Source organism: Citrobacter sp. B72, from assembly GCF_016894305.1.
Classification (GTDB): Bacteria; Pseudomonadota; Gammaproteobacteria; order Enterobacterales; family Enterobacteriaceae; genus Citrobacter; species Citrobacter portucalensis.
The window spans coordinates 2,990,661-3,103,825 of sequence record NZ_CP069801.1; the positions used below are offsets into that span (position 1 = coordinate 2,990,661).

The window sequence follows — 113,165 nt, forward strand, 5'->3', positions numbered from 1 at the left end:
TAAGTTACGATGAAAAGAATGTTAATTAACGCAACTCAGCAGGAAGAGTTGCGTGTCGCCCTTGTAGATGGGCAACGTCTGTACGATCTGGATATCGAAAGTCCTGGACACGAACAGAAAAAAGCCAACATCTATAAAGGCAAAATTACCCGTATTGAACCGAGTCTGGAAGCTGCTTTTGTTGATTACGGCGCTGAACGTCACGGTTTCCTCCCGTTAAAAGAAATTGCCCGCGAATACTTCCCCGCTAACTACAACTCCCATGGTCGTCCCAACATTAAAGACGTGTTGCGCGAAGGTCAGGAAGTCATCGTTCAGATCGATAAAGAAGAACGCGGCAATAAAGGCGCTGCGCTGACTACCTTTATCAGCCTGGCGGGTAGTTATCTGGTTCTGATGCCGAACAACCCGCGCGCGGGCGGTATCTCCCGTCGCATTGAAGGCGACGACCGTACCGAATTAAAAGAAGCGCTGGCAAGCCTGGAACTGCCTGATGGCATGGGGCTTATCGTGCGTACCGCAGGGGTCGGCAAATCCGCCGAAGCACTGCAGTGGGACCTGAGCTTCCGCCTGAAGCACTGGGAAGCGATTCAAAAAGCCGCTGACAGCCGCCCTGCTCCGTTCCTGATCCACCAGGAAAGCAACGTTATCGTTCGCGCTTTCCGTGACTACTTACGTCAGGACATCGGCGAAATCCTTATCGATAATCCGAAAGTGATGGAGATGGCACGTCAGCACATCGCCGCACTGGGTCGTCCGGATTTCAGCAGCAAAATCAAACTGTACACCGGTGAAATCCCGCTGTTCAGCCACTATCAGATCGAGTCTCAGATTGAATCCGCGTTCCAGCGCGAAGTGCGCCTGCCGTCCGGCGGCTCAATCGTTATTGACAGCACAGAGGCCCTGACCGCTATCGATATCAACTCCGCGCGTGCAACTCGCGGCGGCGACATCGAAGAAACTGCGTTCAACACTAACCTTGAAGCAGCCGATGAAATTGCCCGTCAGCTACGTCTGCGCGACCTCGGCGGTCTGATTGTAATCGACTTCATTGATATGACGCCGGTTCGCCACCAGCGCGCGGTTGAAAACCGTCTGCGCGAGGCCGTACGCCAGGACAGAGCGCGTATTCAGATCAGCCATATTTCTCGCTTCGGTCTGCTGGAGATGTCTCGTCAGCGTCTGAGCCCGTCTCTGGGTGAATCCAGCCATCACGTGTGCCCGCGCTGTTCCGGCACCGGTACCGTACGTGATAACGAATCACTGTCGCTGTCTATTCTGCGTCTGATCGAAGAAGAAGCACTGAAAGAAAATACGCAAGAAGTTCATGCTATTGTTCCTGTGCCAATCGCCTCTTACCTGCTTAACGAAAAACGTACCGCGGTTAATGCTATCGAAACGCGTCAGAATGGCGTGCGCTGTGTGATCGTGCCAAACGATCAGATGGAAACCCCGCACTATTCTGTGCTGCGCGTACGTAAAGGGGAAGAAACACCGACCCTGAGCTACCTGCTGCCGAAACTGCATGAAGAGGCAATGGCATTGCCGACGGAAGAAGAGTACGTCGAGCGTAAACAGCCTGAGCAACCGGCGCTGGCCACCTTCGCCATGCCAGACGTTCCGCCAGCCCCTGCTCTGCAGGAACCTGCCGCGAAAGCCACCGCGACTAAAGCTGCAGCAGCAACCGCAGCCGTTGCCGCACAACCCGGTTTGATTAGCCGTTTCTTTGGCGCACTGAAGTCCATCTTCGGTGGTAGCGAAGAAGTGAAACCGGTTGAACAACCTGCGCCGAAAGCTGAAGAGAAAACCGAACGCCAGCAGGATCGTCGTAAACCGCGTCAGAACAATCGTCGCGACCGTAACGATCGTCGTGATAATCGCGGTGACCGCGACAACCGTAGCGAACGTTCAGAAAACGGCGAAAACCGTGAAGATAACCGCCGTAACCGTCGTCAGTCCCAGCAGCAAAATGCGGAAGCTCGCGATAACCGCCAGCAAACCACTGATGTTGCAGACAAAGCGAAATCCGGTGATGAACAGCAGGCGCCGCGTCGCGAACGCAACCGCCGTCGTAACGATGACAAGCGTCAGGCTCAGCAGGAAGTTAAAGAGCTGAACCAGGCTGAACAACCTGTGCAGGATACTGAGCAGGAAGAGCGCGTACGTCAGCCTCAAACCCGCCGCAAACAGCGTCAGTTGACTCAGAAAGTTCGTTTCACAGACAGCCCGGCGGTTGAAGCCGAAGTGGCTACTGTTGCTGCAATCGCTGAAACTGCTGTTGCTCAACCAACAGAACAGCCGGTACCGGCACAGCGCACCGAACTGGCGAAAGTTGATCTGCCAGCCGTCGTTGCGACTGAGCAGGAAGACAACAGCGAAGCTCGTGACTCCAACGGTATGCCGCGTCGTTCTCGCCGCTCTCCTCGCCATCTGCGCGTCAGTGGACAGCGTCGTCGTCGTTACCGTGACGAGCGTTATCCGGTTCAGTCACCGATGCCGTTAACGGTCGCCTGCGCATCTCCTGAATTAGCGTCCGGTAAAGTTTGGATCCGCTACCCTGTCGCACGTCCTCAGGATCAGCAGGTTGAAGAACAGCGTGAACAGGAAATGGTCCAGCAGCAAGCTGCACCTGTCGCCGTAGAGCCTCAGGTTGCTGCCGCTGCCGTTGAACACATTGTGGATACCCCTGCGCCGGTTGAAGCCGTGCAACCAGAGGTTGTCGTAGCTGAGCCTCAGGCCGCCGTTGTTGAAACCACACAGGTTGAAACCACGCATCCGGAAGTGATTGCGACCCCAGTCGAGGAACAACCGCAAATTATCGCTGCATCTGATGCGCCCGTAGCAGAAGAAATCGCCGCTGAAGCCGAACCTGTGGCTGACGTTGTGACTGCACCGGTTGCCGAAGAGCCTGCAGAGGTGGTTATTCCCCAGCCAGAAGTGGTTGAAGAGATTGCTGAAGTTGTGGAAACAGCGCCAGTTGTTGAAGAGGTTGCAGCGCCGAAAGTCGTTGTTGCCGCGCCTGTCGTCGAAACTGAAGTCGTTAAGGCTGAAGTTGTCGCAGCAAGCGCTGATGCTGAACACCTGCACAGCCATGCAACCGCGCCAATGACCCGCGCTCCGGCACCGGAATATGTGCCAGAAGCGCCGCGTCATAGCGACTGGCAGCGTCCGGCATTCGCCTTTGAAGGCAAAGGTGCCGCAGGTGGACATAGCGCAACTCATCAAGCGACTGCGCCAGCAACACGTCCACAGCCTGTTGAGTAAGCCATAATCAATATCAAAGCCGGCCTTCGGGTCGGCTTTTTTATATCTGATCTACGCCTTTCATCCCCGTCAGCTGCGGCATAACATCCTTCATTAGGGCCAGAAACTTGCGTAAGCGGGTCGGATAGTAACGTGCCCACGGATAAACCAAATGTACAGGCAACGGCGCCGCATGCCACTCAGGTAGCAATGCAACCAGACGTCCGTCGGCAATATCCTCCGCCACCATCCAGCTTGAAACAATAGTCACTCCCAACCCCGCCAGCGCGGCATTTCTTGCGACATAAATACTGTCTGTGCTTAATCTGGGTGAAATATTCAGCGTGACTGGCTCATTACGCAATTGGTGCAACAACGAAACGCTATGCTGATAAAACGTGTTCACTGCAATCCAGGGCAGCGCTGATAACTGCTCAGGATGAGAAAGCTCGCCATATTGCTCCAGCAGTCCTGGACTCACCACCATACTACGGGGAACTTCAGCCAGTAAAACGGAAACCGTGGCCGGATCGACTTCCGCGCCAACCCGAATAGCGCAATCAATATTATCGCTCAGAAAATCAACGGTTTTATCGTTGAGCATCCACTCTACTGCCAACTGGGGATAGCGCGAAAGAAACTGCAAAAGCGGCTCCAGTAGTTGTTGTTGCCCGAACGCATGCGGTGCGCGGACTCGCAACGTTCCCACCGGTTCATCTTCTGTGACATTAAGTCCATCTTCCAGCGCCAGCCAGGCATCAATAATCTTCTTAGCATGCTGATAGCCTCTTTCGCCGTCGTCGGTCAATTTCATCGCATGCGTGGTACGCATAAGCAGTTTCACACCCAGCAGCGTCTCCAGCGATTGCAGCCGTCGGCTTACGGTCGCTTGCGTCGTCCCTATCTGTTTTGCCGCTGCCGAAAGCGATCCTGCTTCTACGATACGCACAAACGTGCGCATCAGCTCCACCCTATCTATACGTTCAGTTTTTATCATTATCAGTTTCTTCATACGTCTGGCGTATAACTGTTTTACCACTGCGCTCGCTACCGCACCACCCGCAGAAGGATAAAAATAGCCGCACATCCTGTGATTGAGGAATCATTTGTGAACACACATACCGCACTTTCCCGTTGGGTCATTTTTGTTCTGGCAATGGGCGCCGGATTCAGCGTGGCCGCTATCTACTACGCCCAGCCTCTTCTGCCTTTAATGGGTCAGGATCTGGCCTTAAGTCTCACCGGTATGGGGTTGGTCCCGACGCTGACCCAGGCGGGATATGCGTTAGGTATATTGTTTTTATTGCCATTAGGCGATCGTTATGACCGCCGGACATTAATCCTGCTGAAAAGCATCTCTCTTGCCGCGCTGCTGCTGGCCTGTAGCTTTACCGGTCAGTTGCATTCGCTATTACTGGTGAGCCTGCTGATGGGAATGGCGGCAACCATGGCACAAGATATTGTGCCTGCGGCGGCAATACTGGCGCCCAACGGCAAGCAGGGAAAAACGGTGGGTACTGTGATGACGGGCCTTCTGCTGGGGATTTTACTCTCACGTACCGTCAGTGGAGTGGTGGGCGAAGCGTTTGGCTGGCGCGAGATGTATCAACTCGCTGCCGTCAGCATTGCCATAATTACCGCGATTATGTGGAAAGTACTGCCTCGCTTTACGGTCCATTCCACGTTGAGCTATCCATCATTAATGTTCTCAATGGCGCAACTTTGGCAACGATATTCCACCTTGCGCCGCGCAGCACTGGCACAAGGCTTTCTGTCCATTGCTTTTAGCGCCTTCTGGTCTACGCTGGCGGTAATGTTATCTGAGCATTACCACATGGGTAGCGCTATAGCGGGTGCTTTTGGTATCGCGGGAGCAGCCGGAGCGCTTGCCGCACCGTTGGCGGGTCATCTTGCCGATAAAGTGGGTGCGGCAAAAGTAACGCAATTGGGTGCTTTGCTGGTAACGGCATCTTTCGCTCTGATGTTTTTGTTACCCGCCCTGCCCGTTCAGGGGCAGTGGCTGCTCATCGCCCTTTCGGCGGTAGGTTTTGATCTCGGATTGCAATCCAGCCTGGTTGCCCACCAGAATCTGGTCTATAGCCTGGAGCCTCTGGCACGAGGACGATTGAACGCTCTGCTGTTTACGATGGTGTTTATCGGTATGGCGCTGGGTTCGGTTCTCGGAAGTCAGGTCTACGCCCTGGCCAATTGGGAAGGTGTCGTTGCGTTGGCTACCTTCAGCAGTGCAATTGCATTGGTCATAAGACTGACGGGGAACCCGTCGCTTAGTAAGACGTCGGTTGCCTAAAAAAATGCCCGCTCCGGGGTGTTAAAGGAGCGGGCAGACAAACATACCCAGTTTCAAGATATGTTCAAAAAGAGTTATTACCGATTAAGCTGGAACAACGACATTCCCTGCATATCGGTAAATGCTTTATAGGATGCCTGTAGCGCAGCCTGCTGCATGACATAAGACGAGATCGCGGCGTTCCAGTCAACATCCACCAGATTACTCATCTGCTGAGTTTGGCCTAATGCACGATCGGCGCCCAGTGAATCCAGCGAGCTTAATTCACTCAGTTGCGTACCTAATTCTGCACGAACGGACAGGACGTTATTCAACGAGTTTTTCAGGCCACGGTTGGTTTTATCAATGGCAGCAGCGGCGGTAGCTTTTGCCACGTCATTACCCTCAATAGGGGTTTTGAGCGCATCAATAGCGGTATCCAGCATTTTGAACAGGTTCTTTTCCTGAGTACCGCCACCAGGTTCCGGTACAGCGTTGCTGGTCAGGTTGGCGAATACTTTATCGCCAGTATGACCAATCACCATGGTTCGGGAGGCATCGACCTGTTGGGTAACGTTTGTTGTACCGCCGCTGTAAGCGCCATCTGTCTGGGCAAACGGTGCGGATTCTGTTTTATATCCACCGAAAATATAGCGACCATTACCGTCGGTACTGTTTGCCAGGTTCATCAGCTGATCGCGGATCCCCTGTAGGTCGGTGGCCAGCGATGCACGGTCGTCATCACTTAACGTTCCGTTCCCGGCATAAACGATTTTTTCCTGTGCAGCCTGAATTGCCGTCGTCACCTGGCTCAGAACATTCTCTTCCAGCGACACCTTTTGCGTCGCGAATGAGCGTGCCAGCGTATATTGGCTGTTCTGCGCCTGAGCCTGAGAAAGTACCACGGCCTGCGAGGCGGCAATCGGATCGTCTGATGGGTTGATCACACGTTTGCCCGTTGACATCTGCTCGCCGAACTTCATCCATTCAGCCTGAGAGTTAGTGATACCACGCATATTCTGCTGGTACATCATCTGGGTGCTGATACGCATTGTGTCCCTCTCCCTTAGCGGATATTAATCAGTGCATCAAACAACGCATTCGCGGTCTGCAGCACTTGAGCGTTAGCCAGGTAATACTGCTGAAAACGCTGTAAATTACCGTACTCTTCGTCGAGGTTAACGCCGGAAATAGACTGTTGCTGCCGGTAAAGCTGTGTCACCACGTTGTTCTGGGTGGTGGCGCTGGTTTTCAGCGTAGCGGTTTTGTTCCCGACATCGCTTACCAGTGTGGCATATGCATCGTTGAAGGTCTTATTACCGACAGTCGCTTTGGTTTGCAGATCTAACAGTTTCTGACCGTTACGGTTGTCGCTCTTGCCTTTATCGATGGTGGGGTCCGTATCATTTTTAGACACTTGAGCCATGGCGATTTTCGACTCATCGGTCACCATAACTTTCATATCAACGATAGCGTTACTCACGGGTTTTACAGTAAAACTGTCATTAGCTTTCGCGCCAGCATTAACGGTGATTTCCATCCCGTCAAAGGACATTTTTCCACCGGTAACGGTGGCTTTGAAGCTGGTATTATCCGCCAGGCGAGTAACCTGCCAGTCCTTCCCATCAAAAACGATTTTATAGTCTGTCGCCTGTACAGCGGAGCTGTCAGTGATCTTAGCGCTTAACGATCCTGTACCCGTATTTTTCGCGTTGTTGAAGACTTCCGGGCTACCGATAGCAAAGAAATCCTTACCCTGATCGCCGTTGGCATCAAAACCTTCTTTATGCTGGGCGTTAAATGCGCTGGCAAATGCAAGCGCCAGTTGGCCGAGGGTATTACGCGTCTGATCCAGCTCCTGAGAACGGAAGGTGAGCAGCCCACCCAGTGAACCGGTATTCAGCAGTTTCTCCGGAATTTCAACAGCTCCGGCAACGCCATCAACGTAGGCCACGGTTGTACGATTAGGATCATCGCTGGAAGGCACTGCCGCCAGTTGACGTGCATTGCTGCCCTGCACCAGCGAATAGCCGTTGGCCATGGTCAGGTTGTAAGTGCCACCATCCTGAATGCTGACTTCAACACCGACAATCTGATTCAATTCACTGACCAGCTGATCGCGCTGGTCAAGCAGGTCGTTAGGAGACGCACCTGCGCCGACGCCTGTCATACGAGAAATCTGGTCGTTGAGGCTGGCAATTTGTTTCGAATAGTTGTTGATCTGATCAACGCTGGCTTTAATCGCGGTATTGACCTGCTTATCCTGATCGCGCAGATACTGGTCGGTCGTTTTAAACTGATTTACCAATCCATCAGCTTTACCGATTAGCGCCTGGCGTGCCGCCGGATCTTCGGCGTTGCTGACCAGCGTTTGCAGGCTGGTAAAAAAGTCCTGCATGGAGGTCGAAATAGAACTGGTTTTGCTGGAGAGCAGATTGTCGATTTTTGACATTTGCTCATAACGTGTCGTCAGACCGCTGCTCTGGTTCTGCGCTGCTCGCAACTGGTTAGTGATAAAGGAGTCATATTCACGTTGTACACCAGAAACATAGACACCATTGCCTACCCAGCCCCCCGCACCCAGCGTGCTGTTCGCTTGCGCCATAATTGTCGTCTGTCGGGTATATCCGGCAACGTTATAGCTGGAGATGTTGTTACTGGCAGTATTCAACGCGGCCTGCGCTGCGCTGAGTCCACTCATCGCGTTATTAATCAAGCTGGACATGGAGGTTCCTTGTAATCCTTCAATACTCGTTATTATCGGCAGCAGGTCGGTAGACTTGAGCTATTTAAAAGAGATTATCGATGTTCGTGCTGTAGGTTTTGCTCACTTTTTCACTCATCGATTTCAACTGCTGGATCATACTGGTTAATTTTCGCGCATAGTTAGGGTCCGTGGCGTAACCCGCATTTTGCAATGCCTGCGCCCCTTGCTCGGCGGTCGCGGCAGCGGTCACTGCCGCATAGCGCGGGTTACGCGATATCAGACCGACATAATCCGACAACGCCTCAAGGTAAGAGCTATAGACGCGGAATCTGGCTTTCACCTTTTTCGCCTCACCGTTCTCATATTCAGTCGTGGTGATTTCAGTGGTTGGACCTTTCCAGCTTCCTGAAGCCTTCACGCCAAAAATGTTAAAGCTCGGTTCACCGTTCTCACGGCGAATTTGTCGCTGCCCCCATCCGGATTCCAGCGCCGCCTGTGCCAGAATCAGATGATGCGGGACGCCGCTTTGCTGGCTGGCCAGCTTAGCCGGCAGCGATAGCTGGGCGAGGAAGTCTTTACTGTCACCTGACAGCGGCTCATCATTGCTTTCCGTCGCCCGGGGGATGGCTTTGCGGACCAGTTGCGTCAATGCCTGATTTTGATAGCTGGTCACCGTTTCCAGTGAAAACTTCATCGGCACCTGCGGCGCGTCATCCGCAGGTTGCGCTTGCCCTTCAGTCATCTGCTTGACCATCATTTCAGCCAGCCCCAGACCTTTGCCTGCGGTCATTTGCTGCGCAATTTGTTGGTCATACATACTGGTATACAAACGCGTTGAATCGCTGCTAAACACGCCATCTTTCGGCAGCGCTTCACGCATGCTTTTCAGCATCATCTGCACGAACATCCCTTCAACCTGACGGGCGACCGGACGGATATTCGCCGCCGGATCCTGACCCGCTTTCGCTTTCAGTTCGTTCAGTGATTGCGCATCCCAGGCCGCGCTGGTCAGCAGTTTGCTGTCACCAATCATTAGATGATTTCCAGTTTGGCGCGTAAGCAACCCGCGCTCTGCATCGATTGCAGAATGGACATCAGATCCATCGGCGTTGCCCCCAGCGCATTCAGCGCACGCACCACATTGTTCAGGTTGGCGCTGGAACGCACGCTTTGCAGTGAACCACCGCTCTGGCGCAGGTCAATCTGGGTTTGTGGCGTCACCACGGTTTGTCCACCGCCAAATGGTGTGTCCGGCTGGCTGACGTTCGCCTGGCGGTTTACCGTAATCGACAAGTTGCCTTGTGCCACAGCACAGCTATCCAGCGTCACTTCGCGGTTCATGACGACAGATCCGGTGCGCGAGTTGATAATCACTTTCGCATCCTGCGGCGTGACATTCACCTCAATATTCTGGATATCAGCGAGGAAACGCACCTGCGAGCTGTTACCGCTTGGCACGCGCACCTGAATGGTTCGGGCATCCAATGCTGTTGCGCTACCAAAGCCACGCGCGCGGTTGATGGTGTCGGTAATCTGCTGCGCCATCGTGAAATCTTCATTATTAAGCTGCAGATTAATGGTGTTACCACCGCCGAACTGGCTGGGTAATTCACGTTCGATAATCGCGCCATTGGTAATGCGTCCACCATTGAGCTGGTTAACCTGTACGCTACTGCCACCTGCAGCCGCGCCCGCACCGCCCACCAAAATATTCCCCTGAGCCAAGGCATACACCTGACTATCGACCCCTTTTAACGGGGTCATCAGCAGCGTACCGCCGCGCAGGCTTTTGGCATTCCCCATAGAGGAGACCACTACGTCGATGGTTTGTCCCTGACGACCGAATGCAGGAAACGACGCGGTAACCATCACCGCCGCCACGTTTTTCAGCTGCATATTGGTGCCAGTTGGCACGGTTATCCCCAACTGCGAAAGCATGTTATTGAGCGTTTGCGTCGTAAACGGCGTCTGGGTGGTCTGGTCACCGGTACCATCCAGTCCGACCACCAGCCCGTAGCCTATCAGCGAGTTTTCCCGCACGCCCTGCACGCTTGTCAGGTCACGAATACGGTCAGCATGCGCAAAGGTGGTTATCAGCACCAGTACCATTCCAACAAAAGATTTAAACACTGGGTACCTCGCTTACATCGGCGACAAGTTAAGGAAGAAACGCTGCAACCAGCCCATATTCTGCGCTTCATTGATGTAGCCGTTACCGACGTACTCTATACGCGCGTCCGCAACCTGGGTTGACGGTACGGAGTTGCTGCCACTGATGGTGCGCGGGTTAACGACCCCGGAGAAGCGAATGAACTCAGTGCCCTGATTAATGGCGATCTGTTTTTCACCCACGACATGTAAATTGCCATTCACCAGTACCTGATCGACCGTCACGGTCAACGTACCGCTGAAGGTATTGCTGGCGTTCGCGCCGCCTTTACCGTTAAAGGTGTTGCCGCCGGAGGCTTCTACGTCGGCACGTTCGTTACCAAACAGCCCTTGCAGGTAGCGCGGTACGGTATCAAAACCAAAGTTGGTCTTGCCGTCGCGGCTGGCGTTTGCCGAGGAGCTTTTGCTCGCGCTGACGTTTTCTTGCAATACGATGGTCAGCGTATCGCCAATATTGCGTGGACGACGATCTTCAAAGAGTGGCTGATAACCATAGTTAATCGGTTGTGCCGACTGGAAGATTGAGCCATTCGCCACCGGCGTCGGGCCTGGAACCGGCTGAGCAGACGTTGCGCCCTGCACGAGCGGCGTGGCCGGGATCCAGGCACATCCTGTTAGTGAAACCACCAGCAGGGCTAAAATTGGGTATGGGTGAAGCGCGTATTTTCGCATTGCGGTCATCTTCAAAATCAGTGTGCCGGTGAGGTTTTCACCCCACCGGACTCCACTTTAGAGTTGCGTCAGTTTTTGCAGCATCTGATCGGTGGTCGATACCGCTTTACTGTTGATTTCGTAAGCGCGCTGAACCTGGATCATGTTTACCAGCTCTTCCGCCACATTGACGTTAGAGGTTTCAACATAGCCCTGATACAGCAGACCCGCGCCGTTCAGCCCTGGCGTGCTCTCATTCGGCGCACCGGATGACTGCGTTTCGGTGTACAGATTCTCACCAATGCTTTCCAGACCGGTATCGTTCATGAAGGTTGTCAGGTTAAGCTGCCCGACCTGAACAGGCGCCGCCTGCCCCTGTTGGGTCACGCTGACAATACCGTCACGTCCAATGGTGATACTGAGCGAGTTAGCCGGAATGGTGATGGCAGGCTGAACCTGAAAACCACCCGCCGTCACCAACTGACCGTTCTGATCCACCTGGAAAGAACCGTCGCGGGTATAAGCGGACGTACCATCGGGCAACATGACCTGGAAAAAGCCCTGGCCTTTAATCGCCACATCTTTACTGTTGTTAGTCTGCGACAGGTTCCCCTGACTGTGTAAACGCTCGGTCGCAACCGGACGTACACCGGTACCAATCTGCAAACCAGACGGCAGTGTGGTCTGCTCAGAAGACTGTGCGCCAGGCTGACGAATCGTCTGGTACAACAGATCCTCAAACACGGCACGTTGGCGTTTAAATCCGTTGGTGCTGACGTTTGCCAGGTTGTTGGCAATCACATCCATGTTGGTTTGCTGTGCATCCAGGCCGGTTTTGGCGATCCATAATGAACTGATCATAAAATGTCCTGTATTAACTCATCGACAGCAGTTGGTTGGCGCGGCCCGCGTTATCATCCACGCTACTGATAATTTTCATCTGCATTTCAAAGCGGCGGGCGTTGGCGATCATGTCGCTCATCGCAGCAACCGGTTTAACGTTACTGCCTTCCAGCACGCCAGACATCACACGGATGCTGGGGTCAGCCTGTAACGTCGCACCACGGGTTGCCTGTGCGGCCTGGGTCAGACGGAACATACCGTCATCGCCACGTTGTACTTCAAGCCCTGTAGCCTTCACCAGCTTCAACCGCCCCACTGGCGCGACCGTATTAGCCGGATCGCCAGGGTTAAGTGCAGAAATGGTCCCGTCCGCCGCAATGGTGACTTCCGAGCCTTCTGGTACGGCGATCGGTCCGGCTTCGCCAATTACCGGGTGTCCCTGAATAGTCAGTTCACCCGTTGGGCTCACCTGAATAGCACCGTTACGGGTATATCCTTCACTACCGTCAGCGGTCTGCACAGCCAACCAGCCATCCTGTTGCAGCGCCACATCCAGCGGGCGGGAGGTATAGTCCATCTGACCGGGCGTCATATCGGCCCCCGGCGTGGAGGCCACGACCAGCGTACGCGTCGGTAAAGACAATCCTTCTACAGGAACCGCGCGCAGTGCATTGAGCTGCGCACGAAACCCTGGCGTGGAGGCGTTTGCCAGGTTGCTGGCCGTCACCGCCTGTTGATTCAGCGTCTGACTGGCCGCGCCCATGGCGGTATAAATTGCGTGATCCATTAAGCCATCCCGTCAGGCGCTTAGCGCAGGTTGACCAGCGTGTTGAGGATCTGATCCTGGGTTTTGATGGTCTGCGCGTTCGACTGATAGTTACGCTGGGCGACAATCATATTCACCAGTTCTTTACTCAAATCCACGTTTGACGCTTCCAGCGCGCCGTTGGTCAGCTTGCCGAAGTTACCTTCGCCTGCGGTACCCAGCAGCGCCACGCCGGAAGACTGAGTCGCCGCCCAGACGTTGTCGCCCTGAGACGCCAGACCTTCGTTGTTGGCAAAGTTTGCCAGCACGATCTGTCCCAGAACCTGTTGCTGTTCGTTGGAGTAGTTACCGACCACGGTACCGTCATTGTTAATCTGGTAGCTCACCAGATCGCCCGGCTTGTAGCCGTTCTGATTCGTGGCAACGATGTTGTTGGCACCGGTGTTCTGCTGCATGGAATTCAGGAAGCTCAGGGAGAAGTTCGCCGGAACTGCGCCATTGATCGTACCCGTACCAACATCAATAAACTTTGGCCATTGAGGATCTGTCGGTTTAGGAACAGCCTCATCAGCTGTAGCACTAATACCTATAAACGTACCATTATCGTCAAAACGCATAAACCCGGCTGATTTTGCAGCATCTCCGGTGGAAGCATCCTGAGTGTGAACTTCCCAGCTGTTGCTCTCCTTATTTTTGACATAAAAAATATTCATGTCATGGGCGTTACCCTGGCTATCGAAAACGGTAACGGTGCCTTTTTTGTTGTAGGAGTCCGCATCGCTTGCATTAAACGGAGTCTTGGTTGGCACTTTGTCAGTGGAGTTCAGGTTGACCTGCATTGACGCAGTGGTGGTTGATTTAGCCGCCATCAGCGTATTCGGGATAGTGATCGGTGCCGGGTTCGCACCCTGCTGTATGGTTGGCGGTGTACCGGTAGCCGGATAGCCCGTCAGCTGCAGCCCCTGCATGTTAACGATATTGCGGTTTTCATCGAGCTTGAACTGACCGTTACGGCTGTAGAAAACGGAACCGTTGCTGTCTACCATACGGAAAAAACCGTTCTGGCTGATAGCAACGTCCAGACCACGTCCGGTGTTGGTGGTCGTACCGTCGGTAAAGTCCTGAGTAATACCCGCAACTTTAACGCCCAAACCGACTTTCGAACCGGCAAACATATCGGCAAAAGATGCCGTGCCAGATTTAAAACCGTAGGTGGCGGAGTTGGCGATGTTGTTACCAATGACATCGAGGTTGGTCGCTGCAGCGTTCAGACCGCTGACCGCTTGAGAAAAGGCCATGACTTACTCCTGATAAGTGTGAAGGCTTAAATTATCTGCCGTACTTCGTCGAGGGTGGTGGTTCCATAAGTGCCCAGATCCAGCGTATTACCGCCGTTACTGCGAATAACGCCCTGCACCAGCGCAAACTGAAGCGGCTGTGCCACCAGTTGCGTTCCGCCATTACTGGCAGCAATTGACACGTTGTAAGAACCGCTTGGTGCATCCGTGCCATCGGTCATGGTGCCGTCCCAGGTAAAGGTATGAACGCCCGCTTTCAATCCACCAATGTCAATGGTGCGTACCACTTTGCCGTCTTTATCGGTAATGGTTGCGGTAACCTTATCTGCCGGTTGCTGCAGCTCAACGCCAAATGGGGTTGTCGTAGTTTTGGCACCTTCTTCTGTCCCTTTACCGGTCAGAATGGTCGTACCCGGGATCATGACACCGTGGCCAATCAGCGTACTGGCCTGCAGCGACTGACTGTTGTCGATCTGCCCAGAGATCGATCCCAGCGTAGTGTTCAGTTTCTCAATCCCGCTCACGGTACTGATTTGCGCCAACTGGGTAGTCAGTTCGTTGTTTTGCAACGGGTTGGTAGGGTCCTGGTTTTTCAGTTGTGCAACCAGCAGCGTAAGAAAGCTGCTTTGCAGGTCAGCGGCGTTGCTGCCCGTCAGGGAGCTGTTCCCCGTGGCGGCATTAACCCCCGTCGTGCTCGGGTCATTCATTTTTACAGCAATAGACATGTGCGCCTCCTTTACTGGCCTAGCGTCAGCGTTTTAAGCATCAAGCTTTTCACGGTGTTGAGCACTTCGACGTTTGCCTGGTAGCTACGTGAGGCAGACATGGTGTTGACCATCTCGCCAACAACGTCCACATTCGGCATTTTTACGTAGCCGTTCGCATCGGCCAGCGGATTACCGGGTTCATAAACCAGCTTATCCGGCGCCTGACTTTCAATGACGTCAGCAACTTTTACGCCACCGGTTGCCGCACCTGGCGCAGCATCTACCTGAAAAACAACCTGCTTCGCGCGATACGGCTGACCGTCGGGTCCGCTGACGCTATCCGCATTCGCCATGTTGCTGGCCGCGACGTTCAGGCGTTTAGACTGAGCCGTCAGCGCAGAACCTGCGATATCAAAAATATTTAACAGCGCCACGAATTAGTTCCCTCCTTGCAGCACGTTCATCATGCCTTTGATTTGTCCACCCAGCGCCGTCAGCCCCATTTGATACTTGAGGCTGTTGTCTGCAAATTGCGTGCGCTCCCGGTCCATATCTACCGTGTTGCCATCAAGAGACGGCTGGTCAGGAATACGGTAGAGCAGCTCCGTAGACGGCGCAGAAACGGTCTGGGCTGGGATGTGTTGTGCAGAGGTCAGCGTCAACGAAACGCCGCCGGTTTCTTCCCGTCCTCGCACCATGACTTTTTTTAATTCACTGGCGAAATCCAGATCGCGCGCCTGGTACCCCGGCGTGTCGGCATTGGCAATGTTGGCCGCCAATATTTCCTGGCGTTGGGCGCGCAAATTCAGCGCTTCCTGTTGAAAACGTAAGGCGGCGTCGAGCTTATCGAGCATATCTCCTCCGCAAATGACAAAATTCAGCCGACAGCTTAAATCCCATTACGCGCGCGTTATCGCCGGAATAAACGCAAAATGCGTCGCTATTTGTTGCGTTGATGACTGCGTCACACAGGTAAAATCCTGCCACTACCTGAAAAAGCGCGAGGTTTTGATGCAAACGTTTAAACGTGGAATAGTCGTGGCAGCACTGCTGTTCAGCCCTATGACGCTGGCGCAAGACCTGAATTCGCAGCTAACGGCATGGTTTTCCCAGCGCCTGGCCGGATTTAGCGATGAGGTGGTGGTCACTATCCGAACGTCACCAAACTTATTGCCCAACTGCGAACAACCAGCATTAAGCGTGTCAGGTAGCGCGAAACTGTGGGGCAATGTGAATGTGCTGGCCCGCTGTGCCAACGAAAAACGTTATCTGCAAGTGAACGTGCAGGCGACGGGAAACTACGTTGTTGCCGCTGCGTCCGTAGCGCGAGGTAGCACCCTGACCCCAGCCAGCGTAACGCTGAAACGTGGTCGACTGGACCAACTACCGCCGCGCGCGGTGCTGGATATGAGTCAGGTGCAGGATGCAGTGAGCCTGCGCGATCTGGTGCCGGGCCAACCGATACAGCTTTCGATGTTGCGCCAGGCATGGCGGATCAAGGCCGGTCAGCGCGTACTGGTTATTGCCAACGGAGATGGCTTTCGGGTCAATGCCGAAGGTAAAGCGCTGAACAACGCCGCTGTCGCACAGAATGCACGAGTGCGGATGATTTCAGGCCAGGTGGTGAGCGGCGTCGTCGATTCTGATGGGAATATTCTTATTAACCTATAATAGGTTAAAGATTTTTTAGCGTGTGCCGATAGATAAACAACCAATGATTACAGCGGGCCGCTATAGCGTAACCCCTCGATGAGGAAAAATAAAATGAGCATTGATCGTACCTCACCATTGAAGCCAGTAAGCACCGTTCAGCCGCGTGAAACCAGCGATGCGCCGGTACAAAAAGCGCTGAAGGAAAAAACCACCGCGACCACCAGCACCAGCGTCATGCTGAGCGACGCCCAGGCCAAACTGATGCAGCCCGGCAGCAATGACATCAATATGGAACGCGTGGAAGCACTGAAAACCGCAATCCGTAACGGTGAATTGAAAATGGATACCGGAAAAATTGCCGACTCGCTGATTCGCGAGGCGCAGAGCTACCTACAGAGTAAATAAAGTATGACTCGTTTGTCAGAAATACTTGACCAGATGACGACCGTCCTCAATGACCTGAAAACGGTAATGGATGCTGAACAGCAGCAGCTTTCCGCAGGGCATATCAACGGCAGCCAGCTACAACGTATTACAGAAGAAAAAAGCTCCTTGCTGGCAACCCTTGATTATCTTGAGCAGCAGCGCCGCCTGGAACATGACGCCACGCGCAGCGCCAATGATGAGATTGCTGAACGCTGGCAGACTATCACCAAGAAAACACAGCATTTACGCGACCTCAACCAGCACAACGGTTGGCTGCTGGAAGGGCAGATCGAGCGTAATCAACAAGCAATACAAGTGCTGAAACCGCACCAGGAACCGGCGTTGTATGGCGCAAACGGTCAAACCTCTGCTGCGCACCGCGGCGGGAAAAAATTCTCTATTTGATGTCAGCCTGATAACGTTTTGCTTATCAGGCCTACGCCTTTTGTAGGCCGGATACGGCGTTATGCCGCCATCCGGCATTGATTCATTACGCCGTCCGGCGCACAAACTCTTTTACTTTAAAGCCCAGTACGGCGAGAGCTGCGAAGTAAGCGGCAATACCTGCCACCACGACCGCCATCAGACGCAGCAGACGCCACAACATCGTTCCCTGCGACCAATCCGGCATGATGTAGAGCATCCCAACCAGCACCGCAGACATCACCAGCACGGAAATCACCAGACGCGCCAGGAACCAGCTCCAGCCCGGTTGTGGGGTAAAGATTTTCTGTTTCCGCAGTTGCCAGTACAGCAGTGAAGCGTTCAGACATGCCGCCAGACCAATCGACAGCGACAATCCGGCATGCTTTAACGGCCCGATAAACGCCAGGTTCATCACCTGGGTCATAATCAGCGTCACAATGGCAATCTTCACTGGCGTTTTAATATCCTGGCGCGAGTAAAAGCCCGGAGCCAACACTTTCACCACGATCAAGCCAATCAAACCTACCGAGTACGCCACCAGCGCACGCTGGGTCATCGCGGCATCAAAGGCGGTAAATTTACCGTACTGGAACAGAGACACCGTCAGCGGTTTGGCCAGAATACCCAACGCTACGGCACTCGGTAATGCCAACAGGAAACACAAGCGCAGGCCCCAGTCCATCAGACGACAATATTCATCATGATTACCGCTGGAAAAGCTTTTGGACAGCGATGGCAGCAGGATAGTCCCCAGCGCCACGCCCAGAACACCGGACGGAAACTCCATCAGACGGTCGGCATAATACATCCATGAAACTGAGCCAGAGGCCAGAAACGAGGCGAAAATCGTATTGATGATCAGTGAAATCTGGCTGACAGATACCCCAAGGATCGCTGGCCCCATTTGCTTGACGACACGCATCGCCCCTGCATCACGGAAGTTCACGCGCGGCAGTACCAGCATGCCAATTTTCTTCAAGTGCGGAAGCTGATAAATCAGCTGTAGCACGCCGCCAACCGTAACGGCCCACGCCAGCGCCAGCACCGGCGGGTTAAAATAGGGCGCCGCAAATAGCGCGAAGCCGATCATGCTGATATTCAGAAAGGTCGGGGCAAACGCAGGAATGGAAAAGCGGTTCCAGGTATTAAGGATCGCACCAACCAGTGAGGCCAATGAAATCAGTAGAATATAGGGAAAAGTGATCCGCAGCAGTTGAGTGGTCAGCGCAAATTTATCCGCTGTGTCGGCAAATCCCGGCGCGGTGACTAATATCACCCATGGCGCAGCCAACATCCCGGCTACCGTCACCACGGCCAGCGCCAGCGTCAACAGTCCGGAAACGTAGGCAACAAACACGCGGGTAGCATCTTCCCCCTGCTTGCTTTTGTACTCAGCAAGAATCGGCACAAATGCCTGCGAAAATGCGCCTTCGGCAAAAATTCGGCGCAACAGGTTAGGAAGTTTGAATGCCACAAAAAAGGCATCTGTCGCCATCCCTGCACCAAAGATTCTGGCGACAATCGCATCACGCGCAAAACCCAGCACACGTGAAAACATCGTCATCGAGCTGACGGCTGCCAGCGACTTTAATAAATTCATCTATGTTGTATTCCAGACTCTGAGGCAAAACCCCGACAAACCTGCCCGTAGGTCGGATAAGGCATTCTCGCCGCCATCCGACACTTTTGCTGTGCCTGATGGCGACACCCTGGCACCTTATCAGGCCGACAAACCAGCCTATGGTTGAAAAGAGGTGTTATTTTGAGTGGGCATATAGTACCTGGATTACAATGAATTACTACCGCCAGATGTTACAGGGGGTTATTCAGCCATCGCCTCCCGCCACAGCTTTTCAACAACACGCTGGGCCAGTAGCGCCTGCTCGCCTGCCGTCTGGGGAACCGTCTGATTTTGCACGCACTCAATGAAATGACGGGCACATCCGGCAAAACCACGCTGTTCTAAGGTCGTTTGCCAGCCCGCTATCGGCTTATGAACAACACCTTGCCCACGCTCTTCCCGCCATTCCCGCATATCAGTGACGTCAATCAGGCCGCCGTCCGTCACCGCCTGCACGCTCTCGCGCTGGCTACCGGCACGGCGATGCATACTGGTCGTTATCTGCATTTGACCGACAGAAAAATGATGCTCGGCGTAGAGCATCGCACCAGATTCATTGGTCAGCAGCGTGCCGTTATTTAACTGCGCCTGCCCTCCCGCCAGCCACAAAGCGGTATCGACCACGTGCAGATAGTCGTCCAGCAGAGTGAAGCGCAGATCGTGCGGCCCAACGCTATCCGTACGGTGCTTATCCATACGTACAGACGCTGCGGTGCCCAACTGGGTTTTGAGATCCTGGTACAGCGGTGCAAATCGACGGTTAAACCCGACCATCAGCGTGAGTTTTTTCCGCGCGGCCAGCTCGACCAGTTGCTCAGCCTCGTGCAGGTTTTCCGCCAGCGGTTTATCCACACACACGTGAACTCCGGCATTCAGCAATTCACTAACTACCGCATAGTGCGTCGCGGTACTGGAATGGACGAAAACCGCGTCGCAGGTTTGCGCCAGATTCTTCAATGAATCCACGTAGGGTATTCGCCAGGTGTCACAGATACGCTGTGCTTTATCGCGTGAAGGTGAAAATGCGCCTTGCAGCGTCCAGTCCGCGGAGGTGCCTAGCACGGGTAGCCAGGCCTTTTGTGCAATACCGCCCAGGCCGACTACGCCGATACGTAATTTTTTCACGTTAGTCTCCCAGGTGCGCCAGCAAGGAATCAAGTCGCTGCTTAAGCTCTGCGACTTCCGTTTCCAGCGCTTCCACGCGCGCCTGCAGATCGCCGGAGGCTACAGGGGGTTCATCTGCCGCGGCAATGGCTTCATCAACCTCACCACAAAACAGGTGCATATAGCGACTTTCACGTTTGCCCGGCTCACGCGCCAGGCGGATCACATAAGGCCCATCTTCCCGGTTCGCCAGATTTTCCAGCGTCGACTCCACTTCGGCCATATCGCTGAATTCGTACATACGGGATGCGCGGCTACGCAGTTCACCAGGCGTCTGAGCGCCCCGCAGCAGCAGTGTGGTGATTATGGCCACCTCTGCGGCACTAAGCTTCAGATTGCCAAATTCAGAGTTGCAGAAACGCTGCTCATATTTCGTGACGCGATTGCCAAAACCGCTCACCGTGCGCAGAAAATGTCGCTTAACCAGGTTATCCAACTGCTCCTGCACGTCCGATTCCGACAGGTTCATCACCGGTTCACGATTCGTTTTTTGATTGCAGGCTGTTACGACTCCATTAACGGAGAGTGGGTACTGTTCCGGCGTGGTCACTTGTTTTTCTAATAAACAGCCAATCACTCGTGCTTCGGTGGCGGTTAATTCGTATTTCATCGTCTTCTCCATTAATCATGGCTGCATCTGAAACTTAGCGGCCGGGGGTCCATTCTGATGTGGTCAACGCCGTCAGCACGTGATCGCGCCACTGCCCGTCAATCAGCAGGTAGTCTTTGGCATACCCTTCTTTTTCAAAACCCAGTCGCGCCAGCAGGTCACCGCTGCGCTTATTATGTGGCATGTAGTTAGCCATAATGCGGTGAATATGCTGCGTGCGCTGCATATAACGGATGGCCGAGGTTAAGGCTTCATACATTAGCCCCTGCCCCTGCCATTTCTGCGCAATGGAGTAGCCGAGATAACAGGCATGGAAGGATCCCCGCACCACGTTTGAGAAGTTCGCAACGCCGATAATCTCTTTTTCGTCCGGATCGAGCAGCGCAAAATAATAGGCGGTGCCCTGTTTATGAAACTCAGAGATCATGCTCAGACGCGCCTGCCAGCCGGACGGATAGCAGTGGCTTTCATCGCGAATAGGTTCCCAGGGTTTTAAGAAATGACGATTTTCTGCGTAATAATCTGCCAGACGCCAGGCATCACGCTCATGCACTAAACGCACGACCAGGCGGTCGGTGGTTAAGCGCACTTTTGGCACGTTACTGCGATAGCCAAACATTCTATACCTACTCCTTCCCGTAACGTCTTCAATACGCTATTCGCATTACTATACCTGTGCGAATACGCCCTGTGAAAAGAGCAAAATGCCATTTTTTGAATTATTCACACATTTTGATGAAAACTCTCTATCAAGACGGACTTTTGATAAAAAAATATTGTCCCGCGAAGGGTGGGAAAAGCGATGACGACACCGCAGAATAGGAGGTGCTTATCTTTTAAACTCTATCCAGAGTGACGAGTTTTTCCCTGGAGGGGAAATGTCGCAAGTCTCGCAGGCAAGGAACCTGGGTAAATACTTCCTTCTCATCGATAATATGCTGGTCGTGCTGGGTTTCTTCGTCGTTTTCCCGCTGATCTCAATTCGTTTCGTCGACCAAATGGGCTGGGCCGCCGTGATGGTCGGTATTGCACTAGGATTACGTCAATTTATCCAGCAGGGGTTGGGTATTTTCGGCGGTGCTATTGCGGACCGTTTCGGTGCAAAACCGATGATCGTCACCGGCATGCTGATGCGCGCTGCCGGGTTCGCCACCATGGGCATTGCCCATGAGCCGTGGCTGCTGTGGTTTTCCTGCTTTCTCTCCGGACTGGGCGGTACACTATTCGACCCACCCCGCTCGGCGCTGGTGGTTAAACTGATCCGCCCGGAAAAGCGTGGGCGCTTTTTCTCTATTCTGATGATGCAGGATAGCGCCGGGGCCGTGGTTGGCGCGTTGCTTGGCAGTTGGTTATTGCAATACGATTTTCGTCTCGTCTGTGCCACCGGCGCAATTTTGTTCGTTCTTTGCGCGGCGTTTAACGCCTGGCTGCTCCCGGCATGGAAGCTGTCGACGGTGAAAATTCCAGTGCGCGAAGGGATGAGCCACGTGATGCATGACAAGCGCTTTGTCACCTATGTGCTGACGCTGGCGGGCTATTACATGCTGGCGGTACAGGTGATGCTGATGCTGCCAATCATGGTGAACGACATCGCAGGTTCACCGGCCGCTGTGAAATGGATGTATGCCATCGAGGCGTGCCTCTCATTGACGCTGCTCTACCCAATTGCCCGCTGGAGTGAAAAACGTTTTCGCCTTGAACATCGTCTGATGGCCGGTCTGCTGGTGATGTCTCTGAGCATGATGCCGATCGGTCTGGTGGGGAATTTGCAGCAGTTGTTCACCCTGATCTGTACATTCTATATTGGCTCGATCATCGCCGAACCAGCGCGTGAAACCCTTAGCGCCTCACTGGCGAATGCACGTGCCCGAGGAAGCTATATGGGCTTCAGTCGACTGGGGCTCGCTATCGGTGGCGCAATTGGATATATCGGCGGCGGCTGGCTGTTTGACATGGGCAAGGCCCTGGCACAGCCTGAGTTGCCCTGGATGATGCTCGGTATTATCGGCCTCATCACCTTCCTGGCGCTGGGCTGGCAATTCAGTCTCAAACGCCCAACGAGAGGCATGCTGGAGCCAGACGCCTGATAGCCGAACCTGCTTCCGGGCGCTTTTCAGTTTTTTCTGCTGGCGCCCGGGGCGCTGGTACTCGATGATGCTTTGTGTCACGATTACGCCACATGCATCATGTTGAGGAACCCCATGAAAAAGTTTTTTTTTGCCGCTGCGCTGATTGTCAGCGGCCTGTTGGTTGGTTGTAATCAACTCACGCAATACACGGTTAGCGAGCAAGAAATTAATCAGGCCCTGGCAAAGCATAATAACTTTTCTAAAGATATCGGCTTGCCCGGCGTTGCTGAAGCACACATCGTACTAAATAATCTCGCCAGTCAGATTGGCCGTGAAGAACCCAATAAAGTGACCCTGACCGGTGACGCCAACCTGGACATGAATTCCCTGTTTGGCAGCCAGAAAGCGACCATGAAGCTGAAGTTAAAAGCCTTACCGGTATTTAACAAAGAGAAAGGCGCAATTTATCTGCAAGAGATGGAAGTCGTGGATGCGACCGTGACACCAGAAAAAATGCAGTCGGTACTGCAAACGCTGATGCCTTATTTAAACCAGTCGCTGCGTAACTATTTCAACCAGCAGCCAGCCTACATTCTGCAGGATGACAGTAGCCAGGGTGAAGCTCTGGCGAAAAAACTGGCGAAGGGAATTGAGGTGAAACCGGGGGAAATCATCATCCCGTTCACCGACTAATAAAACTGAGGGCGCCGATGCGCCCTTTTTTTTCGTGCAAACGAAAACGTTTCCGCTTATCCTTTGTTTCCGGCAAAAAGACTATCCTCAGCCGGAGCATATTGATGACTGCACCATCCCAGGTTTTAAAGATCCGCCGCCCAGACGACTGGCATCTTCACTTTCGCGATGGCGACATGTTAAAAACTGTCGTGCCCTACACCAGTGAAATTTATGGTCGCGCCATTGTCATGCCGAACCTGGCACCGCCCGTCACCACGGTTGACGCGGCTATCTCTTATCGCCAGCGCATTCTTGACGCGGTACCTGCCGGACACGACTTCACACCATTAATGACCTGCTACTTAACGGATACGCTGGATCCCAACGAGCTGGAACGTGGATTTAACGAAGGCGTATTCACCGCAGCAAAACTCTATCCGGCCAATGCCACCACCAACTCGACGCATGGCGTAACCTCTATTGACGCCATCATGCCGGTGCTGGAGAGGATGGAAAAATTGGGTATGCCGCTGCTGGTGCACGGCGAAGTGACGCATGCAGATATCGATATTTTCGATCGCGAAGCGCGCTTTATTGAAACGGTGATGGAACCGCTGCGCCAGCGTTTGACCTCGCTGAAAGTAGTATTCGAGCATATCACTACCAGAGATGCTGCCGAATACGTGCGCGACGGTAACGAGCTTCTGGCAGCGACTATTACGCCACAGCACCTGATGTTTAACCGCAACCACATGCTGGTTGGCGGGATTCGTCCTCACCTGTACTGCCTGCCGATCCTCAAACGTAACGTCCACCAACAGGCGCTGCGTGAACTGGTTGCCAGCGGGTTTACGCGCGCCTTCCTCGGTACCGACTCAGCGCCGCACGCACGTCATCGCAAAGAGTCAAGCTGTGGCTGTGCTGGATGCTTTAATGCACCGACCGCACTAGGCAGCTATGCCACCGTGTTTGAAGAGATGAATGCGCTGGACCATTTCGAAGCCTTCTGCTCACTCAACGGCCCACAGTTCTATGGTTTGCCGGTAAATGAGACCTTTATTGAGCTGGAACGCATGGAGCACCTTGTTCCTGAGAGCATAGCGTTGGAAGACGATACGCTGGTGCCTTTCCTGGGTGGCGAAACGGTACGCTGGTCAGTAAAAAGCTAAAAAAAGTGTAGCCAACTGATTCGAATAACTGTATAAATAAACAGTATATTCAACAGGGGGCTACTATGCGTATTGAAGTCACTATTGCCAAAACTTCACCTTTACCTGCCGGTGCAATTGACGCACTGGCAGGTGAACTCTCCCGCCGTATTCAGCACCATTTTCCGGATAACGAAGGTAACGTTACCGTCCGTTATGCCGGCGCAAACAATCTGTCGGTTATTGGCGCGACCAAAGAGGACAAAGAACGCATCAGCGAGATCCTACAGGAAACCTGGGAAAGCGCGGATGACTGGTTCATCAACGAATAAATAACGATATGCAGTGATGTTTGTTTGCCGGGTCGCCCCGGCTTTTTTATACACGCTATCTTGTAATCAATCGCGCATTTCTTCTGACGAGCATTTAATTTAATATTAACCCACCGATTATCTTTTAACCAAAACAACAAAATAATTGTGCAACATACTAAAAAAAAATGAATAACATGTCGGTTTCTTAGTCAGATAACGCTGAAAACAAAAATTTTATGCCCTTCCCTCTTTAAATTTTCAATGAATACCCTTATTTATTGATATACTGAAGTTGCTTCAGAAAAAAACGCATTGAACCTCGAAAACCGTTGTCTAGTAACACGAATTAGGGGGCATGATGGAAAAGAATAATGAAGTCATTCAGACTCATCCGCTTGTAGGGTGGGACATCAGCACTGTTGATAGCTACGATGCGCTGATGCTGCGTTTGCACTACCAAACCCCGAACCGCCCTGACCCGGATGGGACTGAAGTTGGTCAAACGCTCTGGTTAACCACTGATGTTGCCAGGCAATTTATTTCGATATTAGAAGCAGGAATCGCCAAAATTGAATCTGGCGATTACCAGGTAAATGAGTATCAGCGACATTAAACCTGATACATCCAACCATCAAAGGCACCTTAGCGGTGCCTTTCTTATTTCCAGGTTGAATATTCCAGGTCAGTTATTTACCCTTCTACTATCGCGATTGCAGAGAGAAGCGGATGAAATACGACTTAATCATTATTGGCAGCGGTTCGGTAGGCGCCGCAGCTGGATACTATGCCACTCGTGCCGGTCTGAAGGTTCTGATGATCGATGCGCATATGCCACCACATCAACAGGGCAGCCACCACGGCGATACTCGATTAATTCGTCATGCTTATGGCGAAGGCGAAAAATACGTTCCGCTGGTGCTACGTGCGCAAACATTGTGGGATGAACTGTCCACCCATAATGAAGAACCGATTTTTGTTCGCTCCGGAGTTATCAACCTCGGTCCGGCAAAGTCAACCTTCATAGCAACTGCAGCGCAAAGCGCAAAACAGTGGCAACTTAACGTTGAACAATTAGATGCAGCGGCCATCATGGCTCGCTGGCCGGAAATTCGCGTTCCTGACAACTATATCGGTCTGTTTGAAGCGGAGTCCGGTTTTTTACGCAGTGAGTTAGCAATTAAAACCTGGATCCGTCTGGCGGAAGAAGCAGGCTGTGCGCAACTGTTTAAATGCCCGGTCAGCGCAATTCATCACGGTGATGATGGCATCACGGTAGAAACGGCTGACGGTGACTACCATGCGAAAAAAGCAGTGATCAGCGCCGGTACCTGGGTGCAGGCTTTAGTCCCTGAACTACCGATACAACCGGTGCGCAAAGTGTTCGCCTGGTATCAGGCCGATGGGCGCTACAGCGTTAAGAATAACTTCCCGGCTTTCACCGGCGAGCTGCCAAATGGCGATCAATACTACGGTTTCCCGGCTGAAAACGACGAGCTGAAAATTGGTAAGCACAATGGCGGACAGGTAATCCATTCTGCAGAAGAGCGTAAGCCATTTGCCGCTGTAGCCAGCGACGGTTCTGAAGCCTTCCCATTCCTGCGCACAATTCTGCCTGGCGTTGGCTGTTGCCTGCACGGCGCATCCTGCACTTACGATAATTCACCAGATGAAGACTTTATAATTGATACTCTGCCTGAACATGACAACACGCTGATCATTACCGGACTGAGCGGACATGGCTTTAAGTTTGCCTCTGTACTGGGAGAGATTGCGGCAGACTTCGCTCAGGACAAACCGTCTGACTTTGACCTGACCCCCTTCAGGCTAAGCCGTTTTAAGTGATAATAAATGAATGGCCTCGTTGGTGAGGCCATTTTTAATGACAGGAATAACGTCAATGCGCCGTATCTTTCACTATCTGGTTAATAATATTCGCGAGCATCTTATGCTCTACATTATTTTATGGTCACTGCTGGCCATTATGGATGTAATATATATTATGTTTTTCTGATTCCTGCGCGCTGACAATAATTGACAAAAATTGAGATTAGCTTAATTTTCATTGCAATAAACTGAATAATAACAAAAACCATAACATCCCATAGACTAAGCCCCGCCACATATTTTCGCACTAATCCCTTGATGATTACCTCAACAATCAGTCAACTTTATTGAATAAAAAATAAATATCATCACTATTGTTATTTATTAGTTGCATTAATGTCTTTTACACGCCATTTTCATTCACTTCTGAAATATCAATCGGTGTGCTTATGCAATTCAATAATACTCCACAGCGCTATGGCGTAGTGTCAGCCACATTACATTGGCTGATTGCGATTGCTGTATATGGCATGTTTGCGTTGGGGTTATGGATGGTCACGCTCAGCTATTACGACGGCTGGTATCACCAGGCTCCCGAACTGCATAAAAGCATCGGCATCCTACTCATGATGGGACTGGTTATCCGCGTTGTCTGGCGGTTGTTCTCCCCTCCGCCTGCTGCGTTGGCAAGCTACTCCCGTTTGACCCGTATCGCAGCGGCACTGGGTCACCTCGGACTTTATTTGCTGCTCTTTTCGATTGTCATCAGTGGATATCTGATTTCCACCGCAGATGGCAAAGCGATAAGCGTCTTTGGCTGGTTCGACATTCCCGCCACCCTGGCCAATGCGGGTACCCAGGCCGACCTCGCCGGTAGCTTGCACCTGTGGCTTGCGTGGACCGTGGTGATTTTATCCCTACTACACGGACTGATGGCCCTGAAACATCACTTTATTGATAACGACGATACCCTCAATCGCATGTTGGGAAAATCGTCATCTGACTATGGAGCTTAAAATGAAAAAAAACCTGCTGGGACTTACACTCGCTTCTCTGTTATTCACCACCGGGTCGGCCGTGGCGGCAGATTACAAAATTGACAAGGAAGGACAGCATGCCTTTGTTAATTTCCGTATTCAGCATCTGGGTTACAGCTGGCTGTACGGCACTTTCAAAGATTTCGACGGTACGTTTACCTTTGATGAGAAAAATCCCGCAGCCGATAAGGTTAACGTAACCATCAACACCAACAGCGTTGACACTAATCACGCCGAACGCGACAAGCATCTGCGCAGTGCAGATTTCCTTAACGTGGCAAAATTCCCGCAGGCGACCTTCAGCTCCACCAGCGTGAAAAAAGAGGGGAATGGCCTGGATATCACCGGTAATTTGACCCTGAACGGCGTTACCAAACCGGTTACGCTGGACGCGAAGCTCATCGGTCAGGGTGGCGATCCCTGGGGCGGTACGCGCGCTGGTTTTGAAGCGCAAGGTAAGATTAAGCTGAAGGATTTCAACATCACCACCGATCTCGGCCCTGCATCGCAGGAAGTCGATTTGATCATCTCAGTGGAAGGTGTTCAGCAGAAGTAACGCATGAATTACCGGATGAGGTACTACCCCTCATCCGGCATCATGTTATTGCGCAGGGTCTGGAATACCCAGTTTGGTATTCAGGTGACCGCGTGATTTATTGAAGATTTTATTGCCATTTTCACGCCCCACACGACGACGCCGTTGTTCCTCTTCCGGCAGCTCACTCTCTTCGCTACACAGCTCGCTACAGCAGCCTTTATATTTCTGCGCACAAGCCGGGCACTGAATAAACAACAGATGGCAGCCATCATTTTTGCAATTAGTATGGCTATCGCACGCCGTGCCGCACTGATGGCAATGCGCGATAACATCTTCAGAGATCCTTTCGCCCATACGCTCATCAAAGACAAAGTTTTTACCGACAAAACGTACCGGAAGCCCCTGTTCACGCGCCTTGCGGGCATATTCAATAATACCGCCCTCAATGTGCCAGACTTTGCTAAATCCATTGTGTTTCATCCAGGCGCTGGCTTTCTCACAGCGGATCCCACCCGTGCAGTACATCACGATTTTTTGATCTTTATGCGCCTGCATCATTTCAACCGCTTTCGGCAACTGGTCGCGGAACGTGTCTGCCGGTATCTCCAGCGCATTCTCGAAATGACCCACCTCATATTCATAGTGGTTGCGCATATCAATGAATACCGCGTCAGGATCGTCCAACATGGCGTTCACTTCAGCCGCCTTCAGGTAGTCACCCACGTTGCTGGCGTCAAAGTCTGGATCGTCAATACCATCCGCCACGATACGTTCGCGGACTTTCATACGCAGTACCCAGAACGATTTACCGTCATCATCCAGCGCAATATTCAGACGTAAATCCTTCAATGCAGCATCAAACGCATAGAGCTGCTGGCGAAATGCCTCGACGTTGCTTTGCGGTACGCTGATTTGCGCGTTAATTCCTTCATGGGCAAGATATACTCGCCCAAAGACGTTCAATGCGGTGAACATCTGGTACAGCGCATCACGCGTGTGCTGAGGATTGGCAATGGTGAAATATTTATAGAATGATATCGTCGTGCGCGGTTCGGTCTCGGCCAGCATTTTGGCTTTGAGGGCATCGTTCGAAATGCGGTTGTGTAACACTGGCATGGTGTACGTATCCTGCAAATAAGGAATAAATGAAAATCGGCGGCATAATAAAGCAAACATCGCCAATTTACATCCACACATTTTACGCTACATTTCATACTTCACGATAAAATCGCAACAACAATTGCGGAATTAATCACCGTTCTCCCGTCACAAATTTTTGATACGCGCGAAAAAATGCGACAATACAGGGAATTGGTCGTTTGAAGACAGGATAGACATGACGAATTTACCCAAGTTTTCGGCTGCGTTACTGCATCCACGTTATTGGTTAACCTGGCTGGGTATTGGCATCCTTTGGTTAATCGTGCAGTTACCGTACCCCATCCTCTTTAAGTTGGGCTGTGCGTTAGGTCGACTGGCGCTACGTTTGATGAAACGTCGGGCAAAAATTGTTTCCCGAAATCTGGAACTGTGCTTCCCGCAGATGAGTGAGCAGGAACGCCAGCAGATGGTCGTCAAGAACTTCGAATCCGTAGGTATGGGCGTAATGGAAACCGGGATGGCCTGGTTTTGGTCCGATAAGCGTATTTCGCGCTGGACGGAAGTGATCGGAATGGAACATATCCGTGACGTTCAGGCGCAAAAACGCGGGATTCTGTTAGTGGGTCTGCATTTTCTGACTCTGGAACTGGGTGCGCGCCAGTTTGGCTTGCAGGAGCCGGGTATTGGTGTGTATCGGCCTAACGACAATCCGCTGCTGGACTGGCTACAAACCTGGGGCCGCATGCGCTCGAATAAATCAATGCTCGATCGTAAAGACCTGAAAGGGATGATTAAAGCCTTGAAAAAGGGCGAAGTGGTCTGGTACGCGCCGGATCATGATTACGGCCCTCGCGCCAGCGTGTTTGTACCACTTTTTGCCGTTGAACAAGCCGCAACAACCTCAGGGACCTGGATGCTTTCGCGCATGTCCAATGCCTGCCTGGTACCGTTTGTTCCCCGCCGCAAACCTGACGGTAAAGGGTATCAATTGATTATGTTGCCTCCAGAATGCTCACCACCGTTGGACGACGCAGAAACCACTGCCGCGTGGATGAACAAAATTGTTGAGCAATGCATAATGATGGCGCCAGAACAGTATATGTGGCTGCATCGTCGCTTCAAGACGCGTCCTGAAGGCTCCCCTTCTCTGTACTGACGTAGTGTTGCAGCCCAGTGGGCTGCAACCCGCTCCCTACCCGTTTTAGGTTTAACTGCTATCCGCATTGCAGCAACTATCAACCAGGCGCATAATTAGCCTGCTTACTTATATTCAATCGATAGCGCAAACAGCGCATCACACTGCGGATCGCTATGTCACCCTCAGATGCCCCCATAAACTGGAAACGCAACCTCACCGTTGCCTGGTTAGGTTGTTTTTTAACCGGAGCAGCATTTAGCCTGGTCATGCCCTTTTTGCCTCTTTACGTCGAGAGTCTCGGCGTCACGGGTCATAGCGCCCTGAATATGTGGTCAGGCCTGGTCTTCAGCATCACCTTTCTCTTTTCAGCCATTGCCTCTCCTTTCTGGGGTGGCCTTGCCGATCGCAAAGGACGAAAAATCATGCTGCTGCGTTCCGCGTTGGGCATGGCAATTGTGATGCTGCTGATGGGACTGGCGCAAAATATCTGGCAGTTCTTAATCCTGCGCGCCTTGTTAGGGCTGCTTGGTGGATTCATCCCCAATGCGAATGCACTGATCGCCACCCAGGTTCCACGCAATAAAAGCGGCTGGGCACTGGGAACGCTTTCAACCGGTGGCGTTAGTGGCGCACTGCTCGGGCCGCTAGCTGGCGGGCTGCTCGCGGATCAGTACGGATTACGCCCGGTATTTTTCATCACCGCCAGCGTGCTGCTGGTCTGCTTCATCCTGACGCTATTTTTTATCCGCGAGCGTTTCCAGCCGGTGAGCAAGAAGGAGATGCTGCACATTCGTGAAGTCGTGGCCTCTTTAAAGAACCCCAAACTGGTGCTGAGCCTGTTTATCACCACTTTGATCATTCAGGTAGCCACCGGTTCTATCGCGCCAATACTGACCCTGTACGTTCGAGAGTTGGCTGGCAACGTCAGCAATATTGCATTTATCAGTGGGATGATAGCCTCTGTCCCCGGCGTTGCGGCATTAATCAGCGCCCCGAAACTTGGCAAATTAGGCGATCGAATTGGCCCGGAGAAGATCCTGATCGTCGCGCTGATCGTTTCTGTGTTACTGCTTATTCCAATGTCATTTGTCCATACGCCCTGGCAGCTTGGTGTTCTGCGCTTTTTATTGGGTGCGGCCGACGGCGCTCTGCTCCCGGCGGTACAAACGCTGCTGGTTTACAACTCGACCAATCAAATAGCTGGACGTATTTTCAGTTATAACCAGTCATTTCGCGATATCGGTAACGTAACAGGACCTCTAATGGGGGCAGCGATATCCGCCAACTACGGTTTTCGTGCCGTTTTCTGTGTGACCGCGGGCGTCGTACTGTTTAACGCCCTGTACTCGTGGAATAGCCTGCGCCGTCGTCGGAGTACAGAGGTCGTGGGATGATTTGTGTATTTGTATTCGCCGGTTCGGAATAATAAACTTATCTTACACGGCGTATATTTCAACCTTAATGATAATAGTAACACACCTTATTTCTGCCAGAATTTTTGGCTTCATACAATGCGGCATCGGCGTATGAAACAACTTTATCCGCTGATTCATCATCAATTTTGCTGCAATATACACCGATACTTATCGTCATTTTTTCTTTTAACTCATATGAATTTGGTATTGTCGTACCATTCTCTACATTTCGCCTAATTCGCTCTGCAACAACAATTGCCTCATCTTTATCGTTACACTTAAGAAGGATCGCAAATTCTTCACCGCCTACTCTGGCAAAAATATCCGTATCTCTGATTGATTTATTGACAATATCGACAATGCTGATTATCACTCTGTCACCTTCCTGATGACCGTAAGTATCATTAATCCGTTTGAATTTATCAATATCCAGAACCATTACACATACTGTGCCTTTTGCTAATGATGATTTTAATGACTTATAGAATAGTTTACGATTATATATTTTAGTCATTGCGTCTTTAATAGCTGAATCCGTTTCTTTTTTTAAGATGATGAAGGTGTTGTACATCAGTATTGAGATTATACACAGGGCACTTATCACCTCAATCCCCCGGCTTACATACCAAATATACATGTTATATTCATCCAGGCTCAGAAGTAGTACATTGGTCAATATTGCTGAACAACACAGTAGCCCTATACTTTTCCACAAGATGTTATGGGTTCTGGTTTTAATGATTAAATACAACAGGACCAGTCCCCAGGATACAATAAGCGAATAAATGTACCCAATATGCCAGTGCACAGTGACATTATCAGGCTTCAGGCTTGTGATCTCGAGTGTAAAATTAGGGTTGTAACTGGCCAGAGCGTGCGCCACCACCGAGATAACAAGCATGATTAAAAAAGACAGAACGATATAGCAAGGTTCTCTTTCTTTGGTTTCAATAACTGTCGAGGATGCTTTATAAGATTTTAATGAAACAAATAGCAGAGCGATGAAACTAATCTGCCGAAAGTAATAGAATATGGCTATGTCGTTAGTTCTTTTTTCGATTGAGGCATAATCATTAATCAAGCCCTGAACGATGTAGATAGTCTCGATGAAAAATATGTTATTCCCAAGAAACGCCATACCTAATATCATGAGGCAGGTGAGATCTTTTCTACAAAGATACTGGAATAACATAAACAGGAAAATTATCCCATATAAAAAGAACAAACCTACAATTATAATCAGATATACTGTTTGCGGGACACTTTGTATCGTTGATTTAAATTGTGTAAGACACACTCCACCAAGAACATAGCTAGCCAAACAGATTATATAGAAAGCCATTAACCTTCTATTATTTGAATTGCCGTTATCCATAACAACCTTAAGGGCTTTCTTAATTTTGCATTTTATATAATAAAGCATAAGACTTTGCAAACTATTATATCTGCACAGATTCAATGACACTAATTCATTTCTTATTTAATGGTTTCTTATAGATTTATAACCTTTGTCATTAATAATATTTAATTATGTATACTTTTTAAGTATCACTCACACCATTCACAGCCCCCATACACAAAAGATACTTTGTCACTACCAGAGACACCACTAAGTTTAGCCACTTTCATTGATTGCACCTGCGACACTTCCGTATTGGGCATTAATTTTCTTCTTTGTTTTTATTAAGTTATGAAATATTACGTCATAAGCGATCGGATTCCCTCTCTAAAACACATAAAAAATAACGTTCAACCCTGAAGATTTCCTTATATAACGTCATTTTTTAATTTTTTGATTTTCATTACTACATTGCAAATCACATACATTACTATTTTTTCTTGAATTTTTTTCCTGATATTACGTCGGCTTCAGTATCTGCCAATGTAAATTTTTCATAAACAACCGAAGTTACTTTCCCCCAGTCTCGTAGGCATTGCAGGCAGTAATCATCTGATTGAATGAACCATGCAGCTAATGGGTTTGACGCTCTGCGGATCGCCGTCTATAGATTGAATCATCCCCCTTTATTGTTCGCCTTAGGAGAAGAAATATGGCAAAGAATGACATGAATTTTTATGCCACGTTGGAAGAGGCTATTGATGCAGCTCGTGAAGTGTTTCTGGCTGATAACCCTGACCTTGAGTCAGACGACGCCAGCGTTCAACAGCTAAGCGTCCAAAAATACGTGCTACAGGATGGCGACATTATGTGGCAGGCGGAATTCTTTGCTGACGAGGATGATGTAGATGGTGAATGTCTTCCAATCCTGAGCGGGGAAGCGGCCCAGAGCGTTTTTGATGGCGACTATGATGAAATTGAAATCCGCCAGGAGTGGCAGGAAGAAAATACGCTTCACGAATGGGATGAAGGTGAATTCCAGCTGGAACCTCCCCTTGATACTGAAGAGGGACAGACCGCAGCCGATGAATGGGATGAGCGATAATTACTCGTAAGGTCCATGATGTATGTCGAGCGGCAGCAGCAACGTATCAAACACCAGCGAAAATGGCAGATCGAGGATAGTGACGTAGCGCCATGCGGAGTCCCTAACATCCCATTGCACGCCAGGATAGTATTGGTTTCCGTGTCCTTGCCCTGGGATGGTACGACTAATAATGCTGCCGCATCCGCTCAGGAAGAAGATCATTATTCCTACAGCCAATATTCGCACCTGCTACCTCACGACTCATTCTATTCAATATAAAAAAATACCGGCACCAGGCCGGTATTTTCACGTTACAGAACGCTTATTTTTTCCTGAGCGCCAGCGGGTTCAGTGTCAGTCCCTGATAGTAGTTCACCCACGAAGAATACTTATCAGGTGAATTCCAGACACGGTAATGTAAACGCGCCATGGTCACCGGATCGCTCAACAACACCAGGCGACGATCGCGATTCAGTTTCTCCGGCGTTTCGTTCAGTGCCTGTTCCACATGACGATCGCGTGCAATCTCCAGCACGTTGCTGGCGCGGTGGCGTGCAGTCGCCATGGCCGTGGCCAGTGCGTTAAACGACGGATTAAACACCGCATGCATAAAGCCATCGTCCAGCGTACGTTTACGGTTCATCACCAGATAGGTATCGGTATCCACCAGCACCTGCGGCGGAGAATACTCTTCCGGGATCAGGAACAGCTTCCAGCGCTTGGTACGTAACCCCACCGTGGAACGGCTGGAAATCACGGAAACAAATGGTGACAGGATCAGCGAGAAGACAATCGGTGCCAGCCAGAACAGGAAACGCAGATCCAGCCAGGCCATACCCACAGCCCACACCAGCCCCAGCAGTAACTGAGAACCGTGACGCATAAACGCTTCACCCCACGGGGTCGAATCGTCATCGCGCTGCGGCGAATTCCACACAACTTCCCAACCGAGGAAGGCACTCACGACGAAGACGGTGTGGAACAGCATACGCACCGGCGCCAGCAGCACGGAGAACAGAACTTCCAACAGTAGCGACAGCGTGACGCGGATAAACCCGCCGTACTCTTTCGTCCCTTTACACCAGATGAGCAAAATACTCAGCAGCTTCGGCAGGAACAACAGCACCATCGTTGAAGCAAACAGCGCGATCGCCAGTTCAGGTCGCCATTGCGGCCATACCGGGAACAGCTGACGCGGTTGCAGGAAGTACTGCGGCTCCGTCAACGCATGCACCACCTGCAATGCGGTAGAGAGCGCGAGGAACATAAACCAAAGCGGCGCAGACAGATAGGACATTACACCAGTCAGGAATACCGCACGGTGAACCGGGTGCATCCCTTTCACCAGGAACAAACGGAAGTTCATCAGGTTGCCGTGGCACCAGCGGCGGTCACGCTTGAGTTCATCCAGCAGGTTCGGCGGCAGCTCTTCATAAGAGCCCGGCAGATCGTAGGCAATCCACACGCCCCAGCCAGCACGACGCATCAATGCCGCTTCCACGAAGTCATGGGAGAGGATCGATCCCGCAAACGAGCCTTCGCCCGGTAACGGCGCGAGCGCACAGTGCTCGATAAATGGCTTCACACGGATAATTGCGTTGTGGCCCCAGTAGTGTGATTCCCCTAACTGCCAGAAGTGAAGCCCGGCGGTAAACAGCGGTCCATAAACACGGGTCGCAAACTGCTGGCAGCGCGCATACAGCGTATCCATACCGGAAGCCTTCGGTGAAGACTGGATAATCCCGGCATTCGGATTCGCTTCCATCAGACGCACCAGGCCGCTCAGACAGTCACCACTCATCACTGAGTCAGCGTCCAGCACCACCATGTAGCTGTACTGATTTCCCCAGCGACGACAGAAGTCATCAATGTTGCCGCTTTTACGCTTCACGCGACGACGACGACGGCGGTAGAAGATCTGCCCTTCGCCCTGCACTTCGGCAATCAGCTCCATCCACGCTTTTTGTTCTGCCACGCAGATATCAGGGTTGTAGCTGTCGCTCAGGATATAAACATCGAAATGTTCGGCGTTGCCCGTTGCTTTGACCGATTCCCACGTAGCGCGCAGTCCCGCAAATACGCGATCAACGTCTTCGTTACAAATAGGCATAATCAGCGCGGTACGGTGTTCAGGATTCAGCGGTTCGTCCCCAACCGTTGAGGCCGAGATACTGTACTTATCTCGTCCAATCAACAGTTGCAAGAAGCCCATCAGCGCAGTCCAGAATCCCGCAGACACCCAACAGAAAAGCACAGCAAACAAAATAAGAATGCCGGTCTGGAGCATGTAGGGCAGCAATTGCATAAAGGAGACCCATAAATCCTGCCCCATCATGTCTACCGGATTAATAAATGCCCACCCCTGATACGGGAGGATCGTCTTCATATACCAGGTTGCTACGACCGTTTGCGCCAGCGTTAGAATCAACAGCGTATAGCGGCGGATGGTGCCTACGGTACGCCATTTTTGCTCGCTCTCCTGTTCTTCTTTCGTCAAACGCGAAAGATAACGCGGCGTCACATCGCGCCCACGCAAGCGATCCCAAAAACGACCAACCGGGTTGGTACGCCAGGGATCGGGGAACATAGAGGTACGCGTCGCTTTTGGCATCGCCTGCAGCTGATCGCGGCCCTCATCGTCCTTAACCAACTGCTCTTTAGCCAAAGAATCCGGCCATGCTTGCTCAAGGCGAGCTTTCACAGAACCCTGCGGTGAATCATCTTCGCGCGAGTAAGTACGATGCTCGGCATCCAACGCCTGATGAACGGCGCGGATGTCAGTTTTCGGCAGTGCCGCTTTCTCGATATCCGAAAGCGGCATTGCGTCAATATACTCAGTTGTCTTATTCATTGGCAGGTAACTGGTAGCTCCAGGTTTCACTCAGCGTCTGATCGGCATTGACCAAGGCAGCACGCATTTCAGTGGTTTTCTTCACGTCTTTCACTTTCACGCGCAGCATCAAACGCCAACCCTTAGATACCGGGTTATAGCGCACAGTGCTTTCAACGATTTCACCGTTGTCGCCAATACTGGTTTGTGCGGTAACCGGGGTATCCTGCGGCAGCTTTTTCATATCTGTGCCGGTAAAGTCCACCACAAACGCGATGGTACCGTCAGGCTGACGAATCAGGTTGGACTGTTTTACATCACCGGTAGAACGACGAGTCTGCTGTACCCAGGCGCTTTCCGGCGCATGAAGCTTGTCCTCATCACGCGTGAACGTCAAAGTGTACTTGAAGTTCATCTCTTTGCCCGCTTCAGGCAGTTGATCCGGCGTCCAGTACGCAACGATGTTATCGTTCGTTTCATCGTTAGTTGGGATTTCAACTAACTCAATCTTACCTTTACCCCAGTCACCTTTTGGCGTGATCCAGGCGCTTGGGCGCAGATCGTAACGATCGTCGATATCTTCAAAACGCGAGAACTGACGGCCACGCTGCAACAGTCCGAATCCTTGCGGGTTTTCCATTGCGAAGCTGCTCACCGCGAGATGTTTCGGGTTATTCAGCGGACGCCAAATCCACTCCCCGTTGCCGGCATGGATAGACAAACCGTTAGAATCATGCAGTTCCGGACGATAATTTGTCGCCGGAGACGGCTGGTTCGGTCCAAACAGGAACATACTGGTTAACGGTGCCACGCCCAGTTTGCCCACTTTGTCGCGCAGGTAAACTTTGGACTGAACATCCACGACCGTGTCACGGCCTGGAATAATGACAAAACGATACGCTCCGGTTGCACGCGGAGAATCCAGCAAAGCATAAATGGTTAAACGTTTATCAGTCGGTTTCGGACGTTCGATCCAAAACTCACGGAAGCGGGGAAATTCTTCACCAGAAGGCAGAGCGGTATCAATCGCGAGGCCACGCGCTGACAGGCCGTAGACCTGACCTGCACCCAGAACGCGAAAATAGCTGGCACCGAGCATGCTGACGATTTCATCGTTTTTATCTTTGCTGTTGATCGGATACAGCACTTTGAACCCGGCGAAGCCGAGATCTTTTACCGTGTCTTTATCATGCTGAACATCGCCAAAATTAAAATAATCCGGGCTGTATTTGATTCTTTTCACCGCCGTGGCGGTAACTTCGTTGATTTTGACCGGCGTGTCGAAGTACATACCCTGGTGGTAGAACTCGAGCTTAAATGGGGTCTTGAGATTGCTCCAGTACGCTTTATCGCGATTGAACTGGATCTGTTGATAATCCGCATATTTCATGTCGCGGAAAACGGAGGGCAAGTTACTTTTTGGCGCCTCATAGCCTTTCCCGGCTAAGGATTGAGCTTGTTTTGCAACATCATCAATACTGAACGCCCAGCTCGATGATGTGTACAGCGTTAACATGACTGCTGCACCCAACCAACGCATTTTCATCATTTGTAGTTTATGTTTCATAATTAGTAAGCACTTCCCCCTTTGTGTGCTTATATTGATCCGATCCATTTTAATGGATAATCGGGTACTCCGACAACTGAATCCCTGTATTGTTCGCGCGCTGGCTCATGGTTTAAGCAGGTTCATCTGCCTGTTTTCACTTTGCGTGCTTATCCTGGAGACAGGTTGTTGGACTTCGTGTAGGGTTGCCCTCGAATGTAACCATTATTCGTCTTAGGGATAAGACGAAAAGTCTGAGAATACGTAACTGTCTATGAGCTCTGTATCACCACCACGTGAATATTTTCTTGACTCCATCCGTGCCTGGCTAATGTTGTTAGGGATCCCATTCCATATTTCATTGATCTACTCCACCCACACCTGGCACGTGAACAGCGCAGAACCGTCATGGTGGTTAACCCTTTTTAACGACTTTATCCATGCATTTCGCATGCAGGTCTTCTTTGTCATTTCAGGTTATTTTTCCTACATGCTTTTTTTGCGCTATCCGTTAAAACGCTGGTGGAAGGTGCGTGTAGAACGCGTGGGGATCCCTATGCTGACCGCGATTCCGCTGCTTACGCTGCCGCAATTTATCATGCTGCAATACGTGAAAGGGAAAGCAGACAGCTGGCATACCCTCAGCGGCTATGACAAATACAATGCGCTGGCCTGGGAGCTGATTTCCCATCTGTGGTTTTTACTGGTTCTGGTGGTGTTAACGACCCTGAGCATGTGGGTGTTTACCCAGATGAAAAACAGACTATCGCGTGGAGACGGTACCTCTGCATCGGGGGTGTCGATGACCAAATTAACGCTGATTTTTATATTGTTGGGTGTCGGCTATGCCGCCGTCAGAAGAACGATTTTCATCCTCTACCCTTCGATTCTCAGCGATGGCATGTTTAATTTTATCGTTATGCAAACGCTGTTCTATGTGCCTTTCTTTATGCTCGGTGCGCTGGCGTTTATCAATCCGAATCTGAAAGCACTGTTTACCACGCCATCGCGCGGCTGCACGCTAGGCGCCGCATTCGCATTTGTCGCATACCTGCTCAATCAACGTTACGGCAACGGCGATGCCTGGATGTATGAAACCGAATATGTCATTACCATGGTCATGGGGCTATGGATGGTGAATGTCGTCTTTTCGCTTGGCCACCGTTTACTGAATTTCCAGTCGGCTCGCGTGACCTATTTTGTCAACGCGTCGCTGTTCATCTATTTGGTGCACCACCCGTTAACGCTGTTTTTTGGCGCGTATATCACACCGCATATCAAGTCGAATCTGCTGGGTTTTCTCTGCGGTCTGCTTTTTGTGGTTGGAATTGCGGTCATACTGTACGAAATCCATTTACGGATCCCGGTGCTGAAGTTTCTCTTTTCGGGTAAACCGCCCATTAAGCAGGATAAAAACAAGGCGGTAGCCGGTTAGTTTTCTTGCATTGAATGGTTCAGAGCAACCATTCAATGGGCAGCACGGATGCAAGCCTCACCAGAACCCGCTTCCAGAATCCTGTAGCGGGTTCTTTTTTCAGTACCTGTTCGCTGCCAGAAAGCCGATCAACCCAGTTGATTCTGCCCCAACGGTCAAGACGTAGTTGCCAGGCCATGTCACGCTGGCTTTGCATAAAACGTTTATGAATCAACTCAGCCAGTACTTCACTCTCAATCACAAACCCCATTTCCGTATTGAGCAACGTTGAACGGGGATCAAAATTAAGCGATCCTATAAACACTTTACGACCGTCAATACTGAAGGTTTTCGCATGCAGGCTGGAGCCTGAATTACCGGTTAATCCCCGGTCGTGTACTGCTGAAACGCGATCGCGGGTTGGTTTGAGCTCGTATAACTCCACGCCGTAGCGCAGGAGTTTTTTTCGCCAACGCGCATAGCCCGCGTGAACGACTGCGACATCATTCGCCGCCAGAGAATTAGTTAAAATTGCGATCTTAACGCCTTTTCTCACCAGTCTCAGGAGCTGCGCCACACCGGCGCGAGTTGGTACAAAGTAGGCGGAAATAATATCAATACGCTCGGTCGGAGATCCCATCACGTCAAACAAACGCTGCGGTAATAGTGAGTGGCGCGGCGCTTTCCCCTCTCCTTTTGCAGGATCATCACTCAGCAAGCGCGTTTTCGCCCAAATTAGCGGCAGCGACCTCTGATCGAGATGGGTCATAAACTGGCTGGTTTCCAGCTTATGTAGATAGCGACGCGTGATGTCATCGTTATACCAGGATTCAGGAAGTTCGATTTTTTGCGTAGAAGCTGGTTCAGCCACCTCAAGTACGTTTTGCAATGTTGAAACCGAGCGGCAGTGCCAGTAACGCTCAAAGTCGTCTGCAACATCCTGGACAACCGGTCCAATAGCCATAACGTCCAGATCGGAAAACAGTGGTTGTTCGCCTGCGCCAAAATAGGCATCGCCTATATTTCGCCCCCCCACAAGAGTTACGACGCCATCAGCGGTATAACTTTTGTTGTGCATACGTCGATTCAACCGCGCAAAATCGGTTAAATAGCCCAGGGCACGCAGGATGCGAAAGGAAAAGGGATTAAACAGGCGGACTTCAATATTAGGGTGATTGTCCAGCAAACGCAGCGTGTCATCCAGACCTGGCGTGTTGTTATCATCCAGCAACAAACGCACCCGGACGCCCCGCTTCGCTGCGGCCAGCAAAACGGAAAATAACAATAGCCCGGACATGTCGCTTTCCCAGATGTAATACTGAACATCCAGGGTACGTTCCGCCATTTCCGTCAACCGATAGCGAGCAGCAAACGCATCCAGGCTGTCATCCAAAGTCAGAATGCCGCATTCTCCCGGGTGGTTTACGCATAGCGGCGTGATGGCACGCTCAAGTCGCGTCATATCAGTCCGTGCGTTCATCGCCTTGTTGGGTAAGTAATCTCTTGTAGAGTCGAGCGTTTTCTTCATCAAAGCACACGAAGTATATTTGATCGGGTAGCGTACGTCGGGTGATAAATTTCAACACCGTTTTCACCGCGATCTCTGCCGCTGCAGCACGTGGGTAACCATAAGCTCCGGTGCTTATAGCAGGAAAAGCAATGGATTGATAACCATTGGCTAAGGCCAGTTGCAATGTATTTAGATAGGCCTCTTCAAGTCGTTCAGCCTCGTGGTGATCACCGCCTTGCCAGACGGGTCCTACGGTGTGAATAACTGCTTTTGCCGGAAGCGCGCCAGCCAGCGTGATAACGGCATGCCCGGTCGGGCATTCTCCCTGTTGTTGTATAACCTGTTTGCAGGCCTCCAACAACGCAGGCCCGGCAGCACGATGAATCGCGCCATCGACTCCACCTCCTCCCAGTAACGAGGAGTTGGCCGCATTGACGATCACATCTACCGCGATCGTCGTAATGTCGCCCTGTAACACATGAACACGCGATTGCATAAGTTCCCCCTGACAAAACACTCTCCGTTAAGTGTACAGCAGGGTTTTCCTTGAAATCTCACTTTTTAGCCATAAGCGTGCATACCTACGCCAGAATGATTCATTTATATTCAATATTCAGAATAGCCATGCTTTTCTGTTCATTGAGGTAATGCATTTTCACCGTGGCAATTTGTTGCACACTCTGAGGCGCTGTCGTGACCTGTTGCAGGTCGTAGAGACTATTACTCATCGTGCCATCACGCATACATGACAATTCAATCTGTTGTTGTCGAGTGTTAACGTCGCAAGGTGCTTCAACTATTGCACCACGAAAATGAATAACCCCGCCGGGTAAGATTTGCGTCGCCATTGCGGGGAGGGTGAAAAGAGAAAAAGCCCACAAACCGGTATTTAAAATACGCTTTAATAATGTACACATAAGGGTTCCTCAATGATTAATCATCCTTGAGGGATCGCAATGATCCTTCACCGCTGCGAGTTACGATCAAATAAAACGTTTGTTCGTTTCTATATTCATAGAACAGCACTGCACTCCCAGCCACACCCTTAATGCAAATCCGGCAAAAAATTATGGGTGACTGTTTGAGTCAGGCCATTGTTGCGACAGATGCAGAGACTGCCCGTCAGAAACGGTAACGATAATTTTGACCGAATCCTCCGGTGAAATATTAAAGCTCATTTTTGTTAATTCAATTGGCCGATTAGCAGGGACCGAAAGGCTTGTTTTCTGCTGTGACTGACTTTGTCCGCCCTTTCCTTTACGTACGGCAAGGACTTGCACTTCACATACGCACGGTTGAGCTAATGTCACCTGAGGAATAATGGTGTACATGTCACCTTGCTGAGTTGTATTGAATGTTATTTGATTTGCCAACGCGGCAATGAGTAATAGCGTGTGCATAATATTCTCCCGAAAAAAAACAGGGCTTTCGCCCTGTTTATTATCAGTCAGAAAACTGAATTAGTGCTGGTTAGCTGTAGCATTGTTGCCATAACCAACCTGCTGAATCAGCACATTGGAGTCAGACGCTGTCTGATTAACCACAGCACCGTTACGACCACCGAACTGAGTTACGCTGATATCAGCATTTTTTGCATTCCACTGATTGATATCAGCACTGTTCTGGAAGCCGGTCTGTTTCAGGCTAATGGTACTGTCATCAGCACCTTGGCCGACGGTCGCACCGTTACCATGTCCGTGTTGTGTGATAGTCACGTCTGATTTACGTGCATCACTTTGCAACGCATTCGCAACGTTACTAGAGCCAAATTGGTAAATACTCATTGAAGAGTCTGGGCCATAGTTGCTACCGCCACCATGATGATTACCGCCCCATTGCGGAACAACACCTGCCAGAGCACTGCCAGAAACTACGATTGCTGCGAATGCTGCCACTTTTAAAAGTTTCATGGTAAACCCCCATCGGATTGATTTAAACGTCGTTTATGGATTAGCGTTGAGTAACGCGAATTGCCATTTGCGACTGTCTCTGCACCACAACTGCTGTTTTTTGTGTACCGTACTGGGTAATATTGGCTTTATTACCAGAGCCTTTCTGGATAATCATCGCCGTATTACCGTAAGAGCTTTGTTTAATACTCGCATCATTAGAGCTACCCGTTTGATCAATATATGCAAAGTTATTTGATCCCGTCTGATCTGTTTTCGCCCGGTTACCTGAACCTTCTTGCGAAATGACCGACAATAACTTGGTGCCCTCCTGGCGAGTATTTGCACTATTAGCAGTACCAACCTGACCAATAATGGCTGCCTGATTAAATGAAGACTTACTTAATTCATTTACCGCAAAGTTATATTCTGAATTAGCTAAATCATAACTGGTTGCGGATGCAATCCCAGGCACACCCAGTATTGTAAACATCATAAATAACAACTTGTTTTTCATGTTGTCACCCTGGACCTGGTCGTACATGAAGTTAAATTAATTACCACTCAAATTGTTGTTAACATGACTTACATTTGTTAACGCCACGTTACGATGAAGAGTATGTCTGTGGAAACATTTTAAATAACTCACCCGCGAGTGGTATTTTTATATCCGGATTCACACCAAAGTACTAATTAACAGTGAATAACACCGCTTCAGGTCTGGCTTTTATTTTTATTTTGCTATCAGTAATGAATTTCTATGCAGTCACTGAGAAAGTGCATTTTGCACGATATCAGGGCCTCTCAGTACAACGTCGAGATAGACATCGGTACAAGTCGTGACAAAGGTCATTTTTTTCCATCTAAAATTGACCAACGTAAATTGAGACAAGGATTTTAGAATTCATTAGAAATCTAAAACTCAACAACCATTAATTAACTAATTTAAAATCAATGCGTTAGTATAATTTGTATGATTTTTTAAATCTATGCAGCAAAGGTAAAATGTACAACTTTCCTATCAAATCTAAACTCTAATAAAACCATAAAATCACATTTTAATATATAATTTTACAAGTTGTTACATGTTTAACACTTGCTTTAAGATTTGTAATAGCTAGATTGAAATCAGTTGAAGTCCATTTGTTTTAATATTTTCACCCCTTTGGGTCGATATTTTATATCTACACAGCAGTGCAACATCTGTCAGTACTTCTGGTGCCTCTATTTTAGTAGAGACAGCTGTCAGGTGTGCGACTAAAAAGTGGAGTTTCATCATGTTTAATGAAGTCCATAGTATTCATGGTCATACATTATTGTTGATCACAAAACCTTCTTTGCAGGCAACTGCATTATTACAGCATTTAAAACAATCACTGGCACTCACCGGAAAACTACATAATATTCAACGTTCTCTGGATGATATATCCTCCAGCTGCATTGTTTTACTGGATATGATGGAGGCAGATAAAAAACTGATCCATTACTGGCAAGATAATTTGAGTAGAAAAAACAACAATATAAAGACGTTATTGTTGAATACTCCTGATGATTACCCTTATCGGGATATCGAAAACTGGCCGCATATCAATGGTGTTTTTTACGCAACTGAAGACGAGCAGCGTGTCGTAAGCGGCTTGCAGGGTATCTTGCGCGGTGAATGTTACTTCACGCAAAAACTTGCCAGTTATCTGATCACGCACTCTGGAAATTATCGTTATAACAGCACGGAGTCGGCACTGCTGACGCACCGTGAAAAAGAGATCCTTAATAAATTGCGTATCGGCGCCTCAAATATTGAAATCGCTCGCTCACTGTTTATCAGTGAAAATACGGTAAAAACACATCTTTATAATCTTTTCAAAAAGATAGCTGTCAAAAACCGTACGCAGGCGGTCTCATGGGCCAATGATAACCTCAGGCGATAAAGCCATGAAACGGTATTTGACCTGGATTGTGGCAGCAAATTTATTCTTTGCTGCCGGGAGTCTGCACGCAGCGACAACCGTAGAGGTGGAGGTTCCCGGGCTGTTAACTGACCACACTGTCTCTTCAATCGGGCATGATTTTTATCGGGCCTTTAGTGATAAGTGGGAAAGCGAGTACACAGGAAACTTAACCATTAATGAAAGACCCAGTGCGCGTTGGGGAAGTTGGATCACCATAACGGTCAATCAGGACGTTATCTTCCAGACTTTTTTATTTCCGACGAAAAAAGACTTCGACAAAATTGTAGTCTTCGCATTGGCACAAACTGAGGAAGCATTAAATCGCCGGCAAATAGATCAAACACTATTAAGCACTAGCGATTTAGCGCGTGATGAATTCTAAAACATGATTTTGTCCGGAGGCTTTCATGCGTGTTAAACATGCAGTGGTTTTGCTCATGCTAATTTCACCATTAAGTTGGGCCGGAAACATGACGTTCCAGTTTCGCAACCCAAACTTTGGTGGCAACCCGAATAATGGTGCTTTTCTGTTGAACAGCGCCCAGGCCCAGAACTCATATAAAGATCCAAGCTATGACGATTACGGTATTGAAACCCCGTCAGCTCTGGATAACTTTACTCAGGCGATTCAGTCACAAATTCTCGGTGGCCTACTCACCAACATTAATACCGGTAAACCAGGAAGAATGGTGACCAATGATTTTATCATTGATATCGCCAACCGGGACGGACAACTGCAATTGAATGTCACCGACAGGAAATCGGGGAAAACTTCGACAATTGAAGTGTCGGGTTTACAAACACAGTCGACCGACTTCTAAGTTATAGCCACGAAAGGAAATAATCATGCAGCGTTTACTTATCATGGTGGCAGTAATTTTACTCAGCGGATGTTTAACAGCTCCGCCTCAAGAAGCCGCTAAGCCGACATTAATGCCCCGAGCCCAAAGCTATAAAGACTTGACGCATCTGCCTATGCCTACAGGTAAGATCTTTGTGTCGGTATACAACATTCAGGATGAGACTGGCCAATTTAAACCTTACCCGGCAAGTAACTTCTCAACCGCCGTCCCGCAAAGCGCCACGGCTATGCTTGTCACCGCATTGAAAGATTCTCGTTGGTTCATCCCACTGGAACGTCAGGGGTTACAGAACTTGCTTAACGAACGCAAAATCATTCGTGCAGCTCAGGAAAACGGTACGGTTGCGATTAATAACCGGATCCCGCTACAGTCCCTGACCGCGGCAAACGTCATGGTGGAAGGATCAATTATCGGTTATGAAAGCAACGTTAAATCGGGTGGTGTCGGTGCACGTTATTTTGGTATTGGCGCCGATACGCAATACCAGCTCGACCAGATAGCGGTAAACCTGCGCGTAGTTAACGTCAGCACCGGTGAGATCCTGTCGTCAGTGAATACCAGTAAAACCATTCTGTCTTATGAAGTACAGGCTGGGGTGTTCCGCTTTATTGACTACCAGCGTCTGTTGGAAGGTGAAATTGGCTACACCTCTAACGAACCGGTTATGCTTTGTCTGATGTCAGCGATTGAAACGGGCGTTATCTTCCTGATTAATGACGGCATCGATCGCGGATTGTGGGATTTGCAGGATAAGAAACAAGTTGATAATGACATCCTGGTTAAATACCGTCATATGTCGGTACCGCCAGAATCCTGATGGGTCTATACAGCATAAAAAGCGTGAGGAAAACCCTCACGCTTTTTTATTTACTGGTCAGCGTCGACGATATTCTATTTTCACGGCGAGATGCCAGCCACAGACCACTGTTTTTCATTGCATAGCCGAATACGAGGCCCAGTGCCAGTGACGGTACAACCAGTCGCCAGTCGCCCTGCCCTGCAAATGTTGCACATGCGCCAATGAACGTGCCCGGTACAAATGAAAGCAGCCATTGCTTTGCCTGGATACACATCAGAAACGCGACAATTCCTGTCATGACATAACCAATAATGTCCATATGCGGAGCAAGCGCACTACCGTTAATAATCACCAACGCCCACACCACACCGCTTAGCAGCGTACACGCCGAGATCCACAGTCCTTTTAACCCACCTTGCGGGCAGGCGAAATAAGCCGTGCAACCCAGAAAGCCAGCCCAACTGAGTAAACCAAGAGAAACGGCCACCCATCCCCAGATCCCGGAGAGAATGCCCGTTGTGATTGCAATTGAGAGAAGTATGTTCATGCCGCGCATCTTAGCAGAAAAACGGCATGGTAATGAGATCGCGCACACAATTTATGCAAGCTTATAAATTGAGTTGCACTTTTAAGTGACGTAGGTCACATTTATTCGTCTGTATCTTCCTGCAATTCGTCCCACATCGCACCAATGGCATCACGCGTCAGCGGTGCTATCGTACGCCAGAAAGGCGTGTTCGCGTGCGCTTCAACTTTACCAAGGAACGTACCGCACCAGGGCAGCAAGTAGTCTACAAACAAGGTTTCAAGCGCCTCACTTTCATCTTCCGCAGACTGGTCCTCAAGCCATGAAGCCGCCAGCAACAGCGTACCAATGTGATCTGCCGGTGTATCAGCAAGCGGCATGCCCCGGGCTGAAAGAAATGCACGAACATCGGATTCTTTCGCCCCTTCTACCCAGGCACTACGATAAGGCGGCACTGCACACTCGTCACCGACAAACAGCGCGTTGTAATCTGCAGCCAACTGGGGCATATCGCAGCTCTTCTGTAAACGGGTGAGCAGTTCGTCCTGTTCCAGCGGCCAGTTGGCGGACAGTTTACCTTCACTAATCAGGGTAAACAGGGGAACCAGTAAAGGGTCCTGCGGTTGGCGGTAAAACAGCGAGCCCAGTACACGACACAGGATAGAAAACTCGTTCATTGATATATTCCAGTTAGTAACAATTACAGTTCAGCAAATTCCGCGATCGGCTCCATGCCTCGCGATTCCAGAAACGCCAATAGACGTTTAGGTGTGACGTTTAAAATTCTGTCTTCAGGGAAATTAACATCATCCAGGATTTTACGGCATTCGCCAAATTCTCCCAGCGTGAAAGCGGTATGTGAATCCGACCCTAACGCCACCCATCCACCAGCATCACGCACAGCCGCAGCAACCGCACGGCAATTATCCTCACTGCCCTTACGCGAATGCAAAAACGAAGAGTTATTGATTTCCAGTGCAACCTGGTACTTTGCCGCCGCCTGCGCAATTGCTTTAATATCAACAGGATATTTGGGATTTCCCGGATGACTTATGATGTGCACATTACCGCTGGCCATCGTAGCTATCATTGCCTGGGTATTGGTGTCTTTATCGTGAGGTGCAAAAACCGGCTCATGGAAGCCCGCAATAATGAGGTCCAGGGAGGTAAACATCGGACCTGAACAGTCAATTTCACCTTCAATATTCTTAATATTGGCTTCTATTCCGCGCAGGATCCCCACGCCATCCACGACACGTGGCCAAATACGCATATTGATAAAGTGCCAGTGGTGAGGCGCATCCGCCATGTCCGGTCCATGATCGGTAATGGCAAATAGCTTGATGCCTTTGCGACGAGCTTCCGCGATGTAATCACTTAAGGTGCTGTAGGCGTGGGTGCTGGCGACGGTATGCATATGCAGGTCAACGGGATACATAACTCTCTCCTGTAGTCATTTTCCGTCAAGGATAGCAGGTATCGCCGCCATTAATACCCTAAAATTCGAGTCGCAGGCAGGTGGCAAGGGAGTGATACCTGAATCACTTACTTACGTAGGTGATTCAGGTGAACAACCGTAGCCAACGCACATGCAGCTTGAAGTATGACGGGTATTTTAGCTGAAACCCGGTACTTGCCGGGTTACCATCAATATCCCCGAACGCGATTGACCTGACCTGTTACGACTTGCCCGCTCTCCAGGTTCATAATCGTGCGGGAGATATAGTCCACCGCTTCTGCCGGACGGGTAACTGCGGCAATATGTGGCGTCATCGCCACACGCGGATGTTTCCATAATGGGCTGTTTTCTGGCAGCGGTTCACGACTATAAACATCCAGCATGGCCCCCTTCACCTTGCCGCTTTCCAGCGATGCCAGAAGATCGTCTTCATTGAGATGAACACCGCGTGCAAGGTTCAGCACGTAGGCGCCATCCTGCAATTGGCTAAGTAAATCAGCGTTAATAATGCCTACGGTTTCTGCCGTATTAGGCAGAAGGTTGATCAGCACGCGAGTTTGACTCAAAAACGCGCCCAGTTCCTCAGTACCGGCGAAGCTTTCCACGCCAGACCAGGATTTACGCGTACGACTCCAGCAGCGCAGTGGGAATCCCCATGCCTGCAGGCTTTCGGCAACTTTTGCGCCCAATACCCCAGCCCCCATGATCCCGACGGTAAACTCCTCGCGAGTATATTCTGGCAACGGCTGCCATTTCGCCTGATTTTTCAATGCTTGATAATCATCAAAGCGACGAAACCAGTGCAGCACCTGACTGACAGCATATTCCTGCATTTGCAGGCCCATACCCGTATCTTCCAGACGGAAAAGCGGGATCGACGCATCCAACATTTCCGGATGAGCATTGAGTTTACTGAGAATAGAATCGACACCCGCTCCCAGCGCAAATACGGCTTTTAATTTTCGTCCTGCGAGCATTTCAACCGGCGGATGCCAGACCAGCGCATAGTCAGCATGTGCATTATCACCCGCTTTCCACTCACGTACGTTCGCACCAGGTATTGCCTTTGCCAACGCATTAATCCACCAGGTCGTATCGAATGTTGGGTGATAGAAAATTATATCCATATTGTCTCCTGAACATTGTTGTGCGGAACTTTCTCGCACTTATTATCATCATTTTTCGAGGGAACATCAGAGTAGCAAATTTTAGGATGCTGGCAAAAAAAACAATTCCCGCTTATTTATGCTCCATGTTGCTTGAAGTTTGTGTAAATGCACATTTTTTTCAAAAAGTTGATTGACGGCGGGGCGGTGTTTCCCCTACATTAGCGCCCGTTCCGGTAGCACAGGAACAACAATATGGTGAGGTGTCCGAGTGGCTGAAGGAGCACGCCTGGAAAGTGTGTATACGGCAACGTATCGGGGGTTCGAATCCCCCCCTCACCGCCATATTTTAAGAAGAGCTCGTACGAAAGTACGGGCTTTTTTTTCGCATGTTGCACATCTACGGGGGGATGAGAAGCCCCGACCGGGGTTCGACTACTGGCGCAGCCAGTTGGACAGACCGGGAGCGCAGCGAACGGGCTGCCCCGCAGGGGCGAGCAAAGCGAGTCAATCCCCCCCTCACCGCCGTATTTTAAGAAGAGCTCGTACGCAAGTACGGGCTTTTTTTTCGCATGTTGCACATCTGCGGGGAGATGAGAAGCCCCGACCGGGGTTCGACTGCTGGCGCAGCCAGCTGGACAGACCGCGAACGGAGTGAGTGGGCTGCCCGAAGGGCGAGCGAAGCGAGTCAATCCCCCCCTCACCGCCATATTTTAAGAAGAGCTCGTACGAAAGTACGGGCTTTTTTTTCGCATGTTGCACATCTACGGGGGGATGAGAAGCCCCGACCGGGGTTCGACTGCTGGCGCAGCCAGCTGGACAGACCGCGAACGGAGTGAGTGGGCTGCCCGAAGGGCGAGCGAAGCGAGTCAATCCCCCCCTCACCCCCATATTTTAAGAAGAGCTCGTACGAAAGTACGGGCTTTTTTTCGCATGTTGCACATCTACGGGGGGGATGAGAAGCCCCGACCGGTCATGTACTGGCGTCAAACAACAAAGCCCGGTTTCCCGGGCCTTGAAGACGGAGTACTTATCAGTTGTAAGCGTTGAGCGTCCGCTGACAGAGCGCAGAGCGGACGCAATCGTCTTTATTGAAACGAACAATCCCAACCATCTCATCTTCTTCGAAACGGGCCAGCGCATCGCTAAGCCCTGAGCGAACGTGGGCTGGTAGATCGCACTGGGTCACATCCCCATTCACAATCACCGTCACATTCTCCCCGAGGCGGGTCAAAAACATCTTCATTTGCGCAGCAGTGACGTTCTGAGCCTCGTCAAGAATGACCACTGCATTTTCAAAGGTACGTCCACGCATATAGGCGAACGGCGCGATTTCCACCTTACCAATCTCAGGTCGCAGGCAATATTGCATGAAGGAGGCTCCCAGCCGTTTGACAAGCACGTCATACACGGGGCGAAAATAGGGAGCAAACTTCTCGGAAACATCTCCAGGTAAGAAGCCGAGGTCTTCATCAGCTTGCAGAACTGGACGGGTTACAATGATCCTGTCCACATCTTTATGGATCAGGGCCTCTGCTGCTTTTGCCGCGCTGATCCAGGTTTTACCACACCCGGCTTCACCGGTGGCGAAGATCAGCTGTTTACTCTCGATAGCATTCAGGTAGTGCGCCTGAGCTTCATTCCGCGCCGTGATTGGCGAGGCGTCGCGACTGTCACGCGCCATACCAATCGTTTCTACGCCGCCCATCTGCACAAGCGAGGTGACCGATTCATCTTCACGTTGCTTATGGCTACGCGAATCCCGCCTCAGCACACGTTTTGCTTCACGACGAGCTTTGATCACTGCTTTTTGTCTTCCCATGGATAGCACCTTGAGTTGTAGGTATACATCACACGCGCCGTTGGCGGCACGATTATGCGCACGAACATCTGAGGGTTGGCTTCCTTGTAAGCCATTGCTTGCTTTCGGATAAGACGCCACGCACAGCTACGCGCACCGTACAGGGCGTCAGTTGCGAAGATAAGAAGTGAATGAGAGAGAGATTTAGCGGTGACGAGGAGGCTACCGGAAGAGAAACGTCCGCGTAAGGTACTGCTGTTACTGTGAAAAACGTGTCCAATACAGGACTTTTCCATTCGCGATCTCCATAGTGAATGACAATCACCGCCGGGAACTACCGCTATTACTTATAAGTACATCATAACCTTTCGCTAATGCAACAATATTTTTACTTGTTGTTAACTTAAATTCTATCTTATCACCAGAGACAGTCTCTTGCAGAAAGATGACAGAATTATTTCAGTCGCATACCGATCATAAAAAATAGTTTGTTCCTTCATCAAGATGTCAGGAAAAACCCCGCTGTACTGCGGGGCATAATCATCAGGCTTCAAGCAGAGACTGTCCCAGATAATTATCTGCAGTTTTAACACCCGGCAAAGCAAAGAAATATCCCCCACCAATCGGTTTGACATATTCTTCCAGCGCTTCACCGTTCAGACGTTTCTGCACTGTCAAAAAACCTTTTTCCAGATCGTGTTGATAGCAGACAAACAACAGCCCCATATCCAGTTGACCGGAATTAGTCACACCGAGCGAATAACTGTAGCCACGACGCATCATCAGGCTGGAGTCGGTCTCTTTCGTACGCGGATTTGCGAGACGGATATGGCTGTCGAGCGCAATCACCTCGCCTTCAGGATCCCTGGCATAGTCAGGCACATCATGCTCATGCTGCATACCCAGCGGTGCGCCGGTGTGTTTATCGCGACCAAAAATCGTTTGCTGCTCTTTCAGCGGCGTACGATCCCAGAACTCAACGCGAAACTGAATGAGCCTGACGGCCTGATAGCTTCCGCCTTGTGCCCAGGCAGGCTCGCCCTGCCCGTCCGTAACCCACACCACGTCTTGCATCAACTTCGCATCCGTAGCGTCCGGATTCGCGGTGCCGTCTTTAAAGCCAAGCAAATTGACCGGGGTCTCTTTGCCTTTACTGCGTGCGGCGTGGTCGGAAATAAAACCTTCACGTTTCCAGCGCACGCTAAGGAGATCGGGCGTATGTTTAATGATATCGCGCAACGCGTGGATGACGGTGTCCTGGGTGTTGGCACAAATCTGCAGCAGCACATCGCCATGGCACAGCGCCGCATCCAGCGAATCATTCGGGAAACGGGTCATTTTTTGCAGCTTTTTCGGCATCTGCGATTTCAGTCCATAGCGTTCATCAAACAGCGAGGAGCCGACTGACAACGTCATCGTCAGGTTGTCTGGCGCAATGTATGCGCCGAGGATACCTGAATCCATAGGGGGGAGACGCGGATTCGGCGTATCCGGCGCCGGTCCACCGGTGGTCAGAAACGCAAATCGGCTGGTCAGCAACCGGAATAAACGCTCAAGATCGGCCTTATCGCTGGCGAGAACATCGAACGCCACCAGCATCATTGATGCCTGCTGCGGCGTCAGGATCCCCGCCTGATGCTGACCATAAAACGGCTGCGCTTCACTACGTGCATCCGGAGACAACGTGCCCGGCGCGCTTTGTGGTTTTTGCGCGTGGGCAACCGGACACCCACCCGCCAGCGCCAGCGCCCCACCCAGGGCGCCCATCCCTTTCAGTAAACGTCGGCGTGACGGTTCGCTCACGCCGTTTTCATTATCTTGCTGCATAGTGCTTAATCCAGACCCAGAACACCGCGTAATTGCGACAAATCTTCTGCCAGCGTCGTGATTGGCCCTTTCAGTGCATTACGATCGGCGTCAGTCAGTTTGTCATAGGTTTCAAAGCCGTCTTTGGTACGGTACTTGCTCAGAATGGTATCGACCTTTTTGAAGTTCGCATCCACCTTCGCAAGCAGTTCAGCATTGGATTTTTGCAACTGAGGACGCAAGAGATCGACAATTTTCTGCGCACCATCGACGTTAGCCTGGAAATCCCACAGATCGGTATGGCTATAGCGATCTTCTTCCCCACTGATTTTGCTGGCAGCAACTTCTTCAATCAGTCCTGCTGCCCCGCCAACAACTTTAGACGGTGGGAAAGCCAGCTCGCTAATACGCGTTTGCAGGTCAAGAACATCGCTGTTTAATTGGTCGGCGTACTTATCCATACCTTTGGTGGTATTGTCGCCAAACAGCGCTTTCTCCAGGCGGTGGAAGCCGGTGAATTTAGGATCGGCGGCTTTTTGTTCGTAATCATCTTCCCGCGCATCGATGCTGCCGTCGAGATCGGAGAACAGTTCAGCAATCGGTTCAATACGCTCATAATGCTGACGGGTTGGCGCATACAGCGATTTCGCTTTTTCCAGATCGCCTGCCTTAATCGCATCGGTAAAGGCTTTAGTGCCCGCAACCAACTGCGCGGTTTCGGCTGTCACATAGGCTTTGTATTCGGTAATCGCGCCGCTCAGACTCAGCAGAGCCTCGCTTTGCGCGGCATCCGCCGTTGCGCTACCTTTTACGATCAGTTTGCCTTTCGGGTTAGTCAACAGACCGCAGGTCATATCATATTCGCCAGGCTGGAGGTTAGCGGTCATTTTCTGGCTAAAGCCTGGTGCAATGTTTTCGCGCTCTTCAACCACCATAACGCCTTTGAGGATCTCCCACTCCAGCGCTTTCTGGCTATGGTTCTGGATGATGAACTGCGTTTTCCCGGCATTAACCGTGATAGTCATCGGTTCACATTGTTTGTCGTTAACCGTGACTTTCACCTGCGGAATATCGGCAGCTTGTGCATTAAAAGCGGAGGCAAACAGCGCGGCGATACCTAGCTGCAGCGCACTACGGCGAAAATTAAACGTCATAACCTATCCCTATAAATAAGTATGTTGTAACTAAAAAGTATTCTGCATCGCGTTTTTATCAAGGTGCGGTACGCGATGCCGTAGTGCCTGAACGCGGCGGTAACGCAAACATAATTAACGCCGGAATCAGGTAGATAAACCAGACAGCGACTTCACTAACGCTTGGCGCTTCCTGATAGCCGAAAATGCCTTCCATCAATGTGCCAAACAGTGAATGCGTCGACAGCACACTGCTCAGGTCAAACGCCACATCCTGAAAATGATTCCACAACCCGGCTTCGTGGAAAGCGCGGATTGCCCCAGCGGCAAGACCGGCAGCCACCAGCAAAATGAACAGGCTGGTCCATTTAAAGAATGCCCCGAGGTTGAGGCGAATGCCGCCGAGGTAAATCAGGTAACCCAGTACCACCGCGGTAGCCAGTCCCAGCATCGCGCCTAACGGCGGCCAGATACCTACATCCTGCTGGAATGCTGCCAGCAGGAAGAACACCGACTCCAGCCCTTCACGGGCAACAGCAAAAAAGACCATCATCACCAGCGCCCAGCCGTGATGGTTGCCGCGTTGCAACGCGTTATCGACAGCCTGTTCAAGCTGGACTTTGACGTTGCGCGAAACTTTACGCATCCAGAACACCATCCAGGTGAGGATCACCACGGCAATGACCGCCACGATGCCTTCAAACAGCTCCTGTTCTTTTTGCGGAAATTCACCGGTGGTTTCGTTGATGAAAATCCCTAACGCCAGGCATAACGCCGCCGCCAGCAGAACACCAATCCACATCACACCAATCCATCGACCACGCTGAGTCCGTTTCAGATAGCTGGCAATCAGGCTGACAATCAGCGCGGCCTCTAACCCTTCGCGCAACATAATTAGAAATGGAACAAACATGCGAAGAACCCTTAAACGTTATTCTCAGTCAATTGATGAAAAGAAAAGTAAATTACAGTGATAGTGATTATCATTACAGCAAAGAAAAACTCAAGCAGAATGTTTTGAGAATGATGACTTAATGTAAACAGTTAGGCGGGTAACGGTTACGGCAGGTTTACAACGGAAGCAATAAAAAAGCCCGCTCGCGGCGGGCTTGAAGACAGAGGCAGATTATTCTGCCTGTAAACGCGATGGCGGAGCTGAGTGATAATGCGCATCAGCCTCGGCAAAACGTTGCTGCATAGCAGTTGAAGGCGCTTTACCCAACAGGCTGAAGACCACAATACCGATGCTGCCGAAAACAAAGCCCGGGATGATTTCATACAGACCCAGCCAGGCAAACTGCTTCCAGACGATTACCGTCACCGCACCGATGATCATCCCTGCCAGCGCGCCGTTGCGGGTCATACGCGACCACATTACGGAGAACAGGACTACCGGACCAAACGCAGCGCCGAAGCCCGCCCAGGCGTAGCTTACCAGACCAAGTACACGGTTCTCCGGGTTCGCCGCCAGCGCGATAGACACCAGCGCCACGACCAACACCATGATGCGGCCAATCCACACCAACTCTTTCTGGCTGGCATTTTTACGCAGGAACGCTTTGTACAAATCTTCGGTGATTGCGCTGGAGCACACCAGCAGCTGGCAGCTCAGGGTCGACATAACCGCAGCGAGGATCGCAGACAGCAGGATACCGGCAATCCACGGGTTGAACAGGATTTGCGCCAGTTCAATAAACACACGCTCGGCGTTCTGGTTAACGGCACCGGCAAGCTGTGGGTTGTTGTTAAAGTAAGCAATACCAAAGAAGCCCACGGCCACAGCACCTGCCAGACACAGAATCATCCAGGCCATGCTAATGCGGCGAGCATGAACGATGCTATGGTGGGAATCTGCAGCCATAAAGCGCGCCAGAATATGCGGCTGACCAAAGTAGCCCAGACCCCAGCCCATCAGGGAAATAATGGCAACAAAATTCAGCCCTTTGAACATGTCCACGTTCTCAATGCTCTTTTGTTTAATCACTTCCAGCGAATCGTCGAATCCACCCACGCCAATGACTACCATCACCGGCGTCAGGATCAGAGCAAAGATCATCAGGCTGGCCTGGACGGTATCGGTCCAGCTAACCGCCAGGAAACCACCAATAAAGGTATAAATGATCGTCGCGGCCGCGCCCGCCCACAGTGCTGTTTCGTAGCTCATGCCAAAGGTGCTTTCAAACAGACGTGCCCCTGCCACAATACCGGAAGCACAATAGATGGTGAAAAACAGCAGAATAACCAGCGCGGAGATAATACGCAGAATTCGGCTTTTATCTTCAAAGCGACCGGTAAAGTAATCCGGTAACGTCAGCGCATTGTTATTGTATTCGGTGTGTACGCGTAAACGTCCGGCCACCAGTTTCCAGTTGATCCAGGCGCCCAAAATAAGGCCGATGGCGATCCAGCTTTCTGAAATCCCCGACAGGAAAATCGCGCCAGGCAGACCCATCAGCAACCAGCCGCTCATGTCAGATGCCCCGGCGGATAACGCGGTCACGAATGGACCCAGACTCCGTCCACCCAGAATGTAATCGTCAAAGTTTTTGGTTGAACGCCATGCAATAAACCCTATCAATATCATGCCGAAAATATAGACACAGAATGTCACTAACATCGGTGTGCTAATAGCCATCAAAACTCTCCAAAATTATGTATCAGCAATGCCGTGGCTTGCCGTTTTATTACCCTGCCGGAACGTGGCAAAGATATCTATGTTGACCAGGGCGACCGTATCCTGCCGGAAGCGATGGTTATTCACAATCGATTTAACACACCATTTACATCAAATTTGATCCAGAGTAGATAGCATTTTTCTGTAGGTTGCACTCTCTCACACTTTTTCCGGTTGCACCTTTTAAAAGTGTTAACTACCGCAGAGAAAAAGATTCTGTAATTTTTACAGCCCACATCATAAGACTCATATTTATTAACATCTCATTCATTTCCAAGCTTGCAAACCAAGTCACATTTAACACGGTTGCACAAAGTTGCAACATAGTGGATATTTCTCGGTAACTATCAGACCCGTATTTCAGTACAACAGGAGTAAACGGCATGGGAACCACCACGATGGGGGTTAAACTGGATGACGCCACTCGCGAGCGTATTAAAACAGCAGCATCACGAATCGATCGCACGCCACATTGGCTGATCAAGCAAGCCATCTTTAATTATCTCGAAAGACTGGAAAATGACGACGCGCTTCCTGAACTGCCGGCCCTGCTGGCGGGTGCCGCGAATGAGGGTGAGGAGTCAACCACGCCGCAGAATGAAGCGCATCAGCCTTTCCTGGAATTTGCCGAACAGATCCTGCCGCAGTCAGTTTCCCGCGCAGCAATCACCGCCGCGTACCGCCGAGCCGAAACCGATGCTGTGCCGATGCTGATGGAGCAGGCTCGTCTGCCGCAACCCATCGCGGAGCAAGCGCACAAGCTGGCGTACGATCTGGCTGACAAACTGCGTAACCAAAAGACCGCCAGCGGCCGCGCCGGGATGGTACAGGGTTTATTGCAGGAATTCTCACTTTCTTCGCAGGAAGGGGTCGCGCTGATGTGCCTGGCCGAAGCCCTGCTGCGTATTCCAGATAAGGCAACCCGCGATGCGTTGATCCGCGACAAAATCAGCAACGGCAACTGGCAGTCGCACATTGGACGCAGCCCGTCCCTGTTCGTCAACGCGGCGACCTGGGGGCTGTTGTTTACCGGTCGTCTGGTTTCTACGCATAATGAAGCCAGCCTCTCACGCTCACTCAACCGTATTATCGGCAAGAGCGGTGAACCACTGGTGCGTAAAGGCGTCGACATGGCGATGCGCCTGATGGGCGAACAGTTCGTCACCGGAGAGACTATCGCCGAAGCGCTGGCTAACGCCCGTAAACTGGAAGAAAAAGGTTTCCGCTACTCTTACGACATGCTGGGCGAAGCAGCTCTGACTGCCGCCGATGCCCAGGCTTATATGGTTTCGTACCAACAGGCAATCCACGCCATTGGTAAAGCCTCAAATGGTCGCGGCATCTATGAAGGGCCGGGCATTTCTATCAAGCTGTCGGCGCTGCATCCGCGTTATAGCCGCGCGCAGTATGACCGCGTGATGGATGAACTCTATCCGCGTCTGAAGTCGCTTACTCTGCTGGCCCGCCAGTACGACATCGGTATCAATATCGATGCTGAAGAGGCCGATCGACTGGAGATCTCCCTCGATCTGCTGGAAAAACTGTGCTTTGAACCTGAACTGGCGGGCTGGAACGGTATCGGCTTTGTTATTCAGGCCTACCAGAAGCGCTGCCCGTATGTTATCGACTACCTGATTGATCTCGCCACGCGCAGCCGTCGTCGCCTGATGATCCGTCTGGTTAAGGGCGCCTACTGGGATAGCGAAATCAAACGTGCCCAGATGGATGGCCTGGAAGGTTATCCGGTCTATACCCGTAAGGTCTACACCGACGTTTCCTATCTGGCCTGTGCGAAAAAACTGCTTGCGGTACCGAATCTGATCTACCCGCAGTTCGCCACCCACAACGCCCATACGCTGGCGGCGATTTATCAGTTGGCCGGTCAAAACTATTATCCAGGCCAGTACGAGTTCCAGTGCCTGCACGGTATGGGCGAACCGCTGTATGAGCAGGTCACCGGTAAAGTTGCCGATGGCAAGCTGAACCGTCCATGCCGTATTTATGCGCCGGTAGGTACACACGAAACCCTGCTGGCATACCTGGTGCGTCGTCTGCTGGAAAACGGTGCCAACACCTCGTTCGTCAACCGCATTGCAGACACTACCCTGCCGCTGGATGAACTGGTAGCCGATCCGGTCGAAGCCGTTGAAAAACTGGCGCAGCAGGAAGGCCAGGCTGGTCTGCCACATCCGAAGATTGCCCTGCCGCGTGACCTGTACGGTAAAGGCCGCGAAAACTCAGGCGGACTGGATTTAGCGAACGAACATCGTCTGGCCTCACTGTCCTCCGCCCTGCTCAACAGCGCGCTGCAAAAATGGCACGCTAAACCGATGCTCGAACATCCGGTTGCTGACGGTGAAATGACCCCAGTCGTCAACCCGGCCGAACCGAAAGACATTGTCGGTTACGTGCGTGAAGCAACCCACAGCGAAGTGGAACAGGCACTGCAGAACGCGGTAAATAACGCGCCGATCTGGTTCGCCACACCGCCACAAGAGCGCGCCGCTATTTTGCATCGCGCCGCCGTTCTGATGGAAGGCCAGATGCAGCAGTTAATTGGCATTCTGGTGCGCGAAGCGGGCAAAACCTTCAGCAACGCCATTGCGGAAGTGCGCGAAGCGGTAGACTTCCTGCACTATTATGCCGGTCAGGTCCGCGATGACTTCGATAATGAAACCCATCGTCCGTTAGGGCCGGTGGTCTGTATCAGCCCCTGGAACTTCCCGCTGGCCATTTTCACCGGGCAGATTGCCGCTGCGCTGGCGGCGGGCAACAGCGTGTTGGCAAAACCCGCGGAACAAACTCCGCTGATTGCCGCCCAGGGTATTGCCATTTTACTCGAAGCAGGTGTGCCGCCAGGCGTGGTGCAACTGTTGCCTGGTCAAGGTGAAACGGTCGGGGCACAGCTCACTTCCGATGAGCGCGTACGCGGCGTCATGTTTACTGGCTCAACGGAAGTCGCCACGCTGTTGCAACGTAATATCGCGACCCGCCTGGATGCTCAGGGGCGTCCAATCCCGCTTATCGCCGAAACCGGCGGGATGAACGCCATGATCGTCGACTCTTCTGCGTTAACGGAACAGGTTGTGGTCGATGTTCTGGCTTCTGCCTTTGACAGCGCCGGACAGCGCTGCTCCGCGCTTCGCGTCCTGTGTCTGCAGGACGATGTCGCCGACCATACGCTGAAAATGCTGCGTGGCGCGATGGCGGAATGCCGCATGGGTAACCCGGGCCGCCTGACCACCGATATTGGACCGGTAATCGATGAAGAAGCCAAAGCCAATATTGAGCGCCATATTCAGGCCATGCGCGCCAAAGGGCGTCCGGTGTTCCAGGCCGTGCGCGAAAACAGCGACGATGCGCGTGAATGGCAAACCGGTACCTTTATCGCGCCGACGCTTATCGAGCTGGAAAGCTTCGACGAATTGCAAAAAGAGGTGTTCGGTCCGGTACTGCACGTTGTGCGTTACACCCGCAACAATCTGGGCAGTCTGATTGAGCAAATTAATGCCTCCGGCTATGGCCTGACGCTGGGCGTGCACACCCGTATCGATGAAACCATCGCCCAGGTCACGGGTTCGGCACATGTGGGGAACCTGTATGTTAACCGCAATATGGTCGGCGCCGTCGTCGGAGTGCAGCCATTCGGTGGTGAAGGCTTGTCAGGAACCGGGCCAAAAGCGGGTGGACCGCTGTATCTGTACCGCCTGCTGGCAAACCGTCCGGAAAATGCGTTAGGCATTACGCTTGCCCGTCAGGATGCCGAATACCCTGTCGATGCACAGCTTAAAACGGCGCTCGTTCAGCCGCTGCAAGCGCTTAGCGAATGGGCAACCGATCGTCCAGCACTGCGTGCGCTCTGCCAGCAGTTTGGTGAACTGGCGCAGGCCGGAACGCAACGCCTGCTGCCAGGACCCACCGGCGAGCGCAATACCTGGACGCTGTTGCCGCGCGAACGCGTGCTGTGTATCGCCGATGATGAACAGGATGCGCTGGTACAGGTTGCCGCTGTAACTTCCGTTGGTAGCTTAATCCTGTGGCCAGATGATACATTCCATCGCGACCTAGCAAAACGCCTGCCAGCAGTAGTTTCCGGGCGCATCCAGTTTGCCAAAGCGGACAACATCACTACACAGCCGTTTGATGCGGTTATATTCCACGGTGATTCCGATCAGCTTCGCGCACTGTGTGAAGCGGTGGCGGCCCGCGAAGGGGCGATTGTGTCGGTCCAGGGCTTTGCCCGCGGCGAAAGCAATATCCTGCTGGAAAGGTTGTATATTGAGCGCTCCCTGAGCGTCAATACCGCCGCAGCTGGGGGGAACGCCAGCCTGATGACAATCGGCTAAGGTTGTGGTTAATTAAGGCTCCGGTAACGGGGCCTTTTTTTATGAAGCCAGAGGGAAGCATGAAACGAATCGTACTGACATGTGCAGCGCTGCTGCTGAGCGGCCAGGCGCTGGCGGATGACTGCGCCAACGCGAACACGCAGATTGAGATGAACACCTGTGCGGCAGAGCAGTATAAAGCGGCCGACGCCAAACTTAATGAAACTTATCAGAATGCGCTGAAGCGCGCCGCCCCAACCCAGCGCGATTTACTGAAAAAAGCGCAAGTATCCTGGATAACTTTGCGCGATGCGGACTGTGCGTTAATCAGTTCTGGCACTGAAGGCGGTAGCGTTCAGGCGATGATTTCCAGCCAGTGCCTGACGGATAAGACCAACGAGCGCGAAGCGTTTCTCGCCTCGCTCTTGCAGTGTGAAGAAGGCGATTTAAGCTGCCCGTTACCGCCGGCCAGTTAACGCACGCGGATCCCTTCAATAATCATCCGCTGTACGCTCTCCACCGTTTGGTTAAAAAAGGCTTCATCACGCAGCGTTGCGCCCGTCACCGCCTCTACCTGTGGGGCAAAATCGGCGTAGTGCTGAGTTGAAGCCCAAATCATAAAAATCAGATGATGCGGATCGACCGGAGCCAGTTTTCCGCTTTTGATCCAACCGGCAATCAGCGCGGATTTCTCATCAATTAGCGTTTTGAGATCCCCCTCCAGTTCTGCCATCAATAAAGGCGCTCCGGCCAGCATCTCCATACAAAACAGCCGTGAGGCCTGAGGGTAATCGCGCGACACTTCCAGCTTAAGGCGAATGTATTCTTTAATGGCCACCAGCGGCGCAAAGTCTTCGCGAAAAGCTTTCAATGGAGCCAGCCAGATGTCGAGGATCTGCCGTAAAACGGCGATATAAAGCACCTCTTTTGACGGGTAGTAATAAAGTAGATTGGTTTTTGACACGCCCGCCTGCTCTGCCACCTGCTCCAGGCGCGTGCCGTGGATCCCATATTGGGAGAAGATATTTAATGCCGCGGTTAAGATGGCCTGGCGTTTTGCACTGACGGCCTGCGAGCGCTTACCTGTTTTTTTCTCTGCGCGTTGGACCATGCGCCCTCTCCTTCTTGTGAGGGCGTCAGCATACCAAATCACGCGGTGAATGGTTAAATTAAAGCGATTCCGGCGGCGCCTCTTGTCCAAGCGATTTTTTCTTTTTGAACTTCAGCTCGCTGACCAGTACGCCAACAATAATGAATGCCGCACCAAGCAATGCAAGTAGCGGTAAGCGTTCACCCGCCAGACGGCCAAAGATCCCCGCCCACACCGGTTCACCGGTATAAATAACCGTCGCGCGCGTCGGCGAAACGCTGCGCTGCGCCCAGTTCATGGTGACCTGAATAATCGCGCTAAAAATCCCCAGCCCCAGCGCCACCACCAGCAATCCGGTAGACATTGGTGGTACGGTCTCTCCGGCCGGTCCCATCGCCATAAAGGCCACTATCGAAGCGGTTGCCAGTTGCACTACCGTTACCCGACGTACATCCACTTTTCCCGCCCACGCGCTAATCAGGATAATTTCTGCCGCAATCGCCACCGCACCGGCGAGCGTGATCCACTCGCCTTCGCCTAAAGCCAGTAAATAGCCTCCCGGTCCGGCAAGAAAAATCAATCCGATAAAGGCCAGCACAATGCCGACGCACGGCATCAGACCTGGCATGCGTCCCAGACACAACCATTGTAAAAGCGGCACCAACGGTACGTACATCGCGGTAATAAACGCCGATTTACTGCTGGGAATAAACTGTAACCCCCAGGTTTGCAGACTATAACCCAGCGCAATTGCGATACCGATTGCAACCCCTGCTTTAACTTCCAGCCACGTCAGCTTATGCAGTGTGTGTAACGACAAAAGCGCGACCGCCAGCGCGGCAGTGGCAAAACGCACACCGACAAAGAAAAAAGGGCCGCTCAGGGTAACGGCATATTGCACCGCCAAAAACGTGCCACCCCAGAACATGGTGATCACAATGAGGATCGCTTCCTGAGGTTTAACAGAGAAGGAATAACGAGAAAGTAATGACATGAGACACCCGATTAACTGAATGTCATTAGTCTGCGTTGCGTTTTGTTACAGTTCAACCTTGCAGACAAAAAAAACCGCCGGAAAGACCCGGCGGCGGTGGCTACGTAACGTCTGTCTCTGACTCTCAGCCGTCACGACATATCTGACAGATAGCCCGACAATTACGATTTGTTGTTGCCGTGACTATTTTTGCCCCCTTTTTTGCCTGCCTCTGAAGCGCGTTGCGGGTCATTCTTGAAGTTGCCCCCGCTGTGCTGGCCACCTTTTCGACCTGCTTCTGATGCTCTTTCGCGGTCTTCCGCAAAGTTGCCGGAACCGCCCCGATGGTTTGCCATTACTGACCTCCGTCATTGATTAGACATCATATTGCATAGGTACTGAGGAGTGATACCTCACGCAGCGTTACGGGCGAGGCCCTGAAAATAACTGCGTGGGAATAAGCATAGTGAAGTGTGGCCAGGGCAGACGCTAACTGTAATATCCTGCAACAGGATCAGGAGTGACAAAGAAATAATCACCATAAGAAATCAATAAGTCTTTCTTATGACTACCGAATTCTACCCGGTTAAATATGTATCATTTTGCTACAAAGCAGGTTGTTATAAAAATTGTTATAAATCAAAGAAGTGATTGTGAAATTTGCACTCCTGACAGTACGTCATATCTTTAAAGGTAGGTAGCGAATCGCTACGGACACGGTTAACTCGAGGAGTAGTGTAAAATGGCAAAAGTTCTGGTGCTTTATTATTCTATGTACGGACACATTGAAACTATGGCCCACGCAGTCGCAGAAGGCGCAAATAAGGTAGATGGCGCGGAGGTGATTATTAAGCGTGTACCAGAGACCATGCAGCCCGAGATTTTCCTTAAGGCTGGCGGCAAAACACAAAACGCACCAGTCGCAACCCCGCAAGAACTGGCTGATTACGACGCCATCATTTTTGGTACCCCCACGCGCTTTGGTAATATGTCCGGTCAGATGCGTACCTTCCTCGACCAGACTGGCGGGCTGTGGGCCTCTGGCGGCCTGTACGGCAAACTCGCCAGCGTATTCAGCTCAACGGGAACCGGCGGCGGTCAGGAACAAACCATTACATCAACCTGGACTACGCTTGCCCACCATGGGATGGTGATTGTACCTATCGGTTACGCGGCGCAAGAGCTGTTTGATGTCTCTCAAGTTCGCGGCGGTACCCCTTACGGTGCAACCACCATTGCCGGAGGCGACGGCTCCCGCCAGCCAACTCAGGAAGAATTATCTATCGCCCGCTATCAGGGTGAATATGTCGCAGGTCTGGCAGTAAAACTCAACGGCTAATCTTCAACAGGAGGATTCGAATGCCAACTCAAGAAGCGAAAGCCCATCGCGTCGGCGAATGGGCAAGTCTGCGCAATACATCGCCGGAAATAGCCGAAGCCATTTTTGAAGTCGCACATTATGACGAGAAACTGGCGGAAAAAATTTGGGAAGAAGGTAGCGATGAGGTACTCATCAAAGCCTTTGAAAAAACAGACAAAGATTCGCTCTTTTGGGGTGAACAGACTATCGAACGCAAAAACGTCTAGCGCGCTGACTCCCCCGCGAACACGGGGGAGTTTTCTTTTACTTAGCCGCCTCATTCAGCACGCTATCAAACTTATCTATCGGGCAAAAACCATCTGCATCTATCGGACATCCTTTCAGCTCCAGCGTTACGCGCTGCGCCGGAGATTTCAGCGTCAGAACGTCTGCATTACGCAACTGCTGCGAGCTCTGATACACATACTCGATTTTCATCAGATCACGATTTGCATTGCTGTCATGCCAGCGCTGGAAGACAATCTTCCCGCCAATCGGCGTACGCTCGTTCTGATCGTGAAGCTGGTACGGTTTAAAATCCAGCGCGGTGAGCAGCGAAGCGATATTTGAATCATGCCCCACCAGCACGGTTATTTTCGGTGCTTTCGCGCGTTCAGTAACCAGCGCATTATCAATATATTTCACCAGTGGTTTGGCGACGTTCTGCGCCACTTCCGGGGAGGTGAACAGGCTATCCTGATAGCCGTTTTTCAGCTTCGACAGAACCTTCCACTGCTGATCCGATTTAATCTCGCCCCAGGCAACCTTGTCCATCGGGAAGCCTTCGTAAAATTGCAGCGTGAAGGCATCAACCAACGAATTTCCCACCTTCAGCGGCCCCGAAACGCCTGGCTCCTGCTGGTACTTCGCGCTAAACGTATCTTTGGCATCGGTCAGGGAACACTGCTGTTTTTCTTTGCAGGACGGAGAGTCTTTGTAGTCGGTCATTTGCTCAAGCAACTGATAGCTATCGTTGAGCTGCATTTTGCTGCGCTCTTTCTCCATGGCCTGAACGGCCTGCTGGCTGAAGGCGGCGGAATCATCGGTGATCACCGGGTTAAAGGTGGGATCCATGGTGCCCATTTTTTCCTGATGATGGACCGGAACATCGCAACCAGGGAAAGCACCGGTAACAAAGAACTGCGCCGTGGCGACCGTACGCTGCAGACTGTTAGCATAGGTATAGACCGTGTTCGGTGCCGGGCATTCGCCCGATTTCACCATCCCCTGCTCTGCCAGCCACTCTCGCATGTAGTGGCCCATATAAATTTCCAGCACACCGCCCTTGGTAGTGAGTTGCCCACCGGGGACATCCCATTCTGGCCATTGTTTGGGGGTGGACTGTTCAAGAACGCTGCCATTATTGGCTAAAGGTGCGCGTAAGTTATGCCGACTCATCATCAATACTTGCTGAAGCTGATAGCCTTCCGGCGCGGTCTGCGCCTGCGCGGCGGTTGACAATAAGACCGCCCCTGCCACGGCTGTGGCGATTAACGATTTATTCATCCCTACGACCTCTTGTTGTTATCAATCACAACAGAGTGTGACAGAAATATGACATATTTCCGGGAACGCTTTCGCAAAACAGACCATCTAGCCTGTCGTTTTAACACCAAACTCGGTTTCGAGTTTACGAATGCCAAGAGGTGTGAAGATGACATGGCGGCTGCCCTGTTCGGTTTTTATCCATCGCTGTTCACTGAACCAGCGCAGCAGCGTTGCGCCAAGCACCCCACCAGGATGATAACGTCGTTCGCTCCAGTCCAGACAACCGCAGGTTAACTTCCGCCGGGATGAGCCAGCCGCCAGGACAATCCCCATCTGTGCCAGCTTTTCCTGGCCAAGAGGAGTCAGCGTTTCACCATCCGGCGTTAACCACTGACGGGAAACTAGCGTATCGAACAACCTCACCGCGACCTCTCCGGCGAGATGGTCGTAGCAGGTGCGGGCATGCCGCAAACCTGGCGGTGTAGTGATTCTGCGGGGCGTTGATGTCGCCCACGCAACGCCCATCAGGCGTTCCAGCAGTTCAGCGATATCGGAACCTGCAAGGCGAAAATAACGATGTCTGCCCTGCGCCAACGCGACAACAAAACGTTGTTCGCACAGACGCGCCAGATGCGCGCTGGCGGTCGACGCGGATATATCCGCCACCGCGCTGAGCTCAGTTGCAGTCCAGGCGCAGCCATCCATTAGGGCGCACAACATACGTGAGCGCGATTTATCGGCCATCACTGCCGCAGTGAGTGCCATTTTCGACTCCAGATCGCCCTCTTCTTCATGTAACATCACGGATGCCATAACGACCTCATTGGCCCTGAATCTCTGAATTAACGATGCCATGAAAGTCGCGCAAAGTCACCGCACCGGTCACACAGCACGTAGCATCATCTCTGTACCCAACCCGACCAGACAAAACAGAAAACAGCGTTTAAACACGAGCGGAGAAATAACCCTTCGCACACGGGTACCTATCCATTGGCCAATCAGCGCAGGAACAATGGCCAAAGCCGACAAACTTAACGATTGTATGGGCAGCGAGTTGTGCCACCACAGACCCAGCGCCAATGCCAGAGTCGAAAAGGTAAAAGAGATCCCGAGCGCCTGTACCAGTTCATCTTTCTCAAAGCCGAGGGACTGGATCCAGGGCACGGCGGGCATCACAAACACCCCGGTTCCGCCGGTCAATAAGCCGGTCACAAATCCAATAACGAGGGAGTACGGTTTTTCACGCCGCGGGGCCACCGCGATTTTCTTTCCCGCCAGCGTCCAGATAGCGTAGGCCACCAGCGCTACGCCGAGTGCAAACTGAGTTCGGGTGGTGTCACCACCGGTAATCCAGGCGCTGGCAAGCAGTGTCGCCACCACTACTGTCAGCAGCATTGGCCACAGTCGTTTGAGTAATTGGCGTGTATTTCCACCACCGCCAAACTGGAACAAATTGCTTATCAGCGAAGGCAATAACAGCATGGCCGCCGCGGCAACTGGCGAAATAAGCGATCCGAGGATCCCCATAGCCACGGTAGGTAACCCCATACCCGTAACGCCTTTCACCATCCCGGCGAGGACAAATGTGGCGGCAATCATCACCACCAGGGCGGGTCCAAACGCTAAAGAACTCGTCATGTTGCACTTTCCTGGAAAAGAGAAGATGACTGATTCTGGACGTTAATCACTGTGTTTGCTTCGTCAGGCAACGAAATATGCCTTCCTGGGGAGGGCGACGCCATAAAAAATGCCGGGTTTCCCCGGCACATTTATCAGAACGTTTTCGCCCACCACAACCGAAGTTTCATGCCCCAGTAGCTGGTCCAGCCGCTGGTGGTTGATACTACCCGACCTTGTGACATCACCACCAGCGTGGGCGTGACGCTGATTGCCCAACTGCGGGAAATGGCCCCGTTCGCATCATTGATGACCGGAAAGTCCACGCCTTTACGCGACAGCCAGCGAGATACCTCAGCTTCATTTCCGGAACGTAACGCAATGGTCATCACATTTTCCCCTTCCGAACGCAGCCTGGCGACTTCCGGCGTCGTGAAGCGGCATACGCCGCACCAGCTAGCCCAGAAATAAAGCAACACCGGCTCGTCTTTGCTGAGCGCCGCCAGCGTGACGGTTTCACCATCCAGTGTTTGTAAAGGCGTGCTGTCAAAGGAGGCAGGGAGCTGCGGCGCGCGCCAGGCATCCATCAGCAGCATTGCCCCCGCCAACAGCGCCAGTAAGATCAGCCCTTCGCGCAACCAGCGGCGCAGTTTACTGAGCATTGGCCGCCGCCAGTTTTTCTTTTACCACTTCCTCAAGGGTTTCCCACGGCACCGCGCCGGGAATAAGTTCATCACCAATAATCGTTGCCGGGGTTCCCTGCACCCCCACCAGTCGCGCCAGTTGCAGGTTAGTGCTCAGCGTTTCAGCACTTTGGGCGTCCAGCGTCACCGGACTGGCCCCCGCTTTTTCCTGCGCCTGTTTGATACTGACGTCGGTATGGTAGCCCTTCTTCTGCATCAATTTTTCATGTAATGCCAGGGACTGTTGCGGATGCTCATGCCATGTCGTCAGCACAGTCCGCGCCGCCAGTTCCGAACTTTCACCTTTAAACGGCAGCGGTTTAATCACCACCGCCACGTCAGGATATTTCTGCACAATTTTTTCCAGCATTGGATCCAACTGCTTGCAGTATGGGCAGTTGTAATCGGTGAAGTTTATCAGGGTCAGTTTCGCCTGCTTCGCGCCAATCCGCGGGCTGTTAGGATCGTTAAACAAGGCTTCCTGAATTAATGCTTCAATTTGCTTTTCCTGTTCCGGGGTAAACGGCGCAGGCTCTTTCGCGATACTGACGGCAGAAAACAGGGTTAACAGCAGAACAATCATCATTTTCATGGGGTTACTCCTTTGGCATCATTCAACGTTTGCAGTACCGCATCGCGGGTTAACAACGTGGGTAACGCCTGGCCATCCGGCAGACCGGGGCCATAAATTTGGTTATACGGCACAGCAACCTGGCCGCGTTTTTTTAGAAATTCGGTAATAGCTTCAGAAGGGAGTGTCCAGTCGCCGCGCAGCGCCACCACATCCGGCTGTTGCAATGCGGCCTGTACGTCTTCTTTATGCAACACGTTGTATTTGTTTACCTTACAGGTGATGCACCAGTCGGCTGTGACGTCAATGAACACGCGCTTATGTTGCGCCAGCGCATCCTCAATCGCCTGCTCGCTTAGCGGTTGCCAGTTCACGCTTTCTTTAGCGCTACTTTGTCCGCTAAACCCTAAGTGTGGGAGCAGCAACGTCGCAAGCCAGATAGCCGAACCCAGCATCATCACGCCAAGCAGACGTCGCAAAATATTCATCCACCGCCCTGGCCGCGGCAAACGCAGCGCCAGACCGGGACGCAGGGCCACCAGCAGCCACGGTAAGCTCATCCCCAGCCCAAGTGCGATAAACAATCCCCACAACGTCGGCAGCGAAGCGGTCAATGCTACCGCCACCGCCGTTCCCAGAAACGGGGCACTGCACGGCGTGGCAAGCAGTGTCGCAAATGCACCTTGCCAGAAATGTCCCGACAGTCCGTTGCCGCCGTGAGTCGCCAGCGTGGTGGTCATCGCAGAAGGGAGTCGGAATTCAAACCACCCGAACAGGCTGGCGCTGAACGTCAGCATCACTAGCACCATGACACCAATGAACCACGGATTCTGAAACTGGATCCCCCAGCCAAGGGCCTGATTGGTTAAACGCAGCACCGTCATCAATAGCGCCAGAGCCATAAACGAGACCAGTATTCCGGCTACCGATGCGAGGAACTGACGACGGATCTGGCGACGACTTTTTTCCTCGACCAGCAAAATAGATCCCAGCTTCATGCCCAGAACCGGTAACACACAAGGCATCAGATTGAGGATCAAACCACCCAGCAGTGCCATGAGCACCACTTGCCACAGTGGGAGTGAGGCGTTCTCAACAACCGGGGCTTCGCCAATCGCAAGACGACTCTCCTGGGCAACACCGTTATCGGCCAGCACCAGCGTGACTGACTTACCACGCAGATCCGGCGCGCCTTCTCCCCAACTGTCATGTACAGGTACCGTAGCGCGTAACGTCTCCCCCGCAACATGAATTTGCGGCATGCCAAAATCCGCATCATCAACAGCATCCAGATACAGCCCTGGTTCAGTCCAGCCTCCCGCACGGCGAGCCTCGACGACTAACTCTCCCGCCCGTGCGCCAGCGCTCAGAGCATCGGTCAGGCCGCTGGCAAGTGGGATCTGTCCCATCGCCTGAGCATAGTCATGTGCAAAAGTCGGGTCCTGGGCTGTGGGCATCACGGAAAAAGGAAAATCCGTCAACAGGCAAACGTTGCTACAGGTGGATAGCGTCAAAACGCCGCTAAGCGTGGCGGGCGCTCTACCGCGCACCACCATCGGGAACGTCACCTTATCGTGATACCCTTGGGTAGTGATATTGGCGACCTCAAAACGAGCAAGGGTTGGCCAGAACCAGTCGACCGCGGGCATTTCCCCTTTCCAGGCGATAGCAGGCGCAACGCCCCCCTCGCCCGGAGAACGCCAGTAGGTTTTCCAGCCGTCCTCCAGTTTGACATCCAGCAGCAGACGGGTTTCACCGCCAGCGGACGTATCAGCGCGTAACCGCACGCTGGCGTGATCGTTATCGGGTGAACGCAGCCAGCCGGGTTCAGCCGCCCAGGATACGGGCAGCCATAGCAATAACAGACAGAGCAGTGCCTGCCTGAAAACAGTCATCATAGTTTTTCTCCGTGAATAATTATCTAACAGTCAGCAACGGCTGTTCTGTCATTCACGGAAGACGCAAAATCGGAGATGCACCCGGAGAGTGGGCGGCGAGATGGCTCGCGGTGGGAAAAAAGGTAGACGAAACGCCCGCACTGGCGCCAGCAACGACAGCAGCAGGCACAGCACCAGAATAGCACCTTCAAACAGTACTGGTGGCGCAGCCAGTAATGATTTCGCACTCAGTTCACAAGGGGTAACGGGTGAGGCCTCATCGGTCTGCACTTGTGCGCTGGCGACAACGCTTGTAACGGCGGTGTCCATCTGCAACGCGTGCAGGCCCGCCATGCGTTGTGCGGTGCAAACCATCACCACAACACATGCCAGACAGAGGAACCACCATCCCATCCGTTGACGTTTCGCCATTATACCCTCACTCATTGATGCGAGTTATCTTAACCACTCGCCAGGTTTTGGCAACCTTTACGCTGTAAAGTTATGTCCTGCCATCTGCTGGATATACCGCGATTTCAATCAGATTGAGATCGGGATCCCTGACATACACCGAGCGAATAGGTCCTGTCGCACCGGTACGTGCAACGGGCCCTTCAATAATCTCGACCCCGTGGGTTTGAAACGTCTCCATCACCTCTTCCAGCGTACGCGTGGTGATAAAACATAAATCCAGCGCCCCCGGCGTTGGCGCGTAGGCTTTGGGTTCAAACTCTTTTCCCCGAATGTGGAGATTGATTTTCTGATTGCCAAAGACAAAGGCTTTCCGACCTTGCGCGAAGGTTTCCAGCCTCATGCCTAAAAGCTCGACATAGAAACGAACGCAAGCCTCTTCATGATTGGTGGTTAGTACCAGGTGATCCAGGTGGTCGATCATAGCGATATCCATTTGGGTTGCTCATCTCTGACACTTACCCTATACATTCACGCGCGACAAGAAAAAGAAAATCTACGGAGTTATTTGCAGAACTTAACGCAACAACCTGCAATTCACGCTTTAAAAACGAAATGATAATTAATCATATTTTCGTCTTTTTTTATTACACTATAACATTGCTAAAAGTACGCCTGAAAATATCACGCAAGTTATCATTCACTATTTACGAAGAGTGCATGTAGATATTTCCATGACAGTACACAAATAATGCCCACCACGTACTGATGCGTAAATGAAAGTAAGGGTCAGCGCATTTCCAGAGAATTACCTTATTATATTCAGACGCAATGAATAACGTATTCATTAGCAGATAATTTGTTTATTAAATGTTATTTAGAGTATATGGAAATGAAAAGATATTTATTACCCCTGATTGGGTTACTTTTTACAGTTAGCGCTCAGGCAGCATCATTTACCGACGGCAAAGAGTATATCTCACTGGAAAAACCTGTCGCTTCCGCTCCAGCCGCACTGAAGTTTTTCTCATTCTATTGCCCTTCCTGTTATCAGTACGATGAAGTTTTTGAAATCACTGATAACGTGAAAAAAGTATTGCCTGCAGATGTCAAACTCACCGAATACCACGTCGACTTTTTAGGTCCGCTGGGGCAAGACATGACCCACGCCTGGTCCGTCGCCATGCTGTTGAACGTACAAGATAAAGTTAAGCCGTTGCTTTTTGATGCCGTTCAGAAAAAACAAACCGTTAAAACAGCGGAGGATATTCGTAACGTATTTATCAGCGCGGGCGTCAGCGCCAGTGATTATGATGCGGCATGGAATAGCTTTGCCGTGAAATCACTGACCGCTAAGCAGCAAGAAATGGCGAAGGCAGTTGATTTAACCGGTGTGCCCGCCATTTTTATCAACGGAAAATATATGATCAATCCAAAAGGACTGAAGTCAGATGACCTTAATGCATTCGTGCAAAACTATGCTGATACGGTCCGCTTCCTGATAAGCAAATCCTGATGTTTAGCTAATCTCATTTTTCGCACCACACAACAGATGACGTAACCTCAACTGCGCTGTTGGTGGTGCAATGCCTGCATCGTTTATCGCAATATCCTCCCTTCCCGGTTGGCATACGCCGTTATCAGGATTACCCTAAAAGTAGCGGTGATACCTGTTGTCAGGTTTCACCTTCTGCAAGTGTTGATTTACACGAGAGAACGCTATGGAATTAAAGGATTATTACGCCATTATGGGCGTGAAACCGACAGACGATCTCAAGACAATCAAGACCGCCTATCGTCGACTCGCCCGTAAATATCATCCAGATGTCAGCAAAGAGACTGACGCGGAGGCCCGGTTTAAAGAGGTTGCAGAAGCCTGGGAAGTATTGAGTGATGAGCAGCGACGCGCCGAGTACGACCAGCTGTGGCAGCACCGCAACGACCCACAGTTCAGCCGTCAATTCCAGCAAGGAGAGAATCAAAGCTACAGCGCCGAAGATTTCGACGATATCTTCTCCTCCATTTTTGGCCAGCGTGCGCACCAGTCGCGCCAGCGCCCTGCCAGCCGCGGGCACGATATCGAAATTGAAGTTGCCGTATTCCTCGAAGAAACGCTTACTGAACATAGCCGCACTATCAGTTACAACCTGCCAGTCTATAATGCGTTTGGCATGGTAGAACGAGAAATTCCTAAAACGCTGAATGTGAAAATTCCGGCTGGCGTCGGTAACGGTCAGCGTATCCGTCTGAAAGGCCAGGGCACCCCCGGCGAAAACGGTGGGCCGAACGGTGATTTGTGGCTGGTGATTCATATTGCACCGCATCCGCTGTTCGATATCGTTAATCAGGATCTGGAAGTTGTCGTTCCCCTCGCGCCATGGGAAGCTGCGCTGGGTGCGAAAGTAACCGTTCCGACGCTGAAAGAGAGCATCCTGCTGACCATTCCTGCAGGCAGTCAGGCCGGTCAGCGGCTACGCATTAAGGGCAAGGGTCTGGTAAGTAAAAAACATACCGGCGATTTGTATGCGGTGATAAAGATCGTCATGCCACCGAAACCTGACGACGCCAGTGCCGCCCTGTGGCAACAACTGGCGGATGCACAAAAGGCCTTTGATCCGCGCAAAGAGTGGGGGAAAGCATAATGGCTAACGTTACCGTCACTTTTACCATTACCGAATTTTGTCTGTACACCGGTGTGTCAGAAGAAGAACTGCATGAGATTGTCGGCTTAGGGGTGATAGAACCCCATGAAGACGAGACGTTTGACGATCATGCGCTGACAGTCATGCGTCGCGCGGTGCGCCTGCGTCAGGAGCTGGAACTTGACTGGCCAGGGATTGCCGTTGCGCTGACGTTGCTGGAGGAGAACGCTCAGTTACGCCAGGAAAACCGCCTGCTGCGCCAGCGCCTGTCTCGCTTTATCAGCCATCCGTAGTGTGTCAGGACCAGCATGGTGCTGGTCCTTTTATTATCCGCCCCGCGCTCTTAATGACATTGCCCAGCAGATGGCATACATTCTGAGATAAGAATTATCTCAAACAATAAGACGTTGAGTCATGCAGCTTAAACCCCTCACGAAAGGTCGTTTTCACAACATCTGGCAGCAGGATGATGCCTTGATTGAGAAGATATTTCAGGAACTGCTCTCTGAAACGCAGATTATCCAGGAAGATGAGTATCTATACCGCCAGGGACAGGTTGTCGATCGACTGATCATGGTGCAATCCGGAAGAATTTCGCTGCGTTATAGCGCGGAGAATGGCCGCCGATTCCAGTTGGGCGCCATGGAATGCGACGAGCAGCTGTTTGGTGAAATGGAGTTTTTTACCGGGTATCGCTGCCAGCTTGATATCGTCGCGGAAGAACCACTGACCGTAGCGGTGTGCAGCTGTGACCGTCTGGAAGAAGCGCTGAATCAGCACCCCAGACTGGCAATATTTTTTGCCAGTGCAATGGCGATTGATTATCAGGATATGCTGGAAATCTTCCTGCACCGGATGCTCTACCCTATCGTACATAACGTGGCGTATGACCTGTATCGCCAGCATCAGAACAAGCAGCCGATGGATGGTTTCCATAAAAAATACCAGGAAGCTGAGCGATTCGGCACAACCGACCGGGTCTATCGGCGGGCGGTTAAAGCGCTGACGGATGCCGGGCTGGTAACGCGAACGAAGCAAGGACTGGAAATTAAGGATCTGGATGGGCTGCGTAAATTTCTCGGCAATGACATCATTGACTGACACACCAACTCTCGTTAACAGAATATTGGTGTGTCATTTCGGCGCAATCAGAACTTATAGGTGAGGCTGAAATAGTGACCGAGCCCGGTGGTACGCCCTGCTCCGCCGTGGTTTTCCATCAATGCCATGTTACGGAAATACTTCAGGCCATAACCGACTGCATAATGCTCTGAATGCCAGTAGATACCGTTATACCATTCAATTGCGTTATTGCTGTATAACGGTTGATTAGCAATCTTATTCGCGGCGAACTGGTAGTCAAAGTACCCCTGATAGTTCAGATAACTGCCGTTGGAAAAGGTATAGAATGGCGTCGACCAGTTAGTCGAGAACATATAGCCATCCCACTTTCCTTCGTTATCCGCACCGTAGTTTTCACGAACATAGTGCGCATAGATGTTCATTCCCACCAGACCAAACCACGGGACCTTCACATCTGTACCCAGGCCAACGTAATGTTCAAATAATTCCCGGTCGCCAATGTTATTTACCGTTGCAATATAGAATTCGTTAAACGGCCCAACGGATAAATCTTTATTAAAAATGGCGTCCAGGGAAAAACGCGGAGATATCTTGGCAAAGAAGTTATCCCCCCCATGACGATCGTCCTGTTCGCGATCCAAAATATCAAAGAAATCCACATAACCGTACAGATCGATAATGCCAGAGCGTGCACCAAACTCCAGTTCCAGATAGGTATCATTACGAATACCATATGGCACTTTCGCATCCACACTTTGCATTAAGTTCATCTGCATCCAGTTAAAATCATTTTTACGGATGTTGCCATCGGTATAATCAGCCGCGAATGCTTGCATACAGCTTATTGCCACTACTGCACCCAGGATTGTTTTTTTAATCATTAATTTATTCTTTTTCAGCATTTTTCAATTCCTTTGAGTAAGGTTGAGTATCGCCCCACCATATAAATAGTGTGGCGACTGGCTATTTAATTAAAGAGGTAAGTGTTATTAGTGCTTTTAATTACGTTTGAGTTTTAATGTCACCATTAACATGACAAAGATAATTAAATACAACACCGGTATTGCGTACATAATTTTCTGTAATCCCATTGTTTTTTCCATGAGCGCGCTGATCGCCGGACTAAACATTGCCCCGGCACTGCCGCTAATTAAAATATAAGAAACGTTCTGACTGCTCGCGCGCTTCACGAAAGAAACACCGTAGGCAATAAATGAGTTATACAGCGCAGCACAGACAAACCCGTAACTGTAGGCCAGATAATCAAGTCCTGAGATATTATCCTTCGTGACGATAATTGTAGTAATAATGCTAGCCAGCAGAATAATACTTAGCAGGAAATAATGTATCTTCACCCGAGAAACAATGACGGTTGATACTAATGCTCCGACCAGCGCAGCGCCCCAGTATTGCGTAATAATATTACCTGCTTCTTCAAAGGGAATGCCAAATTTGTTCTTCACAAATAATGGTGCCCAGGTCAGGAAGGTGTACAGCGCCAGCATACCTAAGAACAGGCCAATGCCTCCGCTGATGATCCCTGGATTCCACTCCGATTTTACCTTGTCTGTCCGATCTGCCGTGGGAGCCGCCTCGCAGGCAGTAAAGCGGGTGAGCGCTACAACGCCCAGCGTGAGTAAGGCCACCATACCCACGCTCAGATAGCTGTAACTCCACGACATATTGTGCGTCAGGGCGAAGGTCGTGATCAGCGGAAAAACCACGCCCGCAACGTTGAAAGTGGCGTCCTGCACCACCAGCATCGTACTTTGAATACGATCCTGCCAGACCGATACCACAATCGTTCCCGCCACGCACAGACCGATCCCACCGCACAAACCCACCAGGGTCATGGCGACCATCACAGGCCATAAGCCAGGGCTTAAATGCATTACCAGAGCGCAAAGGAACACTATCGAATAGATAATGAGCGTCATACGCTTCACACCGATTTTCTCAATCAGGAAAAAGGCGGCGATAGTGCCGGCTAATGCTCCACCATTGAGCAACGAAAATATCGAAGCAACGGTATTCACATCGGCACCGTAGCGTACTGCAATCGGTTCGATTAGCATACCGAACTGACTGGCAAACCCTGCCATAATAAAATTTGCCAGAAAACTAATCAGCGTAAGTGCTATTTTATTCTTCATATAATGCCATCTCTGATTGGTTCAATTAAAAGCCGGAACTAAGCGGTAACAGCAGTATTTAGCGCCAGCTCAATCATGTTGTTAAAGGTCAATTGTCGTTCTTCTGCGGTTGTTTCTTCTCCGGTCAGGCAATGATCGGAGACAGTTAAAATAGCCAGCGCTTCAATATTAAACTGATGCGCTAAAGCGTATAAGCCTGCTACTTCCATATCTACACCCAGCACACCGAACTTTTCCAATGCCGGTATTAAATTTTCGTCAGGATCGTAATAAAGATCGCCGCTGAAAACATTGCCGACTTTAATATCGATACCGGCCTTCTGTGCCAGCGTCCACGCCTGCTGCAATAATGGGAAATAGGCGGATGTTGCCATCGCATAGCCTGCGCTACGTTTTAAATTTGTGACTGAATCCGTTCCGGCGGCGACGGCCAGGATAATATCGCGCATTTTGACATGATGTTGTGTTGCCCCTAAACTGCCGACGCGAATAATTCTTTGCACACCAAAATCATGTACCAGTTCATGGGCATAAAGCGTCATTGAAGGAATGCCCATTCCATGTCCCATCACCGAAACAGGTTGCCCAAAATATAAACCGGTATAACCCAGCATATTACGTACATTGGTGACTTCGCGGTAATCCATTAGATAATTTTCGGCAATAAATTTAGCGCGGAGCGGATCGCCCGGCATAATAACGGTTGGCGCGAAATCACCTGGCCTGGCATTAATATGTGCAGTCATAACAATTCCTGAATTATGGGTATTGAAGATATGCAGGGATTGTAACCAGACGTTTGTGAGGTGATTGAGGACAAAAGTCCTGCTCAGAGGATCGGCCTCTCATTTTTGAGAGTTAGTGTTGTAGTGCCCCCGCAATACAGGCTGGGGACACGTCAGAGATTGTCAGGGCTTGTCGACCTTTCCGAACAATAACGCGGTGTAATGGGTGTTTATTTTACCGCTGCGCTTACCGTCGGTGCCGAAATAGCGGTCATCCCGACACAAACGTTCGTTGGTGTCACAAAACAGGCCACCGCGGAATGTAAAAGCCGAGGTATCGAACTGTCCGGCAGCTGCCAGTTTTTCGCCCTGCTGCTTGCCAAGATATTTCGTGGTCAACGCCACCGACAAACCGTGTTCATCGGCACAGATGGTTTTATCGCACAATACGCCCGGCACTGGACTGTTTAGCCCAGTCGTTGCTGCGTACGCCGACAATGACAGAATGCTTAGCGCCAGCAAGGTGCCAACTTTTATCATCATAATCTCCTTATATCAGCTGACTTGCGCCAAAAGTATAAAGCAAAAAGCGGGGGGCTTTCGGCAACCTATTCTTACAGATGACGTGGCTGTGGCATTTACAGCCCCTTTATCATCACCAAATGACTCTGCTTACTGCGCTGACTGGCGTCAACATGTCGATCTGGTTTTACATCAATGTTAAACTCCCTTCCTTCCTGTTAAGCGTTTTTAATCATGATAAAACTACTTTCTCGCTACATTTCCGTCGGAATCGTAAACACGGCATTGCATTGGGCCGTGTTCGGCATCATGGTGTACATCATGAAAAATGACCAAGCTGTGAGCAATGTAGTGGCATTCTTATGCGCAGTAACATTTTCATTTTTTGCTAACGCAAAATTCACCTTCAATGCAAAAGCCACCAGCAGAGGATACATACTGTTTGTTGGTTTTATGGGGTTGTTGAGTTTCATCTCCGGTCAGATTTCCGATCGCTTTAGCATTTCCCCACTCATAACGCTGATTGAGTTCTCCTCAATCAGCTTAGTATGTGGGTTTGTATACTCTAAATTTGTTGTTTTTAGGGATCCGAAATGAAAATTTCTCTGATAGTGCCAGTCTTCAATGAAGAAGATACAATACCTATTTTCTACAAGACGGTGCGAGGATACGAAGAACTAAAAAAGTACGATGTTGAAATTGTGTTTATCAACGACGGTAGCAAAGATGCTACAGAATCAATTATTAATGCCCTTGCCTTATCTGATTCGCTCGTTGTTCCCGTTTCATTCACACGTAATTTTGGAAAAGAAGCCGCCATATTTGCAGGCCTGGAATGTTCCACTGGCGAAGCCGTTATCCCAATCGATGTCGACCTACAGGATCCAATTGAAACAATTCCATTGATGATAAATAAATGGTTATCGGGTGCAGATATTGTACTGGCAAAGCGTGCGGACCGTTCTACAGATGGCAAACTTAAGCGAAAAACCGCTGAATGGTTCTATAAATTGCACAATAAAATAAGCGACCCGAAGATCGAAGAGAACGTTGGTGACTTCAGACTCATGTCCCGCGATGTCGTAGAAAATATCAAACTCATGCCGGAACGTAATCTCTTTATGAAGGGTGTTCTTAGCTGGGTGGGAGGTCGTACTGACGTAGTGGAGTACACTCGAGCAGGCCGCATAGCCGGTAAATCAAAGTTTAATGGCTGGAAATTGTGGAATCTCGCACTCGAAGGTATTACCAGCTTTTCAACGTTCCCACTCCGAATTTGGACTTACATTGGTTTTTTTGTCGCCACTTTATCCTTCTTATTCGGCGCATGGATGATTATAGACAAAATATTTTGGGGCAATCCGGTAGCGGGATATCCATCTATTATTGTTTCAATTCTTTTCCTGGGCGGTATTCAGTTAATTGGAATCGGTGTACTCGGGGAGTACATAGGTAGAATATATATTGAAACCAAACAAAGACCGCGCTACATAGTTAAAAAACAAGATGGGATTTAACATGTTTTCTAAATTCGATAAAAAATTATTTTTTATTTATTCAGGACTGGCTCTCCTATTTATTTACCCTCTAATTCAAGCTGGAATATATTATAGAGATGATTTAGACAGATCGATCACTGGAAACTACGGCTGGCGAGGTTTAGGTCGACCTTTTGCGGATGTTATAGCAAGAATTTTTTCTGCAAGTGGCCACTACAATCTAGATTTATTTCCTTATACCATGATCGCGTCCTGCATTCTCTTAGGAGCATCTTCACTTGCACTTAGTAAACATTTGATTAAATCAGATGTGCCTAACGCTAAAATAGTTGCCGCACTTTTAATATTCAACCCATTTATCCTGCAAAATATCGCTTATAGATACGATAGCCTGGGAATGTCTATTTCCTTTTTCGTGGCTGTAGTGGCATATACATACCAAAATAAAAACTTGACACTAGAGATAGCAATAAAGTTGATAGCGGGTGTATTATCCTTAACATTGTATCAACCGTGTGCAAATATTTTCATCGGTTTGCTGGCTGTTGACGTAATAATTATCGCAATAAAAAAACAGACACATATCAAAGAATCGGTAATATTTTTATTTAAAAAAACAATTTTATTTATCTCATTTTATCTTATCTACATGATTTTCTTCTCTCCAAAACACAACTCGCGCTCAGAGTTAATATCTTTGGATAAGGGAGGATTTGAGCACCTAATCGGAACATTAACCTCTTTAAAAGCAATAACCCTTTCATATTTTTACCACCCTGTTTACATTTACTTTGCTATTCCGATACTAATTAGCCTGGTGTTTATGCTCATTTCTTATCGCACAAACATAGGGAGTATAGTATCCTTTATTTTGTATAGTGGATTGTCTTTTTTAATATTCATTATATCTCTTATGGGGCCAACTATATTACTTCAGGATGCACCGGTACTCCCCCGTACCTTAGTATCATTTTCAGTCATATTGGTTATAATTGCTATACCCATTATGCATTTTGCTCCACGCTTTAAATATGCAGCATTGATACCGGTTATTGCTTCACTTGCTTTTAGTGCTCAACTAAGCAACACAATGAAATCACAACAAGAATACGAAGATTTTGTTTTTAACATGATTGCGCAAGATATTGCCAATCATAAAAACATCGTATCTATTGGTACTGTCGGTCAATTAAATATAAATGAAAGAGCAAAGCTAATAGTAGAGAGCAAACCGCTCATAGGTTACTTCGTTTTCCCAGCCACTGAATTCTTAGCGTCCTTTCAATTGATCAATAAAGGATTAACACAAACACGACATGGTTATACTGATGTGAATGACAGCAAAAATCAATTTGCAGATATGATTAACAAAGGAATTAAACCTGTATCATCTAATGAATATTATTCATTATTCATCTCAGATAACACCGCTATCGTCTACTTAGGTAAATTTAACAATTAACGATTACAAGCCCTCACACCTAAATGTGGAGGGCTTTGTTTTTGAAGAAGTTTCTACACCAGTCATTTCAAGTGATATCAGGGATTACCATAGCTCACTCAGGCTGGGCTGGAAAATATGATGGCTGCTTACGTTATTCAGTTTACTTGCCAAATATAGAGCATGTAATGCGCTTCGGCACCACCGACATTCACGACACCCTGTTTTAAATCTTTCTCAAAAGCAAAAAGGGGTTACCTTTCGGTAACCCCTTTTCATGTTTGGCGGAAGCGTAGAGATTCGAACTCTAGAACCCTTTCGGGTCGCCGGTTTTCAAGACCGGTGCCTTCAACCGCTCGGCCACGCTTCCAATGAGGCGCACTATAAACATCCCGAACGGACCTGTAAAGCACCAATGTGTTCGTTTGCCTGAAAAATAGCCAAAATGTTGTTAATCGACTGAAATAACAACAGATTGACCATTTAATCAGCACGAATACCGGCTATAGCGCTTAATGTTTTTTGATGTACATATCTTTGGTGTAGTAATTTCCCCGGTTATCCGGCGCAAATCCCCCCACCCACGGCTTCACCAGATGCGTGCGGACATAGTGGTAAACCGGAATCGCGGGCACATCCTCACCTAAAAGGTCTTCAGCCTGCTGATAGTATTTGCCGCGTTCTTCCAGTGAACTTGCTTTCGCCGCATTACGCATCGCTTCATCAAAGGCGGGGTTACTGTACTTAGTGGTGTTCTCGCTATCACCGGTCCGGAAGATATTGAGGAAACTTGAGGCATCATCATAGTCGGCTATCCACGCATAGCGCACGACGTCAAAATTACCGGTGTGCATAGTGTCCAGCATGGTTTTCCATTCCTGGTTTTGCAGCTTCGCCTCGACGCCAAGGTTTTTCTTCCACATCGACGATGCGGCAATCGCAATACGCTGGTGCGTTTCGAAGGTGTTGTAGAGCAGATTTAAGCTAAGCGGATGCTCAGGACCAAAACCGGCTTCAGCCAGCAGTTTTTTGGCTTCAGCAATACGTTTTTCGAGCGGCCATGACGCATACTCCGGCGCATGCAGTTTCACCCCACCTATTTCCGGCTGGCTGATAACCCACGCTGCTCGCTGCCCCTGCCCCATCACCTTTTGCGCAATGATGTCTTTATCCAACGCCATATTCAGCGCCCGGCGCACGCGCGGATCATTAAACGGCGCGCGGGTTGTATTGAACTGATAGTAATACGTTGAAAGCTGAGGCGAGACATGCAGTTCATCCCCCATTGTTTCTTTCAGTTGCGTGAACTGGTTAACCGGTACGCTATACACAATGTCGATTTCACCGGCCTTATAGCGATTTACGTCAGCAGACTCTGAGCTAATAGGCAAATAAGTAACTTTATTAATAACCGTATGCCGATCGTCCCAGTAATGTGGGTTACGCTCGGCAACGATGCGCTCATTAACCACCCACTGCGATAATTTGTACGGCCCGCTGCTGACAAAATGCTCTGGCCGGGTCCACTTATCGCCAAAACGACCTATCAACACTTTATCCAGCGGGACCAGAGATGGATGCGCCAGCATCGCCAGAAACGCCGCCGTCGGTTGCGTCAGGGTAATTTCCAGCGTGGTATCATCCAGGGCTTTGACTCCCAGCGTAGCGGGATCTTTTTTCCCTTGGGCAATATCAACCGCGTTCGCAACGTGCATGTTGCCCAGATACGAAGCATAAGGTGAAGCCGTTTGCGGCGAAACCAGACGCTGCCAGCTCCAGACGACATCCTGTGCGGTAATAGCAGATCCATCTGACCAGGTTATGCCCGGGCGTAAATGGAAGGTCCAGACAGCGTTGCCTTTATTCTCCCAGGACGCGGCTAGACGGGGTTCGATAGACCCATCCTGCTTGACAGCCACCAGACCGTCGAACATATCGCTGATTAAATTAAACTCAACGTTGCTTTCAACTTTATGCGGATCCAGCGATGCCGGCTCACTGCCGTTGTTTCTGACCAGTTCCTGTTTTTCTGCCAGTAGTGTTCCTGCGGGAACATTTGCCGCCCTCGCCGCGCCGTTTATAGACATCAAACAGACAGCCAACAGCGTAAACGTCAATATCTTCGATTTATGTTGAATCATTCCCTTTACCTTATTGCTCTGTTTTATGTAGACACCGCTGTCACTGTCAAAGAGATTCAGGAATAACGCAATATTTTTCAGTTACCTGGTAGATAGCGATCTGACATTTTTGCACATACAGTGCTAACATCTAATTCGGGAACTTTTGTTGAAATAATATGCTTAAGTCTGGCGGGCTAAAATGCGTAAAGATGGGTAAAACCGCTGTGTCATTCCCCTTGATTTCATTATCCTCCATCATTAATTACATCTGTCATAAGAGAGTGACTCATGGATCGTATTATTAGTTCTTCGCGCGAGCGTACATCGCTACTCAGCACGCATAAGGTGCTGCGCAATACCTATTTCCTGCTCAGCCTGACGCTGGCGTTTTCAGCGATCACTGCGACCGCCAGTACCGTACTGATGTTACCTTCTCCGGGACTTATCCTGACGCTGGTGGGTATGTATGGCCTGATGTTCCTGACTTACAAAACGGCAGATAAACCGGTTGGTATTTTGTCAGCGTTCGCTTTCACTGGCTTCCTGGGCTACATCTTGGGACCGATGCTGAATACATACCTGTCCGCAGGCATGGGTGATGTTATCGCCATGGCGCTGGGCGGTACGGCGCTGGTCTTCTTCAGCTGCTCGGCCTATGTGCTGACCACGCGTAAAGATATGTCCTTCCTCGGCGGTATGCTGATGGCGGGTGTTGTAGTGGTGTTGATTGGTATGGTTGCCAATATCTTCCTGCAACTGCCAGCATTACATCTGGCAATCAGCGCGGTGTTCATTCTGATTTCTTCAGGCGCAATCCTGTTTGAAACCAGCAATATCATCCGCGGCGGTGAAACCAACTATATTCGTGCCACCGTTAGCCTGTATGTTTCGCTGTACAACATCTTCGTCAGCCTGCTGAGTATTCTGGGCTTCGCCAGCCGCGATTAAGATGTCCACACGCATTATCCAGCCCCGCTTATGCGGGGCTTTCTTTTTTGGTAAACTGCCGCCAGTTTGACTAACGCAGTGACGAATTATGTTGATCTTTGAAGGTAAAGAAATCAGTACCGATAGCGAAGGCTATCTGAAAGATACCACGCTGTGGAGCGAGGCGCTGGCGGAGAGAATCGCCGAAAACGAAGGCATTACGCTCTCCGCGGAACACTGGGAAGTGGTGCGTTTTGTCCGCGAGTTTTATCTGGAGTTTAATACCTCCCCCGCTATCCGCATGCTGGTAAAAGCAATGGCCAACAAGTTTGGCGAAGAGAAAGGCAACAGCCGTTATCTCTACCGCCTGTTCCCGAAAGGTCCGGCCAAGCAGGCGACTAAAATTGCCGGCCTGCCGAAACCGGTGAAATGTATTTAATAGCGGATACTAAATCCCTTTAGCTCGTCGCCAGGACGATGTGGTTCACTAAGAACCCGGTCAACCCTGGCGCTGCTCGGCCCCCCGGCTTTCAACCACTTCATCAGTTGTTCTACCCGGTCGCTTTCACCACAGGCGACAACCTCTACGCTGCCGTCATCCATATTCTTCGCGTAGCCGGTCAACCCCAGCCGTTGTGCTTCATGCTGGGTGGTGTAGCGAAATCCTACCCCCTGAACCCGGCCATAGACCCAGGCGATTATGCAGACTTTCGACATTGCGGTTCTCCTTATCATCACAGCGCGCGTTGCAAATATGCGTAAAACTCAGGACAATGGCGCCCATTTCTTTGAATTGACAGAATAGTAAATTATGAGTGTACGTTTAGTGTTAGCCAAAGGGCGCGAAAAATCATTACTGCGCCGCCATCCGTGGGTATTTTCCGGTGCTGTCGCACGTATGGAAGGTAAAGCCAACCTCGGTGAAACCATCGATATTGTTGACCATCAGGGTAAATGGTTAGCACGCGGCGCGTACTCACCCGCGTCGCAGATCCGTGCACGCGTCTGGACATTCGACAAGTCTGAGTCCATCGATATTGATTTCTTCACTCGTCGTCTGCAGCAGGCGCAGACATGGCGTGACTGGCTGGCAAAAAAAGACGGTCTGGACAGTTACCGTCTGATCGCCGGAGAATCCGATGGCCTGCCGGGCATCACCATTGACCGCTTCGACAACTTCCTGGTGTTACAGTTGCTCAGTGCGGGGGCTGAATACCAACGCGCCGCGCTGATTAGCGCTCTGCAAATTGTTTTCCCGGACTGCGCCATTTATGACCGTAGCGATGTGGCCGTGCGTAAAAAAGAAGGTATGGAGCTGACTCAAGGGCCAGTAACGGGTGAGCTTCCGCCAGCCCTGCTGCCAATTGAAGAGCACGGAATGAAGCTGCTGGTTGATATTCAGCATGGTCACAAAACCGGCTATTACCTCGATCAACGCGACAGCCGCCTGGCCACGCGTCGTTATGTGGAAAATCAGCGTGTACTGAACTGTTTCTCTTATACCGGCGGCTTTGCGGTCTCAGCATTAATGGGCGGATGCCGTCAGGTCGTCAGCGTTGACACCTCTCAGGAAGCGCTCGATATTGCCCGCCAGAACGTGGAACTGAACAAGCTGGATCTGAGTAAAGCTGAGTTCGTGCGTGATGATGTGTTCAAACTTCTGCGTGCTTATCGCGATCGTGGTGAGAAATTCGACGTCATCGTGATGGATCCGCCGAAATTTGTCGAAAACAAAAGCCAGTTGATGGGTGCCTGCCGCGGCTATAAGGACATCAATATGCTGGCTATTCAGTTGCTCAATCCTGGCGGTGTGCTGCTGACTTTCTCCTGCTCAGGGCTAATGACCACCGATTTATTTCAGAAAATCATCGCTGATGCCGCAATAGATGCTGGTCGTGATGTACAATTTATAGAGCAGTTCCGTCAGGCCGCCGATCACCCGGTGATCGCTACCTACCCGGAAGGGCTGTATCTGAAAGGGTTTGCCTGTCGCATCATGTAACTTGAAAAGTGGAATATTACCCTTACATAAAGGGTATCTATTTCCCGGGAGGTGACTATGATTGCCAGCAAATTCGGTATCGGCCAGCAGGTCCGCCATTCCCTGTTAGGTTACCTCGGAGTGGTCGTGGATATCGACCCGGAATATTCGCTTGATCAACCGTCAGCCGATGAGTTGGCGGTTAACGACGAACTTCGCGCCGCTCCCTGGTATCACGTGGTGATGGAAGACGATAATGGTCTGCCAGTGCATACGTATCTGGCCGAAGCACAGCTGAGTAGTGAGCTACAGGAAGAACATCCGGAACAACCGTCGATGGATGAACTGGCGCGAACAATTCGAAAACAGCTTCAGGCCCCGCGCCTGCGCAATTGATGCTAACACAGGCCCGATGGCGATTCGCTAATCGGGCCTGTGCGTTTTGTTCGGCTACAGATCAGCCTTACTTCGCCAGTCCCAACCGCGGGATCTCAATCGCCGGGCAGCGATCCATCACCACCGTCATCCCTGCATCGCGAGCCAGCACGGCTGCCTGCTCGTTAATCACGCCGAGCTGCATCCATAGCGTCTTCGCTCCGATGGCAATTGCCTCCTGAGCAACACCCCACGCCGCTTCAGAATTACGGAAGACATCTACCATATCCACTTTCTCTGGTACATCTGCCAGCGTCGCATAACCCTGCTGCCCCAGCAGCGTTTTTCCGGCAACCTTCGGTGAAACAGGAATAACGTGATAGCCCTGATCGAGTAAATATTTCATCACCCGATAGCTTGGACGATCGGGTTTATCGCTTGCCCCCACCAGCGCAATCGTACGGGTCGTTGTCAAAATGCCAGCAATATCGGTCTCTTTCATCGTTTTCCTCCAGGCTGTTTAGCAAAGTGTACGACAAACCTGACTTTGCAACCATTCATCCCATACTGGCGCATGAGAGCTAAACTCAAAAATATGTCTATATGTTAGTAAACATGATTATCGAAAAATTTAGATACATCTTATAGAGATATTTTCTGGACAGGAGAAACCTATGAAAGCCGGCATTGTGACAGCCTTGATTGCCCTATGTTTGCCGGCAACCGTTTTTGCTACCTCTTTACGTCTGTCCAATGATATTGACCTTCTGGTACTGGACGGAAAAAAAGTCTCCAGCTCATTACTGCGTGGTGCCGACAGTATTGAGCTGGAAAATGGTCGGCACCAGCTCGTGTTTCGCGTAGAAAAAACCATTCGCCTGTCCAGCCACGAAGAACGTCTGTATATTTCGCCTCCGTTGGTCATCAGCTTTGATACCCAACTCGTCAGTCAGGTTAATTTCCACCTCCCACGCCTGAGCAACGAGCGGGATGCAACGCATTTTGATGATGCCCCGCGCGTAGAACTGCTGGATGGGGACTCCATGCCTATACCGGTTAAGCTGGATATTCTGTCAATCACGTCCACCGCAAAAATCGTAGATTATGAAATGGAAACAGAGCGCTATAACAAAGCGGCTAAGCATGCTTCTTTACCACAATTTGCCACGATGATGGCCGATGACAGTTCGCTGCTTTCCGGAGTGTCTGAACTGGATCGCGTGCCGCCTCAGTCGCAAACACTGACCGAGCAGCGCTTAAAATATTGGTTTCAACAGGCTGACGCACAAACGCGAAGTAACTTCTTACAATGGGCGGAGAAACAACCCCCATCGTGACATTTATGTTCGTATACGCATTTTTTTTGTCTTTCTCTTGCAGCGTCAAGTGCTTCCAGTACTCTGTAACAAGGTTAACTTGGGAGCTGTACTATGGAATTAACGACTCGCACATTGCCAGCGCAGAAACATATTGCGTTGGTCGCACACGATCACTGCAAAAAGATGTTGATGAGCTGGGTTGAACGCCACCAGCCATTACTGGAAAAACACGTTCTGTATGCAACAGGAACAACAGGAAACTTAATTCAACGCGCGACAGGAATGGACGTCAACGCCATGCTGAGCGGCCCAATGGGGGGTGACCAGCAGGTGGGTGCGCTGATTTCAGAAGGGAAAATTGATGTGCTGATTTTCTTCTGGGATCCGCTCAACGCCGTTCCCCACGATCCTGATGTCAAAGCCCTGCTACGCCTGGCCACGGTCTGGAACATTCCAGTCGCCACCAACGTGTCAACGGCTGATTTTATTATCCAGTCGCCAAACTTCAACGACGCAACAGATATCCTGATCCCGGATTACGCCCGTTATCTTGCAGAACGCCTCAAATAAACGCTAAGCAGGCGGCAACTGCCGCCTGCTTTTCAGGGTTTCCGGGTCACCGGAACGTCTAATTGCTTAAGCTCATCAACAAAGCATGATGGCGCGTCTTTGCTAAACAGTAGCCATACCCGATGCCGCGCACGCGTTAGCGCCACATACAGCAACCGTCTCTCTTCTGCATCAGGAAAATCTTCAACAGCCGGGAGTAACGCCTCCTCCATAATCGACTCGCGGGCCGGAGCCGGGAAACCGTCATTCCCTTCATGAAGCCCCATAACAATGACGTAATCCGCCTGCTGCCCTTTGCTGGCATGAATAGTCATAAAATCCAACTGCAGCTTGGGCCAGCGGGTGGCCGCTTTGTCCAGGCTGGCAGGTTTGAGATGATGGTATCGCGCCAGCACCAGAATTCTCTCTTCGGCTTTTACAAAACCCGACAGCTTATCCAGCAACAGATCTAACTGGCTTTCGTCGAGCAACGTGACGGCTTTTTTATCACCGGTCGCCAGACTGTTCAGCGGTTTTGTGAGCTGGTGTGGGTTTTGTTGGATAAACTGGTTTGCGACTTCGCCAATACGGCTATTAAAACGGTAAGTCGTATCCAGATTACAGCTATCGCCCTCACCAAAATTTTGCTGGAATGCGGTTGTCAGAGAAAGCTGTGCTCCGCTGAACCGGTAAATGGCCTGCCAGTCATCTCCCACGGCAAACAGCGTGGTCTGCGAGTTTTGCTTACGCAAGGCGGCTAACAGGGCGGCGCGCTGAGGGGAAATATCCTGAAATTCATCGACCAGAATATGTTTCCACGGACTGATAAACCGCCCCTTCTCCAGAATGACAATAGCCTGATGGATCAACCCGGAGAAATCGACGGCATTCTCATCCTTCAGGGCACTCTTCCAGGCCTTGAGCAGCGGCGCCATTAGCTTTATGCGTTTACTGAACAGATCACGGATCTCCTCCGGAGCATTAGCAATCATCTCCGCCTGTGCTCCGCCATGCATACGCATCAAACTAACCCAGCGATCCAACCGGGAAGCCAGACGGCGCTGTAATTTTTCGTCATCCCAGAAGTTACCTTCGGGTACAGACCACTGCATTTCTTCTTCTAACCATTGTCGCCAACCTTTAGCCTGAGCCTTTTTCTCACTGCACTGCTGACGCCAGGTTGTTATAAAGAGTTTGTTGCGCGCGATAGCATCATTTTCAAGCTTGCTCACCGTTGGAACTTTTTTGCTACCTTGCGAAATAATGTGCAACGCGAGTGAATGGAACGTCCGTGCGGTGACCTCATCCGTATGCAGACGCTCACGGATGCGGTCATCCATCTCCTGGGCTGCTTTGCGTCCAAACGCCAGCAACAGGATTTGTTCTGGTGCAGCTTCTCCTCGTGCAAGCAACCAACCAGCCCGGGCAACCAACACAGATGTTTTACCGCTTCCAGCACCTGCAAGTACCAACAATGATTGCTCACCATTCACCACCGCGCGCGCCTGAGCAGGGTTCAACGGCGAAGATTCAATATGCTGGAAAAACTCGGCATACTCTTCCAGCATTGCATCGGTGTACGCCTGATTGTGCTGTAAGCGGCAGGCTTCAATGTCTTTCAACCATGCCTGGCATTGACGTAACGCCCCCCGGCAATTTTCAAATTCCTCCAGCCGATTAACCGGGAGCGGTAACGCGGCATAGGCACGGCGAATCTGCTGCTGCAGCCCTGACGTTTGTTCGCGCGTCAGCCATTTACTTTCACTAGTACGCGCCTCTATCGCATCCAATTGCTGCTGTAAAACCCCGGCAGCAACGTCACTCATTTCCTGGCTCCACTGTTGCCAGAGCGCATTCAAATGATGATGGAAGCGCTGGGTTTCCGCCCACTCTGTACCGTGAAGACGAACCACCTTCTCATCCGGGAGTACAAACTCCAGCTCGCCCCATACCAGGCCGCGTTTGCAATGAATAGCCAGTAACTGATTGAAGGGAATAAGATACTCGTGACGATCGCCAGAAACTTTAATCCCGGCATTGAGAATAACGGCCCGATCGTAAGGGTGTTGTGCCAGACGTTTTCCAAGAGAAGTTGCTTTCAGTTCCATAAGACTCAAGCGGATCCACACGAAGAGGTTTGCTTATCAGTGTAACCGCCAGAGAAAACGTGCTCCAGCCCAAAAAAACGTTACAATTGCCGAATTCACAGAAAACCAGAGTTAACCGAGGGTTTATGCGTACTGTTCTGAATATTTTAAATTTTGTGCTTGGGGGGTTCGCCACCACCCTGGCCTGGTTACTGGCAACACTGGTCAGTGTCGTGCTTATTTTTACTTTACCCTTGACCCGTTCATGCTGGGAGATAACCCGACTTTCGCTGTTTCCCTATGGTAACGAAGCGATTCATGTCGATGAACTGAATCCGGCCGGTAAAAGCGTCCTGTTAAATACCGGCGGCACCGTGCTCAATATTTTCTGGCTGATTTTCTTCGGCTGGTGGTTGTGCCTGATGCACATTATCTCTGGTATTGCCCAGTGCATAACGATTATTGGTATTCCGGTTGGCATTGCGAACTTTAAAATCGCTGCCATTGCGCTCTGGCCGGTGGGTCGCCGGGTGGTTTCAGTAGAAGTTGCCCGTGCAGCGCGTGAAGCCAATGCACGTCGTCGTTTTGAATAATCAGGACCGATGGCCTTTATGTTAAGTCCTCTGCTCAAACGCTATACCTGGAACAGCACATGGCTGTACTACGTGCGGATTTTTATCGCGCTATGCGGCACAACGGCGCTACCCTGGTGGCTGGGTGACGTCAAGCTGACTATCCCACTCACGCTAGGTATGGTCGCTGCCGCACTTACCGATCTGGACGATCGTCTCGCAGGCCGACTGCGCAATTTAATCATCACACTGGTGTGCTTTTTTATTGCCTCAGCCTCCGTTGAACTGCTCTTCCCATGGCCATGGCTGTTTGCTATTGGTTTAACGCTTTCCACCAGCGGCTTTATTCTGCTGGGGGGATTAGGCCAGCGCTATGCAACTATTGCTTTTGGTGCATTGCTGATCGCCATTTACACGATGCTGGGCACCTCGCTTTACGATCAGTGGTATCAACAACCCATCCTGCTGCTCGCTGGCGCTATCTGGTATAACCTGCTGACGCTCACCGGACATCTTCTGTTCCCCATCCGCCCCTTACAGGACAATCTGGCACGCAGCTACGAACAGTTAGCGCACTACCTGGAACTGAAATCGCGTCTTTTTGACCCCGACATAGAAGATGAAAGCCAGGCACCGTTGTATGATTTAGCTCTCGCGAATGGCCAACTGATGGCAACGCTGAATCAGACTAAAGTGTCGCTGCTGACCCGCCTGCGCGGTGACCGTGGACAACGGGGAACACGTCGCACGCTACATTACTATTTTGTGGCGCAGGATATTCATGAACGCGCAAGCTCTTCACACATTCAGTATCAAACGCTACGCGATCATTTCCGTCACAGCGATGTGATGTTCCGTTTCCAGCGGTTGATGTCGATGCAAGGGCAAGCCTGTTCACAATTATCTCGCTGTATTTTATTGCGCACGCCTTACCAGCACGATCCGCACTTTGAGCGCGCCTTCACCCATATAGATGCCGCACTTGAGCGCATGCGTGCCAGTGGTGAACCTGCCGACCTGCTCAATACGCTGGGTTTTTTACTGTCAAACCTACGGGCAATCGACGCGCAGCTTGCTACCATAGAGTCTGAACAGGCTCAGGTACTCTCGCGCAATGAGTCTGAAAATCAGCTTGCCGATGACAGTCCCCATGGATTCAGTGATATCTGGTTACGTCTGAGCCGTAATTTCACCCCTGAGTCTGCTCTATTTCGCCATGCCGTTCGCATGTCGTTAGTGCTCTGTGTTGGTTATGCCATTATCCAGATAACCGGCATGAATCACGGATACTGGATCTTGCTGACCAGCCTGTTTGTCTGTCAGCCAAACTACAACGCCACCCGACATCGCCTGGCGCTCAGGATTATCGGCACGTTGGTTGGGATTGCCATTGGTTTACCGATCCTGTGGTTTGTGCCCTCTCTCGAAGGGCAATTGATACTCCTGGTGATCACTGGTGTACTGTTTTTTGCCTTTCGCAACGTCCAGTATGCTCACGCCACCATGTTTATCACGCTGCTGGTGTTACTGTGCTTTAACCTGCTCGGCGAAGGCTTTGAGGTTGCGCTGCCGCGTGTCATCGATACGCTAATTGGCTGTGCTATCGCCTGGGCTGCTGTCAGTTTCATCTGGCCAGACTGGCGTTTTCGTAACCTACCACGGGTAATTGAACGGGCGACTGACGCTAACTGCCGCTACCTTGATGCAATTCTCGAACAATATCATCAGGGTCGTGATAATCGTCTGGCCTACCGTATCGCTCGCCGTGACGCGCATAACCGTGATGCTGAACTCGCCTCCGTGGTGTCAAACATGTCGAGCGAGCCTGATGTCACGGCCCAAACGCGCGAAACGGCGTTCCGTTTACTGTGTCTCAACCATACGTTTACCAGCTATATTTCTGCGCTGGGCGCACATCGCGAACAACTGACCAATCCAGACGTTTTGGCATTGCTGGATGACGCTGTTTGCTATGTTGATGATGCCCTTCACCATCAACCCGCTGACGAGCAACGCGTATACCAGGCGTTAGAAGGGCTGAAGCAGCGAATTCAGCACCTGGAACCACGCCCGGATAGTAAAGAGCCTCTGGTCGTTCAGCAAGTTGGGTTATTGATTGCTCTGCTCCCGGAGATCCGGCGATTACAGCAGCAAATTGCCATATTACCTTCTAATACCCCGGTTCCGGCGTAAGAGAACTTACCCACTCCACCAGCTCCTGGCGACGCGTCGCCGGGAGCGCGGCTTCATGTATCCCCCCTACCGCGCCTTCAAGGGCATAGAGTACTTTTACCGTCAGAGCCGGATTATTTTGCCTAAGTTTCAGCCAGCACATTTGTGCTCCCAACGATCGCATGGTCCCCTCATCTTTAATTCCAGCTTCATTCAACAGAGTCTCCAGATGAAACGTCATATTCGGCAATTCCCGCAGACGATGCTGGGCAAAGCGACTTTGTTTCTCCTTAACCGCTGCATCCAACGAATATCGCGATAACGACACCAGCTGCTGCTGGTTTTGCCACAGAGCATCGTTCACCTGGTAATAATTAAGTACAAGAGGACGTCCGCGCTTAATAAATGTCAGCCAGACAGGAGAATTTTGTACACAATACTGGGCGCTCTGCTCACAGGCTCGAAGATACAGCTCACCATTAGCGACCATGGCAAAGACCGTATCGCCAACCGTCAGACTGTAGCCACCAAACAGTGAGCGATAGTGAATTGTCCCCAGAGAAGCCAGATATTCCTGCGATTTATAGATCCTTGCATAAGAAAGCTCTTTCATAAAAATCCTTTTTAAATCATAACGTAAGCAAATGATTTTCAGTAGCGGATCCGTTAATGACGAAAATAGGCAACTTATGCGTATGGGGCAAGATGAATTTTATTTTTCCCATGACGACGACTAAAAATTGCGAACCTGTTTCCGAAAATAAGGTTGATCTTTGTTGAAGGCAGAGTTACTGTATATTCATACAGTAACTCACAGGGCTGGATTGATTATGTACACTTCAGGCTATGCAAATCGTTCTTCGTCGTTCTCTTCCACATCAAGCAACATTGCGCGCGTTTCATCAGAGAACGCAACCGCTGGGCTTATCAGTGAAGTGGTCTATCGCGAGGACCAGCCCATGATGACACAACTGCTGCTGCTTCCCCTGCTGCAACAGTTGGGGCAACAATCTCGCTGGCAGCTGTGGCTGACGCCTCAGCAAAAATTAAGCCGGGAGTGGGTGCAGTCAGCTGGACTTCCATTGACGAAAGTCATGCAAATTAGTCAGCTCTCCCCCTGCAATACGCTGGAATCGATGATTCGTGCACTACGCACGGGTAATTACAGTGTTGTCATTGGCTGGCTGGCGGAAGAATTAACGGAAGATGAACATGCCGAACTTGTCAAAGCGGCTGATGAAGGTAATGCGATGGGATTTATCATGCGTCCGGTTCGCGCTCAGACATTTGCGGGGAGACAGCATTCCGGGCTAAAAATTCACTCGAATTTGTATCATTGAGTAAAATTAGGATTTATCCTGGAATTTTTTTTCATCTCTCAATTTGCCTTTGAGCTGTAATGTGTTTTTCGTCTGAACGCCTGTCAGAAGCGGTTTTCAGGATATCCTCAGTACATTTATTCAGCTATAAATGTTAAATATTGTGTATACAAGCCTTTTTTTTTCATATGCCTGACGGACTTCACACTTGTAAGTTTTCAACTACGTTGTAGACTTTACATCGCCAGGGGTGCTCGGCGTAAGCCGCAGATATCGGTAGAGTAACTATTGAACTGGTCCCCGGGTGAAGGATTTAACCGTGTTATCTCTCTTCGGAGATATTCATGGCGAATTTTGGATGATAACGAGGCGCAAAAAATGAAAAAGACAGCTATCGCAATTGCAGTGGCACTGGCTGGTTTCGCTACCGTGGCGCAGGCCGCTCCGAAAGATAACACCTGGTACGCTGGTGCTAAAATGGGCTGGTCTCAGTACCATGATATTGGCAACAACCAGATCAATAACACCGGGCCTACCCACGAAAGCCAACTGGGTGCCGGTGCGTTCGGTGGTTATCAGGTTAACCCGTACGTTGGTTTCGAAATGGGTTATGACTGGTTAGGTCGTATGCCGTACAAAGGCACTGCCGACACTACCAATCAAAATGGCGCTTTCAAAGCTCAGGGCGTTCAGTTGACCGCTAAACTGGGTTACCCAATCACTGACGATCTGGACGTTTATACTCGTCTGGGTGGTATGGTTTGGCGTGCAGACGCTAAAAGCAGCAGCGGCTTCAAAGACCACGACACTGGTGTATCCCCAGTATTCGCTGGTGGCGTAGAGTATGCAATTACTCCTGAAATCGCTACCCGTCTGGAATACCAGTGGACCAACAACATCGGTGACGCGAACACCGTTGGCGGTCGTCCGGATAACGGTCTGTTGAGCGTTGGTGTTTCTTACCGTTTTGGCCAGCAGGAAGAAGCAGCTCCAGTAGTTGTTGCTCCGGCTCCGGCTCCAGAAGTACAGACCAAGCACTTCACTCTGAAGTCTGACGTTCTGTTCAACTTCAACAAAGCAACTCTGAAACCAGAAGGCCAGCAGGCTCTGGACCAGATGTACAGCCAGCTGAGCAACCTGGATCCGAAAGACGGCTCCGTAGTGGTTCTGGGCTTCACTGACCGCATCGGTTCTGACGCTTACAACCAGGGTCTGTCCGAGAAACGTGCTCAGTCCGTTGTTGATTACCTGATCTCTAAAGGTATTCCTTCTGACAAAATCTCTGCACGTGGCATGGGTGAATCCAACCCAGTTACTGGCAACACCTGTGACAACGTGAAAGCTCGCGCTGCACTGATCGACTGCCTGGCTCCGGATCGTCGTGTTGAGATCGAAGTTAAAGGCATCAAAGACGTTGTAACTCAGCCTCAGGCTTAAGTTATCGTCTTATAAAAAACCCCGCTATGCGGGGTTTTTTTTCATCTGTTTTCATCCAAAGTAAGCCACGCATTAAACCAGCCGACCGCTACTCTTTCCCCAGCAACGCCTGTAAATCCTGTTTCAATGTCGACATTTTGTTCGCGTACTTCTCTTTATGCTCTGCGTCTTCAATCAGTTGCACAATAGTTTCAGAAAGCGTTTTTCCGCGCCGCTGCGCAAGACCTGCCAGACGCTGCCAGACCATAAATTCCAGATCGATGGATTTCTTCCGGGTATGCTGATGCTCAGCATTAAAGTGCCGCTTGCGCCTGGCACGTATGGTTTGTTTCATACGATTAAGCAGCGCAGGATTCATGTGTTCTTCAATCCAGCTATTGACCCGCACCGGTTCATTTTCGAGGGTTAGCAATAAATCAACGGCTTCTTTGGCAGCGCTGGCCTCGACGTAACGGGTGATTAATTCCCCCTCACGATGCTTCTTCACCAGATACTTCCATTTCCAGCCGCTTTCAAGGTTTTCAAGTTGTTGATATTTCATTGCGATCTCAATGTTACCGTGTAACTCTTATCAGAATATCAGCTTTTTCGGCATCTGAAGAAAAGAATATCCAGCCTGTGAACTGCCGCGCGTCATCACAAGCGTTTCGCGGCGCTTTCCAGGTGTTTAGTGGTGAGGGTTACGGTATAATCTCGTTTTTTACAACAGACTAAAAAACATCAACTTTGACCATTACGAAACTTGCATGGCGTGATCTGGTTCCTGATACCGACAGTTATCAGGAAGTATTTGCACAGCCGCACGTCACTGACGACACCGACACCTTACTTAGTGATACTCAGCCACGTTTACAATTCGCGCTAGAGCAGCTTCTTCAGCACTGGACAACATCCTCGTTCATGTTGGTAAAAGCACCGGAAGAGCTTGAGTATCTCAACCTTATTGCAAAGGCTGCACGTCCCTTGCACACGGATGCAGGAAGCCTGACTGGCGGTCATTACGACATCTCCGGTCACACTATTCGTTATCGTACAGCTGAGAAAGCGGAAGACAATTTTGCGACGTTGACGCAGGTGGTCAGCGCTGACTGGGCCGAAGCCGAACAACTGTTTGGCTGTCTGCGTCAGTTCAATGGCGAAATTACGCTGCAGCCAGGTCTGGTACATCTGGCCAATGGGGGTGTGCTGGTTATCTCATTGCGCACGCTGTTGGCCCAACCCCTGTTGTGGATGCGCCTGAAAGCCATTGTCAGCCACGAGCGTTTTGATTGGGTGGCTTTTGATGAGTCTCGCCCGCTGCCTGTCTCCGTTCCGCCTATGCCGCTTAAACTGAAAGTGATTTTAGTCGGTGAACGCGAATCACTGGCGGATTTTCAGGACATGGAGCCAGAACTGGCTGAGCAGGCCATTTACAGCGAATTTGAAGACAACCTGCAGATAGTCGATGCCGAAACCATGACACAGTGGTGTCAATGGGTCACGCATACTGCCATGCGCAATAATTTGCCTTACCCCGCTCCCGATGCCTGGCAGGTTTTGATCCGTGAAGCCGTTCGCTATACCGGTGAACAGGATACATTGCCGCTTAACCCGCTGTGGATCACCCGACAGTTCAAAGAGGTGGCTCCGTTATGCGAGGGCGAAACCTGCAACGCTGAACAGTTCAGCCTGATGCTGGCTCAGCGCGAATGGCGTGAGGGATTCCTGGCTGAACGCATGCAGGATGAAATTCTGCAAGAGCAGATCCTTATCGAGACAGAAGGCGAGCGTATTGGCCAGATCAACGCCTTGTCGGTGATTGAGTTTCCGGGCCACCCACGCGCATTTGGCGAGCCTTCTCGTATCAGTTGCGTCGTGCATATTGGCGACGGCGAGTTTACGGATATTGAGCGCAAAGCCGAGCTTGGCGGAAATATTCATGCCAAGGGTATGATGATTATGCAGGCGTTCCTGATGTCGGAACTCCAGCTGGAGCAACAAATCCCCTTCTCTGCCTCACTGACCTTTGAGCAATCTTACAGTGAGGTGGACGGTGACAGCGCGTCTATGGCAGAACTGTGCGCATTGATTAGCGCTCTCGCCGACGTTCCTGTAAATCAAAGTATCGCCATTACCGGTTCTGTCGATCAGTTTGGTCGGGCACAACCTGTCGGTGGTCTGAATGAGAAAATTGAAGGTTTCTTCACCATCTGCCAGCAGCGTGAGCTGACGGGCACGCAGGGCGTTATCATTCCTTCGGCTAACGTCAGACACCTCAGCCTGCAGCCTGCGCTGCTACAGGCCATAGAAGAAGAAAAATTCACTATCTGGGCGGTGGACGACGTGACCGATGCGCTGCCACTGTTGTTAAATCTGGTGTGGGATGGCGAAGGCCAGACAACGCTGATGCAAACCATTCAGGAGCGTATTGCCACGGCAACGCAACAGGAAGGTCGTCACCGTTTTCCATGGCCGCTACGTTGGCTGAACTGGATTATTCCGAACTGATCGGACTTGTTCAGCGTACACGTGTTAGCTATCCTGCGTGCTTCAATAAAATAAGGCTTACAGAGAACATGGTAGATAAACGCGAATCCTATACGAAAGAAGACCTTCTTGCCTCTGGTCGCGGTGAGCTGTTTGGCGCTAAAGGGCCACAACTGCCAGCACCAAGCATGCTGATGATGGACCGTGTCATCAAGATGACCGAAACCGGTGGCAACTTTGACAAAGGTTATGTTGAAGCTGAACTGGATATCAACCCGGACCTGTGGTTCTTCGGTTGTCACTTTATCGGCGATCCGGTGATGCCGGGCTGCCTGGGTCTCGACGCCATGTGGCAACTGGTTGGATTCTATCTCGGCTGGCTGGGCGGCGAAGGTAAAGGCCGTGCGCTGGGCGTAGGCGAAGTCAAATTCACCGGCCAGGTTCTGCCGACCGCGAAGAAAGTCACTTACCGCATTCACTTCAAACGCATCGTTAACCGTCGCCTGATCATGGGCCTGGCAGATGGTGAAGTGCTGGTTGATGGTCGACTGATCTATACCGCAAACGATCTGAAAGTGGGTCTTTTCCAGGACACTTCCGCGTTCTAATCCAGAGCTGGGAAGCAGCCAGACATTAACGTTTCTTCGTTTTATCTGGTGTGCAAAAAGGCGAAACCTCCGCTCTGCGGAGGTTTCTTTTATCTAAAGAGACAGAATCAGGCCATTAAAACCCTATCCCCCATGGCTTCTCGCCAGCCTCCCAGCCAGTATGACCTCTGATTCAGCGTCTGATAGGGACACATTTCTTTTGAGCGTCCGGCAATGCCGGCCTGATATCCACGTTGATGTGCCCGTTCCAGGCGATCTCGTTTTTGTCTCTTCATGCCTCGTTTCCCTCATTTTTGGGTCTGGTGGAAAAGAAAACAGTGATTACTAAGTGTGCAATCACACTAAACGAATACCCCTAAACATCAGGCTCGTCAATGCGCAAAATTCACGCCAGTGTCATATTTGTGAGCTAGCCTCTAAATCATTTGTACAAAAATAGTCAGTCAGAACAGCTATCTTCACGGCTAAAAAAATAAAAAAAACCGCCCCGGGCAATGAACCAGGGGCGGCATAATTTACAATTATTTAAGCTTAAGGGATGCGTTTCAGCTCTTGAGCAATGGCCGTTGCTTCCTGACTCCAGGCGTTGGCAAGAACCTTCACCATCTCATCGTAGCCGTCTTTAGTCTGTACAGCTTCGATGTGGAACGGGCGTTTGATCAGTTGTCCCTGATGATTCAGCAACCATTCACCGCTCACAATAACCTTACCATCGTACCGACCGTGGAAGCCGGTTACGGTAACGTTCAGCGTATCCTGAGTGCTTCCCAGCGGCTGTGAAGCGACAACCCAGCCAGGCAACTGCATACTGAGGTTCGCAACCAGTGTATTGCGCAATTGCTGATCTAATGGGCTGGCCCAGAGATTATTATTGGCTATCACATATTTCACATCGCTGGTCTGGTAAACCACCCCATTACCGGCCAGATAATCAGGTACCGCAATCTGTTCAACCCACAGCAGACGGTTTCCCTGATTGGCGGAGCTCTGCACTCCGCCTTGTGCGATAGGGAGCTGATAATAGCTTTTATTTTCTCCGCTGGAGCTGCATGACGTCAGCCAGACCGCCATCATCACCACTAGCCACTTTTTCATTGTTTCGCCCTCTTCGGCTCTGGATCTTTTTTGTCCTTCGCTTCAAATACCAGCGCATTACTCTTATCGTTCAACGTTTTCAGTACCGGTTGCAGTTCACGCAGTACCTGATCAAGACGCTGCATATCCGCCACCATCTTGTTGTAGGCCGCGGAACCAGGCTGGAAGCCCTGCATACTACGATTCAGTTCACGTAGCGTGTTCTGCATATCCGCCGGCAGATCCTGCATCGACTGGCTGGACGTGATCTTGTTCATGTTATCCAGCGTGGTTTGCAGATGTTTCATCGTGCGTTGGCTTTCCGACAGCGTATTGGTTGCCTGCTCAATCATCGGGTTCAGCGGCAGATTGTTAATCTTATCCAACGCTTCCATCAGACGCTGTTGGATCTGCGCCAGACCACCGCTCACGGTCGGAATAATTTGATAACCATTGAATTCGCGTACACCGGTAATCGGCGGCTCTTTCGGGTAGAAGTCGAGATCGACATACAGCGCGCCGGTCACCAGGTTCCCGGTTTTGAGCGATCCTCGTAATCCGCGTTTAAGCAGTTGCTCCAAATGAGCGCCAACATCGGTATCTTCTCCCAGCTGTGCCTTCAGACGTTCTGGTTCAATACGCACCAGCACCGGAATACGGTAATCATTGTTAAATACCTGACGCATATTCGGTGAGAAGAAAGGTACTTTACTCACCGTACCCAAGCGGATGCCACGGAATTCCAGCGGTGCACCAGGCTGTAGGCCACGAATCGAATCTTTAAAGAACATCAGGTAATCAATATGATCGGTATACAGGGAATCCTGAATACTTTTTTGATCGTCATAGAGGTTAAATGAGGCCTGCTGCTCAACCGGTTGACCTTGTTCCAGTCCTTCGGGCACATCAAAACTTACACCACCGCCAAACAGCGTGGAGAGCGATCCCATTTCTACGCGCATACCTGCTGAGGTAAGATCTACGGCGATCCCGCTGTCTTTCCAGAAACGTACATTGCTGGTCACCAGACGATCGTTAGGCGCATTGATGAAAAGCTGATAGCTGATCGTACGCTTTTGCGCATCAAACGTGCTGGTTTCAACCGAGCCCACACGATAGCCGCGGAAAAGCACCGGATCGCCTGGGCTCAACTGACCGGCTTTTTTACTGTCCAGAATCACACGGATCCCTTTTGCATCTGGCGGAGCCAGCGGCGGTGAATCCAGCAGTTGGTAATTTTCCAGCTTACTGCCTTTATTGCCGGGCTGCAGTTCAATATAAGCCCCGGACAATAACGTGCCGAGCCCACTGATACCTTCACGTCCAACCTGCGGCTTCACCACCCAAAAGACAGAATCTTTATGCAGCAGCTTTTCCATTCCGGAGTTAAGACGCGCTTTAATCTCCACATGGGTCAAATCATCAGTCAGGGTTGCGCTCTCGACGATACCGACATCCACGCTGCGGCTCTTAATCGTCGTTTTGCCCCCTTCAATACCTTCGGCATTGGTGGTAATCAGCGTGACCTGTGGCCCCTGATGACTGTAGTGATAAAACAGTACCCACGCGCCAATGAGTGCAGTGACGATAGGGAATATCCACACGGGCGACCAGTTTTTTACCTTTTGCACTTTGGCTTCCCCACTTTTAGATTCCATGCTGTCAGGACTCCTCATGGCCTGGTTCTGGTTCACGGTCCCACGACAGACGCGGATCAAATGTCATCGCAGAAAACATTGTCATAATGACGACTAAAGCAAACATCAAAGCACCCATTGCAGGATAAATGTTCATTAACCCTCCCATGCGTACCAGCGCAGAGAGTACCGCAATCACAAAGACGTCGATCATTGACCAGCGACCGACAAATTCCACAACTTCATAAATCAGGTGCATACGTTCGCTGTCGCGTTTGCCGTGCCCTTTGGCATCCCAACATAGCCAGGCAATGGCGATCATTTTCAACGTCGGCACCATAATACTGGCGATAAAAATAACCGCAGCCACCGGATAAGAGCCTTCGCTCCAGATTAAAACCACCCCCTCAAGTATCGTTGATGGCAGCTTTGACCCGAGCAGATCGGTAATCATAATCGGCAAAATATTGGCAGGAAGATAAAGCATGATCGACGTGAACAGTAATGCCAACGTCCATTGCAGACTGTTTTTACGCCGCACATATCCTTTCGTCTGGCAGCGCGGACACACCCGTTCATCAGCGGGAAGAATCGCGGTGCAGCAAGAGCAGGAACGCAGTCCCTGTCGAATGCCGGGCACGCCTGGTTTTAACTCCTGCTTAATCACTGGCATTGGCGCAATATCATCCCACAGCCAGCGACGGTCAACGCACTGGAATGCGCGCAGTTGCAAAACGCAAAAGAAGCACCACGGAATAAAGCTGCTGCCCACGCCAATATCGCCGTAAGCCATAAGCTTAACAAAGCTGACCAGCACGCCAGCGAGGAAGATTTCCGCCATCCCCCAGCTTTTTAACTGGAACAGGACGCGTGCAAGACCCGCCTTAAGTCTGGCGGGCATCTGCACCCGATTCACCAGCAGCAAGATAGTCAGCAGGCAAAACGCGGGGACCAACTGCACGAATAATAAAAAGAAGGTGCCGAGACTGGCGTAGTCTTCAGAAAAGAGAACGCTGGGGATCTCCAGCAACGTCACTTCGCTGCTCACCCCTGCGACGTTCATATTCACAAAGGGGAAGAGGTTTGACAGAAGCAGCATGAATAATGCTGCTAATACATAGGCGGTAGGACGCTGTCGCGGCGCGTCCCACTCAACCGTTAACGTAGTGCCACATCGTGGACATGCCGCTTTTTGACCATGCTCAAGGCGAGGTAACGCCACCAGCATGTCACACTGCGAGCACAAAATATGCTTCGCGGCATGGTGATGTTCGCACATATGTGCTCCTTTAAATTATGCGCCGTTCTTCAAAGACTCAAGATACTCCCAGCGCTCAAAGGCTTGCTCAAGTTCTTGTTCCGCTTCGTTCAGATTAGCTAATACCTGCTGTGTTTGCTCATGTGGCTGACTGAAAAAAGCGGCGTCAGCAACCTGCGCTTGTAGCCTTTCCAGTTTAGCTTCCAGTTCTTCAAGCTGAGCGGGGAGCTGCTCCAGTTCGCGCTGCAGTTTATAGCTTAGTTTGCTCGTGCCACGTTTGACAATTTCTGCTTTAGGAGCAACAGCTTCCTCTGTTTTTTTCGCGACCGGTTGTTTAAACGCCACATACTGAGATTGCTGGCTGCGCGCGTCATGATAACCGCCGACATAACGACCAATTTTACCGCCGCCTTCGAAGATCCAGCATTCAGTTACAGTATTATCCACAAACTGACGGTCGTGGCTTACCAGCAGTACAGTCCCCTGATAGCTATCAATTAGTTCTTCAAGCAGTTCCAGCGTTTCGACGTCAAGATCGTTCGTTGGTTCATCGAGAATCAAAAGATTGCTGGGTTTCAGAAAAAGACGCGCCAACAGCAGGCGATTTCGTTCCCCACCAGAGAGCGCTCGCACTGGCGTCATCGCGCGTTTCGGATGGAACAGGAAGTCCTGCAGATAACCCAGCACATGGCGAGGTTTACCGTTAACCATCACCTCTTGCTTACCTTCAGCCAGGTTATCCATCACGGTTTTATCTGGATCCAGTTCGGCGCGGTGCTGATCGAAATAGGCCACTTCCAGCTTGGTGCCGACGTGAATGCGTCCACTGTCAGCCTGAAGCTGGCCTAACATCAGCTTCAGCAGCGTTGTTTTGCCGCAGCCGTTCGGTCCGATTAGCGCAATTTTGTCGCTACGTTGTACCTGTGCGGAGAAATCTTTTACCAGCTGCTTTCCATCAACCTGGTAATCCACGTTCTCCATTTCGAAAACAATCTTGCCTGAACGGCTCGCCTCTTCGACCTGCATCTTCGCCGTGCCCATCACTTCGCGGCGTTCGCCACGCTCGCGACGCATGGCTTTCAGTGCGCGCACGCGGCCTTCGTTGCGGGTACGGCGCGCTTTGATCCCCTGACGGATCCAGACCTCTTCCTGCGCCAGCTTGCGGTCAAACTCTGCATTTTGTAACTCTTCTACGCGCAGCGCTTCTTCTTTTTCCAGCAGATACTGATCGTAATTCCCCGGATAAGTCACCAGCTTGCCACGATCGAGGTCGACGATACGCGTCGCCATATTGCGTATAAATGAACGGTCATGGGAAATGAAGATGATTGTCCCATTGAAGGATTTCAGGAATCCTTCCAGCCAGTCGATGGTTTCAATATCCAGGTGGTTCGTTGGTTCATCCAGCAGCAGTACACGCGGATTGCTCACTAACGCGCGGCCCAGCGCCGCTTTACGCAGCCAACCGCCTGAAAGCGAAGAAAGTGCGGCGTTTGGATCCAGCCCCAACTGCTCCAGCACTTCATTAATACGGCTTTCGAGCTGCCACAGATTGTGATGATCGAGCATTTCCTGAACCCGCGCCATCTCATTCAGATTTCTGTCGCTCGGATCAGTCATCACCAGACGCGAAATATCGTGATAACGTTTGAGATACTCGGCCTGCTCTTCGATACCCTCGGCAACGAAATCATACACGCTGCCCTCAACATTACGCGGCGGATCCTGTTGCAGACGCGCCACAACCAGATCCTGCTCATAAATGATACGCCCGTCGTCAAGCCCCTGCTCACGGTTCAGGATCTTCATCAGCGTCGATTTACCTGCGCCGTTACGGCCAACCAGACAGACGCGTTCGTTATCTTCGATATGCAGTTCTGCATTATCAAGAAGCGGCGCATCGCTGAACGACAGCCATGCACCATGCATACTGATCAATGACATTTATTTATCCTTTCAGGCTGCGGTAATCAGCCAGCAATTGTGGATCTGACGGTTACGGGCAAAATCCTGGGAAAGCGTTTTTTGGGTAATTTCTTGTGCTTTCAATCCCAGTTCAGCCAAACCGTCGAGATCCATACGGAACCCACGTTTGTTGTTGGAGAACATGATCGTGCCGTCTTTACGCAGCAGACGTTTCAGATCTTTCATCAGCGCCAGATGATCGCGCTGCACATCAAACGAATCTTCCATACGTTTTGAGTTAGAGAACGTCGGCGGATCGATGAAAATCAGATCAAACTGTTCATTCGCATCACGCAGCCAGCCCAGGCAATCGGCCTGAATTAAACGGTGAGCGCGACCGCTCAGGCCGTTCAGACGCAGGTTACGTTCCGCCCATTCCAGATAGGTACGCGACATATCGACCGTCGTGGTGCTACGCGCGCCGCCCAATCCTGCATGTACGCTGGCGCTACCGGTGTAGGAAAACAGGTTGAGGAAGTCCTTACCTTTACTCATCTGCCCCAACATACGGCGCGCAATACGGTGATCGAGGAATAAACCCGTATCAAGGTAGTCAGTCAGGTTAACCCACAGGCGCGCGTTGTACTCGCTTACCTCAATGAATTCACCCTTCTCATTCATCTTCTGATACTGATTCTTGCCTTTCTGACGCTCACGGGTTTTCAGCACCAGTTTGTTTGGCGCGATTTCCAATACTGACAGCGTGGCGGCAATGATGTCGAACAAGCGTTGACGTGCTTTTTGCACATCGACCGTCTTCGGCGGTGCGTATTCCTGAACCACGACCCAATCACCGTAACGATCTACTGCAACGTTGTATTCCGGCAGGTCAGCGTCATACAGGCGATAGCATTCAATGCCTTCCTGACGCGCCCATTTTTCCAGCTTCTTAATATTCTTGCGCAGGCGGTTGGCATAATCTTCCGCTACCGTGGCAGGCTTGCTGTCCGCAGTGGTCTCTGCAACGTGATAATTCTTCTGCACACAATCCAGCGGGCCGTTTTTCGCTTTGAACTGCTTGTCGGCACGTAATTGCAGGCTGCTGAGCAGATCCGGCGAGGCGCTGAACAGCGACAAATTCCAGCCACCAAACTGGTTTTTCATCGTACGGCCCAGCAGGCTGTGCAGGGCAATCAGCGCCGGTTCGCTATCCAGACGTTCGCCGTAAGGCGGGTTACTGATAACTGTCCCATACGGTCCTTTCGGCAGCGGATTGCTCAGTTTGGCGACATCTTTCACGTCAAACGTCATCAGATCGGCGATACCGGCGCGGCGAGCATTACTACGCGCTTTTTCAATCACGCGCGCATCGCTATCGGATCCATAAAAATGCGAGGTATAGTCAGCCAGTCCCTTACGCGCACGCACCTGCGCTTCGGCTTTCACTTCTTGCCAGACGGCTTCGTCGTGTTGCGCCCAACCGCTGAAGCCCCAGTATCCACGGTGCAGACCCGGCGCGCGATCGGTCGCCCACATTGCCGCTTCAATCAGCAGCGTGCCGGAACCACACATCGGATCGAGTAACGGGGTTCCCGGCTGCCAGCCAGAACGCATAACAATAGCGGCGGCCAGCGTCTCTTTAATCGGTGCCTGACCCGCGCGATCGCGATAGCCACGCTGATGCAAACCGTCACCGCTCAGATCGAGCGCAATGCTGGCAGTATCTTTGTTCAACCAGACGTTGATGCGCAGATCCGGGGATTCACGATCCACATTCGGACGCGGCATATTTTTGCGGGTAAAGGCATCGACAATTGCATCCTTGACCTTCAGCGCGCCGTACTGGCTGTTACGAATGGTCTCGTTCAGTCCGCTAAAATGGACGGCAAACGTAGCACCAGGGTTAAATATCTCTGTCCAGTCGATTGCCTGAACGCCGAGGTACAGATCAAGATCGCTGTAGACCTTGCACTCTCCCATCGGCAGGATAATGCGCGAGGCCAGGCGGCTCCACATCAGGCTCTGGTAAACAAGCCGCGTGTCGCCCTTAAAATGGACCCCACCCTGAACGACCTGACACTCCAGCGCGCCGAGGTTTTCCAGTTCAGTTTTTAACAGCTCTTCCAGCCCGCGGGCCGTACTGGCAAACAGAGAATTCATAATGTCACTTTTACTCCAAGAAAATTGCTGCGCATTATAGCTAATATGGGCTGTATGTCATAAAGTTGAAGGCTTATTTTCATTCGAGGGGCTGTACAGTGGTCACGTTAACCCGACTTTTTATTCATCCGGTTAAATCAATGCGCGGCATTGGGCTTACGCATGCCCTGGCAGATATTAGCGGTCTCGCCTTTGATCGCATATTTATGATCACTGAACCTGACGGAACGTTCATAACTGCCCGCCAGTTCCCACAAATGGTCCGTTTTACGCCTTCCCCATTCCACGATGGGCTGCATCTTACAGCGCCAGATGGCAGCAGCGCCCTCGTGCGATTTGCCGACTTCGCTCTCCAGGATGCACCAACAGAAGTATGGGGAAATCATTTTACCGCGCGTATTGCACCAGCGGCTATCAACCAGTGGCTTAGCGGCTTTTTCTCCCGTGGCGTGCAGTTACGCTGGGTCGGCCCGCAGCTGACGCGCCGTGTAAAACGCCATGTTGATGTTCCTTTATCCTTCGCTGATGGTTATCCCTATCTGCTGGCCAACGAAGCATCCCTGCGCGATCTGCAACAGCGCTGTCCGGCAAGCGTCAAAATGGAACAGTTTCGCCCCAATATAGTGGTTTCGGGAGCTGGTGCCTGGGAAGAAGATACCTGGAAAGTGATTCGTATTGGCGACGTCATTTTTGATGTAGCAAAACCCTGTAGCCGCTGTATTTTCACGACAGTTAGCCCGGAAAAAGGCCAGAAACATCCATCCGGTGAACCGCTTGCCACATTGCAAACCTTCCGTACTGCGATAGATAACGGCGATGTCGATTTCGGTCAGAATCTTATCGCGCGTAACAGTGGCGTTATTCGCGTCGGCGATGAGGTAGAAATTTTGGCAACCGGCCCCGCCAGAGCGTACGGCGCGGCTGAATCAGACGAAACTACACCCGAACAACAACCTGATGCCACGGTGCTTATTGACTGGCAGGGACAGACCTTTCGCGGAAATAATCAACAGGTATTGCTTGAGCAGTTGGAAAACCAGGGTATCCGGGTTCCCTATTCATGCCGGGCAGGCATTTGCGGATGCTGTCGAATTCGACTGGTAGAAGGCGAAGTTAGCCCGTTGAAGAAATCAGCGATGGGGGACGACGGAACAATTCTTTGCTGCAGCTGTGTTCCCAAAACGGCAATCAGGCTGGAGAGCTAAACCGCCTGCTCAAGGCTGAAACTGTCAACAACGGCCTGCGGTTTCAGTCTGTCATTCATTATTTTAATCGCATCGCCAAGCTGCATCGTACGCCCGGCGATAACCACGCCAGGTTGCGCAAGCAGGCAAAGCGCGGCGTTTTCACCCGGCTCAACCACTAACAGGTTTACCTGTTCATCGGTATCGCTTAAATCAACACAGGCTGCGTCACCCACGACCGGCGACCAGTTAATACCGTGTGCGACAAAGTGCCAGCTTTTTGGCATTTGCGGTTTGAGATAACGAATCGCCACCAGCGCATTAAGCACCAGTTCCGCTTTTTGTTCTTTGGCTAAATCCAGGTAGCGACATTTTTCTTCAAAGGAAAAATAAAGCGCGGCGTCATCAACACAAAAACCTGACGGAGAAAATGCATCAGGAGTGAGCATTTTACGAGCAAAACGCGAACGGAATAACATGCCATTGGCTAAATCGAGCATCATACGATCGTGCTCTTCATCATAATACCAGCGCCAGTTATCGTCGGGTTTAATTCGCATCAGTTTCTCTCCTTTCCTTAATCATCACCGTTACGACAGTATCCTTTTGCCGCTTCGTTTATTGCCCTAATAATAAAAGCTCAGAATGTTTAAATAAGCAACAGTAAAGGAATATAAAACAACCAGGGCTAGAAATAAAGCCCTGGTTTGTGATTAAGGTAGCATTCAGATATTGCTGACGATTTCTTTTATCAACGGCGGACCTTTAAAAATAAAGCCCGAATAAATCTGTACGAGGGTTGCACCAGCAGCTATTTTCTCACGTGCAGCAATCACCGAGTCGATACCACCAACACCAATAATCGGCAGCTGACCTTTTAATTCCTGAGACAACTGGCGAATAATTTCTGTACTTTTTAATTGCAACGGTCGACCGCTCAGACCACCCATTTGATCGCAATTTTTCATTCCCTGAACAAGAGAACGATCGAGGGTGGTGTTAGTCGCAATTACGCCATCAATATTATGACGAACTAAACTATCGGCGACCTGGATCAGTTCTTCCACAGAAAGATCCGGCGCGATCTTTACCGCCACCGGAACATATTTATGGTGGATCGCCTGCAGATCGTTTTGCTTATTTTTAATTGCCGTCAGGAGATCGTCCAGCGCCTCGCCGTATTGTAGCGTACGTAATCCCGGCGTATTCGGCGAAGAGATATTAATCGCGATATAACCAGCATAAGCATAGACTTTTTCCATACAAATCAGATAGTCATCTTTGCCGTTCTCTACTGGGGTATCTTTGTTCTTACCAATATTAATCCCCAGAATACCGTCGAAATGCGATTTTTTAACGTTCTCAACCAGGTTATCAACCCCGTGGTTATTAAACCCCATGCGGTTGATCAAACCTTCTGCATCGACCAGACGGAATAGACGCGGTTTATCGTTACCCGGCTGAGGGCGTGGCGTCACGGTACCAATCTCAATGGAACCAAATCCCATCGCGCCGAGCGCATCAATGCACTCCCCGTCTTTATCCAGTCCGGCAGCAAGCCCGAGCGGATTTTTAAACGTCAACCCCATACAGGTAACCGGTTTTGCCGGTACTTTCTGGCGTACAAGCGCTTCAAGCGGTGTGCCGGTAATGCGACGTAATTGCTGGAATGTCAATTCATGAGCGCGCTCTGGATCGAGCTGAAAAAGGGCTTTACGAACGAAGGGGTAGTACATGAACTCTCCTGGATTCCCGGTGTGCAAACCGGGGGCGTATTATGTGCGATCGCGAGCAAAAAGGGAATTGACCTGCGGCAATAAATAGCAATCGTTTTCCTCGCCTCTGCCTTTTTATTCAATTTCCAACTTTTCTATGCCGTATAAATCATTTCGATAAACAAAATCTCTCTGCCAGACTGCTCAAATTGTTATCAATGTTAACCAAAAGCAAACAATTAGTTATAAGGGGAGAATGAAATTATGCGCGTCATCACTCTGGCGGGGAGCCCTCGCTTTCCCTCTCGATCCAGTGCGTTACTGGAATATGCCCGAGAAAAACTTCACGGTCAGGATGTCGAAATCTTTCACTGGAACCTGCACAATTTTGCCCCGGAAGACCTAATCTATGCTCGTTTCGACAGTCCGGCGCTGAACACATTTATCGAACAATTGCAGGATGCAGACGGGCTGATTGTCGCAACACCAGTCTATAAAGCCGCTTACTCTGGCGCCCTGAAAACCCTGCTCGACCTACTCCCCGAGCGGGCGCTGGAAGGGAAAGTGGTTTTGCCGTTGGCGACCGGCGGCAGCGTGGCGCATTTACTTGCCGTCGATTACACGCTGAAACCGGTACTGAGCGCATTAAAGGCCCAGGAGATCCTGCACGGTGTGTTTGCCGATGATTCACAGGTGATTGATTATCAGCATAAACCTCAGTTTACGCCCAACCTTCAGCAGCGTCTGGACAGTGCGCTCGATACCTTCTGGCTGGCGTTGCATCGTCGCGATGTCCAACTTCCTCAACTGAACCCCCTGCGAGGTGCCGCTCATGCTTGATTTTCTCAGGCGTCACACGTCATGGCTGGCACTAACCGGGTTGTTGTCGCTGTCAACGCTGGGGCATGCCGCAGAATCGGCCCCCGATGCTCTGCGTATTGGTTACCAGAAAGGAAGCGTCAGTATGGTGCTGGCCAAAAGCCATCAGCTACTCGAGAAACGCTATCCGCAGACTAAAATCTCGTGGGTCGAATTCCCGGCTGGACCGCAAATGCTGGAAGCACTCAATATCGGCAGTATCGATCTCGGCAGTACCGGTGACATTCCGCCGATTTTCGCCCAGGCAGCCGGGGCCGATCTGGTTTACGTGGGCGTCGAGCCGCCCAAACCGAAAGCCGAAGTGATTCTGGTGCCAAAAAATAGCCCGATCCAGAGCGTCGCGCAGCTTAAAGGACATAAAGTCGCCTTCCAGAAAGGCTCCAGCGCCCACAATTTACTGCTCCGGGCGCTGCAACAGGCCGGACTGAAATTTACCGATATTCAACCAACGTATCTGACTCCCGCCGATGCGCGAGCGGCCTTTCAGCAAGGAAACGTGGATGCGTGGGCTATCTGGGATCCCTATTATTCCGCCGCGTTACTGCAAGGTGATGTACGCGTACTGAAGGATGGCTCAGACCTCAAGCAAACCGGTTCGTTTTATCTCGCCGCCCGTCCTTATGCCGAGAAAAATGGCGCTTTTGTACTTGGTGTACTGGATACCTTTAGCCAGGCCGATGCGTTAACGCTCAACCAGCGCCAGCAAAGCATTACCCTGCTGGCCAAAACCATGGGGCTGCCCGAACCGGTGATTGCGTCTTATCTGGATCACCGTCCGCCAACCACCATTGTGCCAGTCAACGCCTCTGTTGCTGCCCTGCAACAACAAACCGCCGATCTGTTTTATGACAACCGTTTGGTGCCGAAAAAAATCGATATTCGCCAGCGTATCTGGCAACCCACTCAGCAGGCAGGAGAAAAATTATGAGTCTGAATATGTTCTGGTTTTTACCCACCCACGGTGACGGTCATTATCTTGGAACGGAAGAAGGTTCGCGCCCGGTCGATCACAGTTATCTGCAACAAATCGCACAAACGGCCGATCGTCTTGGATTTACCGGCGTCCTGATCCCAACCGGTCGCTCTTGCGAAGATGCCTGGCTGGTCGCCGCTTCGATGATCCCGGTCACCCAGAGATTAAAGTTTCTGGTCGCGCTGCGCCCAAGCGTCACCTCGCCCACGGTTGCGGCACGTCAGGCTGCGACGCTCGACAGACTCTCAAATGGCCGGGCGTTATTTAACCTGGTGACCGGCAGCGATCCGCAGGAGCTGGCAGGTGACGGCGTGTTCCTCGATCACACAGAACGATATGAAGCCTCTGCTGAATTTACTCAGGTCTGGCGGCGCTTGCTGCAAGGTGAAACGGTGGATTTCAACGGCAAACATATTCATGTCCG

At 50.8% G+C, this 113,165-nt stretch carries 115 protein-coding genes, 2 tRNA genes and 2 other RNA genes (1 of these 119 only partly in view); 52 read left to right on the forward strand and 67 right to left on the reverse strand.

Annotated elements, in window-relative coordinates; all coding sequences use genetic code 11:
- Window positions 1-9: 9 nt before the first annotated feature.
- Entirely contained in the window at window positions 10-3,264 is a 3,255-nt protein-coding gene (rne, locus tag JQN59_RS14305) for a ribonuclease E (RefSeq protein WP_149608141.1), read from the forward strand.
- A gap of 40 nt (window positions 3,265-3,304) precedes the next feature.
- Here rne and JQN59_RS14310 read toward each other — a convergent pair whose 3' ends face one another.
- The gene (locus JQN59_RS14310) at window positions 3,305-4,330 is read right to left on the reverse strand and encodes a LysR family transcriptional regulator (protein WP_048226963.1); all 1,026 of its coding nucleotides are present in this window, start codon (window positions 4,328-4,330) and stop codon (window positions 3,305-3,307) included.
- A 21-nt stretch (window positions 4,331-4,351) separates the two neighbouring features.
- Here JQN59_RS14310 and JQN59_RS14315 point away from each other — a divergent pair, with 21 nt between their 5' ends.
- Entirely contained in the window at window positions 4,352-5,551 is a 1,200-nt protein-coding gene (locus tag JQN59_RS14315; RefSeq protein WP_149608142.1) for an MFS transporter, read from the forward strand.
- Window positions 5,552-5,628: 77 nt separating this feature from the next.
- On the opposite strand, the gene flgL is transcribed toward JQN59_RS14315, so the two are convergent.
- The 11 genes from flgL to flgB all read right to left on the reverse strand — a co-directional run bounded on the left by flgL (window position 5,629) and on the right by flgB (window position 15,525).
- On the reverse strand, window positions 5,629-6,582 hold the full coding sequence (gene flgL, locus JQN59_RS14320; RefSeq protein ID WP_125363408.1) for a flagellar hook-associated protein FlgL: 954 nt from the start codon (window positions 6,580-6,582) through the stop codon (window positions 5,629-5,631).
- Window positions 6,583-6,596: 14 nt separating this feature from the next.
- The gene (flgK, locus tag JQN59_RS14325; RefSeq protein WP_048214465.1) at window positions 6,597-8,255 is read right to left on the reverse strand and encodes a flagellar hook-associated protein FlgK; all 1,659 of its coding nucleotides are present in this window, start codon (window positions 8,253-8,255) and stop codon (window positions 6,597-6,599) included.
- 64 nt (window positions 8,256-8,319) lie between these two features.
- Window positions 8,320-9,270, reverse strand: a complete 951-nt coding sequence (flgJ, locus tag JQN59_RS14330; protein WP_016152632.1) for a flagellar assembly peptidoglycan hydrolase FlgJ — start codon at window positions 9,268-9,270, stop codon at window positions 8,320-8,322.
- Window positions 9,270-10,346: a flagellar basal body P-ring protein FlgI gene (locus JQN59_RS14335; protein ID WP_050579918.1), complete on the reverse strand. Its 1,077-nt coding sequence runs from the start codon at window positions 10,344-10,346 to the stop codon at window positions 9,270-9,272. The genes flgJ and JQN59_RS14335 overlap by 1 nt, the downstream gene beginning before the upstream one ends.
- Window positions 10,347-10,379: 33 nt before the next feature.
- Window positions 10,380-11,078 carry a flagellar basal body L-ring protein FlgH gene (gene flgH, locus JQN59_RS14340; RefSeq protein ID WP_016152630.1) on the reverse strand — a complete coding sequence of 233 codons (699 nt, stop codon included), beginning with the start codon at window positions 11,076-11,078 and terminating at the stop codon, window positions 10,380-10,382.
- A 57-nt stretch (window positions 11,079-11,135) separates the two neighbouring features.
- Window positions 11,136-11,918, reverse strand: coding sequence for a flagellar basal-body rod protein FlgG (gene flgG / locus JQN59_RS14345; protein WP_003036202.1), 783 nt, complete (start codon window positions 11,916-11,918; stop codon window positions 11,136-11,138).
- Between the two features lie 13 nt (window positions 11,919-11,931).
- Window positions 11,932-12,687, reverse strand: a complete 756-nt coding sequence (locus JQN59_RS14350; protein WP_003832161.1) for a flagellar basal body rod protein FlgF — start codon at window positions 12,685-12,687, stop codon at window positions 11,932-11,934.
- A 20-nt stretch (window positions 12,688-12,707) separates the two neighbouring features.
- Window positions 12,708-13,964 (reverse strand): flagellar hook protein FlgE, encoded by a 1,257-nt coding sequence (gene flgE / locus JQN59_RS14355; protein ID WP_149608143.1) that lies wholly within the window; start codon window positions 13,962-13,964, stop codon window positions 12,708-12,710.
- A 26-nt stretch (window positions 13,965-13,990) separates the two neighbouring features.
- A complete protein-coding gene (gene flgD, locus JQN59_RS14360) occupies window positions 13,991-14,689 on the reverse strand; it encodes a flagellar hook assembly protein FlgD (protein ID WP_003832158.1) in 699 nt (232 codons plus the stop codon).
- An 11-nt stretch (window positions 14,690-14,700) separates the two neighbouring features.
- Entirely contained in the window at window positions 14,701-15,105 is a 405-nt protein-coding gene (flgC, locus tag JQN59_RS14365) for a flagellar basal body rod protein FlgC (protein WP_003036191.1), read from the reverse strand.
- A gap of 3 nt (window positions 15,106-15,108) precedes the next feature.
- Window positions 15,109-15,525: a flagellar basal body rod protein FlgB gene (gene flgB / locus JQN59_RS14370; RefSeq protein WP_003036189.1), complete on the reverse strand. Its 417-nt coding sequence runs from the start codon at window positions 15,523-15,525 to the stop codon at window positions 15,109-15,111.
- 157 nt (window positions 15,526-15,682) lie between these two features.
- On the opposite strand from flgB, the gene flgA reads away from it, so the two are divergent.
- The 3 genes from flgA (at window position 15,683) to flgN (ending at window position 17,155) form a co-directional block, all read left to right on the forward strand.
- The gene (flgA, locus tag JQN59_RS14375; RefSeq protein WP_008784358.1) at window positions 15,683-16,342 is read left to right on the forward strand and encodes a flagellar basal body P-ring formation chaperone FlgA; all 660 of its coding nucleotides are present in this window, start codon (window positions 15,683-15,685) and stop codon (window positions 16,340-16,342) included.
- 93 nt (window positions 16,343-16,435) lie between these two features.
- Window positions 16,436-16,729 (forward strand): flagellar biosynthesis anti-sigma factor FlgM, encoded by a 294-nt coding sequence (gene flgM, locus JQN59_RS14380; protein ID WP_048214469.1) that lies wholly within the window; start codon window positions 16,436-16,438, stop codon window positions 16,727-16,729.
- 3 nt (window positions 16,730-16,732) lie between these two features.
- Window positions 16,733-17,155, forward strand: a complete 423-nt coding sequence (flgN, locus tag JQN59_RS14385; RefSeq protein WP_003036178.1) for a flagella biosynthesis chaperone FlgN — start codon at window positions 16,733-16,735, stop codon at window positions 17,153-17,155.
- Between the two features lie 85 nt (window positions 17,156-17,240).
- Here flgN and murJ read toward each other — a convergent pair whose 3' ends face one another.
- The 4 genes from murJ to rimJ all read right to left on the reverse strand — a co-directional run bounded on the left by murJ (window position 17,241) and on the right by rimJ (window position 21,190).
- On the reverse strand, window positions 17,241-18,776 hold the full coding sequence (gene murJ / locus JQN59_RS14390; protein WP_003832150.1) for a murein biosynthesis integral membrane protein MurJ: 1,536 nt from the start codon (window positions 18,774-18,776) through the stop codon (window positions 17,241-17,243).
- A gap of 222 nt (window positions 18,777-18,998) precedes the next feature.
- Complete coding sequence (locus tag JQN59_RS14395; RefSeq protein ID WP_032942955.1) at window positions 18,999-19,922, reverse strand: Gfo/Idh/MocA family protein; 924 nt, start codon at window positions 19,920-19,922, stop codon at window positions 18,999-19,001.
- A 1-nt stretch (window position 19,923) separates the two neighbouring features.
- The gene (locus JQN59_RS14400; RefSeq protein WP_020996497.1) at window positions 19,924-20,571 is read right to left on the reverse strand and encodes a YceH family protein; all 648 of its coding nucleotides are present in this window, start codon (window positions 20,569-20,571) and stop codon (window positions 19,924-19,926) included.
- A gap of 34 nt (window positions 20,572-20,605) precedes the next feature.
- On the reverse strand, window positions 20,606-21,190 hold the full coding sequence (gene rimJ, locus JQN59_RS14405) for a ribosomal protein S5-alanine N-acetyltransferase (protein ID WP_003832145.1): 585 nt from the start codon (window positions 21,188-21,190) through the stop codon (window positions 20,606-20,608).
- Window positions 21,191-21,449: 259 nt separating this feature from the next.
- On the opposite strand from rimJ, the gene mdtH reads away from it, so the two are divergent.
- The 9 genes from mdtH (at window position 21,450) to JQN59_RS14450 (ending at window position 28,194) form a co-directional block, all read left to right on the forward strand.
- On the forward strand, window positions 21,450-22,658 hold the full coding sequence (mdtH, locus tag JQN59_RS14410) for a multidrug efflux MFS transporter MdtH (protein ID WP_003832142.1): 1,209 nt from the start codon (window positions 21,450-21,452) through the stop codon (window positions 22,656-22,658).
- Window positions 22,659-22,772: 114 nt separating this feature from the next.
- Complete coding sequence (locus JQN59_RS14415; protein WP_020996498.1) at window positions 22,773-23,333, forward strand: lipoprotein; 561 nt, start codon at window positions 22,773-22,775, stop codon at window positions 23,331-23,333.
- Window positions 23,334-23,437: 104 nt separating this feature from the next.
- A complete protein-coding gene (gene pyrC / locus JQN59_RS14420) occupies window positions 23,438-24,484 on the forward strand; it encodes a dihydroorotase (RefSeq protein ID WP_149608144.1) in 1,047 nt (348 codons plus the stop codon).
- A gap of 65 nt (window positions 24,485-24,549) precedes the next feature.
- Window positions 24,550-24,795, forward strand: a complete 246-nt coding sequence (gene dinI, locus JQN59_RS14425) for a DNA damage-inducible protein I (RefSeq protein WP_003036157.1) — start codon at window positions 24,550-24,552, stop codon at window positions 24,793-24,795.
- Window positions 24,796-25,135: 340 nt separating this feature from the next.
- Entirely contained in the window at window positions 25,136-25,390 is a 255-nt protein-coding gene (bssS, locus tag JQN59_RS14430; protein ID WP_003036154.1) for a biofilm formation regulator BssS, read from the forward strand.
- A gap of 113 nt (window positions 25,391-25,503) precedes the next feature.
- Window positions 25,504-26,619 (forward strand): N-methyl-L-tryptophan oxidase, encoded by a 1,116-nt coding sequence (gene solA / locus JQN59_RS14435; RefSeq protein ID WP_103014532.1) that lies wholly within the window; start codon window positions 25,504-25,506, stop codon window positions 26,617-26,619.
- A gap of 55 nt (window positions 26,620-26,674) precedes the next feature.
- Window positions 26,675-26,788, forward strand: a complete 114-nt coding sequence (locus JQN59_RS14440; protein WP_003036148.1) for a YceO family protein — start codon at window positions 26,675-26,677, stop codon at window positions 26,786-26,788.
- A 262-nt stretch (window positions 26,789-27,050) separates the two neighbouring features.
- A complete protein-coding gene (locus tag JQN59_RS14445) occupies window positions 27,051-27,617 on the forward strand; it encodes a cytochrome b (RefSeq protein WP_149608145.1) in 567 nt (188 codons plus the stop codon).
- A gap of 1 nt (window position 27,618) precedes the next feature.
- Entirely contained in the window at window positions 27,619-28,194 is a 576-nt protein-coding gene (locus JQN59_RS14450; protein WP_149608146.1) for a YceI family protein, read from the forward strand.
- Window positions 28,195-28,239: 45 nt separating this feature from the next.
- On the opposite strand, the gene trhO is transcribed toward JQN59_RS14450, so the two are convergent.
- On the reverse strand, window positions 28,240-29,292 hold the full coding sequence (trhO, locus tag JQN59_RS14455; RefSeq protein ID WP_149608147.1) for an oxygen-dependent tRNA uridine(34) hydroxylase TrhO: 1,053 nt from the start codon (window positions 29,290-29,292) through the stop codon (window positions 28,240-28,242).
- Window positions 29,293-29,512: 220 nt separating this feature from the next.
- Here trhO and JQN59_RS14460 point away from each other — a divergent pair, with 220 nt between their 5' ends.
- Together JQN59_RS14460 and mdtG are read left to right on the forward strand one after the other, a co-directional pair.
- A complete protein-coding gene (locus JQN59_RS14460) occupies window positions 29,513-30,433 on the forward strand; it encodes a Kdo(2)-lipid IV(A) acyltransferase (RefSeq protein WP_003036136.1) in 921 nt (306 codons plus the stop codon).
- Window positions 30,434-30,588: 155 nt separating this feature from the next.
- Window positions 30,589-31,809, forward strand: coding sequence for a multidrug efflux MFS transporter MdtG (gene mdtG / locus JQN59_RS14465; protein WP_032942948.1), 1,221 nt, complete (start codon window positions 30,589-30,591; stop codon window positions 31,807-31,809).
- A 64-nt stretch (window positions 31,810-31,873) separates the two neighbouring features.
- On the opposite strand, the gene JQN59_RS14470 is transcribed toward mdtG, so the two are convergent.
- Complete coding sequence (locus tag JQN59_RS14470; RefSeq protein ID WP_149608148.1) at window positions 31,874-33,205, reverse strand: sensor domain-containing diguanylate cyclase; 1,332 nt, start codon at window positions 33,203-33,205, stop codon at window positions 31,874-31,876.
- 691 nt (window positions 33,206-33,896) lie between these two features.
- On the opposite strand from JQN59_RS14470, the gene JQN59_RS14475 reads away from it, so the two are divergent.
- Window positions 33,897-34,274, forward strand: a complete 378-nt coding sequence (locus JQN59_RS14475; RefSeq protein WP_008784346.1) for a MysB family protein — start codon at window positions 33,897-33,899, stop codon at window positions 34,272-34,274.
- Here the strand turns inward: JQN59_RS14475 and JQN59_RS14480 are convergent, their stop codons facing one another.
- From JQN59_RS14480 to mdoG, 3 genes are all read right to left on the reverse strand, one after another.
- A complete protein-coding gene (locus JQN59_RS14480) occupies window positions 34,275-34,478 on the reverse strand; it encodes a YceK/YidQ family lipoprotein (protein WP_003036125.1) in 204 nt (67 codons plus the stop codon). It abuts the gene before it with no gap.
- 100 nt (window positions 34,479-34,578) lie between these two features.
- Window positions 34,579-37,107, reverse strand: coding sequence for a glucans biosynthesis glucosyltransferase MdoH (gene mdoH, locus JQN59_RS14485; protein WP_032941800.1), 2,529 nt, complete (start codon window positions 37,105-37,107; stop codon window positions 34,579-34,581).
- Window positions 37,100-38,635, reverse strand: a complete 1,536-nt coding sequence (mdoG, locus tag JQN59_RS14490; RefSeq protein WP_103014639.1) for a glucans biosynthesis protein MdoG — start codon at window positions 38,633-38,635, stop codon at window positions 37,100-37,102. Before mdoG ends, mdoH begins: the two co-directional genes overlap by 8 nt.
- Window positions 38,636-38,906: 271 nt before the next feature.
- Between mdoG and mdoC the strand changes: the two genes are divergently transcribed.
- Window positions 38,907-40,067, forward strand: coding sequence for a glucans biosynthesis protein MdoC (mdoC, locus tag JQN59_RS14495; protein WP_008784343.1), 1,161 nt, complete (start codon window positions 38,907-38,909; stop codon window positions 40,065-40,067).
- 19 nt (window positions 40,068-40,086) lie between these two features.
- Here mdoC and JQN59_RS14500 read toward each other — a convergent pair whose 3' ends face one another.
- From JQN59_RS14500 to csgB, 6 genes are all read right to left on the reverse strand, one after another.
- The gene (locus tag JQN59_RS14500; RefSeq protein WP_204528083.1) at window positions 40,087-41,577 is read right to left on the reverse strand and encodes a phospholipase D family protein; all 1,491 of its coding nucleotides are present in this window, start codon (window positions 41,575-41,577) and stop codon (window positions 40,087-40,089) included.
- Window positions 41,510-42,052: an O-acetyl-ADP-ribose deacetylase gene (ymdB, locus tag JQN59_RS14505; RefSeq protein ID WP_003832103.1), complete on the reverse strand. Its 543-nt coding sequence runs from the start codon at window positions 42,050-42,052 to the stop codon at window positions 41,510-41,512. The genes JQN59_RS14500 and ymdB overlap by 68 nt, the downstream gene beginning before the upstream one ends.
- 100 nt (window positions 42,053-42,152) lie before the next feature.
- A complete protein-coding gene (locus tag JQN59_RS14510; RefSeq protein WP_057069114.1) occupies window positions 42,153-42,473 on the reverse strand; it encodes a type 1 fimbrial protein in 321 nt (106 codons plus the stop codon).
- A 150-nt stretch (window positions 42,474-42,623) separates the two neighbouring features.
- Complete coding sequence (gene csgC, locus JQN59_RS14515) at window positions 42,624-42,956, reverse strand: curli assembly chaperone CsgC (protein ID WP_020996502.1); 333 nt, start codon at window positions 42,954-42,956, stop codon at window positions 42,624-42,626.
- A 60-nt stretch (window positions 42,957-43,016) separates the two neighbouring features.
- Entirely contained in the window at window positions 43,017-43,466 is a 450-nt protein-coding gene (gene csgA / locus JQN59_RS14520; RefSeq protein WP_008784338.1) for a curli major subunit CsgA, read from the reverse strand.
- Between the two features lie 40 nt (window positions 43,467-43,506).
- Window positions 43,507-43,962 carry a curli minor subunit CsgB gene (gene csgB / locus JQN59_RS14525; protein ID WP_032941802.1) on the reverse strand — a complete coding sequence of 152 codons (456 nt, stop codon included), beginning with the start codon at window positions 43,960-43,962 and terminating at the stop codon, window positions 43,507-43,509.
- A gap of 760 nt (window positions 43,963-44,722) precedes the next feature.
- On the opposite strand from csgB, the gene csgD reads away from it, so the two are divergent.
- The 4 genes from csgD to csgG are packed head-to-tail and all read left to right on the forward strand — an operon-like array spanning window position 44,723 to window position 47,074.
- Entirely contained in the window at window positions 44,723-45,373 is a 651-nt protein-coding gene (gene csgD, locus JQN59_RS14530; RefSeq protein ID WP_003832092.1) for a biofilm master transcriptional regulator CsgD, read from the forward strand.
- A 4-nt stretch (window positions 45,374-45,377) separates the two neighbouring features.
- Entirely contained in the window at window positions 45,378-45,776 is a 399-nt protein-coding gene (csgE, locus tag JQN59_RS14535; RefSeq protein WP_008784336.1) for a curli production assembly/transport protein CsgE, read from the forward strand.
- A gap of 25 nt (window positions 45,777-45,801) precedes the next feature.
- Window positions 45,802-46,215 (forward strand): curli production assembly/transport protein CsgF, encoded by a 414-nt coding sequence (gene csgF, locus JQN59_RS14540; RefSeq protein ID WP_003832089.1) that lies wholly within the window; start codon window positions 45,802-45,804, stop codon window positions 46,213-46,215.
- A gap of 25 nt (window positions 46,216-46,240) precedes the next feature.
- Window positions 46,241-47,074, forward strand: coding sequence for a curli production assembly/transport protein CsgG (csgG, locus tag JQN59_RS14545; protein ID WP_008784335.1), 834 nt, complete (start codon window positions 46,241-46,243; stop codon window positions 47,072-47,074).
- Between the two features lie 46 nt (window positions 47,075-47,120).
- Here the strand turns inward: csgG and JQN59_RS14550 are convergent, their stop codons facing one another.
- The 4 genes from JQN59_RS14550 to ghrA all read right to left on the reverse strand — a co-directional run bounded on the left by JQN59_RS14550 (window position 47,121) and on the right by ghrA (window position 50,168).
- A complete protein-coding gene (locus tag JQN59_RS14550; protein ID WP_032934412.1) occupies window positions 47,121-47,603 on the reverse strand; it encodes a DUF1097 domain-containing protein in 483 nt (160 codons plus the stop codon).
- 101 nt (window positions 47,604-47,704) lie between these two features.
- Window positions 47,705-48,259, reverse strand: coding sequence for a TorD/DmsD family molecular chaperone (locus JQN59_RS14555; RefSeq protein ID WP_003832084.1), 555 nt, complete (start codon window positions 48,257-48,259; stop codon window positions 47,705-47,707).
- A 23-nt stretch (window positions 48,260-48,282) separates the two neighbouring features.
- Window positions 48,283-49,020: a phosphatase gene (locus tag JQN59_RS14560; RefSeq protein WP_008784332.1), complete on the reverse strand. Its 738-nt coding sequence runs from the start codon at window positions 49,018-49,020 to the stop codon at window positions 48,283-48,285.
- Window positions 49,021-49,229: 209 nt separating this feature from the next.
- On the reverse strand, window positions 49,230-50,168 hold the full coding sequence (ghrA, locus tag JQN59_RS14565; RefSeq protein ID WP_057067489.1) for a glyoxylate/hydroxypyruvate reductase GhrA: 939 nt from the start codon (window positions 50,166-50,168) through the stop codon (window positions 49,230-49,232).
- Between the two features lie 236 nt (window positions 50,169-50,404).
- On the opposite strand from ghrA, the gene JQN59_RS14570 reads away from it, so the two are divergent.
- The 3 genes from JQN59_RS14570 to JQN59_RS14580 all read left to right on the forward strand — a co-directional run bounded on the left by JQN59_RS14570 (window position 50,405) and on the right by JQN59_RS14580 (window position 51,037).
- Window positions 50,405-50,492, forward strand: a tRNA-Ser gene (locus JQN59_RS14570).
- A 227-nt stretch (window positions 50,493-50,719) separates the two neighbouring features.
- Window positions 50,720-50,856, forward strand: a non-coding RNA gene (locus tag JQN59_RS14575) — RtT sRNA.
- Between the two features lie 44 nt (window positions 50,857-50,900).
- A non-coding RNA gene (locus JQN59_RS14580) (RtT sRNA) lies at window positions 50,901-51,037 on the forward strand.
- A 143-nt stretch (window positions 51,038-51,180) separates the two neighbouring features.
- Here JQN59_RS14580 and phoH read toward each other — a convergent pair.
- The 6 genes from phoH to putP form a co-directional block, all read right to left on the reverse strand.
- Window positions 51,181-51,969: a phosphate starvation-inducible protein PhoH gene (phoH, locus tag JQN59_RS14585; RefSeq protein WP_032942942.1), complete on the reverse strand. Its 789-nt coding sequence runs from the start codon at window positions 51,967-51,969 to the stop codon at window positions 51,181-51,183.
- Window positions 51,948-52,244, reverse strand: coding sequence for a hypothetical protein (locus JQN59_RS14590; RefSeq protein WP_172111178.1), 297 nt, complete (start codon window positions 52,242-52,244; stop codon window positions 51,948-51,950). Before JQN59_RS14590 ends, phoH begins: the two co-directional genes overlap by 22 nt.
- A gap of 247 nt (window positions 52,245-52,491) precedes the next feature.
- Window positions 52,492-53,775, reverse strand: a complete 1,284-nt coding sequence (efeB, locus tag JQN59_RS14595) for an iron uptake transporter deferrochelatase/peroxidase subunit (protein ID WP_032942941.1) — start codon at window positions 53,773-53,775, stop codon at window positions 52,492-52,494.
- Between the two features lie 5 nt (window positions 53,776-53,780).
- Window positions 53,781-54,908, reverse strand: a complete 1,128-nt coding sequence (efeO, locus tag JQN59_RS14600) for an iron uptake system protein EfeO (protein ID WP_008784327.1) — start codon at window positions 54,906-54,908, stop codon at window positions 53,781-53,783.
- A gap of 58 nt (window positions 54,909-54,966) precedes the next feature.
- A complete protein-coding gene (gene efeU / locus JQN59_RS14605) occupies window positions 54,967-55,800 on the reverse strand; it encodes an iron uptake transporter permease EfeU (RefSeq protein ID WP_003036041.1) in 834 nt (277 codons plus the stop codon).
- A 213-nt stretch (window positions 55,801-56,013) separates the two neighbouring features.
- On the reverse strand, window positions 56,014-57,522 hold the full coding sequence (putP, locus tag JQN59_RS14610) for a sodium/proline symporter PutP (RefSeq protein WP_032942939.1): 1,509 nt from the start codon (window positions 57,520-57,522) through the stop codon (window positions 56,014-56,016).
- Window positions 57,523-57,944: 422 nt separating this feature from the next.
- Here putP and putA point away from each other — a divergent pair, with 422 nt between their 5' ends.
- Together putA and JQN59_RS14620 are read left to right on the forward strand one after the other, a co-directional pair.
- On the forward strand, window positions 57,945-61,907 hold the full coding sequence (gene putA, locus JQN59_RS14615) for a trifunctional transcriptional regulator/proline dehydrogenase/L-glutamate gamma-semialdehyde dehydrogenase (protein ID WP_136391706.1): 3,963 nt from the start codon (window positions 57,945-57,947) through the stop codon (window positions 61,905-61,907).
- Window positions 61,908-61,966: 59 nt separating this feature from the next.
- Complete coding sequence (locus JQN59_RS14620) at window positions 61,967-62,362, forward strand: lysozyme inhibitor LprI family protein (RefSeq protein WP_008784323.1); 396 nt, start codon at window positions 61,967-61,969, stop codon at window positions 62,360-62,362.
- Here the strand turns inward: JQN59_RS14620 and rutR are convergent.
- The 3 genes from rutR to JQN59_RS14635 all read right to left on the reverse strand — a co-directional run bounded on the left by rutR (window position 62,359) and on the right by JQN59_RS14635 (window position 64,305).
- Window positions 62,359-62,997: an HTH-type transcriptional regulator RutR gene (rutR, locus tag JQN59_RS14625; RefSeq protein ID WP_003036026.1), complete on the reverse strand. Its 639-nt coding sequence runs from the start codon at window positions 62,995-62,997 to the stop codon at window positions 62,359-62,361. The two genes, JQN59_RS14620 and rutR, sit on opposite strands and share 4 nt — an antisense overlap.
- Window positions 62,998-63,055: 58 nt before the next feature.
- Window positions 63,056-63,970: a DMT family transporter gene (locus JQN59_RS14630; protein ID WP_149607827.1), complete on the reverse strand. Its 915-nt coding sequence runs from the start codon at window positions 63,968-63,970 to the stop codon at window positions 63,056-63,058.
- Between the two features lie 161 nt (window positions 63,971-64,131).
- A complete protein-coding gene (locus JQN59_RS14635; RefSeq protein WP_003036022.1) occupies window positions 64,132-64,305 on the reverse strand; it encodes a general stress protein in 174 nt (57 codons plus the stop codon).
- 386 nt (window positions 64,306-64,691) lie between these two features.
- Between JQN59_RS14635 and wrbA the strand changes: the two genes are divergently transcribed.
- Together wrbA and JQN59_RS14645 are read left to right on the forward strand one after the other, a co-directional pair.
- Complete coding sequence (wrbA, locus tag JQN59_RS14640) at window positions 64,692-65,288, forward strand: NAD(P)H:quinone oxidoreductase (RefSeq protein ID WP_048227001.1); 597 nt, start codon at window positions 64,692-64,694, stop codon at window positions 65,286-65,288.
- Between the two features lie 20 nt (window positions 65,289-65,308).
- Window positions 65,309-65,536, forward strand: coding sequence for a YccJ family protein (locus tag JQN59_RS14645; protein WP_003036015.1), 228 nt, complete (start codon window positions 65,309-65,311; stop codon window positions 65,534-65,536).
- A 37-nt stretch (window positions 65,537-65,573) separates the two neighbouring features.
- Here JQN59_RS14645 and agp read toward each other — a convergent pair whose 3' ends face one another.
- The 8 genes from agp to JQN59_RS14685 form a co-directional block, all read right to left on the reverse strand.
- Entirely contained in the window at window positions 65,574-66,815 is a 1,242-nt protein-coding gene (gene agp, locus JQN59_RS14650; RefSeq protein ID WP_128317626.1) for a bifunctional glucose-1-phosphatase/inositol phosphatase, read from the reverse strand.
- Window positions 66,816-66,902: 87 nt separating this feature from the next.
- Window positions 66,903-67,610 (reverse strand): ArsR/SmtB family transcription factor, encoded by a 708-nt coding sequence (locus JQN59_RS14655; RefSeq protein WP_149607828.1) that lies wholly within the window; start codon window positions 67,608-67,610, stop codon window positions 66,903-66,905.
- A gap of 69 nt (window positions 67,611-67,679) precedes the next feature.
- Entirely contained in the window at window positions 67,680-68,435 is a 756-nt protein-coding gene (locus JQN59_RS14660; protein WP_149607829.1) for a sulfite exporter TauE/SafE family protein, read from the reverse strand.
- 134 nt (window positions 68,436-68,569) lie between these two features.
- A complete protein-coding gene (locus JQN59_RS14665) occupies window positions 68,570-69,076 on the reverse strand; it encodes a protein disulfide oxidoreductase (RefSeq protein ID WP_048214488.1) in 507 nt (168 codons plus the stop codon).
- Complete coding sequence (locus tag JQN59_RS14670; protein ID WP_008784317.1) at window positions 69,066-69,689, reverse strand: DsbA family protein; 624 nt, start codon at window positions 69,687-69,689, stop codon at window positions 69,066-69,068. The genes JQN59_RS14665 and JQN59_RS14670 overlap by 11 nt, the downstream gene beginning before the upstream one ends.
- Entirely contained in the window at window positions 69,686-71,566 is a 1,881-nt protein-coding gene (locus tag JQN59_RS14675; RefSeq protein ID WP_204528084.1) for a cytochrome c biogenesis protein CcdA, read from the reverse strand. Before JQN59_RS14675 ends, JQN59_RS14670 begins: the two co-directional genes overlap by 4 nt.
- Window positions 71,567-71,614: 48 nt before the next feature.
- On the reverse strand, window positions 71,615-71,977 hold the full coding sequence (locus tag JQN59_RS14680; protein WP_008784315.1) for a hypothetical protein: 363 nt from the start codon (window positions 71,975-71,977) through the stop codon (window positions 71,615-71,617).
- A gap of 70 nt (window positions 71,978-72,047) precedes the next feature.
- Window positions 72,048-72,452, reverse strand: a complete 405-nt coding sequence (locus tag JQN59_RS14685) for a VOC family protein (RefSeq protein ID WP_079934909.1) — start codon at window positions 72,450-72,452, stop codon at window positions 72,048-72,050.
- A 396-nt stretch (window positions 72,453-72,848) separates the two neighbouring features.
- Between JQN59_RS14685 and dsbA the strand changes: the two genes are divergently transcribed.
- The 4 genes from dsbA (at window position 72,849) to JQN59_RS14705 (ending at window position 75,699) form a co-directional block, all read left to right on the forward strand.
- A complete protein-coding gene (gene dsbA, locus JQN59_RS14690; protein WP_048227053.1) occupies window positions 72,849-73,472 on the forward strand; it encodes a thiol:disulfide interchange protein DsbA in 624 nt (207 codons plus the stop codon).
- 205 nt (window positions 73,473-73,677) lie between these two features.
- A complete protein-coding gene (gene cbpA, locus JQN59_RS14695) occupies window positions 73,678-74,598 on the forward strand; it encodes a curved DNA-binding protein (protein WP_128317619.1) in 921 nt (306 codons plus the stop codon).
- Window positions 74,598-74,891 carry a chaperone modulator CbpM gene (gene cbpM / locus JQN59_RS14700; protein WP_003832033.1) on the forward strand — a complete coding sequence of 98 codons (294 nt, stop codon included), beginning with the start codon at window positions 74,598-74,600 and terminating at the stop codon, window positions 74,889-74,891. The genes cbpA and cbpM overlap by 1 nt, the downstream gene beginning before the upstream one ends.
- A 121-nt stretch (window positions 74,892-75,012) precedes the next feature.
- Window positions 75,013-75,699, forward strand: a complete 687-nt coding sequence (locus JQN59_RS14705; RefSeq protein WP_003832031.1) for a Crp/Fnr family transcriptional regulator — start codon at window positions 75,013-75,015, stop codon at window positions 75,697-75,699.
- Window positions 75,700-75,746: 47 nt separating this feature from the next.
- Here the strand turns inward: JQN59_RS14705 and JQN59_RS14710 are convergent, their stop codons facing one another.
- The 4 genes from JQN59_RS14710 to JQN59_RS14725 form a co-directional block, all read right to left on the reverse strand.
- Window positions 75,747-76,583, reverse strand: a complete 837-nt coding sequence (locus JQN59_RS14710) for a nucleoside-specific channel-forming Tsx family protein (RefSeq protein ID WP_149607831.1) — start codon at window positions 76,581-76,583, stop codon at window positions 75,747-75,749.
- A gap of 96 nt (window positions 76,584-76,679) precedes the next feature.
- Window positions 76,680-77,834, reverse strand: coding sequence for an MFS transporter TsgA (gene tsgA, locus JQN59_RS14715; RefSeq protein ID WP_149607832.1), 1,155 nt, complete (start codon window positions 77,832-77,834; stop codon window positions 76,680-76,682).
- 38 nt (window positions 77,835-77,872) lie between these two features.
- Entirely contained in the window at window positions 77,873-78,580 is a 708-nt protein-coding gene (gene deoD / locus JQN59_RS14720) for a purine-nucleoside phosphorylase (protein WP_048214493.1), read from the reverse strand.
- Between the two features lie 162 nt (window positions 78,581-78,742).
- Window positions 78,743-79,102 (reverse strand): YcgJ family protein, encoded by a 360-nt coding sequence (locus tag JQN59_RS14725; RefSeq protein WP_149607833.1) that lies wholly within the window; start codon window positions 79,100-79,102, stop codon window positions 78,743-78,745.
- A gap of 213 nt (window positions 79,103-79,315) precedes the next feature.
- On the opposite strand from JQN59_RS14725, the gene JQN59_RS14730 reads away from it, so the two are divergent.
- The 3 genes from JQN59_RS14730 to JQN59_RS14740 are packed head-to-tail and all read left to right on the forward strand — an operon-like array spanning window position 79,316 to window position 82,042.
- Window positions 79,316-79,678 carry a GtrA family protein gene (locus JQN59_RS14730; RefSeq protein ID WP_149607834.1) on the forward strand — a complete coding sequence of 121 codons (363 nt, stop codon included), beginning with the start codon at window positions 79,316-79,318 and terminating at the stop codon, window positions 79,676-79,678.
- The gene (locus tag JQN59_RS14735; protein WP_048214496.1) at window positions 79,675-80,598 is read left to right on the forward strand and encodes a glycosyltransferase family 2 protein; all 924 of its coding nucleotides are present in this window, start codon (window positions 79,675-79,677) and stop codon (window positions 80,596-80,598) included. The genes JQN59_RS14730 and JQN59_RS14735 overlap by 4 nt, the downstream gene beginning before the upstream one ends.
- Window position 80,599: 1 nt before the next feature.
- Window positions 80,600-82,042 carry a glucosyltransferase domain-containing protein gene (locus JQN59_RS14740; RefSeq protein ID WP_149607835.1) on the forward strand — a complete coding sequence of 481 codons (1,443 nt, stop codon included), beginning with the start codon at window positions 80,600-80,602 and terminating at the stop codon, window positions 82,040-82,042.
- Between the two features lie 261 nt (window positions 82,043-82,303).
- Here the strand turns inward: JQN59_RS14740 and JQN59_RS14745 are convergent.
- Together JQN59_RS14745 and JQN59_RS14750 are read right to left on the reverse strand one after the other, a co-directional pair.
- A tRNA-Ser gene (locus JQN59_RS14745) sits at window positions 82,304-82,391 on the reverse strand.
- Between the two features lie 142 nt (window positions 82,392-82,533).
- The gene (locus tag JQN59_RS14750) at window positions 82,534-84,162 is read right to left on the reverse strand and encodes an ABC transporter substrate-binding protein (RefSeq protein ID WP_149607836.1); all 1,629 of its coding nucleotides are present in this window, start codon (window positions 84,160-84,162) and stop codon (window positions 82,534-82,536) included.
- Window positions 84,163-84,432: 270 nt separating this feature from the next.
- Between JQN59_RS14750 and yccA the strand changes: the two genes are divergently transcribed.
- Window positions 84,433-85,092, forward strand: a complete 660-nt coding sequence (gene yccA / locus JQN59_RS14755) for an FtsH protease modulator YccA (RefSeq protein ID WP_008784297.1) — start codon at window positions 84,433-84,435, stop codon at window positions 85,090-85,092.
- 88 nt (window positions 85,093-85,180) lie between these two features.
- Complete coding sequence (gene tusE, locus JQN59_RS14760; protein ID WP_008784296.1) at window positions 85,181-85,510, forward strand: sulfurtransferase TusE; 330 nt, start codon at window positions 85,181-85,183, stop codon at window positions 85,508-85,510.
- On the opposite strand, the gene yccX is transcribed toward tusE, so the two are convergent.
- Window positions 85,507-85,788: an acylphosphatase gene (yccX, locus tag JQN59_RS14765; RefSeq protein ID WP_020996508.1), complete on the reverse strand. Its 282-nt coding sequence runs from the start codon at window positions 85,786-85,788 to the stop codon at window positions 85,507-85,509. The two genes, tusE and yccX, sit on opposite strands and share 4 nt — an antisense overlap.
- A 94-nt stretch (window positions 85,789-85,882) precedes the next feature.
- On the opposite strand from yccX, the gene rlmI reads away from it, so the two are divergent.
- Together rlmI and hspQ are read left to right on the forward strand one after the other, a co-directional pair.
- Window positions 85,883-87,073 carry a 23S rRNA (cytosine(1962)-C(5))-methyltransferase RlmI gene (gene rlmI, locus JQN59_RS14770; protein WP_149607837.1) on the forward strand — a complete coding sequence of 397 codons (1,191 nt, stop codon included), beginning with the start codon at window positions 85,883-85,885 and terminating at the stop codon, window positions 87,071-87,073.
- Between the two features lie 57 nt (window positions 87,074-87,130).
- On the forward strand, window positions 87,131-87,448 hold the full coding sequence (hspQ, locus tag JQN59_RS14775; protein ID WP_003035905.1) for a heat shock protein HspQ: 318 nt from the start codon (window positions 87,131-87,133) through the stop codon (window positions 87,446-87,448).
- Window positions 87,449-87,515: 67 nt separating this feature from the next.
- Here hspQ and JQN59_RS14780 read toward each other — a convergent pair whose 3' ends face one another.
- Complete coding sequence (locus JQN59_RS14780) at window positions 87,516-87,929, reverse strand: CoA-binding protein (protein WP_032942909.1); 414 nt, start codon at window positions 87,927-87,929, stop codon at window positions 87,516-87,518.
- 172 nt (window positions 87,930-88,101) lie between these two features.
- On the opposite strand from JQN59_RS14780, the gene csgI reads away from it, so the two are divergent.
- Together csgI and mgsA are read left to right on the forward strand one after the other, a co-directional pair.
- Window positions 88,102-88,764: a curli synthesis inhibitor gene (gene csgI, locus JQN59_RS14785; RefSeq protein ID WP_008784291.1), complete on the forward strand. Its 663-nt coding sequence runs from the start codon at window positions 88,102-88,104 to the stop codon at window positions 88,762-88,764.
- Between the two features lie 93 nt (window positions 88,765-88,857).
- Complete coding sequence (gene mgsA, locus JQN59_RS14790; RefSeq protein ID WP_003035897.1) at window positions 88,858-89,316, forward strand: methylglyoxal synthase; 459 nt, start codon at window positions 88,858-88,860, stop codon at window positions 89,314-89,316.
- Window positions 89,317-89,348: 32 nt separating this feature from the next.
- On the opposite strand, the gene helD is transcribed toward mgsA, so the two are convergent.
- The gene (gene helD, locus JQN59_RS14795; protein ID WP_048214504.1) at window positions 89,349-91,403 is read right to left on the reverse strand and encodes a DNA helicase IV; all 2,055 of its coding nucleotides are present in this window, start codon (window positions 91,401-91,403) and stop codon (window positions 89,349-89,351) included.
- Window positions 91,404-91,528: 125 nt separating this feature from the next.
- On the opposite strand from helD, the gene JQN59_RS14800 reads away from it, so the two are divergent.
- Both JQN59_RS14800 and yccS read left to right on the forward strand, forming a co-directional pair.
- Window positions 91,529-91,975 (forward strand): YccF domain-containing protein, encoded by a 447-nt coding sequence (locus tag JQN59_RS14800; RefSeq protein WP_003831998.1) that lies wholly within the window; start codon window positions 91,529-91,531, stop codon window positions 91,973-91,975.
- 18 nt (window positions 91,976-91,993) lie between these two features.
- Window positions 91,994-94,147, forward strand: a complete 2,154-nt coding sequence (yccS, locus tag JQN59_RS14805) for a YccS family putative transporter (protein WP_149607838.1) — start codon at window positions 91,994-91,996, stop codon at window positions 94,145-94,147.
- Here yccS and JQN59_RS14810 read toward each other — a convergent pair.
- The gene (locus JQN59_RS14810; protein ID WP_003831996.1) at window positions 94,125-94,739 is read right to left on the reverse strand and encodes a TfoX/Sxy family DNA transformation protein; all 615 of its coding nucleotides are present in this window, start codon (window positions 94,737-94,739) and stop codon (window positions 94,125-94,127) included. The genes yccS and JQN59_RS14810 overlap by 23 nt on opposite strands.
- Window positions 94,740-94,956: 217 nt before the next feature.
- On the opposite strand from JQN59_RS14810, the gene sulA reads away from it, so the two are divergent.
- On the forward strand, window positions 94,957-95,466 hold the full coding sequence (sulA, locus tag JQN59_RS14815) for an SOS-induced cell division inhibitor SulA (protein WP_149607839.1): 510 nt from the start codon (window positions 94,957-94,959) through the stop codon (window positions 95,464-95,466).
- A gap of 357 nt (window positions 95,467-95,823) precedes the next feature.
- The gene (gene ompA / locus JQN59_RS14820) at window positions 95,824-96,882 is read left to right on the forward strand and encodes a porin OmpA (RefSeq protein WP_079934917.1); all 1,059 of its coding nucleotides are present in this window, start codon (window positions 95,824-95,826) and stop codon (window positions 96,880-96,882) included.
- Between the two features lie 88 nt (window positions 96,883-96,970).
- On the opposite strand, the gene matP is transcribed toward ompA, so the two are convergent.
- Window positions 96,971-97,423 carry a macrodomain Ter protein MatP gene (gene matP / locus JQN59_RS14825; RefSeq protein ID WP_032942905.1) on the reverse strand — a complete coding sequence of 151 codons (453 nt, stop codon included), beginning with the start codon at window positions 97,421-97,423 and terminating at the stop codon, window positions 96,971-96,973.
- A 185-nt stretch (window positions 97,424-97,608) separates the two neighbouring features.
- On the opposite strand from matP, the gene JQN59_RS14830 reads away from it, so the two are divergent.
- Together JQN59_RS14830 and fabA are read left to right on the forward strand one after the other, a co-directional pair.
- The gene (locus JQN59_RS14830) at window positions 97,609-99,369 is read left to right on the forward strand and encodes an AAA family ATPase (RefSeq protein ID WP_111465810.1); all 1,761 of its coding nucleotides are present in this window, start codon (window positions 97,609-97,611) and stop codon (window positions 99,367-99,369) included.
- A gap of 68 nt (window positions 99,370-99,437) precedes the next feature.
- Window positions 99,438-99,956 (forward strand): bifunctional 3-hydroxydecanoyl-ACP dehydratase/trans-2-decenoyl-ACP isomerase, encoded by a 519-nt coding sequence (fabA, locus tag JQN59_RS14835; RefSeq protein WP_003035875.1) that lies wholly within the window; start codon window positions 99,438-99,440, stop codon window positions 99,954-99,956.
- A 107-nt stretch (window positions 99,957-100,063) separates the two neighbouring features.
- Here fabA and rmf read toward each other — a convergent pair whose 3' ends face one another.
- From rmf to rlmKL, 6 genes are all read right to left on the reverse strand, one after another.
- Entirely contained in the window at window positions 100,064-100,231 is a 168-nt protein-coding gene (gene rmf / locus JQN59_RS14840) for a ribosome modulation factor (protein WP_003035871.1), read from the reverse strand.
- Between the two features lie 256 nt (window positions 100,232-100,487).
- Window positions 100,488-101,051 carry a membrane integrity-associated transporter subunit PqiC gene (gene pqiC, locus JQN59_RS14845; RefSeq protein WP_071444985.1) on the reverse strand — a complete coding sequence of 188 codons (564 nt, stop codon included), beginning with the start codon at window positions 101,049-101,051 and terminating at the stop codon, window positions 100,488-100,490.
- Window positions 101,048-102,688, reverse strand: a complete 1,641-nt coding sequence (gene pqiB, locus JQN59_RS14850; RefSeq protein ID WP_020996511.1) for an intermembrane transport protein PqiB — start codon at window positions 102,686-102,688, stop codon at window positions 101,048-101,050. The genes pqiC and pqiB overlap by 4 nt, the downstream gene beginning before the upstream one ends.
- Before the next feature lie 4 nt (window positions 102,689-102,692).
- A complete protein-coding gene (gene pqiA, locus JQN59_RS14855) occupies window positions 102,693-103,946 on the reverse strand; it encodes a membrane integrity-associated transporter subunit PqiA (RefSeq protein ID WP_032942902.1) in 1,254 nt (417 codons plus the stop codon).
- A 15-nt stretch (window positions 103,947-103,961) separates the two neighbouring features.
- Window positions 103,962-105,869, reverse strand: coding sequence for an ABC transporter ATP-binding protein (locus JQN59_RS14860; protein ID WP_008784281.1), 1,908 nt, complete (start codon window positions 105,867-105,869; stop codon window positions 103,962-103,964).
- 12 nt (window positions 105,870-105,881) lie between these two features.
- Window positions 105,882-107,990 (reverse strand): bifunctional 23S rRNA (guanine(2069)-N(7))-methyltransferase RlmK/23S rRNA (guanine(2445)-N(2))-methyltransferase RlmL, encoded by a 2,109-nt coding sequence (gene rlmKL, locus JQN59_RS14865; protein WP_149607840.1) that lies wholly within the window; start codon window positions 107,988-107,990, stop codon window positions 105,882-105,884.
- A 98-nt stretch (window positions 107,991-108,088) separates the two neighbouring features.
- Between rlmKL and JQN59_RS14870 the strand changes: the two genes are divergently transcribed.
- Complete coding sequence (locus JQN59_RS14870; RefSeq protein WP_149607841.1) at window positions 108,089-109,195, forward strand: YcbX family protein; 1,107 nt, start codon at window positions 108,089-108,091, stop codon at window positions 109,193-109,195.
- Here the strand turns inward: JQN59_RS14870 and zapC are convergent.
- A complete protein-coding gene (gene zapC, locus JQN59_RS14875) occupies window positions 109,192-109,734 on the reverse strand; it encodes a cell division protein ZapC (RefSeq protein WP_003035852.1) in 543 nt (180 codons plus the stop codon). The genes JQN59_RS14870 and zapC overlap by 4 nt on opposite strands.
- A 165-nt stretch (window positions 109,735-109,899) precedes the next feature.
- Complete coding sequence (gene pyrD / locus JQN59_RS14880; RefSeq protein WP_003831973.1) at window positions 109,900-110,910, reverse strand: quinone-dependent dihydroorotate dehydrogenase; 1,011 nt, start codon at window positions 110,908-110,910, stop codon at window positions 109,900-109,902.
- Between the two features lie 243 nt (window positions 110,911-111,153).
- On the opposite strand from pyrD, the gene ssuE reads away from it, so the two are divergent.
- The 3 genes in view from ssuE to ssuD are tightly spaced (each overlapping or abutting the next) and all read left to right on the forward strand, a layout consistent with a single transcriptional unit that may run on beyond the window.
- A complete protein-coding gene (ssuE, locus tag JQN59_RS14885; protein ID WP_149607842.1) occupies window positions 111,154-111,729 on the forward strand; it encodes an NADPH-dependent FMN reductase in 576 nt (191 codons plus the stop codon).
- Window positions 111,722-112,696, forward strand: coding sequence for a sulfonate ABC transporter substrate-binding protein (locus tag JQN59_RS14890; RefSeq protein ID WP_032942899.1), 975 nt, complete (start codon window positions 111,722-111,724; stop codon window positions 112,694-112,696). The genes ssuE and JQN59_RS14890 overlap by 8 nt, the downstream gene beginning before the upstream one ends.
- A protein-coding gene (gene ssuD / locus JQN59_RS14895; protein WP_149607843.1) for an FMNH2-dependent alkanesulfonate monooxygenase crosses the window boundary here: on the forward strand, window positions 112,693-113,165 show its 5' end (the start). 673 nt of this gene lie beyond the right edge of the window; only the first 473 of its 1,146 coding nucleotides appear in the window; it begins with the start codon at window positions 112,693-112,695; the stop codon falls past the right edge of the window. The genes JQN59_RS14890 and ssuD overlap by 4 nt, the downstream gene beginning before the upstream one ends.

Excerpts from the sequence above, each read along its gene's own strand:
- rne (WP_149608141.1), top strand. The coding sequence starts at position 10 with ATGAAAAGAATGTTAATTAACGCAACTCAGCAGGAAGAGTTGCGTGTC.
- JQN59_RS14310 (WP_048226963.1), bottom strand. The coding sequence starts at position 4,330 with ATGTGCGGCTATTTTTATCCTTCTGCGGGTGGTGCGGTAGCGAGCGCA.
- flgL (WP_125363408.1), bottom strand. The coding sequence starts at position 6,582 with ATGCGTATCAGCACCCAGATGATGTACCAGCAGAATATGCGTGGTATC.
- flgK (WP_048214465.1), bottom strand. The coding sequence starts at position 8,255 with ATGTCCAGCTTGATTAATAACGCGATGAGTGGACTCAGCGCAGCGCAG.
- flgJ (WP_016152632.1), bottom strand. The coding sequence starts at position 9,270 with ATGATTGGTGACAGCAAACTGCTGACCAGCGCGGCCTGGGATGCGCAA.
- JQN59_RS14335 (WP_050579918.1), bottom strand. The coding sequence starts at position 10,346 with ATGGTACTGGTGCTGATAACCACCTTTGCGCATGCTGACCGTATTCGT.
- flgH (WP_016152630.1), bottom strand. The coding sequence starts at position 11,078 with ATGCGAAAATACGCGCTTCACCCATACCCAATTTTAGCCCTGCTGGTG.
- flgG (WP_003036202.1), bottom strand. The coding sequence starts at position 11,918 with ATGATCAGTTCATTATGGATCGCCAAAACCGGCCTGGATGCACAGCAA.
- JQN59_RS14350 (WP_003832161.1), bottom strand. The coding sequence starts at position 12,687 with ATGGATCACGCAATTTATACCGCCATGGGCGCGGCCAGTCAGACGCTG.
- flgE (WP_149608143.1), bottom strand. The coding sequence starts at position 13,964 with ATGGCCTTTTCTCAAGCGGTCAGCGGTCTGAACGCTGCAGCGACCAAC.
- flgD (WP_003832158.1), bottom strand. The coding sequence starts at position 14,689 with ATGTCTATTGCTGTAAAAATGAATGACCCGAGCACGACGGGGGTTAAT.
- flgB (WP_003036189.1), bottom strand. The coding sequence starts at position 15,525 with ATGCTCGATAAGCTCGACGCCGCCTTACGTTTTCAACAGGAAGCGCTG.
- flgA (WP_008784358.1), top strand. The coding sequence starts at position 15,683 with ATGCAAACGTTTAAACGTGGAATAGTCGTGGCAGCACTGCTGTTCAGC.
- flgM (WP_048214469.1), top strand. The coding sequence starts at position 16,436 with ATGAGCATTGATCGTACCTCACCATTGAAGCCAGTAAGCACCGTTCAG.
- flgN (WP_003036178.1), top strand. The coding sequence starts at position 16,733 with ATGACTCGTTTGTCAGAAATACTTGACCAGATGACGACCGTCCTCAAT.
- murJ (WP_003832150.1), bottom strand. The coding sequence starts at position 18,776 with ATGAATTTATTAAAGTCGCTGGCAGCCGTCAGCTCGATGACGATGTTT.
- JQN59_RS14400 (WP_020996497.1), bottom strand. The coding sequence starts at position 20,571 with ATGAAATACGAATTAACCGCCACCGAAGCACGAGTGATTGGCTGTTTA.
- rimJ (WP_003832145.1), bottom strand. The coding sequence starts at position 21,190 with ATGTTTGGCTATCGCAGTAACGTGCCAAAAGTGCGCTTAACCACCGAC.
- mdtH (WP_003832142.1), top strand. The coding sequence starts at position 21,450 with ATGTCGCAAGTCTCGCAGGCAAGGAACCTGGGTAAATACTTCCTTCTC.
- JQN59_RS14415 (WP_020996498.1), top strand. The coding sequence starts at position 22,773 with ATGAAAAAGTTTTTTTTTGCCGCTGCGCTGATTGTCAGCGGCCTGTTG.
- pyrC (WP_149608144.1), top strand. The coding sequence starts at position 23,438 with ATGACTGCACCATCCCAGGTTTTAAAGATCCGCCGCCCAGACGACTGG.
- dinI (WP_003036157.1), top strand. The coding sequence starts at position 24,550 with ATGCGTATTGAAGTCACTATTGCCAAAACTTCACCTTTACCTGCCGGT.
- bssS (WP_003036154.1), top strand. The coding sequence starts at position 25,136 with ATGGAAAAGAATAATGAAGTCATTCAGACTCATCCGCTTGTAGGGTGG.
- solA (WP_103014532.1), top strand. The coding sequence starts at position 25,504 with ATGAAATACGACTTAATCATTATTGGCAGCGGTTCGGTAGGCGCCGCA.
- JQN59_RS14440 (WP_003036148.1), top strand. The coding sequence starts at position 26,675 with ATGCGCCGTATCTTTCACTATCTGGTTAATAATATTCGCGAGCATCTT.
- JQN59_RS14445 (WP_149608145.1), top strand. The coding sequence starts at position 27,051 with ATGCAATTCAATAATACTCCACAGCGCTATGGCGTAGTGTCAGCCACA.
- JQN59_RS14450 (WP_149608146.1), top strand. The coding sequence starts at position 27,619 with ATGAAAAAAAACCTGCTGGGACTTACACTCGCTTCTCTGTTATTCACC.
- trhO (WP_149608147.1), bottom strand. The coding sequence starts at position 29,292 with ATGCCAGTGTTACACAACCGCATTTCGAACGATGCCCTCAAAGCCAAA.
- JQN59_RS14460 (WP_003036136.1), top strand. The coding sequence starts at position 29,513 with ATGACGAATTTACCCAAGTTTTCGGCTGCGTTACTGCATCCACGTTAT.
- mdtG (WP_032942948.1), top strand. The coding sequence starts at position 30,589 with ATGTCACCCTCAGATGCCCCCATAAACTGGAAACGCAACCTCACCGTT.
- JQN59_RS14470 (WP_149608148.1), bottom strand. The coding sequence starts at position 33,205 with ATGGATAACGGCAATTCAAATAATAGAAGGTTAATGGCTTTCTATATA.
- JQN59_RS14475 (WP_008784346.1), top strand. The coding sequence starts at position 33,897 with ATGAATTTTTATGCCACGTTGGAAGAGGCTATTGATGCAGCTCGTGAA.
- JQN59_RS14480 (WP_003036125.1), bottom strand. The coding sequence starts at position 34,478 with ATGATCTTCTTCCTGAGCGGATGCGGCAGCATTATTAGTCGTACCATC.
- mdoH (WP_032941800.1), bottom strand. The coding sequence starts at position 37,107 with ATGAATAAGACAACTGAGTATATTGACGCAATGCCGCTTTCGGATATC.
- mdoG (WP_103014639.1), bottom strand. The coding sequence starts at position 38,635 with ATGATGAAAATGCGTTGGTTGGGTGCAGCAGTCATGTTAACGCTGTAC.
- mdoC (WP_008784343.1), top strand. The coding sequence starts at position 38,907 with ATGAGCTCTGTATCACCACCACGTGAATATTTTCTTGACTCCATCCGT.
- ymdB (WP_003832103.1), bottom strand. The coding sequence starts at position 42,052 with ATGCAATCGCGTGTTCATGTGTTACAGGGCGACATTACGACGATCGCG.
- JQN59_RS14510 (WP_057069114.1), bottom strand. The coding sequence starts at position 42,473 with ATGTGTACATTATTAAAGCGTATTTTAAATACCGGTTTGTGGGCTTTT.
- csgC (WP_020996502.1), bottom strand. The coding sequence starts at position 42,956 with ATGCACACGCTATTACTCATTGCCGCGTTGGCAAATCAAATAACATTC.
- csgA (WP_008784338.1), bottom strand. The coding sequence starts at position 43,466 with ATGAAACTTTTAAAAGTGGCAGCATTCGCAGCAATCGTAGTTTCTGGC.
- csgB (WP_032941802.1), bottom strand. The coding sequence starts at position 43,962 with ATGAAAAACAAGTTGTTATTTATGATGTTTACAATACTGGGTGTGCCT.
- csgD (WP_003832092.1), top strand. The coding sequence starts at position 44,723 with ATGTTTAATGAAGTCCATAGTATTCATGGTCATACATTATTGTTGATC.
- csgE (WP_008784336.1), top strand. The coding sequence starts at position 45,378 with ATGAAACGGTATTTGACCTGGATTGTGGCAGCAAATTTATTCTTTGCT.
- csgF (WP_003832089.1), top strand. The coding sequence starts at position 45,802 with ATGCGTGTTAAACATGCAGTGGTTTTGCTCATGCTAATTTCACCATTA.
- csgG (WP_008784335.1), top strand. The coding sequence starts at position 46,241 with ATGCAGCGTTTACTTATCATGGTGGCAGTAATTTTACTCAGCGGATGT.
- JQN59_RS14550 (WP_032934412.1), bottom strand. The coding sequence starts at position 47,603 with ATGAACATACTTCTCTCAATTGCAATCACAACGGGCATTCTCTCCGGG.
- JQN59_RS14555 (WP_003832084.1), bottom strand. The coding sequence starts at position 48,259 with ATGAACGAGTTTTCTATCCTGTGTCGTGTACTGGGCTCGCTGTTTTAC.
- JQN59_RS14560 (WP_008784332.1), bottom strand. The coding sequence starts at position 49,020 with ATGTATCCCGTTGACCTGCATATGCATACCGTCGCCAGCACCCACGCC.
- ghrA (WP_057067489.1), bottom strand. The coding sequence starts at position 50,168 with ATGGATATAATTTTCTATCACCCAACATTCGATACGACCTGGTGGATT.
- phoH (WP_032942942.1), bottom strand. The coding sequence starts at position 51,969 with ATGGGAAGACAAAAAGCAGTGATCAAAGCTCGTCGTGAAGCAAAACGT.
- JQN59_RS14590 (WP_172111178.1), bottom strand. The coding sequence starts at position 52,244 with ATGGAAAAGTCCTGTATTGGACACGTTTTTCACAGTAACAGCAGTACC.
- efeB (WP_032942941.1), bottom strand. The coding sequence starts at position 53,775 with ATGCAGCAAGATAATGAAAACGGCGTGAGCGAACCGTCACGCCGACGT.
- efeO (WP_008784327.1), bottom strand. The coding sequence starts at position 54,908 with ATGACGTTTAATTTTCGCCGTAGTGCGCTGCAGCTAGGTATCGCCGCG.
- efeU (WP_003036041.1), bottom strand. The coding sequence starts at position 55,800 with ATGTTTGTTCCATTTCTAATTATGTTGCGCGAAGGGTTAGAGGCCGCG.
- putP (WP_032942939.1), bottom strand. The coding sequence starts at position 57,522 with ATGGCTATTAGCACACCGATGTTAGTGACATTCTGTGTCTATATTTTC.
- putA (WP_136391706.1), top strand. The coding sequence starts at position 57,945 with ATGGGAACCACCACGATGGGGGTTAAACTGGATGACGCCACTCGCGAG.
- JQN59_RS14620 (WP_008784323.1), top strand. The coding sequence starts at position 61,967 with ATGAAACGAATCGTACTGACATGTGCAGCGCTGCTGCTGAGCGGCCAG.
- rutR (WP_003036026.1), bottom strand. The coding sequence starts at position 62,997 with ATGGTCCAACGCGCAGAGAAAAAAACAGGTAAGCGCTCGCAGGCCGTC.
- JQN59_RS14630 (WP_149607827.1), bottom strand. The coding sequence starts at position 63,970 with ATGTCATTACTTTCTCGTTATTCCTTCTCTGTTAAACCTCAGGAAGCG.
- JQN59_RS14635 (WP_003036022.1), bottom strand. The coding sequence starts at position 64,305 with ATGGCAAACCATCGGGGCGGTTCCGGCAACTTTGCGGAAGACCGCGAA.
- wrbA (WP_048227001.1), top strand. The coding sequence starts at position 64,692 with ATGGCAAAAGTTCTGGTGCTTTATTATTCTATGTACGGACACATTGAA.
- JQN59_RS14645 (WP_003036015.1), top strand. The coding sequence starts at position 65,309 with ATGCCAACTCAAGAAGCGAAAGCCCATCGCGTCGGCGAATGGGCAAGT.
- agp (WP_128317626.1), bottom strand. The coding sequence starts at position 66,815 with ATGAATAAATCGTTAATCGCCACAGCCGTGGCAGGGGCGGTCTTATTG.
- JQN59_RS14655 (WP_149607828.1), bottom strand. The coding sequence starts at position 67,610 with ATGGCATCCGTGATGTTACATGAAGAAGAGGGCGATCTGGAGTCGAAA.
- JQN59_RS14660 (WP_149607829.1), bottom strand. The coding sequence starts at position 68,435 with ATGACGAGTTCTTTAGCGTTTGGACCCGCCCTGGTGGTGATGATTGCC.
- JQN59_RS14665 (WP_048214488.1), bottom strand. The coding sequence starts at position 69,076 with ATGCTCAGTAAACTGCGCCGCTGGTTGCGCGAAGGGCTGATCTTACTG.
- JQN59_RS14670 (WP_008784317.1), bottom strand. The coding sequence starts at position 69,689 with ATGAAAATGATGATTGTTCTGCTGTTAACCCTGTTTTCTGCCGTCAGT.
- JQN59_RS14675 (WP_204528084.1), bottom strand. The coding sequence starts at position 71,566 with ATGATGACTGTTTTCAGGCAGGCACTGCTCTGTCTGTTATTGCTATGG.
- JQN59_RS14680 (WP_008784315.1), bottom strand. The coding sequence starts at position 71,977 with ATGGCGAAACGTCAACGGATGGGATGGTGGTTCCTCTGTCTGGCATGT.
- JQN59_RS14685 (WP_079934909.1), bottom strand. The coding sequence starts at position 72,452 with ATGGATATCGCTATGATCGACCACCTGGATCACCTGGTACTAACCACC.
- dsbA (WP_048227053.1), top strand. The coding sequence starts at position 72,849 with ATGAAAAGATATTTATTACCCCTGATTGGGTTACTTTTTACAGTTAGC.
- cbpA (WP_128317619.1), top strand. The coding sequence starts at position 73,678 with ATGGAATTAAAGGATTATTACGCCATTATGGGCGTGAAACCGACAGAC.
- cbpM (WP_003832033.1), top strand. The coding sequence starts at position 74,598 with ATGGCTAACGTTACCGTCACTTTTACCATTACCGAATTTTGTCTGTAC.
- JQN59_RS14705 (WP_003832031.1), top strand. The coding sequence starts at position 75,013 with ATGCAGCTTAAACCCCTCACGAAAGGTCGTTTTCACAACATCTGGCAG.
- JQN59_RS14710 (WP_149607831.1), bottom strand. The coding sequence starts at position 76,583 with ATGCTGAAAAAGAATAAATTAATGATTAAAAAAACAATCCTGGGTGCA.
- tsgA (WP_149607832.1), bottom strand. The coding sequence starts at position 77,834 with ATGAAGAATAAAATAGCACTTACGCTGATTAGTTTTCTGGCAAATTTT.
- deoD (WP_048214493.1), bottom strand. The coding sequence starts at position 78,580 with ATGACTGCACATATTAATGCCAGGCCAGGTGATTTCGCGCCAACCGTT.
- JQN59_RS14725 (WP_149607833.1), bottom strand. The coding sequence starts at position 79,102 with ATGATGATAAAAGTTGGCACCTTGCTGGCGCTAAGCATTCTGTCATTG.
- JQN59_RS14730 (WP_149607834.1), top strand. The coding sequence starts at position 79,316 with ATGATAAAACTACTTTCTCGCTACATTTCCGTCGGAATCGTAAACACG.
- JQN59_RS14735 (WP_048214496.1), top strand. The coding sequence starts at position 79,675 with ATGAAAATTTCTCTGATAGTGCCAGTCTTCAATGAAGAAGATACAATA.
- JQN59_RS14740 (WP_149607835.1), top strand. The coding sequence starts at position 80,600 with ATGTTTTCTAAATTCGATAAAAAATTATTTTTTATTTATTCAGGACTG.
- JQN59_RS14750 (WP_149607836.1), bottom strand. The coding sequence starts at position 84,162 with ATGATTCAACATAAATCGAAGATATTGACGTTTACGCTGTTGGCTGTC.
- yccA (WP_008784297.1), top strand. The coding sequence starts at position 84,433 with ATGGATCGTATTATTAGTTCTTCGCGCGAGCGTACATCGCTACTCAGC.
- tusE (WP_008784296.1), top strand. The coding sequence starts at position 85,181 with ATGTTGATCTTTGAAGGTAAAGAAATCAGTACCGATAGCGAAGGCTAT.
- yccX (WP_020996508.1), bottom strand. The coding sequence starts at position 85,788 with ATGTCGAAAGTCTGCATAATCGCCTGGGTCTATGGCCGGGTTCAGGGG.
- rlmI (WP_149607837.1), top strand. The coding sequence starts at position 85,883 with ATGAGTGTACGTTTAGTGTTAGCCAAAGGGCGCGAAAAATCATTACTG.
- hspQ (WP_003035905.1), top strand. The coding sequence starts at position 87,131 with ATGATTGCCAGCAAATTCGGTATCGGCCAGCAGGTCCGCCATTCCCTG.
- JQN59_RS14780 (WP_032942909.1), bottom strand. The coding sequence starts at position 87,929 with ATGAAAGAGACCGATATTGCTGGCATTTTGACAACGACCCGTACGATT.
- csgI (WP_008784291.1), top strand. The coding sequence starts at position 88,102 with ATGAAAGCCGGCATTGTGACAGCCTTGATTGCCCTATGTTTGCCGGCA.
- mgsA (WP_003035897.1), top strand. The coding sequence starts at position 88,858 with ATGGAATTAACGACTCGCACATTGCCAGCGCAGAAACATATTGCGTTG.
- helD (WP_048214504.1), bottom strand. The coding sequence starts at position 91,403 with ATGGAACTGAAAGCAACTTCTCTTGGAAAACGTCTGGCACAACACCCT.
- JQN59_RS14800 (WP_003831998.1), top strand. The coding sequence starts at position 91,529 with ATGCGTACTGTTCTGAATATTTTAAATTTTGTGCTTGGGGGGTTCGCC.
- yccS (WP_149607838.1), top strand. The coding sequence starts at position 91,994 with ATGTTAAGTCCTCTGCTCAAACGCTATACCTGGAACAGCACATGGCTG.
- JQN59_RS14810 (WP_003831996.1), bottom strand. The coding sequence starts at position 94,739 with ATGAAAGAGCTTTCTTATGCAAGGATCTATAAATCGCAGGAATATCTG.
- sulA (WP_149607839.1), top strand. The coding sequence starts at position 94,957 with ATGTACACTTCAGGCTATGCAAATCGTTCTTCGTCGTTCTCTTCCACA.
- ompA (WP_079934917.1), top strand. The coding sequence starts at position 95,824 with ATGAAAAAGACAGCTATCGCAATTGCAGTGGCACTGGCTGGTTTCGCT.
- matP (WP_032942905.1), bottom strand. The coding sequence starts at position 97,423 with ATGAAATATCAACAACTTGAAAACCTTGAAAGCGGCTGGAAATGGAAG.
- fabA (WP_003035875.1), top strand. The coding sequence starts at position 99,438 with ATGGTAGATAAACGCGAATCCTATACGAAAGAAGACCTTCTTGCCTCT.
- rmf (WP_003035871.1), bottom strand. The coding sequence starts at position 100,231 with ATGAAGAGACAAAAACGAGATCGCCTGGAACGGGCACATCAACGTGGA.
- pqiC (WP_071444985.1), bottom strand. The coding sequence starts at position 101,051 with ATGAAAAAGTGGCTAGTGGTGATGATGGCGGTCTGGCTGACGTCATGC.
- pqiB (WP_020996511.1), bottom strand. The coding sequence starts at position 102,688 with ATGGAATCTAAAAGTGGGGAAGCCAAAGTGCAAAAGGTAAAAAACTGG.
- pqiA (WP_032942902.1), bottom strand. The coding sequence starts at position 103,946 with ATGTGCGAACATCACCATGCCGCGAAGCATATTTTGTGCTCGCAGTGT.
- JQN59_RS14860 (WP_008784281.1), bottom strand. The coding sequence starts at position 105,869 with ATGTCATTGATCAGTATGCATGGTGCATGGCTGTCGTTCAGCGATGCG.
- rlmKL (WP_149607840.1), bottom strand. The coding sequence starts at position 107,990 with ATGAATTCTCTGTTTGCCAGTACGGCCCGCGGGCTGGAAGAGCTGTTA.
- zapC (WP_003035852.1), bottom strand. The coding sequence starts at position 109,734 with ATGCGAATTAAACCCGACGATAACTGGCGCTGGTATTATGATGAAGAG.
- pyrD (WP_003831973.1), bottom strand. The coding sequence starts at position 110,910 with ATGTACTACCCCTTCGTTCGTAAAGCCCTTTTTCAGCTCGATCCAGAG.
- ssuE (WP_149607842.1), top strand. The coding sequence starts at position 111,154 with ATGCGCGTCATCACTCTGGCGGGGAGCCCTCGCTTTCCCTCTCGATCC.
- JQN59_RS14890 (WP_032942899.1), top strand. The coding sequence starts at position 111,722 with ATGCTTGATTTTCTCAGGCGTCACACGTCATGGCTGGCACTAACCGGG.